The 112169-nt window shown below is 70.8% G+C and carries 109 protein-coding genes and 1 pseudogene (2 of these 110 cut by a window edge); 52 read left to right on the plus strand and 58 right to left on the minus strand.

All coding sequences use genetic code 11. From position 1 onward, the window contains the following. Both OG746_RS43120 and OG746_RS43125 read right to left on the minus strand, forming a co-directional pair. Positions 1-415, minus strand: the 5' end (the start) of a protein-coding gene (locus OG746_RS43120; protein WP_266724722.1) for a sarcosine oxidase subunit beta family protein. It extends 812 nt beyond the left edge of the window; 415 of the gene's 1227 nt are visible here — the first part of the coding sequence; the start codon lies at positions 413-415; its stop codon lies off the left edge, out of view. A gap of 155 nt (positions 416-570) precedes the next feature. Beyond that, entirely contained in the window at positions 571-1476 is a 906-nt protein-coding gene (locus tag OG746_RS43125) for a LysR family transcriptional regulator (RefSeq protein WP_266724724.1), read from the minus strand. A 167-nt stretch (positions 1477-1643) separates the two neighbouring features. Here OG746_RS43125 and OG746_RS43130 point away from each other — a divergent pair, with 167 nt between their 5' ends. Next, positions 1644-3950 (plus strand): FdhF/YdeP family oxidoreductase, encoded by a 2307-nt coding sequence (locus OG746_RS43130; protein ID WP_266724726.1) that lies wholly within the window; start codon positions 1644-1646, stop codon positions 3948-3950. On the opposite strand, the gene OG746_RS43135 is transcribed toward OG746_RS43130, so the two are convergent. Beyond that, on the minus strand, positions 3938-4735 hold the full coding sequence (locus OG746_RS43135) for an IclR family transcriptional regulator (protein WP_266724728.1): 798 nt from the start codon (positions 4733-4735) through the stop codon (positions 3938-3940). The two genes, OG746_RS43130 and OG746_RS43135, sit on opposite strands and share 13 nt — an antisense overlap. A 432-nt stretch (positions 4736-5167) precedes the next feature. Here OG746_RS43135 and OG746_RS43140 point away from each other — a divergent pair, with 432 nt between their 5' ends. The 7 genes and pseudogenes from OG746_RS43140 to OG746_RS43170 all read left to right on the plus strand — a co-directional run bounded on the left by OG746_RS43140 (position 5168) and on the right by OG746_RS43170 (position 12843). Continuing rightward, positions 5168-6265, plus strand: coding sequence for an S-(hydroxymethyl)mycothiol dehydrogenase (locus tag OG746_RS43140; RefSeq protein WP_266724730.1), 1098 nt, complete (start codon positions 5168-5170; stop codon positions 6263-6265). 115 nt (positions 6266-6380) lie between these two features. After that, a complete protein-coding gene (locus OG746_RS43145) occupies positions 6381-7523 on the plus strand; it encodes an aromatic ring-hydroxylating oxygenase subunit alpha (RefSeq protein WP_266724732.1) in 1143 nt (380 codons plus the stop codon). Positions 7524-7551: 28 nt separating this feature from the next. After that, positions 7552-7872, plus strand: a complete 321-nt coding sequence (locus OG746_RS43150) for a bifunctional 3-phenylpropionate/cinnamic acid dioxygenase ferredoxin subunit (RefSeq protein ID WP_266724734.1) — start codon at positions 7552-7554, stop codon at positions 7870-7872. Then, positions 7869-9062 carry an NAD(P)/FAD-dependent oxidoreductase gene (locus tag OG746_RS43155; protein ID WP_266724735.1) on the plus strand — a complete coding sequence of 398 codons (1194 nt, stop codon included), beginning with the start codon at positions 7869-7871 and terminating at the stop codon, positions 9060-9062. Before OG746_RS43150 ends, OG746_RS43155 begins: the two co-directional genes overlap by 4 nt. Before the next feature lie 112 nt (positions 9063-9174). Continuing rightward, entirely contained in the window at positions 9175-9849 is a 675-nt protein-coding gene (locus OG746_RS43160) for a GntR family transcriptional regulator (protein ID WP_266724737.1), read from the plus strand. A 212-nt stretch (positions 9850-10061) separates the two neighbouring features. Continuing rightward, a pseudogene (locus OG746_RS43165) lies at positions 10062-10202 on the plus strand (S-(hydroxymethyl)mycothiol dehydrogenase); the annotation flags it as partial. A 181-nt stretch (positions 10203-10383) separates the two neighbouring features. Next, the gene (locus OG746_RS43170) at positions 10384-12843 is read left to right on the plus strand and encodes a GcvT family protein (RefSeq protein ID WP_266724739.1); all 2460 of its coding nucleotides are present in this window, start codon (positions 10384-10386) and stop codon (positions 12841-12843) included. Positions 12844-12922: 79 nt separating this feature from the next. Here the strand turns inward: OG746_RS43170 and OG746_RS43175 are convergent, their stop codons facing one another. Then, positions 12923-14068 carry a serine hydrolase domain-containing protein gene (locus tag OG746_RS43175; RefSeq protein WP_266724740.1) on the minus strand — a complete coding sequence of 382 codons (1146 nt, stop codon included), beginning with the start codon at positions 14066-14068 and terminating at the stop codon, positions 12923-12925. Between the two features lie 226 nt (positions 14069-14294). Between OG746_RS43175 and OG746_RS43180 the strand changes: the two genes are divergently transcribed. After that, positions 14295-14993, plus strand: a complete 699-nt coding sequence (locus tag OG746_RS43180; protein WP_266724741.1) for a hypothetical protein — start codon at positions 14295-14297, stop codon at positions 14991-14993. A 7-nt stretch (positions 14994-15000) separates the two neighbouring features. Here the strand turns inward: OG746_RS43180 and OG746_RS43185 are convergent, their stop codons facing one another. The 5 genes from OG746_RS43185 to OG746_RS43205 form a co-directional block, all read right to left on the minus strand. Next, positions 15001-15198, minus strand: coding sequence for a hypothetical protein (locus tag OG746_RS43185; RefSeq protein WP_266724743.1), 198 nt, complete (start codon positions 15196-15198; stop codon positions 15001-15003). Between the two features lie 127 nt (positions 15199-15325). After that, positions 15326-16189: a dioxygenase family protein gene (locus OG746_RS43190; RefSeq protein WP_266724745.1), complete on the minus strand. Its 864-nt coding sequence runs from the start codon at positions 16187-16189 to the stop codon at positions 15326-15328. A gap of 3 nt (positions 16190-16192) precedes the next feature. Then, entirely contained in the window at positions 16193-17089 is an 897-nt protein-coding gene (locus tag OG746_RS43195; RefSeq protein ID WP_266724747.1) for a citryl-CoA lyase, read from the minus strand. Continuing rightward, on the minus strand, positions 17082-18278 hold the full coding sequence (locus tag OG746_RS43200) for a CaiB/BaiF CoA transferase family protein (RefSeq protein WP_266724749.1): 1197 nt from the start codon (positions 18276-18278) through the stop codon (positions 17082-17084). Before OG746_RS43200 ends, OG746_RS43195 begins: the two co-directional genes overlap by 8 nt. Before the next feature lie 75 nt (positions 18279-18353). After that, entirely contained in the window at positions 18354-19235 is an 882-nt protein-coding gene (locus OG746_RS43205; RefSeq protein WP_266724751.1) for an IclR family transcriptional regulator domain-containing protein, read from the minus strand. A 334-nt stretch (positions 19236-19569) separates the two neighbouring features. Between OG746_RS43205 and OG746_RS43210 the strand changes: the two genes are divergently transcribed. The 3 genes from OG746_RS43210 to OG746_RS43220 all read left to right on the plus strand — a co-directional run bounded on the left by OG746_RS43210 (position 19570) and on the right by OG746_RS43220 (position 23227). Then, entirely contained in the window at positions 19570-20955 is a 1386-nt protein-coding gene (locus OG746_RS43210; RefSeq protein WP_266724753.1) for an amidohydrolase family protein, read from the plus strand. A 257-nt stretch (positions 20956-21212) separates the two neighbouring features. Further along, complete coding sequence (locus tag OG746_RS43215; RefSeq protein ID WP_266724755.1) at positions 21213-22484, plus strand: MFS transporter; 1272 nt, start codon at positions 21213-21215, stop codon at positions 22482-22484. 92 nt (positions 22485-22576) lie between these two features. Next, on the plus strand, positions 22577-23227 hold the full coding sequence (locus OG746_RS43220) for a class I SAM-dependent methyltransferase (protein ID WP_266724757.1): 651 nt from the start codon (positions 22577-22579) through the stop codon (positions 23225-23227). Here the strand turns inward: OG746_RS43220 and OG746_RS43225 are convergent. Further along, the gene (locus tag OG746_RS43225; protein ID WP_266724759.1) at positions 23190-23954 is read right to left on the minus strand and encodes a MerR family transcriptional regulator; all 765 of its coding nucleotides are present in this window, start codon (positions 23952-23954) and stop codon (positions 23190-23192) included. The two genes, OG746_RS43220 and OG746_RS43225, sit on opposite strands and share 38 nt — an antisense overlap. Before the next feature lie 76 nt (positions 23955-24030). Here OG746_RS43225 and OG746_RS43230 point away from each other — a divergent pair, with 76 nt between their 5' ends. Then, on the plus strand, positions 24031-24471 hold the full coding sequence (locus tag OG746_RS43230; protein WP_266725771.1) for a DUF6194 family protein: 441 nt from the start codon (positions 24031-24033) through the stop codon (positions 24469-24471). Here OG746_RS43230 and OG746_RS43235 read toward each other — a convergent pair whose 3' ends face one another. Next, a complete protein-coding gene (locus tag OG746_RS43235; RefSeq protein ID WP_266724760.1) occupies positions 24472-24837 on the minus strand; it encodes an iron chaperone in 366 nt (121 codons plus the stop codon). A gap of 45 nt (positions 24838-24882) precedes the next feature. Further along, a complete protein-coding gene (locus OG746_RS43240) occupies positions 24883-25800 on the minus strand; it encodes an EamA family transporter (RefSeq protein WP_266724761.1) in 918 nt (305 codons plus the stop codon). 84 nt (positions 25801-25884) lie between these two features. On the opposite strand from OG746_RS43240, the gene OG746_RS43245 reads away from it, so the two are divergent. Next, positions 25885-26793 carry a LysR substrate-binding domain-containing protein gene (locus OG746_RS43245; protein ID WP_266724763.1) on the plus strand — a complete coding sequence of 303 codons (909 nt, stop codon included), beginning with the start codon at positions 25885-25887 and terminating at the stop codon, positions 26791-26793. On the opposite strand, the gene OG746_RS43250 is transcribed toward OG746_RS43245, so the two are convergent. The 5 genes from OG746_RS43250 to OG746_RS43270 form a co-directional block, all read right to left on the minus strand. After that, positions 26787-27392, minus strand: coding sequence for a dihydrofolate reductase family protein (locus tag OG746_RS43250; protein WP_266724765.1), 606 nt, complete (start codon positions 27390-27392; stop codon positions 26787-26789). The two genes, OG746_RS43245 and OG746_RS43250, sit on opposite strands and share 7 nt — an antisense overlap. An 87-nt stretch (positions 27393-27479) precedes the next feature. Next, the gene (locus OG746_RS43255; RefSeq protein ID WP_266724767.1) at positions 27480-28622 is read right to left on the minus strand and encodes an acyl-CoA dehydrogenase family protein; all 1143 of its coding nucleotides are present in this window, start codon (positions 28620-28622) and stop codon (positions 27480-27482) included. Between the two features lie 51 nt (positions 28623-28673). Further along, a complete protein-coding gene (locus tag OG746_RS43260) occupies positions 28674-29333 on the minus strand; it encodes a TetR/AcrR family transcriptional regulator (protein WP_266724769.1) in 660 nt (219 codons plus the stop codon). A 6-nt stretch (positions 29334-29339) separates the two neighbouring features. Continuing rightward, positions 29340-31187, minus strand: a complete 1848-nt coding sequence (locus OG746_RS43265; protein ID WP_266724770.1) for an AMP-dependent synthetase/ligase — start codon at positions 31185-31187, stop codon at positions 29340-29342. Positions 31188-31326: 139 nt separating this feature from the next. After that, positions 31327-31962: a TetR/AcrR family transcriptional regulator gene (locus OG746_RS43270; protein WP_266724771.1), complete on the minus strand. Its 636-nt coding sequence runs from the start codon at positions 31960-31962 to the stop codon at positions 31327-31329. A 171-nt stretch (positions 31963-32133) separates the two neighbouring features. On the opposite strand from OG746_RS43270, the gene OG746_RS43275 reads away from it, so the two are divergent. The 4 genes from OG746_RS43275 to OG746_RS43290 all read left to right on the plus strand — a co-directional run bounded on the left by OG746_RS43275 (position 32134) and on the right by OG746_RS43290 (position 37484). After that, the gene (locus OG746_RS43275; protein WP_266724772.1) at positions 32134-33369 is read left to right on the plus strand and encodes an oxygenase MpaB family protein; all 1236 of its coding nucleotides are present in this window, start codon (positions 32134-32136) and stop codon (positions 33367-33369) included. Between the two features lie 16 nt (positions 33370-33385). Further along, a complete protein-coding gene (locus OG746_RS43280) occupies positions 33386-34627 on the plus strand; it encodes an oxygenase MpaB family protein (RefSeq protein ID WP_266724774.1) in 1242 nt (413 codons plus the stop codon). A gap of 8 nt (positions 34628-34635) precedes the next feature. Then, complete coding sequence (locus tag OG746_RS43285) at positions 34636-36945, plus strand: molybdopterin cofactor-binding domain-containing protein (protein WP_266724776.1); 2310 nt, start codon at positions 34636-34638, stop codon at positions 36943-36945. Positions 36946-37007: 62 nt separating this feature from the next. Beyond that, positions 37008-37484: a (2Fe-2S)-binding protein gene (locus OG746_RS43290; protein WP_266724778.1), complete on the plus strand. Its 477-nt coding sequence runs from the start codon at positions 37008-37010 to the stop codon at positions 37482-37484. A 21-nt stretch (positions 37485-37505) separates the two neighbouring features. Here OG746_RS43290 and OG746_RS43295 read toward each other — a convergent pair whose 3' ends face one another. From OG746_RS43295 to OG746_RS45735, 6 genes are all read right to left on the minus strand, one after another. Then, positions 37506-38471, minus strand: coding sequence for a sugar-binding transcriptional regulator (locus tag OG746_RS43295; protein WP_266724780.1), 966 nt, complete (start codon positions 38469-38471; stop codon positions 37506-37508). A gap of 130 nt (positions 38472-38601) precedes the next feature. After that, positions 38602-40083 (minus strand): FGGY family carbohydrate kinase, encoded by a 1482-nt coding sequence (locus OG746_RS43300; protein WP_266725773.1) that lies wholly within the window; start codon positions 40081-40083, stop codon positions 38602-38604. Between the two features lie 5 nt (positions 40084-40088). Further along, the gene (locus OG746_RS43305) at positions 40089-41042 is read right to left on the minus strand and encodes a transketolase family protein (RefSeq protein ID WP_266724782.1); all 954 of its coding nucleotides are present in this window, start codon (positions 41040-41042) and stop codon (positions 40089-40091) included. Continuing rightward, positions 41039-41947 carry a transketolase gene (locus OG746_RS43310; RefSeq protein ID WP_266724784.1) on the minus strand — a complete coding sequence of 303 codons (909 nt, stop codon included), beginning with the start codon at positions 41945-41947 and terminating at the stop codon, positions 41039-41041. The genes OG746_RS43305 and OG746_RS43310 overlap by 4 nt, the downstream gene beginning before the upstream one ends. Beyond that, entirely contained in the window at positions 41944-42978 is a 1035-nt protein-coding gene (locus OG746_RS43315) for a TIM barrel protein (protein ID WP_266724786.1), read from the minus strand. The genes OG746_RS43310 and OG746_RS43315 overlap by 4 nt, the downstream gene beginning before the upstream one ends. A 123-nt stretch (positions 42979-43101) precedes the next feature. Then, entirely contained in the window at positions 43102-43308 is a 207-nt protein-coding gene (locus tag OG746_RS45735; protein WP_524540537.1) for a hypothetical protein, read from the minus strand. A gap of 125 nt (positions 43309-43433) precedes the next feature. Between OG746_RS45735 and OG746_RS43325 the strand changes: the two genes are divergently transcribed. Beyond that, on the plus strand, positions 43434-43799 hold the full coding sequence (locus tag OG746_RS43325) for a hypothetical protein (protein WP_323179748.1): 366 nt from the start codon (positions 43434-43436) through the stop codon (positions 43797-43799). Positions 43800-43801: 2 nt separating this feature from the next. Here OG746_RS43325 and OG746_RS43330 read toward each other — a convergent pair whose 3' ends face one another. After that, positions 43802-43930, minus strand: a complete 129-nt coding sequence (locus OG746_RS43330; RefSeq protein WP_266724787.1) for a hypothetical protein — start codon at positions 43928-43930, stop codon at positions 43802-43804. Between the two features lie 236 nt (positions 43931-44166). Here OG746_RS43330 and OG746_RS43335 point away from each other — a divergent pair, with 236 nt between their 5' ends. The 5 genes from OG746_RS43335 to OG746_RS43355 all read left to right on the plus strand — a co-directional run bounded on the left by OG746_RS43335 (position 44167) and on the right by OG746_RS43355 (position 49229). After that, positions 44167-44994 carry an ABC transporter ATP-binding protein gene (locus OG746_RS43335; protein ID WP_266724789.1) on the plus strand — a complete coding sequence of 276 codons (828 nt, stop codon included), beginning with the start codon at positions 44167-44169 and terminating at the stop codon, positions 44992-44994. A 4-nt stretch (positions 44995-44998) separates the two neighbouring features. After that, positions 44999-46336: an ABC transporter permease gene (locus OG746_RS43340; protein WP_266724791.1), complete on the plus strand. Its 1338-nt coding sequence runs from the start codon at positions 44999-45001 to the stop codon at positions 46334-46336. A 67-nt stretch (positions 46337-46403) separates the two neighbouring features. Then, the gene (locus tag OG746_RS43345; RefSeq protein WP_266724792.1) at positions 46404-47699 is read left to right on the plus strand and encodes a sensor histidine kinase; all 1296 of its coding nucleotides are present in this window, start codon (positions 46404-46406) and stop codon (positions 47697-47699) included. A gap of 31 nt (positions 47700-47730) precedes the next feature. Further along, the gene (locus OG746_RS43350) at positions 47731-48381 is read left to right on the plus strand and encodes a LuxR C-terminal-related transcriptional regulator (RefSeq protein WP_266724794.1); all 651 of its coding nucleotides are present in this window, start codon (positions 47731-47733) and stop codon (positions 48379-48381) included. Further along, complete coding sequence (locus OG746_RS43355; RefSeq protein ID WP_524540538.1) at positions 48378-49229, plus strand: alpha/beta fold hydrolase; 852 nt, start codon at positions 48378-48380, stop codon at positions 49227-49229. The genes OG746_RS43350 and OG746_RS43355 overlap by 4 nt, the downstream gene beginning before the upstream one ends. A 49-nt stretch (positions 49230-49278) precedes the next feature. Here the strand turns inward: OG746_RS43355 and OG746_RS43360 are convergent, their stop codons facing one another. From OG746_RS43360 to OG746_RS43375, 4 genes are read right to left on the minus strand one after another with little or no spacing between them, the layout of a single operon-like run. Beyond that, positions 49279-51642 (minus strand): glycoside hydrolase family 31 protein, encoded by a 2364-nt coding sequence (locus tag OG746_RS43360; protein ID WP_266724797.1) that lies wholly within the window; start codon positions 51640-51642, stop codon positions 49279-49281. Beyond that, the gene (locus OG746_RS43365; protein WP_323179749.1) at positions 51639-52547 is read right to left on the minus strand and encodes a carbohydrate ABC transporter permease; all 909 of its coding nucleotides are present in this window, start codon (positions 52545-52547) and stop codon (positions 51639-51641) included. Before OG746_RS43365 ends, OG746_RS43360 begins: the two co-directional genes overlap by 4 nt. Then, a complete protein-coding gene (locus tag OG746_RS43370; RefSeq protein ID WP_266724799.1) occupies positions 52544-53464 on the minus strand; it encodes a carbohydrate ABC transporter permease in 921 nt (306 codons plus the stop codon). Before OG746_RS43370 ends, OG746_RS43365 begins: the two co-directional genes overlap by 4 nt. A gap of 8 nt (positions 53465-53472) precedes the next feature. After that, positions 53473-54786, minus strand: coding sequence for an ABC transporter substrate-binding protein (locus tag OG746_RS43375; RefSeq protein WP_266724801.1), 1314 nt, complete (start codon positions 54784-54786; stop codon positions 53473-53475). Positions 54787-55007: 221 nt separating this feature from the next. Between OG746_RS43375 and OG746_RS43380 the strand changes: the two genes are divergently transcribed. From OG746_RS43380 to OG746_RS43390, 3 genes are all read left to right on the plus strand, one after another. After that, complete coding sequence (locus OG746_RS43380; protein WP_266724803.1) at positions 55008-56024, plus strand: LacI family DNA-binding transcriptional regulator; 1017 nt, start codon at positions 55008-55010, stop codon at positions 56022-56024. A gap of 162 nt (positions 56025-56186) precedes the next feature. Beyond that, complete coding sequence (locus OG746_RS43385) at positions 56187-58010, plus strand: glycoside hydrolase family 2 protein (protein ID WP_266724805.1); 1824 nt, start codon at positions 56187-56189, stop codon at positions 58008-58010. A gap of 159 nt (positions 58011-58169) precedes the next feature. Continuing rightward, entirely contained in the window at positions 58170-58559 is a 390-nt protein-coding gene (locus tag OG746_RS43390) for a VOC family protein (RefSeq protein ID WP_266724807.1), read from the plus strand. Here OG746_RS43390 and OG746_RS43395 read toward each other — a convergent pair. From OG746_RS43395 to OG746_RS43415, 5 genes are all read right to left on the minus strand, one after another. Next, positions 58547-60037 (minus strand): amino acid permease, encoded by a 1491-nt coding sequence (locus OG746_RS43395; protein WP_266724809.1) that lies wholly within the window; start codon positions 60035-60037, stop codon positions 58547-58549. The two genes, OG746_RS43390 and OG746_RS43395, sit on opposite strands and share 13 nt — an antisense overlap. 42 nt (positions 60038-60079) lie before the next feature. Next, positions 60080-61225, minus strand: coding sequence for an aminotransferase class V-fold PLP-dependent enzyme (locus tag OG746_RS43400; protein WP_266724810.1), 1146 nt, complete (start codon positions 61223-61225; stop codon positions 60080-60082). Positions 61226-61334: 109 nt separating this feature from the next. Further along, positions 61335-61871: a type II toxin-antitoxin system RelB family anti-toxin gene (relB, locus tag OG746_RS43405; RefSeq protein ID WP_266724812.1), complete on the minus strand. Its 537-nt coding sequence runs from the start codon at positions 61869-61871 to the stop codon at positions 61335-61337. Between the two features lie 44 nt (positions 61872-61915). Then, positions 61916-63517, minus strand: a complete 1602-nt coding sequence (locus OG746_RS43410; protein ID WP_266724814.1) for an AMP-binding protein — start codon at positions 63515-63517, stop codon at positions 61916-61918. A gap of 136 nt (positions 63518-63653) precedes the next feature. After that, the gene (locus OG746_RS43415) at positions 63654-64625 is read right to left on the minus strand and encodes a helix-turn-helix domain-containing protein (protein ID WP_266724816.1); all 972 of its coding nucleotides are present in this window, start codon (positions 64623-64625) and stop codon (positions 63654-63656) included. Positions 64626-64695: 70 nt separating this feature from the next. Between OG746_RS43415 and OG746_RS43420 the strand changes: the two genes are divergently transcribed. Beyond that, positions 64696-66225, plus strand: a complete 1530-nt coding sequence (locus OG746_RS43420; protein ID WP_266724818.1) for an alpha/beta hydrolase — start codon at positions 64696-64698, stop codon at positions 66223-66225. 21 nt (positions 66226-66246) lie between these two features. Here the strand turns inward: OG746_RS43420 and OG746_RS43425 are convergent, their stop codons facing one another. Then, the gene (locus OG746_RS43425; protein ID WP_266724820.1) at positions 66247-67122 is read right to left on the minus strand and encodes a LysR family transcriptional regulator; all 876 of its coding nucleotides are present in this window, start codon (positions 67120-67122) and stop codon (positions 66247-66249) included. Between the two features lie 68 nt (positions 67123-67190). On the opposite strand from OG746_RS43425, the gene OG746_RS43430 reads away from it, so the two are divergent. Then, on the plus strand, positions 67191-68087 hold the full coding sequence (locus OG746_RS43430; protein ID WP_266724822.1) for an EamA family transporter: 897 nt from the start codon (positions 67191-67193) through the stop codon (positions 68085-68087). On the opposite strand, the gene OG746_RS43435 is transcribed toward OG746_RS43430, so the two are convergent. Then, positions 68066-69397: an MFS transporter gene (locus tag OG746_RS43435; RefSeq protein WP_266724823.1), complete on the minus strand. Its 1332-nt coding sequence runs from the start codon at positions 69395-69397 to the stop codon at positions 68066-68068. The two genes, OG746_RS43430 and OG746_RS43435, sit on opposite strands and share 22 nt — an antisense overlap. Before the next feature lie 185 nt (positions 69398-69582). Here OG746_RS43435 and OG746_RS43440 point away from each other — a divergent pair, with 185 nt between their 5' ends. From OG746_RS43440 to OG746_RS43450, 3 genes are all read left to right on the plus strand, one after another. Then, a complete protein-coding gene (locus tag OG746_RS43440) occupies positions 69583-70761 on the plus strand; it encodes a mandelate racemase/muconate lactonizing enzyme family protein (RefSeq protein ID WP_266724824.1) in 1179 nt (392 codons plus the stop codon). Positions 70762-70764: 3 nt separating this feature from the next. Then, positions 70765-71694, plus strand: a complete 930-nt coding sequence (locus OG746_RS43445; RefSeq protein ID WP_266724825.1) for a dihydrodipicolinate synthase family protein — start codon at positions 70765-70767, stop codon at positions 71692-71694. Between the two features lie 101 nt (positions 71695-71795). Next, the gene (locus tag OG746_RS43450; protein WP_266724827.1) at positions 71796-72536 is read left to right on the plus strand and encodes an IclR family transcriptional regulator; all 741 of its coding nucleotides are present in this window, start codon (positions 71796-71798) and stop codon (positions 72534-72536) included. A 48-nt stretch (positions 72537-72584) separates the two neighbouring features. Here OG746_RS43450 and OG746_RS43455 read toward each other — a convergent pair whose 3' ends face one another. Further along, the gene (locus OG746_RS43455) at positions 72585-73061 is read right to left on the minus strand and encodes a phosphotransferase (protein WP_266724829.1); all 477 of its coding nucleotides are present in this window, start codon (positions 73059-73061) and stop codon (positions 72585-72587) included. A gap of 252 nt (positions 73062-73313) precedes the next feature. Further along, positions 73314-74153, minus strand: coding sequence for a helix-turn-helix transcriptional regulator (locus tag OG746_RS43460; protein ID WP_266724831.1), 840 nt, complete (start codon positions 74151-74153; stop codon positions 73314-73316). Positions 74154-74282: 129 nt separating this feature from the next. Here OG746_RS43460 and OG746_RS43465 point away from each other — a divergent pair, with 129 nt between their 5' ends. The 3 genes from OG746_RS43465 (at position 74283) to OG746_RS43475 (ending at position 77238) form a co-directional block, all read left to right on the plus strand. Continuing rightward, positions 74283-75230, plus strand: a complete 948-nt coding sequence (locus tag OG746_RS43465) for an SDR family oxidoreductase (RefSeq protein ID WP_266724833.1) — start codon at positions 74283-74285, stop codon at positions 75228-75230. A 152-nt stretch (positions 75231-75382) separates the two neighbouring features. Next, on the plus strand, positions 75383-76267 hold the full coding sequence (locus OG746_RS43470; protein ID WP_266724835.1) for a Sir2 family NAD-dependent protein deacetylase: 885 nt from the start codon (positions 75383-75385) through the stop codon (positions 76265-76267). 92 nt (positions 76268-76359) lie between these two features. After that, positions 76360-77238 (plus strand): IclR family transcriptional regulator, encoded by an 879-nt coding sequence (locus OG746_RS43475; RefSeq protein WP_266724836.1) that lies wholly within the window; start codon positions 76360-76362, stop codon positions 77236-77238. Positions 77239-77279: 41 nt separating this feature from the next. Here the strand turns inward: OG746_RS43475 and OG746_RS43480 are convergent, their stop codons facing one another. From OG746_RS43480 to OG746_RS43515, 8 genes are all read right to left on the minus strand, one after another. After that, on the minus strand, positions 77280-78434 hold the full coding sequence (locus OG746_RS43480) for an LLM class flavin-dependent oxidoreductase (RefSeq protein ID WP_266724837.1): 1155 nt from the start codon (positions 78432-78434) through the stop codon (positions 77280-77282). A 133-nt stretch (positions 78435-78567) separates the two neighbouring features. Next, on the minus strand, positions 78568-79299 hold the full coding sequence (locus OG746_RS43485; RefSeq protein ID WP_266724839.1) for a phosphotransferase: 732 nt from the start codon (positions 79297-79299) through the stop codon (positions 78568-78570). Continuing rightward, positions 79296-80144 (minus strand): phosphotransferase enzyme family protein, encoded by an 849-nt coding sequence (locus OG746_RS43490; protein ID WP_266724841.1) that lies wholly within the window; start codon positions 80142-80144, stop codon positions 79296-79298. The genes OG746_RS43485 and OG746_RS43490 overlap by 4 nt, the downstream gene beginning before the upstream one ends. A gap of 43 nt (positions 80145-80187) precedes the next feature. After that, a complete protein-coding gene (locus OG746_RS43495; RefSeq protein WP_266724843.1) occupies positions 80188-80970 on the minus strand; it encodes an SDR family NAD(P)-dependent oxidoreductase in 783 nt (260 codons plus the stop codon). 13 nt (positions 80971-80983) lie between these two features. Continuing rightward, positions 80984-81199, minus strand: a complete 216-nt coding sequence (locus OG746_RS43500) for a hypothetical protein (protein WP_266724845.1) — start codon at positions 81197-81199, stop codon at positions 80984-80986. Positions 81200-81283: 84 nt separating this feature from the next. Next, complete coding sequence (locus OG746_RS43505) at positions 81284-83491, minus strand: YfgM family protein (protein WP_266724847.1); 2208 nt, start codon at positions 83489-83491, stop codon at positions 81284-81286. 94 nt (positions 83492-83585) lie between these two features. After that, positions 83586-83939 (minus strand): hypothetical protein, encoded by a 354-nt coding sequence (locus OG746_RS43510; protein ID WP_266724849.1) that lies wholly within the window; start codon positions 83937-83939, stop codon positions 83586-83588. A 3-nt stretch (positions 83940-83942) separates the two neighbouring features. Beyond that, positions 83943-84857: a hypothetical protein gene (locus tag OG746_RS43515; protein WP_266724851.1), complete on the minus strand. Its 915-nt coding sequence runs from the start codon at positions 84855-84857 to the stop codon at positions 83943-83945. A gap of 377 nt (positions 84858-85234) precedes the next feature. Here OG746_RS43515 and OG746_RS43520 point away from each other — a divergent pair, with 377 nt between their 5' ends. The 3 genes from OG746_RS43520 (at position 85235) to mftR (ending at position 86792) form a co-directional block, all read left to right on the plus strand. Continuing rightward, complete coding sequence (locus OG746_RS43520; protein ID WP_266724853.1) at positions 85235-85594, plus strand: hypothetical protein; 360 nt, start codon at positions 85235-85237, stop codon at positions 85592-85594. A gap of 178 nt (positions 85595-85772) precedes the next feature. Beyond that, on the plus strand, positions 85773-86081 hold the full coding sequence (locus OG746_RS43525) for a DUF8827 family protein (protein ID WP_266724855.1): 309 nt from the start codon (positions 85773-85775) through the stop codon (positions 86079-86081). A gap of 87 nt (positions 86082-86168) precedes the next feature. Further along, complete coding sequence (gene mftR / locus OG746_RS43530) at positions 86169-86792, plus strand: mycofactocin system transcriptional regulator MftR (RefSeq protein ID WP_266724857.1); 624 nt, start codon at positions 86169-86171, stop codon at positions 86790-86792. 17 nt (positions 86793-86809) lie between these two features. On the opposite strand, the gene mftG is transcribed toward mftR, so the two are convergent. Further along, a complete protein-coding gene (mftG, locus tag OG746_RS43535) occupies positions 86810-88354 on the minus strand; it encodes a mycofactocin dehydrogenase MftG (protein ID WP_266724859.1) in 1545 nt (514 codons plus the stop codon). A gap of 142 nt (positions 88355-88496) precedes the next feature. Between mftG and mftA the strand changes: the two genes are divergently transcribed. From mftA to mftF, 6 genes are all read left to right on the plus strand, one after another. After that, positions 88497-88640 (plus strand): mycofactocin precursor MftA, encoded by a 144-nt coding sequence (mftA, locus tag OG746_RS43540; RefSeq protein WP_266724861.1) that lies wholly within the window; start codon positions 88497-88499, stop codon positions 88638-88640. Beyond that, a complete protein-coding gene (mftB, locus tag OG746_RS43545) occupies positions 88625-88960 on the plus strand; it encodes a mycofactocin biosynthesis chaperone MftB (RefSeq protein WP_266724862.1) in 336 nt (111 codons plus the stop codon). Before mftA ends, mftB begins: the two co-directional genes overlap by 16 nt. After that, a complete protein-coding gene (gene mftC / locus OG746_RS43550; protein WP_266724864.1) occupies positions 88957-90165 on the plus strand; it encodes a mycofactocin radical SAM maturase in 1209 nt (402 codons plus the stop codon). The genes mftB and mftC overlap by 4 nt, the downstream gene beginning before the upstream one ends. Positions 90166-90245: 80 nt before the next feature. Beyond that, a complete protein-coding gene (mftD, locus tag OG746_RS43555; protein ID WP_266724866.1) occupies positions 90246-91430 on the plus strand; it encodes a pre-mycofactocin synthase MftD in 1185 nt (394 codons plus the stop codon). After that, positions 91423-92154 carry a mycofactocin biosynthesis peptidyl-dipeptidase MftE gene (mftE, locus tag OG746_RS43560; RefSeq protein ID WP_266724868.1) on the plus strand — a complete coding sequence of 244 codons (732 nt, stop codon included), beginning with the start codon at positions 91423-91425 and terminating at the stop codon, positions 92152-92154. The genes mftD and mftE overlap by 8 nt, the downstream gene beginning before the upstream one ends. Further along, positions 92151-93683: a mycofactocin biosynthesis glycosyltransferase MftF gene (mftF, locus tag OG746_RS43565; RefSeq protein ID WP_266724870.1), complete on the plus strand. Its 1533-nt coding sequence runs from the start codon at positions 92151-92153 to the stop codon at positions 93681-93683. Before mftE ends, mftF begins: the two co-directional genes overlap by 4 nt. On the opposite strand, the gene OG746_RS43570 is transcribed toward mftF, so the two are convergent. From OG746_RS43570 to OG746_RS43580, 3 genes are all read right to left on the minus strand, one after another. Further along, positions 93568-94551 carry a hypothetical protein gene (locus OG746_RS43570; protein ID WP_266724872.1) on the minus strand — a complete coding sequence of 328 codons (984 nt, stop codon included), beginning with the start codon at positions 94549-94551 and terminating at the stop codon, positions 93568-93570. The genes mftF and OG746_RS43570 overlap by 116 nt on opposite strands. A gap of 100 nt (positions 94552-94651) precedes the next feature. Next, on the minus strand, positions 94652-95554 hold the full coding sequence (locus OG746_RS43575; protein WP_266724874.1) for an LLM class F420-dependent oxidoreductase: 903 nt from the start codon (positions 95552-95554) through the stop codon (positions 94652-94654). Positions 95555-95678: 124 nt separating this feature from the next. Then, on the minus strand, positions 95679-96131 hold the full coding sequence (locus tag OG746_RS43580) for a MarR family winged helix-turn-helix transcriptional regulator (protein WP_266724876.1): 453 nt from the start codon (positions 96129-96131) through the stop codon (positions 95679-95681). A gap of 192 nt (positions 96132-96323) precedes the next feature. Here OG746_RS43580 and OG746_RS43585 point away from each other — a divergent pair, with 192 nt between their 5' ends. Further along, entirely contained in the window at positions 96324-97781 is a 1458-nt protein-coding gene (locus OG746_RS43585) for an MFS transporter (protein WP_266724878.1), read from the plus strand. A 157-nt stretch (positions 97782-97938) separates the two neighbouring features. Further along, a complete protein-coding gene (locus OG746_RS43590) occupies positions 97939-98292 on the plus strand; it encodes an ANTAR domain-containing protein (protein ID WP_266724880.1) in 354 nt (117 codons plus the stop codon). 182 nt (positions 98293-98474) lie between these two features. Here the strand turns inward: OG746_RS43590 and OG746_RS43595 are convergent, their stop codons facing one another. Beyond that, entirely contained in the window at positions 98475-99029 is a 555-nt protein-coding gene (locus tag OG746_RS43595) for a TetR/AcrR family transcriptional regulator (RefSeq protein ID WP_266724882.1), read from the minus strand. 53 nt (positions 99030-99082) lie between these two features. On the opposite strand from OG746_RS43595, the gene OG746_RS43600 reads away from it, so the two are divergent. Beyond that, positions 99083-100414, plus strand: a complete 1332-nt coding sequence (locus OG746_RS43600) for a carboxypeptidase regulatory-like domain-containing protein (RefSeq protein WP_266724883.1) — start codon at positions 99083-99085, stop codon at positions 100412-100414. Between the two features lie 214 nt (positions 100415-100628). Here the strand turns inward: OG746_RS43600 and OG746_RS43605 are convergent, their stop codons facing one another. Next, the gene (locus OG746_RS43605) at positions 100629-101975 is read right to left on the minus strand and encodes an MFS transporter (protein WP_266724885.1); all 1347 of its coding nucleotides are present in this window, start codon (positions 101973-101975) and stop codon (positions 100629-100631) included. A gap of 129 nt (positions 101976-102104) precedes the next feature. Between OG746_RS43605 and OG746_RS43610 the strand changes: the two genes are divergently transcribed. Continuing rightward, entirely contained in the window at positions 102105-102464 is a 360-nt protein-coding gene (locus OG746_RS43610; protein WP_266724887.1) for an ArsR/SmtB family transcription factor, read from the plus strand. Positions 102465-102498: 34 nt separating this feature from the next. Here OG746_RS43610 and OG746_RS43615 read toward each other — a convergent pair whose 3' ends face one another. Then, complete coding sequence (locus OG746_RS43615) at positions 102499-103146, minus strand: class F sortase (RefSeq protein ID WP_266724889.1); 648 nt, start codon at positions 103144-103146, stop codon at positions 102499-102501. After that, positions 103146-104201 (minus strand): D-alanyl-D-alanine carboxypeptidase family protein, encoded by a 1056-nt coding sequence (locus OG746_RS43620; protein ID WP_266724891.1) that lies wholly within the window; start codon positions 104199-104201, stop codon positions 103146-103148. The genes OG746_RS43615 and OG746_RS43620 overlap by 1 nt, the downstream gene beginning before the upstream one ends. 293 nt (positions 104202-104494) lie before the next feature. On the opposite strand from OG746_RS43620, the gene OG746_RS43625 reads away from it, so the two are divergent. Further along, positions 104495-104944: a Crp/Fnr family transcriptional regulator gene (locus OG746_RS43625; protein ID WP_266724893.1), complete on the plus strand. Its 450-nt coding sequence runs from the start codon at positions 104495-104497 to the stop codon at positions 104942-104944. A 191-nt stretch (positions 104945-105135) separates the two neighbouring features. Further along, a complete protein-coding gene (locus OG746_RS43630; protein WP_266724895.1) occupies positions 105136-105705 on the plus strand; it encodes a hypothetical protein in 570 nt (189 codons plus the stop codon). A 33-nt stretch (positions 105706-105738) separates the two neighbouring features. On the opposite strand, the gene OG746_RS43635 is transcribed toward OG746_RS43630, so the two are convergent. Together OG746_RS43635 and OG746_RS43640 are read right to left on the minus strand one after the other, a co-directional pair. Further along, a complete protein-coding gene (locus tag OG746_RS43635) occupies positions 105739-106701 on the minus strand; it encodes an electron transfer flavoprotein subunit alpha/FixB family protein (RefSeq protein ID WP_266724897.1) in 963 nt (320 codons plus the stop codon). Between the two features lie 46 nt (positions 106702-106747). After that, positions 106748-107545: an electron transfer flavoprotein subunit beta/FixA family protein gene (locus OG746_RS43640; RefSeq protein ID WP_266724899.1), complete on the minus strand. Its 798-nt coding sequence runs from the start codon at positions 107543-107545 to the stop codon at positions 106748-106750. 127 nt (positions 107546-107672) lie between these two features. Here OG746_RS43640 and OG746_RS43645 point away from each other — a divergent pair, with 127 nt between their 5' ends. Continuing rightward, the gene (locus tag OG746_RS43645; RefSeq protein ID WP_266724900.1) at positions 107673-108392 is read left to right on the plus strand and encodes a TetR family transcriptional regulator; all 720 of its coding nucleotides are present in this window, start codon (positions 107673-107675) and stop codon (positions 108390-108392) included. A 134-nt stretch (positions 108393-108526) separates the two neighbouring features. Next, positions 108527-108940, plus strand: coding sequence for a Zn-ribbon domain-containing OB-fold protein (locus OG746_RS43650; protein ID WP_524540539.1), 414 nt, complete (start codon positions 108527-108529; stop codon positions 108938-108940). A 17-nt stretch (positions 108941-108957) separates the two neighbouring features. Here OG746_RS43650 and OG746_RS43655 read toward each other — a convergent pair whose 3' ends face one another. The 3 genes from OG746_RS43655 to OG746_RS43665 all read right to left on the minus strand — a co-directional run. Next, on the minus strand, positions 108958-109434 hold the full coding sequence (locus tag OG746_RS43655; RefSeq protein WP_266724901.1) for a (2Fe-2S)-binding protein: 477 nt from the start codon (positions 109432-109434) through the stop codon (positions 108958-108960). Between the two features lie 46 nt (positions 109435-109480). Next, positions 109481-111826 carry a molybdopterin cofactor-binding domain-containing protein gene (locus tag OG746_RS43660; RefSeq protein ID WP_266724903.1) on the minus strand — a complete coding sequence of 782 codons (2346 nt, stop codon included), beginning with the start codon at positions 111824-111826 and terminating at the stop codon, positions 109481-109483. Between the two features lie 176 nt (positions 111827-112002). Beyond that, positions 112003-112169, minus strand: the 3' portion of a protein-coding gene (locus tag OG746_RS43665; RefSeq protein ID WP_266724905.1) for a nuclear transport factor 2 family protein. The gene runs 235 nt beyond the window's last position; 167 of the gene's 402 nt are visible here — the last part of the coding sequence; its start codon lies off the right edge, out of view — the gene reads right to left on this strand; its stop codon occupies positions 112003-112005.

Raw genomic sequence — 112169 nt, forward strand, 5'->3', positions numbered from 1 at the left:
ACTCGGCGTCGATGCCGTTGAGCTGGTTCGCGTACACCCGGCGCTTGCTGTCGCGGACGTCCTGGAGGTTGTGCGCGAGGTTGAGGACGCCGCGCTGGCTGAACAGGATCGGGTAGTCGAGGTCCTGCTCCAGCGTCTCCCACAGCTTGAGCGAGCTCTCGTAGATGCCCGAGCTCTCGTCCCACAGGTAGTTGGAGCGGATGATGGTGGTGTTGCGCGCCATGTTGCCGCCGGCCAGCCACCCCTTCTCCAGGACGGCGATGTTCGTGATGCCGTGGTTCTTGGCGAGGTAGTACGCCGTCGCCAGGCCGTGTCCGCCGCCGCCCACGATCACGACGTCGTAGGACTTCTTCGGGTCGGCATTGCGCCACAGGAAGTCGGGGTGGTCGGGCAGGTCGCGTGCGTCGGGGGTCATGAGGACTCCTTGAAAACCGACTGGGGACGCTCTGATATATCAACGGCGGGTCGTCGTCACCGTAGCCAGCGCCTCAGCGGCGCGTCAATGGTGTCCGGAGGAGGAAAACAAGCCCGCAACCGCCGCGCCGAAGCGGCGAGTTGCGGCGGGGACTCTCAGCCCGGCAGCACGTCCAGAACCGTGTGCATCCGCGAGGCGCGGGCCAGGTCCGCGAGCGCCTGCTCCATCACCGACAGCGGATCGCGCGGCGGCAGCAGCAGACCGATCCGCGCGCTGCGGCGCGGACCGTGCAGCGGCACGGCCTCCATCCCGGCCGGGATCCCGAAGACGTGCAGCCACGTGTGCGGGATGATGCTCGACCACTGGCCGGTGCGCACATGCGCGATCAGCGAGGCGATGGAGTCCGTCTCCACGCGCGGCGCCACCGACAGGGACAGCTCCGCGAACACGTCGTCCAGGACCCGGCGTCCCAGCATCCGCGGATGCAGCAGGCACAGCGGCAGCGCGGCCGCCTCGGCCCAGCTGATCTCCTGCGCCGAGCGGTCCGGGTCCTCCTGGGTGAGCACGACATAGCGCTCGCGGTACAGCGGCACGAACGGCAGATCCAGGTTCCGGCTGTGGTACGAGACCGCCCCGTGCAGCTCGAAGGCGCGCAGCCGGCGCACGATGTCGTCACCCTGGAGATCGGCCTGGACGTTCACCGTGGTGTGCGGGTTGGCCGCGCAGAACGGCTGCGTGAGCAGGGCGACCGCGCCGACCGCCGTGGGCACGGCGCCGAGCCGCAGCTCCCCGCTCAGCCCTTCGCGCAGCGCGGCGAGCCCCGACTGCATGGCGTCCCGGTCCGCGAGCATCCGGCGGGCCCACAGGACGACCTGCTCGCCCTCCGCCGTCAGCCCCTCGAAGCGTCGGCCGCGCCGCACCAGCGGCACCCCGAGTTCCGTCTCCAGCTTGCGGATGCCCTCGGACAGCGTCGGCTGCGACACGAAGCACTGCTCGGCGGCCTTGGCGAAGTGGCCGGTGCCGGTGAGCGCGACGAGGTATTCGAGCTGGCGCAGGAGCACCGTCCCACCCCCTTCCCGGCCGACTTCGGTGGTTCACGTCCGCCCGTGATCGTAGCTGCCTATCAACGATCGGACTTTCCGCTTTGACCGTGGGCCGAGCGCGGACGAATGCTGGGCGGTGGGGGCGTGCCGTCTCCCGGTGAGTCGGAAACGTAGAGGTGATGGGCGTGCGCGCGATCGAAGAGCCCGAAGAGGATCTTTCCCTGAGCAAGCCCAAGACCTGGGCCACCGGGGCGCCCGCCGTGGCCCACGCGCTCCAGTACGCGCTGAGCCAGACCTCGCCCAAGCGCACCGCCCTGACCCTGCTCAACATCAACCAGGACGGCGGCATCGACTGCCCCGGCTGTGCCTGGCCCGAGGGCGCACCGGACAAGCGGCACCGCAACGAGTACTGCGAGAACGGCGCCAAGCACATCGCCGACGAGGCCACCACCCGCCGCGTCACCCGCGAGTTCTTCGCCGAGCACCCGGTCAGCGAGCTGGCGAAGAGCTCCGACTACTGGCTCAACCAGCAGGGCCGGCTGACCGAGCCCATGGTCAAGTACCCGGACAGCGACCACTACGAGCCGATCGGCTGGGACGGCGCGCTCGACCTGCTCGCCGACGAGCTCAATGACCTGGACAGCCCCGACGAGGCGCTGTTCTACACCTCGGGCCGGCTCGCCAACGAGCCCGCGTTCCTGCTCCAGCTGTTCGCGCGGGCCTTCGGCACCAACAACCTGCCCGACTGCTCCAACCTGTGCCACGAGTCCAGCGGCTCGGCCCTCAACGAGACGCTGGGCATCGGGAAGGGCAGCGTCAGCCTCGACGACCTGCACAACAGCGACCTGGTCTTCGTCGTCGGCCAGAACCCGGGCACCAACCATCCCCGGATGCTCACCGCTCTCGAGGAGACCAAGCGGCGCGGCGGGAAGATCGTCGCGGTCAACCCGCTGCCGGAGGCGGGGCTGCTGCGCTTCAAGCACCCGCAGAAGGCGCGGGGTGTCATCGGCAGGGGCACCGAGATCGCCGACCAGTTCCTGCAGATCCGGCCGGGCGGCGACCTCGCCCTGTTCCAGGCGCTGAACCTGCTGCTCCTGGAGGCCGAGGACAAGGCGCCCGGCACGGTCCTCGACCGCGAGTTCATCGACGCCCACACCTCGGGCTACGAAGTCTTCACCGACAACATCCGCGGACTCGACTGGGCGGAGGTCCTCAAGGCCACGGGACTCACGCGCGAGGAGATCGAAGAGGTCCACCAGCGGGTGCTCGGCGCCAAGAACGTCATCGTGTGCTGGGCCATGGGCCTGACCCAGCACAAGCACGGCGTCCCCACCATCCGCGAAGTCGTCAATTTCCTTCTGCTGCGCGGAAACATCGGCAGGCCCGGCGCCGGCGTCTGCCCGGTGCGCGGCCACAGCAATGTGCAGGGCGACCGCACCATGGGCGTGTGGGAGCGCATGCCGCAGTCGTTCCTCGACGCCCTGGAGAAGGAATTCGACTTCGCCCCGCCCACCCGGCACGGCGCCGACGCGGTCGACGCCATCCGGGCCATGCGCGACGGGCGCGCCCAGGTGTTCGTCGGGGTGGCGGGCAATTTCGTCCGCGCCACGCCCGACAGCGACGTGACCGAACGCGCCCTGCGCAATTGCCGGTTGACGGCCCACATCTCGACCAAACTGAATCGCTCGCACGCCGTGTGCGGCCGCACCGCGCTGATTCTTCCCACGCTGGGGCGCAGCGACCGCGACATTCAGTCGGGCGGTGAGCAGTTCATGACGGTCGAGGACTCGATGAGCGACGTGCACGCCACCCGCGGCCGGCTCGCGCCCGCCTCACCCGCGCTGCTCAGCGAGGTGTCCATCATCAGCAGGCTCGCCCGCAGGACCCTCGGCGAGCGGCACGGGATCACCTGGCAGGAATTCGAGAACGACTACGACACCATTCGCGAGCACATCGCGAACGTGGTGCCGGGATTCGACGACTTCAACCGGCGCGTGCGGGAACCGGGCGGCTTCAACCTGCCCAACCCCGTCAACAAGCGCGTCTTCCAGACGGCGAGCGGCACCGCCGTCTTCACCGCGAACACCTTCACCGGGCTCACCGCGCCGCCCGGCCACCTGATCCTGCAGACGCTGCGCTCGCACGACCAGTGGAACACCATCCCGTACGCGATGGACGACCGGTACCGCGGCGTCAAGGGCGCGCGGCGCGTCGTCCTGGCCAATGCGGAGGACCTCGCCGAACTCGGCATCGCGGAGGGGACTTTGGTCGACCTGATCAGCGTGTGGACCGATGGCAGCGAGCGTACGGCGCCCGCTTTCCGCGTCGTCGGCTACCCGACGCCCCGGGGCTCCGCTGCCGCCTACTACCCGGAGACCAACGTCCTCGTCCCGCTGGACAGCGTCGCCGAGAAGAGCAACACCCCCACGTCCAAGGCCGTGATCATCCGGATGGAACCGGCCGAGGGGGACGGCCCCGGTCAGTCGAGGTAGCCCATCTTGCGGCTGATGTCCTGCGCGCTCCGCAGCAGCGTGGGGGAGAGCTCGTGCATCCGCTCCTCGGAGAACCGGTAGGCGGGACCCGAGGCACTGATCGCGGCGATGACCTCACCCTGTGCATTTCTGATGGGCGCGGCCATTCCGTGCAGCCCGAGCTCCAATTCCTCGAGCGTCACCGCATATCCGCGCTCAAGCGTCTGCGCGAGATCCCTCTCGAGTTTTCCCTTGGCGGTCAGGGTGTGCGGTGTCATCTTTTTCATATGGGACGCCGCGAGCATTTCCGCGCGCTCCCGCTCCGGTACATGAGCGAGCAATATTTTTCCACTGGATGTGGCATGCATCGGGGTGAGCTGGCCGACCCAATTGTGCGTGCTGACCGCCATCGGGCCGCGCACCTGGAGGACGTTCACCGCGTAATGTTCCTGCAGAATAGCGATGTTGACCGCCTCACCGAATTCCTCCGCGAGCTGCTCGCAGAACGGGCGGGCCTGCTGCGTCACATCGAAATTGTCGGTGACCGAGCTGGCCAGGCGTACGATGCCGAAACCGATCCGGTACTTTCCCCGGTCGCCCGACTGCTCGACCAAGTCGCGCGCCTCCAGCGCGCCCAGCAGACGGAAGGCCGTCGACTTGTGCACGTCGATTTCCGCGGCGATCTCACTGACGCCTGCTTCCCCGCGCCGCGCGAGAATCTCCAGAACGCTCACGGCACGGTCGACGGACTGCACTCCTGTGCCCGGCGAGCCCGATGTCTCACTGTCTGCGTCATGCTTTCTCATGGCGCGACTATAGGCGCTGTCCGCGGGCGGGCGGCAGGGCGATGCGGAAGCGGATCTTCGGCCCCATCTTCACGCTCGTCTCCTATAAGTGGTGCCTCCTGAATTAGGGCATACAAAGCCCGTCTAGCCAGTGCGGCTACCCGGGACGGCGGAAGTCATGCGCCGCGCATGGCGCCTCGACGTCCGCGCTGCGCGCCGGGGTCGACTCGCACGCGGCCGCGCCAACTGGCGCCCCGACGTGCGGATTTGAGGTGTCGCGCGACAGATCTCAGATGCCCCTTGACACACGCCGTCGACGGAGACGACAGTTTGGGCGTTGCGTAGAACGCGTCAAGGTTCTTCATGCGCAACAGAGTTCGGCTCTCCTGAACAGCTCCTCCACAGCCCCTACGGCTCATCTGCCTCCCTCGACAGACCCCAAGGAGCTCAACCGTGACTCACGAGGTACGCGCAGTGGTCGCCCGCAAGCAGGGCGCCCCCGTCTCCGTGGAAACGATCCTGGTCCCGGAGCCCGGGCCGGGGGAGGCGCTGGTGCAGGTGCAGGTGCAGGTGCGGGCCTGCGGCGTCTGCCACACCGATCTGCACTACCGGGAGGGCGGGATCGGCGACGAGTTCCCGTTCCTGCTCGGTCACGAGGCCGCCGGCGTCGTCGAGTCCGTCGGCGACGGGGTCACCGACGTGGCGCCCGGCGACTTCGTGATCCTCAACTGGCGTGCCGTGTGCGGCAGTTGCCGGGCCTGTCGACGCGGCCGGCCCTGGTACTGCTTCGCCACGCGCAACGCCACGCAGCCCATGACCCTCCTCGACGGCACGGCGCTCTCGCCGGCCCTCGGCATCGGTGCGTTCGCCGAGAAGACCCTCGTCGCCGCCGGGCAGTGCACCAAGGTCGACCGGGCCGCACCGGCCGCCGCGGCGGGCCTGCTCGGCTGCGGCGTCATGGCGGGCTTCGGCGCCGCGGTCAACACCGGAGGCGTCGGCAGGGGCGACTCGGTGGCCGTCATCGGCTGCGGAGGCGTCGGCATCGCGGCGATCGCCGGGGCGAAGGTCGCAGGCGCAGCCCGCATCATCGCCGTGGACATCGACGAGCGGAAGCTGGCGAAGGCCGAGCGGTTCGGTGCCACCGACACCGTCGACTCCTCCAGGACCGACCCCGTCGAGGCGGTGCGCTCCCTCACCGGCGGCTTCGGCGCGGACGTCGTCGTGGAGGCCGTGGGCCGCCCCGAGACCTACCAACAGGCCTTCTACGCCCGTGACTTGGCGGGCACCGTGGTCCTTGTGGGCGTTCCCACCCCCGAGATGAAGCTGGAACTGCCGCTCGCCGACGTCTTCGGCCGCGGCGGCGCCCTCAAGTCCTCCTGGTACGGGGACTGCCTGCCCTCCCGCGACTTCCCCGCCCTCATCGACCTCTACCTCCAGGGCCGCTTCGACCTCGGCGCGTTCGTCAGCGAGGAGATCGGCCTCGACGAGGTGGAGTCCGCGTTCGACGCCATGCGCCGCGGAGACGTACTGCGCTCAGTGGTGACGCTGTGAGCGCGGGAGCCCTCTGAGCGCCGGGCCCTCTGGGCCCACACCACACACCACACACGACTCGCTTCGCTTCGGCACCTGCCGCATGTCCGTACGACATCTACCGAGGTGACATCTGATGAGCATCACGAGCCTGCCCCCGAGCCTGATCTCCACGCTTCCCGGCGACTACTACACCGACCCGCAGATCTTCGCGCAGGAGCAGGAGCACATCTTCGAGTCCATGTGGTTCTGTGTGAGCCGGGCCTCCGACCTCACCAAGCCGGGAAGCTTCCGCACCTACCAAGTGGGCCGGGAGAGCGTCCTCGTCTCACGCTCCCGCGACGGCTCCGTCCGCGCGTTCCTCAACATCTGCCGGCACCGCGGCGCCAAGCTGTGCACCGAGGAGTCCGGTGAGGTCAGGCGGAACTTCCAGTGCCCGTACCACGCCTGGACCTACGGCCTCGACGGCAAGCTGATCGCCGCACCCAACCTGACGTCGATGCCGGACATCGACCGCACCGCATACGGCCTGGTCACCGTGCACGTCAGGGAGTGGCTCGGATACGTGTGGGTGTGCCTGGCCGAGCAGCCGCCCTCCTTCGAGGACGAGGTGATCGGCGCGGTCAGCTCACGCCTCGGCGGCGCCGACGCCATCGAGAACTACGCGATCGAGGACCTCGACCTCGGCAAGCGCATCACGTACGACGTCCAGGCCAACTGGAAACTCATCATCGAGAACTTCATGGAGTGCTATCACTGCGCCACCATCCACCCCGAACTCACCGAAGTACTACCGGAGTTCAAGGACGGACTGGCGGCCCAGTACTTCGTCGGCCACGGCGCCGAGTTCGCCGACGAGGCCAGGGGCTTCACCGTCGACGGATCCGAGGGGCTCGACCGCATCCCCTCGGTCGCCGACGAGCAGGACCGGCGCTACTACGCGATCACCGTGCGGCCCCAGGTGTTCATCAACCTGGTCCCGGACCACGTGATCATCCACCGGATGTACCCGATCTCCCACGACCGCACGATCGTCGAGTGCGACTGGCTCTACCTGCCGCAGGTCGTGGACGGCGGCGGGGGCAGTAAGGACATAGAGCGCTCCGTCGAACTGTTCCACCGCGTCAACCAGCAGGACTTCGACGCCTGCGAGCGCACTCAGCCCGCGATGAGTTCGCGCGCCTACGTCAAGGGCGGCGTCCTCGTCCCCAGCGAACACCACATCGGCGAGTTCCACGCCTGGCTCCAGGCCCGGCTCGGCACGCAGCGCGCCCATTGACCGTCCATTTGTTTCCTGGAGGTTCCCCATGATCCCGGTGTGCCGCATCGAAGATCTGCCCCCTGGTGAGTCCATCCGCGTGATCGAGGGAGTGCCGGCCCCCGTCGCCGTCTTCAACGCGGACGGCACGGTGTACGCCATCGACGACACCTGCACCCACCAGGACGCCTCGCTCGCCGACGGCTTCCTCGAGGGCTGCTTCGTCGAATGCCCCCTGCACGAGGCGTCGTTCGACCTGCGCGACGGCCGCCCGACCTGCCCGCCCGCGAAGACGCCCGTCCGCACCCACCACGTCACCGTCCAGGACGGTCAGGTCCTGCTTCACGTCACCGTTGGGGAGCCCGCATGAAGCACATCACTGTCGTCGGAGCCTCGCTCGCCGGCCTCGGCGCCGTCCGGTCGCTGCGCTCCGAGGGATACGACGGAGAGATCACCGTCGTAGGAGAGGAACTGCACCGCCCCTACGACCGCCCGCCGCTGTCCAAGGCCTACCTCAAGGGCGACGTCACGGCCGACGCCCTCGAACTCGGTGACGCCGAGGAGTACGAACAGCTGGGCATCCACTGGGAGTTGGGCGAACGCGCCGTACACCTGGACTGCTCCAGCACATCGGTCATCCTCGCCAACGGGCGCAGGATCGACACCGACGGCGTCGTGGTCGCCACCGGCTCGACCGCCCGCCGCCTCCCCGGTACGGACGGCCTCGCCGGCGTCCACACCCTGCGTACCCTGGACGACGCCCGGAGTCTGCGCGCCGAACTGGTGGGCGGGGTACCCCGGATGGTGGTCATCGGCGCCGGGTTCATCGGGGCCGAAGTCGCCGCCACCGCCCACCATCTGGGCCTCGACGTCACCGTGGTCGAGGCGCTGGACACCCCGCTGGAACGCCAGTTGGGCGCCGAGATGGGCCGCGTCTGCGCCTCCCTCCACACCGACCACGGCGTACGCCTGCTGTGCGGCACCGGAGTGGCGGAACTGGAGAGCGGCGGCGGCCGGGTCACCGGGGTGCGGCTCACGGACGGGCGGCTGCTGCCCGCGGACATCGTGCTCGTCGGGGTGGGTGCCCGGCCGGTCGACGGCTGGCTCGCCGACTCCGGTGTGTGGGTGGACAACGGCGTGGTGTGCGACGCGGGAGGTGCCTCCAGCGTCCCCAACGTCGTCGCAGTCGGGGATGTGGCCCGCCGCCCGCACCCCTTCACCGGCCGGCACGCCCGCATCGAGCACTGGTCGAACGCCGCGGAGTCGGCCGCCACCGCGGCCCGCACGCTGCTCACCGGCGAGTCCGCGACCCCGCGGGCCACCCCGCCGTCCTTCTGGTCCGACCAGTACGACGTCCGCATCCAGCTCGCGGGCTGCGTCGGTCCCGGCGCCGTGGTCGAACTCGTCGAGGGCTCCTACGAGAGCCGGTCCTTCGCGGCCCTCTATAAGGAGGACGGGGCGCCCACCGCGGTCCTCGCCATGAACCGCTCCAAGATCTTCAACCGCCTGCGCCGCACCCTGATCCCCGCCACGGAAAGGGTCGCGCCCGCCGTCGTCTGAACGGGCCCGCCACCATGCCTTCGCCTCTCCCGCCGCTCCGCACCCCTGATATATCAATGCAGGGATGCGGTACGGTGAGGTCTCATCGCGGACACGTCAGGGGAGGGGCGAGATGGCATCTGTGCCTGCCGCCGGGGGCCAGTCGCACGGCGCGACACTGGCCGACCAGGCGTACCAGGAGATCACGGACCGGCTCGTCACCCTGCAGATCCGCCCCGGCGAACCCGTCCACGACGCGCGTCTCGCCGCAGACCTCGGCCTCGGCCGCACCCCGGTACGCGAGGCCCTCAAGCGCCTGGAGATCGAGCGGCTCATTGTCGCCTTCCCCCGGCGCGGCACCTTCGCCACCGAAGTACAGATCGCCGACCTCGGCCACATCTCCGAAGTGCGCCAGGAGCTCGAACCCCTCGCCGCCGCGCGCGCCAGCAAGCGGGCCACCGCGGCGGACCGGGAGCGGCTGCGCGAGCTGCTCATCCGCGTGGAGGAGGAGTCGCAGGGAGCGCCGGAGCACGGCGAGATCGGCCTGCTCCGCCTCGACATGGCGGTGCACCGCGCCGTCTACGCGGTCACGTACAACCCGTATCTCGAAGCCACGCTGGTCAACTACGACAACCTCGCCACCCGGATCTGGTGCCTGTTCATCGACCGCCTGGCCGGACTCGAGCAACACGTTCACGAACACGGGCAGTTGCTGCGGGCCGTCATCGACGGCGACGAGGCCAAGGCTTCGACCGTGGCCGCCGAGCACGTGGAGAACTTCGAGCGCGCGATCCGCTCGATCATCTGACGCTGCCGACTGCCCCTCAACTCCGGGGATCGCGGGGCCCATTGACGCCCGCCACGCAGCGGTTCTAGTGTGCCGATCGCTGGTATATCAATCACGCTCAACTGTCGTGTCAACTCCACGTGAACGCGCGGCCGTTCCCGCCGAGGATGGCGGCCGGCACTTCTCCCGAACGCCACAAGCCCCAATGACGGGCCGCTGCTCGGAGGATCCCCATGCCCCATCAGGTCAAGGCCGTCGTCGCCCGCGCCCCCGGCGTACCGGCGACCCTGGAGACCGTGACCGTGCCCGATCCGGGCCCCGATGTGACGGACGTCGCCGAGGGGGACTTCGTCATCCTCAACTGGCGGGCGGTGTGAGGCAGTTGTCTGGCCTGTCGATTCGTGAGCGAGACGATCGACCTCACTGATGTGCAGGGCGCCTTCGACCGGATGAGCCGCGGCGAGGTGCTGCGCTCGGTCGTCCGCCTCTGACGACTCCACCCCCGCCCCCTCCCACAGCACCCTCGCGCACCCTTGAACTCCCGGAGGACCCACCATGAACTCGCAGTCTTCGCAGCCCAAGGTGGTCATCATCGGAGCCGGCATCGTCGGCTGCTCGCTCAGCGACGAACTCACCGCACTCGGCTGGACGGACGTCACCGTCCTCGAACAGGGCCCCCTCTTCGCGACCGGCGGTTCCAGCTCGCACGCCCCCGGCCTGGTCTTCCAGACCAGCCCCTCCAAGACCATGACCGAGTTCGCCCGCTACACCGTCGAGAAGGCGAGCGCCCTCGACCTCGACGGAGACTGGTGCTACCGGCAGGTCGGCGGCCTGGAGATCGCCACAACTCCGGAGCGCCTGGCGGAACTTGAGCGCCGCCACGGCTGGCTCACCTCCTGGGGCGTCGAGAGCCACCTCCTCGACCCGGACGAGTCCGCCAAACTCCACCCGCTGCTCGACCCCGGCGCCATCCTCGGCGGCTACCACATCCCCAGCGACGGCCTCGCCAAGGCGTTGCGGATCGGTGAGGCACAGGCCCGCCGCGCCCTCGCCCGCGGCGCCACCTTCCTCGGCCACCACACCGTCACCGACATCGAGACATCCGGCGGAGCCGTCAATGCCGTCGTCACCGACCGAGGCACCTTCCCCGCGGACATCGTCGTCTCCTGCGCGGGGTTCTGGGGCCCACGCATCGGCCGCATGGTGGGCCAGGACGTGCCGCTCGTCCCCATGGGCCACCAGTACGCCACCACCACACCGGTCACCGAACTCAAGGGCCGAAACAGCCAGTTGGACGAGGCGAACCTGCCGATCCTGCGCAACCAGGACGCCGGCCTCTACTACCGCGAACTCGTCGACCGGATCGGCATCGGCTCCTACGCCCACCGCCCCATGCCCCTGTCGCCCGACGACGTCGCCCACCCTGCCGACAGCCCGGACCAGCCCTCGAAGCTGGACTTCACCAAGGCCGACTTCGAGGGCGCCTGGGCCGACACCCGCAGGCTGCTGCCCGCGTTGAACGACGCGGACATCGCCGACGGCTTCAACGGCCTGTTCTCGTTCACCGTCGACGGCATGCCCCTGATCGGCGAGTCCCCGACGGTGTCCGGCTTCTGGCTGGCCGAAGCGGTGTGGGTGACCCACTCGGCGGGCGTCGCCAGGGCCGTCGCGAAGTGGATGGTCGAGGGCCGGCCCGGCGTCGACGTCCACGGCTGCGACATCAACCGCTTCGAGGACGTGCAGCTCGCCCCCGACTACGTACACGAGCGCAGCTGTCAGAGCTTCTCCGAGGTCTACGACATCGTCCACCCGCTCCAGCCGCCGAACCGCCCCCGCCCGCTGCGCGTGAGCCCCTTCCACATACGCCAGCAGGAGCTCGGCGCCGTGTTCCTGGAGGGCGCGGGCTGGGAGCGCCCGCACTGGTACGAGGCCAACGCCGATCTCCCCGAGGTGTCCCACATCAGCGAGCGGAACGAGTGGGCCTCCCGCTTCTGGTCACCCGTCGCGGGCGCCGAGGCACTGGCCACCCGCGAGCGGGTCGCGATGTACGACATGACCCCGCTCAAGCGCCTCGAAGTCACGGGACCGGGCGCCCTGACGTTCCTGCAATGCCTCTCAACGAACCAGCTGGACAAGGCAGTCGGCGCAGTGACGTACACCCTTCTCCTCGACGAGGCGGGCGGCGTACTGAGCGACCTCACCGTCGCCCGGCTCGCCGATGACCGCTTCCAGGTCGGCGCCAACAGCAACCTCGACCTCGCCTGGCTGCGCAGCCACCTGCCCGCCGACGGCACCGTGCAGGTCCGTGACATCACGGCCGGTACCTGCTGCATCGGGGTATGGGGCCCGCGCGCCCGCGACCTCGTGCAGCCCCTCACCGACGCCGACTTCTCGCACGAGAACTTCGGCTACTTCAAGGCGAAGCAGGCCTTCGTCGGGAACGTCCCGGTGACCGCGATGCGCCTGTCCTACGTCGGTGAACTGGGCTGGGAGCTGTACACCACCGCCGATCTGGGCCTGCGCCTGTGGGACACGCTCTGGCGGGCCGGACAGGACCACGGCGTGATCGCGGCGGGCCGCAGCGCCTTCAACTCCCTGCGCCTGGAGAAGGGTTACCGCGCCTGGGGCCACGACATGACCAGCGAGCACAACCCTTACGAGGCCGGCGTGGGCTTCGCCGTCCGCAAGAAGAAGGGCGACTACGTGGGCCGCGACGCGATCGTCGACGTCACCAAGGACACGGTGGACCGCCGCCTCACGGCCCTCCTGATCGAGGACGACCGCTCGGTGGTCATGGGCCACGAACCGGTCCACGTGAACGGCCACCCCTGCGGCTACGTCACCAGCGCCGCGTACGGCTACACCCTCGGCCGCCCGATCGCCTACGCCTGGCTCCCGGCCGAGCACGCGGAACCCGGAACACGGGTGGAGATCGGCTACTTCGGTGACCGGGTGGCGGCGACGACGGCGGCGGAGCCGCTGTTCGACCCGGAGATGACGCGAATCCGCCGGTGAGGGGGGTCGCGACGTCGGTGTAGCCGTCGGTGGCAGACGTGTGCGCCTGCCACCTGGTCGGCGACCGAGCGGCGCCGGATCACGCCATCAGGTCCCCGATCGTCCGGGCCACCTCGACCGCCCGCGGATCCGCGCCGCCCGGCCACGGGCCCCGAGCGATCGTGTAGCCGAAGGCCACACCCGTGTCCGGGTCGACGCAGCCCAGGGAGCCGCACGCGCCGTCGTGGCCGATGCTGCGCGGGCCGCCCCACGCCAGCTGTTTGCTCGGCTTCTGGAAGATGACGGCGTGTGCGCGGTCGTGCTGGTCGAGTACCTCGTCGTAGCCGCGGACCTGCTGCTGGCCGACCGTGGCGACGGTGTCGGGGCTCAGCAGCGGCGCGGATCCCTCGACACCCGTGACCGCGGCCGCGAGCAGCGTGGCGATGCCGAGGGCGTCGGCCGTCGCCGAGCCCGCGGGGTGGCCGAAGCGCCAGGACTGCTCGTCGTTGGCGAGATGGACGGGCGCGCCGGGCCGGGGCCCGAAGGTCAGCCGCTGCATCGCGTGCGGCGGGCCCTGCGGCTTCGGGTGTTCGCCGAGCGGCGGGATCATCGGCAGAACGTCCACGCGCCGCTCCTCGAGCCCCTGCCCCTCGGGGAGACCGAGGTAGAACGCGGCACCGAGCGGGCGGCGGATCTCCTCCTCGTAGAAGTCGTGGAGCGTGCGCCCGGTGATCCGGAAGACCAGTTCGGCGGCCAAGTTGCCGATCGTCAGGCCGTGGTAGCCGAAGGCCGACCCCGGATGCCACAGCGGCCGTGTCGCGGCCAGTCGCTCGGCACCCTTGTGATGGTCGAGCAACTCGTCCCAGGCCAGCCCGGGTTGAGCCTCCGGCAGCCCGGCCTGGTGCGAGAGCAGCTGCCGTACGGTGACCCGCTCCTTCCCGGCCTGTCCGAACTCGGGCCAGTACGAGGCCACCGTCGCGTCGAGGTCCAGGAGCCCGCGCTCGACCAGGAGCCCGACCGAGACACCGATGATGTTCTTCGACGTCGAGTACGGCACGATCAGCGAGTCACGTCCCAGATGCGGCCCGCCGTATGCGTCGAGCGCGAGCTGCCCGTCCACGTACGCCGCGATCTGGATCGAGAGGTCGGGATCGGCGGACAGCAGCCGGTCCAGCCGGTCGACGACTTCCTCGAGACCGGCATCGGCCCGTCCGGACAACGGCCCTTGCAGCTCCGACAGCTTCATCGCTCTCCCTCGATCCGCGCGTGCGCCCAACCGATCACCGGCGCTTGCACGTGTCAAGAGGCTGCGTGGAGTTCCACCGGAACCCTGCGAGGTTCGCCCGAATCACCATGTGTTCCCATATCCGGGCCGAGGGAGTGGGATGTCGCGCGGACCGCCGCGCGGGTCGGCGTAGCGAAGGGCGGGTGGCGGGGTGGCAGGCGCAAGGGACAGAGGCGCGCGGACAGTCATGTGGTTGCTGTGCGCGGTGCTGATGCTCGCCGTCGGGGCGGCGATGATCCCCGAGTTCCGCGCGGCGCAGGAACGGGAGCGGGAGTTCCGGGCGGCGCCGGTGTGCGCCTCGGCCCCGGTCGAGGTGTCGGACTGCCGGTGGAAGCAGAAGTTCACCGTACGCAGCGTGGACCTGCACCGCGGATCGAGGCACAAGTCGCCGGAGGCCGACCTGCTGCTGCCCTCCGGCAAGCCGTGGCATGTGAACTTCCGGAACTACAACCCCGTCGCATCGGGCATCGAACCGCACGACAAGGTGGTCGGACTGATCTGGCGCGGCGACGTCGTCGACCTGCGCGACACCGAGGGTGAGCACCAGGAGACCACCGAGGGCCCGCTGGACTGGCCGACGGACCGCCTCGGCGGCGCGCTCGCGTTCCTGTCGTTCGGAGCGGCCGCCCTGGTCGGCGCGCTGTGGTCGGCGTTCGCCCGCGGCAACCGGCGCCACGAAGCGGCCGGGAGAATGGTGCGCCTGCACGGCATCCCACTCGGCGTCACCGCCATCCTGATCCTGTGGCTGCAATCGGCCAACGACTGGCCCGCGCGGTCGCTTCCGATCATCTGGGGGATCGTCGCGGCGCTGATCCTCGCCAACATGGTGGGCTTCGTCGTGGCGGCGCTGCGCGGGCAGATCGGGCGCGCGAGCGGCGAAGCGTGACGGCGGCTCAGCCCACCAGTGCCCCGCTGAGCAGATGGCCGCGCCGATGGTCGTGACCGCCGTGCAGACCCACAGGATCGCCCTGCGCGCGTTCCTCACCGAACTGGCGGAGGGCGCCGGCGTGCGCAACTCGGTCGCGGTGGGCGCCCAGTTGGCCGTGCTGTTCGACGGAGCGATGGCCCTCGCGACGTTCGCGGGGGGACACGGACGCGGCGCTGCACGCGCGCAAGGGGGCGCAGGCGGTGCTGGCCGCGGAACTGTGACGTGTGACTACGAGATATTCGTAGTCACACGTCACAGTCCCGAGCGAGCGGCGGGTGCTGGATTGTGCGCTACTCCGGCTCCAATACGAAGGTGTACTCGGCCTGAAGGTACGGCTCCGTGAGCTTGCTGCCGTCTGGCGGCGGGGCGGAGGACGGGTCGCGTTCCGTGAAGGGGACGACCAGGGGGTCCTTCGTGCCGAACACGACGTCGCTGTCCAGGTATTGGCTGCCCTCCCGGAACAGATGGGTGATCAGTTTGCGGTGGCCGGGGTGGTCGATGAGGAAGTGCACGTGGGCCGGGCGGAAGTGGCTGATCCGGGTCCTGTGGATGAGCTCGCCCACCGGGCCGTCCATGGGGATGGCGTAGCCGAGGGGCGCGACGGTGCGGATGCAGTACGTGCCGTCCTCGCGGGTGGTGTACTTCGCGCGCAGCCGGGCCTCGTCGACCTCGGGGACCTGGGACTCGTACGCGCCGTCGGTGTCGGCCTGCCATACGTCGAGGACGACGTGGGGGAGTGGCCTGCCCGCGGTGTCGGTGACCGTACCGGTGAGGAAGAGCGGGGTGCCGGGGAGGCCGTCCGACATGTCGTGGGCGTGGGGTACGTCGGGGGAGCCGTCGATGTGGAACGGGCCGAGGACCGTGGCGGGCGTGGCACGCTCGGAGAAGCGGTGACCGAGCTCCACGGTGAGCATGCTCAGGCCCAACACGTCGGAGGCCAGCACGAGTTCCTGGCGTTTGTCGTCGCTGAGCCGGCCGGCCTCCGTGAGCCAGGTGATCGCGGCCGCCCACTCGTCCTCCGTCAGGTTCACCTCGCGGGCGTACGCGTGGAGGTGGCGAACGAGGGAGGTCAGCAGCTCGGCCAGGCGCGGGGAATCGGCGGTGGACCAGCGGTCGACGGCCAGTTGGGTGAGGTCGTGCTCGTCGGTGGACACGGGCTACTCCTGCGGGGAGGCGGAGGGCAAGGGAGTTGGTGGGATCGGAGTGCTGTGCTGTTCCACTGAGGCGAAGATGTCCCGGGCGACCGGCGTGCGGATCTCCTCCGCCAGCTGCCCGATCAGGCCCGCGGTGCGGGCGAGCAGGGCGAAGCCGCGTAGGAGGGGGAGCGGGAGGCCCAGATCGGCGAGGGCGGCTCCGCACACCCCGGCGCCGTTGAGGGGGAGCGTGCGGCCGAGGACGCTCGGGTGGGTCCGGCCGATGGCCTCGAAGAGGGTGAGGTGCGGGCCGAAGAGGCCCTCCTCGCGGGCGATGTCCATGAGGCGCTGGGTGCGCGGGTCGCCCTCCTTGTGGAGGTGGTGGCCCAGGCCCGGGATCAACTCGTGTGCGGAGTGGGTGTGTTGGATCGTGCGGCGCGCCAACGAGTCCCAGGCTGTCTGGTCGTCGGGGGCCGGGTGCTCGGTGCCGAGTGAGGTCACCACTGCGGCGAGGTAATGGCCCGTGTCCTCGGTGACGCCGAGGAAGCGGGAGCCGCCGCCCAGCAGTCCGGCGGCGAGGGCGCCCTGGACCGAGTCCGGGGCGGAGAGGTACGTGAGGCGGGAGACGATCGCGGTCGGGGTGAAGCCGTGGTCGGCGAGCGCGGCCAGGACCGCCTCGAAGACGCGGGTCTCGCCGGGGCTCGGGCGGCGCTGCGTGGCCAGCCAGAACGCCAGCTCACCGAAGCCGACGGAGCCCATGATGTCCTCGGCCAGGTCCTGGCCGAGGAGCGTGATCCGCTTCGGGCCCGATGCGCCCAGGGCTGTGGGGTAGGAGGGGGGTGTGGTGGATGTGGGGTGGGTGGGCTGGTTGGGCTGCTTCGGTTGATTGGGGTGTTTCGGGTGCTTCGGCTGGTCAGGCATGTGGGGGCTCCGTGGGGGTGGGCTTGGTCAGCCATGTGCGCAACTCCTCGCCGTGTTCGTCCAGTTCGGGCGGTGGGAGGCGGTACGTGGCAGGGGTCGCGGAGAAGCGGATCGGGTGGCGGGTCGTGGGCAGGGCGCGGTCGCCCTCGCCGACGGTGACGACCGGGTCGAGGCCGAACTCCTCGGCCATCGTGAAGCCGCCGTCGATCGTGTTGATCGGGCCGCTCGGGACTCCGGCCTTCACCAGCAGCGTGAACCATTCGTGCGCGCCGCGCGTGGCCAGGCGCTCGACCAGGATCGGGCGCAGTTCGTCGCGGTGGGACGTGCGATCGGAGTTGCGGGCGAAACGCGGGTCGTCGGCGGTATCCGGGATGCCCAACACGGAGCACAGCGTGCGGAATTGGCCGTCGTTGGCGGCGGCGACGATCAGGTCGTGGTCGGCCGTCGGCAGCGGTTCGTACGGGAAGACGCTGGGGTGGGCGTTGCCCATGCGGTAGGGGACCGTGCCTCCGGCGACGTACGCGGAGCTGTGGTTGACGAGACCGGTGAGCGCCGAGGAGAGGAGGTTCACCTCGACGTGCTGGCCCTCGCCGGTGGCATCGCGGTGGCGCAGCGCCGCGAGGATGCCGATGGCGGCGTGGTTGCCCGCCATGACGTCGAACACGGAGATGCCGGCCCGGAAGGGCGGGCCCTCCGGGTCCCCGGTCAGGCTCATCAGGCCGGACATGGCCTGCACCATCAGGTCGTAGCCGGGGACGTCACGGCCCGCGCCGGTGCCGAATCCGGTGATGGACGTGTAGACGAGGCGGGGGTTCGCGGCGTGGATCGTCTCGAAGTCGAGGCCGTAGCGGTCCAGGCCGCCGGGGCGGAAGTTCTCTATCAACACGTCGGCGCGGTGGGCGAGTTCGGCCGCGAGCGCGGCATCGGACTCGTCCCGCAGGTCCAGGGAGAGGGAGCGCTTGCCGCGGTTGATGCCCAGGTAGTACGTCGAGACGCCGTCGTGGACCGGGGGCATCCACGTGCGGGTGTCGTCGCCGCGCGGGCCCTCGACCTTGATGACGTCGGCGCCGAGGTCCGCGAGCAGCATCGTCGCGTACGGGCCCGCGAGGATGCGGGAGAAGTCGGCGACGAGGATGCCGGACAGCGGTCCTTTGGTGGGCGGTTGATCGGGTGCGGTGCTTGGTGGCATGGAGTCGGCCTCTCCGTGTCCGAGGGGCGGACACTTGTCCGTGTGGGGGATGCGGGAGCTCGGTGGGGGTGGGTGTCACGGAGTGGTGGGTGCGCTCTCGGGGCTCTGCCCCGGGCCCCGCTGCTCAATCTCCCCCAGCTGACGCTGGGAGGTGCCCCCTGCAGGGGCTTGGTGTGGGACCGACTCCATCCGCGCGAAGTCGAGGCTGATCTCTCCCGCCGCGTGCAGCAGGCGCGGCAGGTGGGCGTGCACCAGGACGTCGACCGGGGTCTCGGCCGCGTGCGCGTTGACGTTGAGGCTCGCGATCACGCGGCCCGTGCCGTCCCGCAGGGGTGCCGCCACCGAACGGATGCCGCGGGCGAGCTGCTCGTCGGTGAGGGCCCAGCCGCGGGCGCGTACGTCACACAACTCTGCCTCCCACTCCGCGCGTTCGGGGCGCCAGAGCGGAGTGAGGCCCGAGCGGCTCGGCTCGGCGAGAACCCGTGCCGCCTCGTCCGGGGCGAGCGCGGCGAGCAGTACCTTGCCGAGGGAGGTCTGGAGCGCGGGGAAGCGGGTGCCGATCTGCACGGACAGCGTGACGATCTTCGGGCGGGCCACCCGGGCGACGTAGACGATGTCCGAACCGTCGAGCTGCGCGATCGAGCAGGACTCGTCGGTCTGCTCGACGAGGCGTTCCAGATGGGGGCGCGCCACGTCCCACAGGCCCATCGAGCGGACGTAGGCGACCCCGAGGTCGAGCACGCGCGGCGTGAGCGCGAAGCCGGCGGCGCACTGGCGGACGTAGCCGAGTTCGGTCAGCGTCAGCAGGATGCGGCGCGCAGTCGGGCGGGCGAGGCCCGTATCGGTCGCGACCTCGGCGAGCGACATCACCGGGCGGCCCGGCCGGAACGCAGTGATCACGTCCAGACCGCGGGCCAACGCCTCGATGAAGTCCGGGCCGGTTCCTTCGCGTGGCATGGCGGCTCCTCCGTGCCATGGGCCAATCGATCCAACTCCCCACTGTTCCATGGGGATTGACAGCAGGGTGCGCCTTCATCAGCATCGGTGGCAATGGCCGACCGGCATACGGACGCTCGTCCGACAGGGGTCGATGCGGGTCCGGACCGATCCAGAGAGGTCCGGAGTGCCGGAGAGGAGACCGATGATGCATCGCTCAGCTCCCTCGGAACCGCCGAACCCACCGAACCCACCGAACCCACCGAACCCGACGAACCCGTCGAGCCCCTCGAACCCGCCGGAATCGTTCCCGCCCGGACGGCCCGTCGTCCTGCGCGGCGGCACCGTCCTGCCCATGGACCGCGCCCGTCGGGTCCTCCCCGGCACCGATGTGCTGGTCATCGGTGATCGCATCGCCGCCGTCGGGCCTCAACTCGCGGTAGCCGACGGCACGTTGGAGATCGACGCCACCGACGGCATCGTCATGCCCGGCATGATCGACACGCATCGGCACATGTGGCAGACCGCCATGCGCGGCTACGGCGCCGACTGGACGCTCACCCAGTATTTCGTCTGGTACTACCTCGAACACGGCACCGCCTTTCGCCCGCAGGACATCCACGCGGGCAACCTGCTTGCCGCCGTCGAGGCGCTCGACGCCGGAGTCACGACGGTCGTCGACTGGTCGCATGGGCTGCAGAGCACCGCGCACGCCGAGGCCGCCGTGGACGCGCTGCGCTCCGTTCCCGGCCGGTACGTCCTCGCCTACGGGAACATCCAGCAGGCGCCCGCCGAATGGGCCACGGCCCCGGACTTCCGGGCCTTCGCGCGTCGGCACATCGCCGATGCCGACGACATGCTCGGCTTCCAGCTCGCCTTTGACGTCACGGGCGACCCGGCCTTCCCCGAGAAGCCCGCCTTCGAGGCCGCCCGCGAACTCGGCGTACCCGTCACCACGCACGCAGGGGTGTGGGGCGCCACCAATGACGACGGCATCCGCCTCATGCACGAGCACGGCTTCATGACACCCGAGACGGTGTACGTGCACGCGGCGACGCTGTCACCGGACTCGTACCACCGCATCGCGGCGACCGGCGGCTCGGTGTCCGTCTCCACGGAGAGCGAGCAGAGCGCGGGCCAGGGCTATCCGACGACGTGGGTGTTGCGCGCCCACGGCATCCCCGTGTCCCTGTCGATGGATACGAGCGTGTGGTGGAGCGGCGATCTGTTCTCCGCGATGCGTACGACGCTGGGCGCCGACCGGGCCCGCGAGCACTTGGAGGCGCACGCGCTGGGGGAGACCGTCACGCACTGCGCGCTGCGGGCGGAGCAGGTCGTGGAGTGGGCGACCGCGGGCGGCGCGCGAGCGCTCGGCCGTGACCGTGACCTCGGCAGCGTGGCGGAGGGCAAGAAGGCCGATCTCGTCCTCGTCAAGAACGACCACTCACCTGTTTCCTTCCCGCTTCTCAACCCCTACGGACACATCGCCTTCCAGGCTCAGCGCGGTGATGTGCACACCGTCCTTGTCGACGGGCGGGTCGTGAAGCACGAGCACCGCCTCGTCGACATCGACCTCGCCGCCGTGCGACGCGAGGCCGAGGGCGCCGTCGAGCACCTGCGGTCGACGCTGGGCGAGGAGGCGTGGCGGGCCGGAATGAACCCCGACGTTCCCGAGGCGAAGATCCTCGACAACCCGTACACGTACACCGACTTCCGGTCCGGAACGACCCACGGCCGGTGAGGTCCCCGATCGGCCGGACGGAGGCCGCGTCGAGGGCATCGAATGCGGTGTGAAAGACTTTCACCCTGCCGGTGCGAGCACGGTCCCCATGGAGACCGTCGACGCCACCATCCCTTCTTCCGTCCTCCGGATGCCACGACCGTATTTGCCCCCGGTCGCGCCGTGTCCGGACGTCGGCATGAGCGGGTGGGGCAGGCCGCCCGCCCCGGCGCCTGCCCCAGTCCACCTCGCGCGACGGAACGACGGAACCAAGCCACATGACACAACTGGATGAGATGGCCGCGACCCCGAGCGCCGCGGGCCCGGTGGACAGTGCGGACGGCGGTGACAAGCCGAGCCGTTACGCGAAGAAGGCGGTGTTCGCCTCTTCCCTCGGCTACGCGATGGACGGCTTCGACCTGCTGATCCTGAGCTTCGCCCTCTCCGCCATCTCCGCCGACCTGGGCCTGGACAAGGCGCAGGGCGGCTCGCTCGCCACCATCACGCTCATCGGCGCCGTCGTCGGCGGACTCGGGTTCGGGATGCTCGCCGACCGGATCGGGCGGGTGAAGGTCCTCACCTACTCGGTGATCTTCTTCGCCGTGTTCACCGGCCTCTCGGCGCTGGCGACCTCGTACGGGGAACTGTCCGCGTTCCGGTTCCTGGCCGGCGTCGGCATCGGCGGTGAGTTCGGCATCGGCATGACGCTCGCCGCCGAGGCGTGGCCGAGCAAGAAGCGGGCGCGCGCCACGTCGCTGGTCGCGCTCGGCTTCCAGGCCGGTGTGCTGGCCGCGGCGCTCATCTCGGCGCCGGTGCTCTCCGCATGGGGCTGGCAGGGACTGTTCCTGATCGGCGCGGTGCCCGCCGTGGTCGCCATCGCGCTCCGCTCCCGGCTGCACGAGCCAGAGCACTTCACGCGCAGCCGCAGCGAGGGCGCGCGCCTGTCGACGCTCGCCTCACTGAAACTGCTCGTGAAGGACGCGCCCACGGCCCGCGCCAGCTTCGGCGTCCTGGTCCTGACCTCGGTCCAGAACTTCGGCTACTACGGCATCATGACGTGGCTGCCGACCTACCTGAGCGAGCGGTTCGGTTACAGCCTCACCAAGTCCTCCGGCTGGACCGCCGTCACCGTCGTCGGCATGGCGCTCGGGATTCTTCTTTTCGGTGAACTCGCCGACCGGCTCGGCCGCCGCAGGACGTTCTGGCTCTTCCAGGTCGGCGCGGCCGTCTCCGTCCTCGCGTACAGCCAGCTCGTCTCGCCCTGGGCGCTGCTCGTCGGCGGCGCCGTGATGGGCCTCTTCGCCAACGGCATGACCGGCGGCTACGGCGCTCTGATGGCCGAGCTGTACCCGACGCAGGTGCGGGCCACCGCGCAGAACACCCTGTTCAACATCGGCCGTGCGGTGGGCGGTTTCGCGCCCGTCGTCGTGGCCCTGTGCGCGGACCGGTGGGGCTTCGCCGTCGCCATCGGCCTGCTGTCCGCGATCTACGTCGCCGACATCCTCGCCATGTTCGTCATCCCGGAGCGCAAGGGCTCGCGGCTCGCCTGAGGGCCCCTGACGGCACCCGCGCAGGGTGCTCGCCTTCGGCGCGGACGGGCCGCATGCTGGGACCGGACGTCCGCGCCGAAGGGGAGGCAGCCGTGACTGCTCGCGATCAGGATCTGCGTACCCAGAAGATCTGGGCCCGCGACGCGCCCCACTACGACGGCTGGATGCGCCGCATCGACCGACACCTGCTGCGCGGCGGACGCGCCCGGCTGTGCGCGCGGGCCCACGGCCGGGTTCTGGAGGTCGCCGTCGGTACCGGCCTCAACCTGCCGCACTATCCCAAGGGCACCGACCTGACCGGGATCGACCTCTCCCCGGACATGCTGGCCCGCGCCCGGGTACGGGCCGCGGACCTCGGCGTCGACGCCATCCTCAGCGAGGCGTCCGCGACCCGGCTCCCGTTCCCCGACGGCTCCTTCGACACGGTCGTCTGCGCGCTGGCCCTGTGCTGCATCCCCGACGACCGCTCGGCCGTCGCCGAGATGCACCGCGTCCTCGCACCGGGCGGCACGCTCCTCCTGATCGACCATGTCATCAGCCACCGCTTCGCCGTCCGCACGCTCCAGCGGGCGATCGAACCCGTGATGATGAAGCTCGCCGACGACCACCAACTGCGCCGCCCGCTGCACCTCGTACGGGAGGCGGGATTCAAAGTCGTCGAGCGTGAGCGCTACAGCTTCGGCGTGATCGAACGGCTCGTCGCGGTCAAGCCGGAGCTGGAGCCGGATCCCGAGCCGGAGTGAGGGAGTCCAGGACGGCGGCGAGGTCCGCGCCCGCGCGCAGGAGTTCCACGGAGCGCGCGCCGATCCGGTCGAGGCGTTCCACGAGGATGTGCCGGACCCGCTCAGGACCGCCGCCCTCCCGCAGCGAGTGCAGTGAGTGCAGCGAGTCGATGATGTCCCGCACCGCGGGGATGCCGTATCCGCTGCCGCGCAGCGCCGCGACGATCCTGGCCGCGCCGATCGCCGGGGCGTCGTAGCGGCGCGCCCGCAGCGAGGTCACGCGCTCGGGCGCGACGAGTCCCTCCCGCTCCCAGAAGCGCAGCGTCGAGGTGCGGACGCCGAGCGCGGCGGCGAGTTCGGTGATGGTCATGGTGTCGGCGCCCTCGACCGCGCCGTGGTGGGCCGCCTCGGACTCGATCGCCCACAGCGCCTTCTGGGCGCGCAGCACCTCGTCGCGTTCGCGCGCGAGGCCGACGTGCACGGCGTTGATCGCGGCGGCCGCCTCCGTGACCGTCCGCGTCCACAGGTCGGCCATCAGCTGCCGGGCGGCGACGGGCCCGACGGCCCCGGCGAGACCCCGGTAGGCGCGCAGTGCCCGCACATGGACGGGCGCGTAGGCCCGGTAGCCATTGCTCGACCGCGTGGCCGCAGGGATGACCCCGAGCCGCTCCAGATCGCGCACCTGTTGCACGGAGTACCCCGACTCCCTGGCGACATCGACGGTCCTGAGCGCGCTCTCGTCGGGCATCGGTCCCCTCTCGCCTCCCCGCAACCCCACATAAACACTTCAAGCAGATGCTTGAACCATGACCAGCAACACGAGTATGGAACAGATCATCACGACCGTGCGCGGCTTCGACGGCGCGCTCGTCCTCGCTCCCGAGCCCGGCGGCGATTTCCCCGAGATCGCGTGGGGCGACGCGTTCTTCTACTACGCGCCGGACGGCGAGGTCCCGCAGGCCGTCCAGCCGTACGGGACGATCGTCACCAAGAACTACCCGGGCGACGTGCTGTCGGCACTGGACGCACCCGGCCGCCTGCGCGTGAACATCCAGCTCGACCGAGCCACGTTCCAACAGCTCACTGGAGAGTCCCCGGTGGACCACGCGGCCGTCGACACCGTGCTGCCCCATCCCGTGTACGGCGCCCAGAACTGGATCTGCGTCGTCAATCCCGGTGAGGGGACGTACGACACGGTCCTGTGGCTGCTGCGCGCCGCGCACGACGCCGCACGGGCCCGCTTCGAGCGCCGTCGGCAGACGTGATCAGCAGACCGTGCCCGGCCGGGCGGCTGTCGCCCGCAGCAACTCCCGCACCAGCTCGAAGTCGACGGCGGCCGCCTTCCGGAACCGTAGGCACCCCTTGCCCATGTCCTGCCCCGCGAGCCGCTCGGTGAAGGCCTCACGCACATCGCTGCGCATCAGATAGAAGGAGATGTACTGCTTCTGGCTCGCGAACGCGATCTCGGCGACACCGTCCCGCTCGTAGGCGGGCATGCCGTACGCCATGACCTCCGCGAAGCCGGCCAGCTCGGCGCGGCACAGCCGCCGGAGTTCGCCGAGCGCGGCCCTGCGCTCGGCGGGCACCTCGTCGAGGTAGTCGTCCACGGTCCGGGCGGAGCTTTGCACCATGGCGGGATCGTACGTCCCCGCGCGCACGGCCGTCGGCGTGCTCGCTCACGCCTCACTCGGCGCCGGGGCAGGAGACAGGACGTCGGGTGCCGGCGTCGCCCGGCGGGCGCCCGCGCGGGTGGCGCCGACGCCGGCGGCGACCACGAAGGCGATACCGGCGGCGGGTGCCAGGCCGGGTGTCTGGCCGAGGACGAGGAGGCCGACCAGCATGGCGATGGCGGGTTCGAGGCTCATCAGGGTCCCGAAGGCCGACGTGGTCAGGCGTCGCAGGGCGAGGAATTCGAGGGCGAAGGGCAGTACGGGACTCAGGGCGGCCAGGGCGAGCATGATCCACAGAGTCGGCCAGGTGACGTGGGCCGTGACGGCGGGCGCGGCGACGATCATGCCGAGCACGCCGGCGACGGGCATGGAGACCGCGAGCCCCTTCAGGCCCGTGACCCGGTCGCCGACGCGCTGGGTCAGCAGGATGTAGGCGGCCCAGCAGGCCGCCGCTGCCAGTGCGTACACCGCACCGAGCGCGTCGAGGCCGCCGTGCCAGGGCTCGGTCAGCAGGACGACACCGATCGCGGCCGCCGCGGTCCATATCCTGCGGCCGTGACCGGGCCCGACCAGGGAGACGGCCAGCGGGCCCAGGAACTCCAGCGCGCTCGCCGTGCCCAGGGGCAGACGGGAGAGGGCCAGCATGAAGAAGACCATCATGCCCGCGGTCGCGGCGCCGAGCACCGTGCAGGCCAGTAGATCGGATCCAGTGAAGTCACGGCGACGGGGACGGACGAGGACGAGCAGCAGCACGCCGGCCCAGCCCAGGCGGAGCCCCGCCGTGCCCAGCGCGCTGAGCTGGCCGAAGAGCGGCACGGTCAGGGCGGAGCCGAGCTGGACGGTGGACATGGAGGCGACCGCCATCGCGAATCCGGCTTGCGCGCCGCTCGGACGGGATCGGGGTGAGGGCTGGGGCGAACTCATGGGCGACAGTCAATGCCCCCTGCACCGTTCGCGTCCACGTGCCGATCCTGGACGTTCTGTTCGATGATCCTGGACAATGGGAAGATGGAGACACGGCGCCTGCGGCTACTGGTGGAACTGTCCCGGCTGGGTTCGATGCGCGCGGTCGCGGACACGGTGGGCACCACGACCTCGACGGTCTCGCAGCAACTCGCTGTCCTCGCACGGGAGATGGGCACCGATCTGATCGAGCCGGAGGGACGGCGGGTGCGGCTCACCCCGGCCGGTCGACGGCTGGCCGAGCACGCCGCGGTGATCCTCGCCGCCGTCGAGGCCGCGCGCCTCGACCTCGCTCCCGGAGCGGAGCCCAACGGGACGCTGCGGGTGGCCGGGTTCGCCACCGCCATCCGCGTCCACCTGCTGCCGCTCGTCACCGAGCTGGCGGCTAGCCACCCCCGGCTGAACATCCTCGTGCGTGAGCACGAACCCGCCGAGGCGCTGGAGCTGCTCGCCGCGGACGAGACCGATCTCGCGCTCACCTACGACTACAACCTGGCCCCCGCCGACCCGGACCCCGCACTGCACACCACCGCTCTGTGGACCGCTGCCTGGGGGCTCGGCGTCCCCGCCGACGCCGAGGTGCCCAAAGGGGCGGACACGCTCGACGTCTTCGCCCGGTTCCGCGCGCAGGACTGGATCGTCAACTCCCGAGGCACCTCCGACTCGACAGTCATCCACACCCTGGCCTCCATGGCAGGGTTCACGCCCCGCGTCACCCACCAGGCCGACAGCCTCGACCTGGTCCAGGGCATGATCACCGCCGGGCTCGGAGTGGGACTGCTCCCCATCGGCACCCCCACCGTCCCCGGGGTCCGGCTGCAGCCGCTCACCGGCCCCGAGGTGGTGCTGCGCGCCCACGTCGTCGCACGCCACGGCCGCCTGGGCTGGCCGCCGCTCGCACTGGTCACCGACCTCCTCGCCCGGCGGACCGCGTCCCGGCCGACCGCTCAGTAACTGTCGTAGCTGGGCTCGCCGTTCGGCCGGTAGACGCCGACGACGGTGCCGCCCTTCGTCGTCGAGACGCTGACCGGCTCGAGCGCGGTGGGGATCGCCCCGTCGGCGAACAGCCGCTTGCCGGTGCCGATGATCACCGGGTGGATGGTCAGCCGGTACTCGTCGACGAGGTTGTTCCGCATCAGCGTCTGGGCGAGGTCGCCGCTGCCGACGACGTTGATGTCGCCGCCGTCGGACGACTGCAACGTGCGGACGGCGTCGACGACGTCGCCCTCCAGGAGCGTGGAGTTCCGCCACTCGACGGACTTCAGGGTCCGGGACGCCACGTACTTGCGCATGCTGTTCATGCGCTCGGTGAACGGGCTGCCGGGATCGGCGTTCGGCCAGTACGACGCGAAGAGGTCGTACGTCTTGCGGCCGAGCAGCATCCCCTCGGAGCGCTCGTACCAGCCGGCGATGGCCGCGCCGACCTCCTCGTCGTCCGTCGGCTTCTGCCAGCCGCCGTGCTGGAAGCCGTCCTCCACGTCCTCGTCCGAACCACCGGGCGCCTGCATGACGCCGTCCAGGGTCAGGAACGTGCAAACGATGATCTTGCTCATGGTGTGCTCCATTCGTCGACAGGTAGACCGGGCAAGCGCCGGGAACTCATCGACGGAACCCTCCGGGAGCACACCGCGCGGCGCCGTCTACAACCCGTACGTCTTGCCGATGATGTCCCGCTGGATCTCGCTCGTCCCGCCGTACACCGTGGACACGACCGTCGCACGCAGCAGGGCCTCCATGCCGTACTCGGTGGCGTAGCCGTAGCCGCCCATCATCTGCATGCCCTCCAGGGTGATGTGCTTCGCCAGCTCCGTGCACTTGAGCTTCGCCATCGAGGCCTCGCGGGGGAACACCTTGCCCGGGTCCGCGTCGATCGTCGCGGCGACGTCGTCCAGGAGGAGCTGCGCGCACTCCAGTTCCGTCGCCATGTCCGCGATGCGGTGCTTGAGCGCCTGGAAGGAGCCGATGGGGCGGCCGAACTGCTCGCGCTGGCGGACGTACGCCAAGGTGTCGTCGAAGGCCCGGCGCGCCACCCCCAGCATCATCGCGGCGAGGATCATCCGCTCCAGGTTCAGACCCGCCATCAACTGCGTCCAGGCCTTCCCCGGTGTGCCGACCACCGCCGAGTCCGGGACGAAACAGTCGGTGAAGTAGAGGTCGTTGACCTCCTTGCCTCCCATCGTGTCGATGCCACGGATGGTCAGGCCCTCGGCGTCCGTCGGCACCATGAACTGAGTGAGGCCCTCGTGCTTCGCCGAACCCGGTTCCGTACGGGCGATGAGCAGGATGTGGTCGGCGAAGTGGGCGTTGGAGCACCACGTCTTCTGCCCGTTGACCAGATAGCCGCCCGCGGTGCGCTCCGCACGGCAGGTCAGCGCGCCCACGTCGGAACCGGCCCCCGGCTCCGACATCGAGACCGACTCGACCCGGCCGTTCACCACGCCTTCGAGGATGGTGCGCTTCTGCTCCTCCGTGCCGAACTTCTCGTACGCCGCCGCGGTGATGATCGTCGTGCCGAAACCGCTGATGGGGGCGCGGCCGTAGGAGGTCTCCTGGAGGAAGAGGGAGAGGTCCACCATGCCGAGGCCCGCGCCGCCGTACTCCTCGGGGACGGCGATGCCGAGCCAGCCGAGCTTCGCCATCTTCTCGTACAGCTGCTGATTGTGGTGTTCCACGCCGTTGGACGTCAGCTTGTCGCGCTGTTCCTTCGTGCCGCACTCGCGACCGCAGAAGTCCGTGATGGCCTTGACCAGATCGCCGCGCTCGTCGGACAGGACTCGGGGCATGGTGTGTCTCCTGAGGAAGAGGAAAGGTGTGTACGTGACGGGTGGGCACGGTCAGCTGTTGCTGTTGCTGTTGCTGTTGCTGTTGCTGTTGCGGACCGCGGGGAAGACCGTGTGCAGCAGGTGGAGCACCGAGCGGGTGAGCAGCACGTGCAGGTCGTCGCGGGTGAGCGTGCCGCGCTCCAGCCACTCGTGGGACGCGGACTTGAGCATGGCGCTGTGGGCGCGGATCATCGCCCGGAGCTTCTCCCGGCCCGCGTCCTCGGCGACGTCCGTCATCATGGCGGCCTCGAGGATCCGGTCGGTGGCGATCTCGTCGGCCTCCAGCATGATCCGGTCGACCTCCGGGTCGCCGAGTGACTCCATGCCGATGGCCGCGAGCCACATCTCCCGGTTCCGGTCGACGACTTCGAGCCAGCGGTCGACGCAGACGGCCAGGCGCTCCTCGGCCGTGGTCGGCGGCAGCCGCTGTGACACGGAGGCCGGGATGACCATCATCTGCCGCACCACTTCCAGGTACAGCTGCCGCTTGTCACCGAAATAGTGGTTGACCAGGGCCCGGGCCACACCGGCCTCGGCCGCGATGTCCGAGATCGACACCGAGGCGTAGCCGGCGGACCCGAACCGCCGACGGGCGACGGCGAGGATCTGGGCGCGGCGCACGTCCGGTTCCATCCGGCGCCGCCTGGTGGCCTGGGTGGCCTTGCCTCCCATGGGCGGCTACTCCTTGTCCCTGTCCACTGGTTCGTCGGACGCGTACATCGACTCGATCGTCGCCGCGTGCAGGTCGTCGATGGCCTTGCGGCGCAGGCTCAGCTTGGGCGTCAGCTCGCCGGTCTCCGCCGTCCACGGCCCGGCGACGACCCGGTACCGCTTGACCTGTTCCACCCGCGAGAGCACCGCGTTGGCCTCCTCGACCGCGCCGTCGAGTGCCGTCAACACCTCGGGATGCACGGCGAGTTCGTCGAGCGCTGTTGTGGTGAGTCCATTGGCGCGCGCCCAGGACGGGGCCGCTTCCTCGTCGAGGACGAGCAGCGCCGTGAGATAGCGGCGCCGGTCGCCGATCGCGACGGCCTGGCCGATCAACGGGTGTGCGCGCAGCAGGGATTCGATCCTCGTCGGGGCGATGTTCTTGCCGCCGGCGGTGATGATGAGTTCCTTCTTGCGGTCCGTGACGGTGACGATGCCCCGGGAGTTGACGGTGCCGACGTCACCGGTCGGCAGCCAGCCGTCGGCGTCCGTGCCGGGCGCGATAGCACCGTCCGCTTGGAGGTACCCGGAGAAGACGACGGGGCCGCGGACGAACAGCTCACCGTCCTTGGCCTCCGTGACCTCGATACCGGGCCCGGGACGGCCGACCGAGCCGAGGGCGAACACCTCGGGCGTGCTGACCGTGGCCGCGCCCGTGGTCTCGCTCAGGCCCCACACCTCGTACACCGGCAGGCCCACGCTCGCGAGGAACTCCAGGACGGCAGTGGGGATCGGGGCGGCGCCACTGAACGCCCGCAGGCAGTCGTCGAAGCCGATCGCGGCGCGCAGCGGCCGCAACGCGAGATCGTCCAACTTCTTCAGCTGCGCGGCCAGTTCGGGCGGAACGTCCTCGCCCGCGGAGCGCAGTCGGAAGACTTCGAGTGCCGCCTTCTGGGCCTGCGCCAGGGCCGTCGCCTGCTGCTCGGGGAGCGCCGCGAGCTGGGCGCGCAGCACGGTGGTGAGCTTCTCCCACACTCGCGGCACACCGAAGAAGCCGTGCGGGCGGACCTTCTGGAGCGCGGGCAGCAGCTGGTCGGGGGAGGGGCAGATGGTGACATGGCCGGCGCTGCAGATCGGCATGTAGATCCCGAGGACCCGCTCCGCGATGTGCGCCATCGGCAGGTACGCGACCGAGCGCGGATGCGGCGGCAGCGGCACCAACTGCTCCTGCATCACGGACTCGTGGATCACGTTGCGGTGCGAGAGCACCACGCCCTTGGGGTCGCCGGTGGTGCCCGAGGTGTAGACGAGGGCCAGCGGCTGGTCCGTGGTCACGGCGTCCGTGAGCGACTCGAAGGCCGCGTCGTCGGGCGGCAGGGCGTTGCGCACCGCCGCGTAGCTGACGAACCGCGGATCGTCGGCGGGAGCGGCCGACCAGTCGAGGACGACCACGGCGCGCAGCTGCGGCAGATCGTTCAGGACGGGCGCCCAGCGCCGCACCTGCTCCGCGCCCTCAAGCACAAGCACGGTGGCCGCGCTGTGCCGGGCGATGACACCGATCTGTTCGCCGCTCAGGGTGTCGTACGTGCTGCAGGGCAGCGCGCCGATGTGGGCGGCGGCCAGATCGGTGACCCAGTGCTCGGCGCGCTTGGACATCGCGATGAGCAGGCGATCGCCCCGGCCCAGGCCGAGTTGGGCGAGGCCACGGGTGAGCGCGGCGGCCTCGGCGCGCAGTTGGGGCCAGGTAAGGGTGCCCGCGTCCGGCCCGATGCCGGTGGTGAGGGCGGGCCGGTCGCCGAATTCCTCGGCGTTGCGGCGCAATAGTTTGGTGATCGTCAGCCCGTCAACGGACTGACGGAGCGGCTCTGTTGGCGTCACGGCGGCTCCCGGAAACGTACGACGTGGAACGTGCGGGGTTGGGCTGGCTGTGCGTGAGCGGTGCCCACCGTGGACCGTTATTGGCGCCGTGTCAATAACTCGCGTCGTCGTCACCGGGGGTCACATTCGACGACAGGGACTACGCCGGCGGCCCCAGCATCGGCACCAGGAACTGCCGGGCCACCTCCCGCATCCGCTCGTCGTCGTCCAGGTCGATGACGTGGCTGGGCACGACCAGGAACGACGTGCAGACACGCACCATCATTTCGGCCACCACATCCACGTCCACCCCGCCGGCCACCTGTCCCGCCCGCTGCTCCTCGCGCAGCCGCGCGGCGACGAACTGCTGCACCACGTACTGGGTGCGGCCCCCGTCGGTGGTGATCGACGGCACCACGGAGTCCGGCTCGACCGCCATGAGACCGCCGATGAGACGGTTGTGGCGGATGGCGCGCAGCGAGCTCACGAAGCCGAGGACGACCCGGTCGGCGGCCGTGTCCGCGCCCCGGATCTCGGTCGCGAACTGCTCGAAGTAGCGCCGGAACTCTCGCCGTACGACGTGCTCGACCAGTGCTTCCTTGGTGTCGAACCGGCGGTAGACGGTGATCCGGGAGACACCCGCGATCCGTGCCACGTCGGCCATCGTGGAGCGCTTGATGCCCATGCGGCAGAACTGCTCGTAGGCGGCGTCGAGCAGTCGGACGGTCACGTCGTCCGTGTCGTCGGCCTCGACGGTGGATTCGCTGAAGGCCAGCTCGAGCACGTTCGGTTCCACAGGTGCCTCCCTGATTGCGTGAAGCCTCTGGCGTTCATGCCTCGTCTGTGCTCCCCTGTGGTACTGATACAGAGATGCTCAACGTGTTTCATCGTACCAAGGCAACTGCCGTTCAGGCAGGGCCTGTTGTCGGTCGAGCGAGTCACGGAACTCAAGGAGGAGTTCGGAGCAATGGATGGCTTGAGCAGGCGGAACATATTGCTCGCGGGCGGTGCCCTCGGCGCGCTGGGAGCGCTGGGTGCGGCGTCCCCCGCGAGTGCCCGGTCGCTGTGGACGTGGTCGCCCGGTGACTCGATCGCGGGGGCGGGCGAGGGTGTCGACCCCGAGTGGGTCTGGGACGACGAGGTGGACCGGCTCATCGCCTCGGTCATCGACCGCGGCGACGTGCCGAAGGTGAACGAGCAGCTGCGCACATGGACCCGCAACGACCAGGCAGCGCCGTCCGGACTCCCGCAGGACGTACGGGAGTTCATCGACAAGGCGTGCCAACTGCCCGACTGGGCCGACCGGGACCAACTGGAGACGGCGGCCAAGTTCAACGAGACGCGTGGCTTCTACCTCAATGTGCTCAACGGGATCGGCGGCGGCATGCTCAGCACCGCCATCCCCCGGGAGGCGCGCGCCGTGTACTACTCCAAGGGCGGCGCCGACATGGAGGACCGCGTCGCCAAGACGAGCGCGCTCGGCTTCGCCGTCGGTGACCTCAACGCGTACCGCGCCGACGGCGACTGCATCGTGCAGGCCGTCAAGACCCGCATGGTGCACGCGGCGGTGCGTCATCTGCTGCCCAGGTCGCCGGGCTGGTCCCAGGTCAGCGGTGGCCAGAAGATCCCGATCAGCCAGGCCGACATCCTCGTCACGTGGCACAGCCTCGCCACGTACGCGATGGGCAAGCTGCTGGAGTGGAAGGTGCCGGTGAGTTCGGCCGAGTCCGGGGCCTATCTGCATCTGTGGCAGGTCACCGTGCACCTGCTCGGCGTACAGGACCAGTACATCCCGAAGACGTGGGATGCCGCGAATGCCCAGTCGAAGCAGGTGCTCGACCCGATCCTCACCTCCACGAAGGAGGGCGTCGAGCTCACCGACATCCTGCTCGGGCAGCTCGCGGAGCAGACCAGCCCCGGCGGGGTCGACCGGCCGCTGTGCAACGCGCTGGCCCGCTATCTCGTCGGTGACCGGGTCGCCGACATGGACCGCATCCCGCGGGAGCCGTTCTGGGAGAGGACGATCGCGACGGTCTGGCCGAAGCTCGTCGCGTTCCGCGAGGGGCTCCTGCCACTGCCGTTGGTGCCGCCGCTCGCCTGGACGGTCGACGAGGCGGCACGCCAGTACATCCTCGCCTTCCTCACCAAGGGCAAGGGCACCGTGATCGAGATCCCCGACACCAACCGGCCCAGCGGCCGTTGAGAAGGCGAGTCCAGCGATGAACGGAAGCGACGGACAGCACGGGCTCAGCAGGCGGAACATGCTCCTCGCGGGCGGGGCGTTAGGCGCGTTCGGCGCCATCGGCCTCGCGTCACCGGCGAGCGCCCGGTCCCTGTGGACCTGGTCACCGACGTCCTCCGTCGCCGGTTCCGGCGCCGGCGTCGACCCCGAGTGGGTGTGGGACGAGCAGGCCGACCCGGTGATCGCGGGAGTCATCAACCGCGGCGAAGTGGCCAAGGTCAACGACCTCCTCGCGCAGTGGAAGCGCAACGACCAACCACTGCCCGACGGACTCCCCGCGGACCTACGGGAGTTCATGGAGGACGCCCGCAAGCTGCCCTCCTGGGCGGACACGGCCAAGCTCGACCGCGGCTCCAAGTTCAGCAGGACCAAGGGCATCTACGTCGGGGCACTGTACGGCCTCGGCAGCGGCCTGATGAGCACCGCCATACCCCGCGAGTCACGCGCCGTGTACTACTCCAAGGGCGGCGCGGACATGAAGGACCGCATCGCCAAGACCGCCAGACTCGGCTACGACATCGGGGACGTGAACGCCTACAAGCCCGAGGGCTCGATGGTCGTGACCGCGGTCAAGACGCGGATGGTGCACGCGGCGGTGCGGCATCTGCTGCCGCAGTCCCCGGCGTGGACGCAGGTCAGCGGCGGACAGAAGATCCCGATCAGTCAGGCCGACATCCTCGTCACGTGGCACAGCCTCGCCACCTTCGTCATGCGCAAGTTGAAGGACTGGGGTGTGCGGGTCGGCGCCGCCGACGCGGACGCGTATCTGCATGTGTGGCAGGTGAGCGCGGCCATGCTCGGCGTCCAGGAGGAGTACATCCCGAAGACGTGGGACGCCGCGAACTCGCAGTCGAAGCAGGTGCTCGACCCGATCCTCGCGCACACCAAGGAGGGCGAGGCGCTGGCCGATGTCCTCCTCGGCATCGTGGCCGAACTGGACCTGGGGCTGACCCGCCCCCTGATCAGCGCGTTCTCCCGGTATACGCTGGGCGACCGGGTCGGCGACATGATCGGCCTGTCCAAGGAACCGATCCTGGAACCGCTCGTCGCGGGTGCCTGGCCGCTGCTCGTGGCCTTCCGCGAGGGGCTCATCCCCCTGCCGGGGGTGCCGTCGGTCATGTGGACGTTGGAAGAGGCGATCAGACGGTTCGTGCTCCTGTTCCTGGCCGAGGGGCAGCCGATCGCCATCAATCTTCCGGACATGAACCGGCCGGAGTGAGAGGGAGCATGCGCAGACGACAGTTGCTCGGCTACGTACTGGCGGCACCTACGCTGGTGGCCGCGGCCGAACTCGCACCGGCAAAGGAAGCGGCGGCCATGGGGGCGGCGGCGAAGGATGTGGCGGCGAATGATGTGGCGGGAGCCGGCGGGCTGCCGTCCCTCGACATCACGGAAGTCGTCGACCTCAACGACGCCCTGTCCCTGGCGGCCGCGCCGACCTCCGCGCTCATCACGGTCCAGGTGAACAAGGACGGCACGGTGTCCTTCGCACTGCCGCGCGCGGAAGTGGGCCAGGGCATCACGACATCGACGGCGATGCTGATCGCGGAGGAGATGGACGTGCCCCTCGACCGGGTGCACGTCACGCTCGCCGACGCCCGCCCCGAACTCCTCTTCAACCAGCTCACCGGCGCCTCCAACACGACGATCGCCACCTACACCCCGGTGCGGGTGGCGGCCGCCATCGCGCGCGGCCGGCTCCTCGACGCGGCCGCGCTCGAACTGGGCGCGCTCGTCGCGGAGTTGAAGGTGAAGGCGGGCGTCGTCCTCGGCCCGGCGGGCAAGAGCATCGGCATCGGGGAGCTGGCGGAGAAGGCCGCCGCGGCCACGACGCAGAAGGCCACGGCGCGCCTCAAGAACGCCGACGAGTTCACCGTCATCGGCACGCCCCAGGGCCGCGTCGACGCCCGCGCCGCGGTCACCGGCGCCAAGAAGTTCGCCATGGACCTCGCCGTGCCGGACGCTCTGCCCACCATGGTGTGCCGCGCTCCCACCATCAACGGCAAGGTCGGCTCGGTGGCCAACCTCGACGCGGTGCGGGCCATGCCCGGTGTCACCGACGCCGTGGTCGTCTCCACCGGCGTCGCCGTGCGCGCCCGCACCTTCGGCCAGTGCATCGACGCCGTACGCGCCCTGGACGTGTCGTGGCGAGGCGGCACGGCGGAGGGCAAGTCCGACGACACGGTCCTCGCCGAACTGAAGAAGGCCGAACCCTCCATGGGGCTCCCGTCGTTGAGCCGCACGGTGGAGGAGAGGTTCACCTTCCACTTCCGCGGGAACAGCGCGCTTGAGCCCAACTGTGCGATCGCCGACGTCCGTTCCGGCAAGGCGGAGATCTGGGGCGGCCTCAAGTCGCCCATCGTCGCGAAGCAGACCATCGCGGCCCGCCTCGGCCTGCCGGTCGGCGCCGTCACCGTCCATGTCACCGAGAGCGGCGGCTCCTTCGGCCGCAAGCTGTTCTTCGACGCGGCCCTCGAAGCCGCCGAGATCTCCCAGAAGTTGGGCAAGCCCGTCCGGCTCATGTGGCACCGCGCCGACGACGCACGCCAGGGCCGTGCCCACCCGATGGCGACCTCACGCGTACGTGCCGCGTACTCGGGCGACAAGGTACTCAGCTTCAAGCAGCGGCACACCAGCGTCTCCACCGACCTCACCATGGGCTTCGGCGAGGCCCTCACCTCCGTGGCCGCGAAGCTGCCGGTCGTCGACCTCGCCTTCTCCGAGACGTTCTTCCAGCTGTCGCAGTCGATGCCGTACGAGTTCGGGGCCTACAGCCGGCTCCTCAACGAGACGGACAAGGGCTTCAACACCGGGAGCATGCGCAACGTCTACTCGCCCGACGTGACGTGCGCCCGTGAACTCATCGTCGACCGGCTCGCCGCGAAGATGGGCAAGGATCCGCTCGCGTTCCGCCGGGACTTTCTGCACGACGAGCGGGCCCGCGCGGTCCTCGACAAGGTCGCCGAGGTCGGACAGTGGGGGCGGAGCCTCCCGGACGGTGTGGCACAAGGTGTGGCCGTGCACACGGAGTACCACGCGGTCAACGCGGTCCTCGTGGAGATCGACTGCCGACCGGAGACGGTCGACCGGCCGATCCGCGACGGTGTCACGGGACCCCGTGTCACCAAGGCGGTGTGCGCGGTTGACGTGGGCCTCGCCGTGAACCCCCGCGGCCTGGAGGCCCAGATGATGGGCTGCCTCATGGACGGCATCGCGCAGACCCTGACGTCGAGCCTGCACCTGAAGGACGGCCACTTCCTCGAAGCGAGCTGGGACAACTACCTCTATACACGGCAGTGGAACACTCCGCCCGAACTCGACATCATCGTCATGCCGAACACGAGCGAAAAGCCTGGCGGCGCGGGGGAGTTGGGCGTCGCGGCATCCATGGCCGCCGTGGCGTGCGCGTACGCGAGGGCGACCGGCACGATGCCGACGACGTTCCCCATCAACCACGACACGCTCTCCTTCACCCCCAAGCCGACCGTCCCGCCGGTCCCGCAGTCGCCGACCGACGGCCGCGACCACGCCATCTGACCCACCGCCACCTGGCCCACCGCCATCCGACCCACCGACGAATCAGGGAGACTGGAACCCCCGTGCCCAAGCACACTTTTCGCGTCAACGGCGAGCAGGTGACGGTCGACGTAGAGGACGACGTACGCCTGCTGTGGGTGCTGCGCGACATCCTGGGCGTCACAGGCCCGAAGTACGGCTGCGGCATCAACGTCTGCAAGGCCTGCACCAGCCACCTCAACGGCAAGGCCGTCAACCCCTGCTCGATCCCCGTCAAGGCGCTGACCTCCGACGACGAGGTGACGACCATCGAGGGCCTCGCCGACACGGTGGACGCCGACCTGCACCCGATGCAGCAGGCCTGGCTCGACCAGGACGTCGCCCAGTGCGGCTACTGCCAGCCCGGCCAGATCATGGCCGCGGTGGCGGTGGTCCGCCGGGCGAAGGAGGAGGGCCGCGCGATCACCGACGCCGACCTGGACGGCATCCGGAACGTGTGCCGTTGCGGCACGTACTTCCGGATCCGGGAGGCGATCCGGGAGGGCGCGAAGGGGATGTGAGGGGCGAGAGCGGCGGCGTACTCACTGCGCGAGCAGTTCGCGCGCCGCCTCGACGTCGGTGATCAGGATGTTGATCCACTCGCCGCGCAGCGCCCCGCGGACGGCCGCCACCTTGTCCAGGCCGCCCGCGACACCGACCCGGCGCTCCACCGCGCGCAGTTGGTCCCGGTCGATGCCGAGGACGCGGTTGTTGAACGGGGCGTCGACCGGTTCGCCCGCGCTGTCGAAGTAGCGGGCGCAGACGTCGCCGACCGCGCCGAGCTTCTTGAGGGCCCGCTGGTCCTCGGGCGGGATCGCGTTGCCGGAGCGGCGCAGCAGCGGGGACGGTTCGAGGGTGCCGATGCCGAGGAGTGCCAGGGTGAGGCGCGACCAGGCCTTGATGGCCTCGGCCATGGCGGGTTCCCGCACCAGGAGGTCCCGCAGCTCGCTGCTGCCGACCAGGGCCGCGGACGGCATGAACACCGGCCTGGCGCCGGTGAGTTCGGCGAGCCGGCTGGTGAGGCGCGTGGCGTGCAGCTGTACTTCCGGGCTGCCGGTGCCACCGAGGAGCTGGACCACCTCCTGGGCCACGGACGGCGTCTTGGCGCGCATCACATTGACCGCCTCCAGGAGCGTGGCGCTCCAGGACGAGATGCCGATGACATCACCGCCGGTGAGGGTGGCGTCGAGGTAGGTGGCCGTGGCCGAGGCGAGCGCGGGCAGCACCTCGGGGCCCGCACCCTCGACCTCCACCACGAGCGCGTCGCGCAGCCCGTACCGCTCGACCAGCGCGTCCTCCAGTTCCGCGTGCACGCCCTCCGGGGACATCACGACCGTGCGCACCACGCCACGGTCCACCGCCTCCTTCAGGAGCCGCGAGACGCGGGGCTGCGACAGGTTGAGGCGGGCGGCGATCTCGGGCTGCCGCACGCCGCGTTCGTGATACAGCCGGGCCACCTTGACCAGTAGCCGGACATGGTCCGGGCTCGGCGTCGTCGCTCCCGCCACCGCGCGGCCTCCTTCTCGTTCCGTGTCCCGACCGGGGTCCGTCATGCTATCGCCGCAGATGGGCGGCGCGGGCCGCGTCCGTCGGCTCCTCTCCTGGGCGGTGGGGTGTCCGGGTGTCATGAAGGTTCCTCTACTTTCTGCGTGCCCCGAGGTCGCGGGCGGCTGCGAGGTGCCGGTGCCAGCGTGTGACGGCGTCGCGGCGTCGGGTGTCGTCCCAGGCGGGGGAGAACACCGTCAGGTCGTCGTCCGCCCGTTGTTCGAGCGCCTCGGTCGTCCACAGACCGAGGCCGAGGCCGGCGAGGTGTGCGGCTCCGACGGCGGACAGCTCGTGGTGCCGCGTGCGGGCCACCGCGACGTCCGACAGGTCCGCCTGCAACTGCATGACGGTGTCGCTGCGGCTCAGTCCGCCGTCGGCGACCACGCGGCGCACGGGCGGCAGCGCGGCCAGGACATCGGCCACCTGATGGGCCACCGACCGCACGGCTGCGCGGGCGAGTTGGGCCCGGCCGGTGCCGAGGTCGAAGCCCGTGAGCAGGGGTACGGCCACCGGATCCCACCAGGGGGCGCCGAGGCCGCCGAAGGCCGGGATGAGCGTCACGCCGCCCGCGGCTTCGTCGGTGCTGCCCGCCAGCTCGATGAGCTGCTCCGCGGTGGTGCCGAGGAGGTCGGCCAGCCAGGTCAGGGTGCGGCCCGAGGAGCGGATGTTCGCCTCGTGCGCGTACGTCGGCTTCCCGGCGGCCCGCGTCGACCACGCGATGGTGGTGCACACGTCGCCCGCTTCGTCCGGTGTCCCGGCCACGGTCATGACCGAGGAACCGGTGCCGTACGTGGCCTTGACGATGCCGGGCCGCCAGCCCGCGTGGGCGAACAGCGCGGCGTGCGAGTCGCCGAGGACGGCCAGGACGGGCGTCCCGTCGAGACCCGCCACCCCCTCGACCTCGCCGAACGGCCCGTCGGACGGGACGACGCGGCCGAGCGCCGCCCGCGGTATGTCGAAGAGCGCGAGCAGTTCCTCGTCCCAGTCGCCGGTGGTGAGGTCCAGCAGCTGGGTGCGCGAGGCGTTGCCGATCTCCGTGACCGGCCGCCCGGTGAGGTGGTGCAGTAGGAACGCGTCGACCGTGCCGAGCCGGAGCCGGCCCGCCTTGCTGAGCGAGCGCGCCGGATCGTGTGCGTCGAGGAGTGCGGCCATCTTCAGGGCGGAGAACATCGGATCGAGCGGGAGCCCGGTGCGCCGCCGCACCTCCCCGCTCATGCCCGCCCGCTCGATGCGGGCCGCCCGTTCGATGCCGCGCCGGTCCTGCCAGCTGACCAGCGGGGCGGCGGGCAGCCCGGTGTCGGCGTCCCACAGCACGGCCGACTCGCGCTGGGTGCTGAGCCCGAGGCCGGCCACGGCGCCCGGACCCACTTCCGTCAGGCAGGCGGCGACCGCCGTACGGACACTGTCGAGGATCGCCGACGCGTCCTGCTCCACCAGGCCGGGGCCCGGATGGGTCTGGGCGAGGGGCACGCCCGCCCGGGCCACCACGGCTCCGGCTGCGTCGAGCAGCAGTGCCTTGGTGGAGCTCGTGCCCTGGTCGACGGCGAGTACGTGTCCGGCCCCGGCCCCGGCCATCGTGCTCACGCCCGACCCAGGGTGCGGCGCGCGGCGGCGGCGATGCCCTGCGCGGTCAGCCCGAAGTGCTCCAGCAGGAACGCGGTGCTGCCCGTCGGCGCGAACGCCGGCACGCCGAGCATGCGGAAGGGGACGGGGCACTGCTCGGCGACGACGCGCGCCACCGCGGCGCCGAGACCACCGGACAGTAGTCCTTCCTCGGCGGTGACGATGCCACCGGTCTCCCGGGCCGCGGCCACCACGGCCTCCGTGTCCAGCGGCTCAACGGACGCCATGTTGAGCACCCGAGCCGAAATCCCCTCATCGGCAAGGAGCTTGGCCGCCTCCATCGCGCGCGAGACCATCGTGCCCACCGCGATGACGGTGACGTCGGTTCCGTCCGTGAGGCACGTGGCCCGGCCGATGGTGAACGCCGTATCCGACGGGGTGACGGCGGGCACCTTGAACCGCGGGATCCGCAGGTACGTGGGTGTGCCGGACGCGGCCGCCCAGCGCACGGCGGCACGGGTCTCGGCGGGGTCGGCCGGAACGACGATGCCCAGGCCCGGCACCGCGCGCAGCCACGACAGATCCTCGATGGAGTGGTGCGTGGGGCCCAGCTCCCCGTAGGCCATGCCCGGACTCTGCCCGCACAGCACCACGTGCCGGTGGGTGTAGGCGATATCGGCCTTGATCTGCTCCAGGGCGCGGCCGGTCAGGAAGGGCGCCGCGGCGGATACGAAGGGGATGAACCCGGCGTTGGCCAGGCCCGCCGCGACGCCGACCATGTCCTGCTCGGCGATGCCGACGTTGACGAGCCGGTCGGGGAACTCCTCGCGGAACGCCATGAGATTGCTGGAGCCGACCGAGTCGTTGCAGACGGCGACGATGCGCTCGTCGGCGCGGGCCAGGGCGGCGAGCTCGTCGGCGAAGTCCGCGCGGCAGTCGTACGTCGGCGCCTGCTCTGCCACGGCCGTCACCGGCTCAACTCCCGCAGCGCGAGCGCCACTTGTTTGTCGGTCGGCACCTTGTGGTGCCACTCGACACGGTCCTCCATGAACGACACGCCCTTCCCCTTCACGGTGTTGGCGATCACCGCGACCGGGCGTCCCGTGGTGGACGGCGCGTATGCCTCCTTGATGGCCCGGTGGTCGTGGCCGTCGATCACGCGCACCTCCCAGCCGAAGCTCGCCCACTTCTCGTTCAGCGGCTCGAGGGTCTTGGTGTCCTCGGTGCGGGCGCCCTGCTGCAGCCGGTTGCGGTCGACGACGGCCGTCAGGTTGGACAGGCCGTAGTGGGCGGCGGTCATCGCGGCCTCCCAGTTGCTGCCCTCCTGCATCTCGCCGTCGCCCAGGACGACGAGCGTGCGCCAGTCCTCGCCACGGATCCGGGCGCCGAGCGCACAGCCGGTGGCGACCGGGAAACCGTGCCCCAGCGGGCCGGTGTTGGTCTCGACGCCCGGCACCTTCAGGCGTGCCGGATGGCCGTTGAGCGGTGACAGCGGCGCCATGAACCCGGTCAGCCGCGCCCGCGGGAAGAAGCCGCAGGAGGCGAGCGTGGAGTACAGGGCGGCGGCGCAGTGCCCCTTGCTGAGGACGAACCGGTCCCGCAGCGGTGCGCCCGGATCGGCCGGTTCGACCCGCAGCGCTCCCCACAACGCGGTCACCAGCAGATCCGTCACCGACAGGTCGCCGCCCACGTGCCCCATGCCGGCGGCCTGAATGGTGGTGAGGATGTCGCGGCGTACAGCGGTGGAGATCTGGGCGAGTTCCGCGGCGGCCTCGTCCGGGGACGCGGCCCGCAGCCGCGCGTTGCGCCGCCGGTACGCGTCGGCCGCCGGCCCGTCGGCCCGCAGCGGCGCGGCGGCCTCCAGGGTGGCCGTCACTGCGCCTCGCTCTCCGCCAGCGCCCGGAACAGGGCGCGTTTCGCGACGCGTTGGGCGCCGAGCGCGTCCTGCGCGGCCTGGCGCGCGGCGAGTTCCTCCCGGTCCAGGTAGCCAAGCGCCCGGTGGAAGGCGCGCATCGTGCGGATCCCGGTGCGTGCCGCCTCGACGGGGTCCTCACGGAACGGGAACTGGTCCAGCTGCCACACGCCTTCCCAGCCCGCGTCGTGCAGCGCGTAGAAGAACTCGAACGTCTCCAGGAGGTGTACGGAGCCGACGACCATGTCGTCGTCCCAGCCCCGGAAGTTGTCGTTGACGTCGATGGCGAAGAGCTTGTCGCGGGCGATCGCCAGGCGCGCGGCCTCCGCCGGGGTCTCGCCCCCGTACAGCGAGTGCCCGAAGTCGAGCAGTACGCCGACATTGTCGACGCCCATGTCCTCGATGGCCAGCAGGGTCCGTGCGACGGAGGAGAACACCATGCGGTTGCGCGGCTCGCGCGGTTTGTACTCGATGGCGAAGTTCAAGTCGGGGTAGGCCCGGGCGAGTTCACGGATGGCGCCCACGGACTTGTCCCACAGGTCGGTGTAGTCGGCCTGGAACGGATAGTCGTAGCCGTCCTGTCCCGGCCACAACTTGACGTACTCCACGCCGAGTTCGCGCCCCACCTCGGCCGATTCGGCCACCAGCTCGATCGCCTGGCGGCGCACGGCGGGGTCCGGGTTGGTGAAGCCGCCCTTGGCGAACTTGCCGGTGTAGAACTCCGGGGTCACGGCGATGGCCCGCAGATTCTGCTCGGCGAGCGCGCCCTTGACCTCCTTCGTGCTGATGTCGCCGGGCGGGAAAGGCCAGTTGAGGTCGAGCACCGACAGGTCGCCGACGGCGCCGGCCAGCTTGATGGCGTCGAGAACGGTGCGGGGCTCGCCGTAGCCGTCCGTGGCGTAGCGGTCGACATAGGTGGCGAAGTGCCAGACGCCCGCGCCGTACACCGGATCGGACGCATCGTTGTGAATGTCTATGCGCTCACGATTGGACATGTAGCGGACCGTACGGAGGGGCGTGGAGCGGTGTCAAGGTATGTGTACTGGTGGGTCGTCGGCACCGTGCGCCGATGGCACCGGACGGGCGGCCGCCCGAGTGTGCGGCCGCCCACCGATCCGTCAGCCCTCGTCCCCGGTGGCCGACTCGCTGCCTCCCGTACGCAGCCACACCGCCGTGTCCGCCGGCAGCAGCCCGTCCTCCGTCAGCGGGCCGCTCGCCAACAGCACCTCGCCAGGCGGGAGATGGGCCGGCGGGCCGTCGACGTTCACTACGCACTCCCAGCCGCCGGAGCGGGTGAAGTGCAGCAGTTGCTCGGCCTCTGCCATCCCCGCCTCGCCCAGTACCTCGCTGCCGGGCGCCCCCGGTCGCAGCAGCTCGCGGCGCAGGCGCAGTGCCGCCCGGTAGAAGGCGAGCTGCGAGTCGGGGTCCCGGTCCTGGGCCGCGACCGACAGTGCGCCGAAGCCCTCCGGCTGCGGCAGCCAGGCCGGCGCGTCACCGAAACCGTACGACGGGCCAGGGCACCCTCGACGTCCTGCTCCCTACCGGCCAGGGCTCCGACGTCTACGCCGACATGGTGCGGAAGTCCGGCCGGGGCGCCCTGCTGTGCTACTACCGCATCGAGGACGGAACCCACGTCGACTCCCTCGTCGACACCTTCCCCGGCAAGCTCCGTCCGATCGTGCCGTGCCACCGTGCCGCCTTCGAGGCCATGGAGGAGTGGGTCGCCGGAAAGGGCCGGCCCCCGGCCGGTCACACCGTCCGGCGCCCGGCCGACGCGGACACCGAGACGCTGCTCACCAGTTGCCCGTTGGAGTAGCGTCAGCGCTTCAGGTCGCGCAGACACTTGCCGAACTTCTCCAGGCCGTCGATGTTGCGCGGTCCACCACCGGCCCGGCCCCGCTCGGCCTCGCCCTCATCGCGCCCGCCATCGCCACCTTCGGGACCCAACCGGTGCTGCTCACCTGTGCGTTGATCTGCTTCCTGGCCCCGGCGGCCGCCGCCCTCGCCCCCACGGCGCGACACTTCACGCGAGCGCCGGGCGCCCAGGTAAACCCCCGCCGCCAGGTGTAGGAAACTCCACCCCACCGACGGGCACTGCGCCCCATGTGCCCGCCCCCGTCGCTCCATAGCGTCGTCACCGGGGCACAAGCGGTGCCCCACGTGAAGACGTGGAGGTGCCGACGATGTTCGGACGTACGAGTCGTGCGCGAAGGAAGGCCCGGCCGGCACGCGGCCGGGAGGCACTGCGGCTCGACCGGGTGCGCAAGGTGTACGGGACGGACGAGGCCGCGGTGACCGCGCTGGACGGGGTGTCGCTGAGTCTGCCCACCGGGAGTTTCACCGCGGTCATGGGGCCCTCCGGCTCCGGCAAGTCGACGTTGCTGCAGTGCGCGGCCGGGCTCGATCGGCCGGACGGCGGGACCGTCACCGTCGACGGGGAAGAGCTGACCGGAGGCAACGAAGCGGCGCTCACCAAGTTCCGGCGCACCCGGATCGGGTTCGTGTTCCAGCAGTACAACCTCCTCGACACCCTCACCGTGGAGCAGAACACGAGCCTGCCGCTGCGACTCGCCGGGCGGCGTGTCGACCGGGCGCGGGTGCGCGAGACACTGCGGCAGGTGGGGCTCGCGGAGCGCCTCGGGCATCGGCCCGCCGAACTGTCCGGCGGGCAGCGCCAACGCGTCGCGATCGCCCGCGCGCTGGTCGCCGAACCGGCCGTGCTCTTCGCCGACGAGCCGACCGGCGCGCTCGACACCCGCAGCGCGCGGGAGGTCCTCACCCTGCTCCGGGAGGCGGCGCGGCTGCACGGCCGCACCGTCGTGATGGTCACCCACGACCCGGTGGCCGCCTCGTACGCCGACACGGTGCTGTTCCTCGCGGACGGACGGCTCGCCGGGCGCCTCGACGCGCCGAGCGTGGACGCCGTCGCCGAACGGCTCGCGCACCTCGGGGACCGTCCGACGACGACCACCACGGCCAACGCCGCGGCGCACACCGAGATGGAGGTGTGAGCGCATGTTCTCCCTGGCCCTGCGGTCCGTGCGGCATCGCCCCGGACGATTCGCCGCGACGCTGCTGTCCGCGTTCCTCGGCGCGGTGATCGTCATGTCCTTCGACTCGCTCTACGACACCGCCGCCCAGGCCGGCGTCGACGACACCAGTGCCACGACCCTGACCACGTCAGCGAGCGTGGTCGGCGGGTACGGCACGCTCCTGGTGTTCTTCGCGATCGCCTCCACTCTGACCGTGAACGTACGCCAGCGCGCCGTGGAACTGTCCCTGCTCCGCAGTTGCGGCGCGACGCCAGCACAGATCAAGCGCATGGTCGTCGGCGAGGCGGCCGTGATCGGGGTCTTCGCGTCACTGCTCGCCATCGGACCCGCCGTGCTCGGCGGGCGCGCGCTGGTGGGTGCCTTCCAGGACACCGGGCAGGTCGCGCACGCCGTCGACCCGGTGTTCGGGCCGGTCGCGGCGGGCAGCGGCGCCGCGGTGACGGTGCTGGCCGCGACCGGTGCCGCGTTCCTCGCGGTGCGCCGCGCCACCCGGCAGCTGGCCGGCGAGCGACGGCCGCGCGGACGCCTGCGGACCGTCGGCGGGACCGCGGCGCTCGTGCTCGGCGTCTGCTCGGCGAGCGCCACCTTCGCGTTCGACGCGACCGATCCGGCGCTGATGGCGCTCCCTGCCTACGGCGCGATTCTGCTCTCCATCGGCTTCGCCGCGTTCGCCCCCGCGCTGCTGCGCGCCGCGCTCGCGGTGCTCACCTGGCCGCTCACCGCGCTGACCGGCGCGAGCGGGTACTTGACGATCCACAACCTGCGACAGCGCGCCGGGGACCTCTCCGCCGTGCTGATGCCGCTGATCCTTTTCATCGGCGTCGCGACGGCGACGCTCTCCATGCAGGCCGTGGAGAACGACGCGGTCGCGTCCTCCGGCCTCGCGCGCAGCGTCGACGACAAGAACCTCGCGACGCTCAACCTGATCGTCGTCGGCATCATCGTCGTCTTCGCCTGCATCATGCTGATCAACAGCCTGTACGCGGCGACCGTCCACCGGCGCCGCGAGTTCGGCGGCCAGCGGCTCGCGGGCGCGACCCCGGGCCAGGTCCTCACGATGGTCGGCGCGGAGAGCGCGGTCCTGACGGTCACCGGCGTGGTGGCGGGGACGATCGCGGCGCTCGCCGGGCTCGTGCCGTTCACCGCGGTGCGTGCCGACGGAGTGCTGCCGGGGCAGGGGCCGTGGATCTGGGCGGCCACGGTCGCCGTCGCCGTCGCGGCGACGTTCGGCACCGGACTCGCCACGACACGGCGGGTGTTGCGCGCCCCGGCGGTGGAGGCGGTGGCCGTTGCCGCCTGAGGCGCCGGAGTCGGCCCGGCATAATCGGAGCGGAACGGGCCTACGGGGCGGCGGACGGATCACCGACATGCACGTCACACGGATCGAACGGATCGAGCGGATCAAGGGGGCGGCGCTGGCCGGGGCTCGTGGCCTCGCGCTGTCCCTGCTGTCGCTCGCCGGATCCCTCGTCCTGTTCGTGACGTCCGTCGTCTCGATCGTCTGCATCGTGGTCGGCGTCGGCCTGTTCACCACCCCGCCGCTGCTGCGGCTCGTCCGCTCCCACGCCGACGTACGGCGCATGCTGGCGGCGCGCTGGTGCGGCGTGACGATCCCGCGGGCCGCGTACCGGACCCGGTCGGGCGACCGGCTGCCCGGTCCGCTCGGGCAGCCGGACGCGTGTCTGCGGATGCTGCGCGACCCGGCGACCTGGCGGAACCTGCGCTGGCTTGTGGCCGACATGACCGCCGGGTTCGCCACCGCCCTGCTGCCCGCCGCGCTCGTCGCGTACCCGGTCGAGGGCTACGCGCTCGCGGCGGGACTCTGGCGCGTGTTCGACGGGGGAGTGTGGTGGTACGGCTTCGTCCCGGTCAGCGGCCAGGCCACCGCACTGGCCGCCGCCGTACTCGCCACCCTCATCGCCGTCGCCGCCTATTACGTGGCGGAACCGATGCTCCGCGTCCACTTCACGCTCACCCGCCGGCTGCTCGCCCCGCACGGCGCCGAGCTGCGGCACCGCGTCGAGGAACTCGCCCGGACCCGGCACGACGCCGTCGACGCCTCCGCCGCCGAACTGCGCCGCATCGAACGCGACTTGCATGACGGCGCGCAGGCCCGGCTCGTCGCGATGGGCATGAACCTCGGCACCGTCGACGCACTCATGGAGAGCGACCCGGCGACCGCCCGGGCGCTGCTCGCCCGGGCCCGCGCCGACTCCGTCCGGGCGCTGGAGGAACTGCGCGAGCTCGTCCGCGGCATCTACCCGCCCGTCCTTGCCGAACGTGGCCTCTCCGACGCCGTCCGCGCGCTGGCCCTGCGGATGCCCGTGCCCGTGGAGCCCCGGACCGAGCTGCCCGGCCGCCCCGAGGCCGCCGTCGAATCCGCCGCCTACTTCGCGACGAGCGAGGCGCTGACGAACGCCGCCAAGCACGCCGCAGCCACCCACGTCCGCCTCCAACTCACTCACCAGCACGGCGTCCTGCGCATCGACGTCACCGACGACGGCCGCGGCGGCGCCGACCCCGAAGGCTCCGGCCTGCGCGGCGTCGCCCGCCGACTCGACGCCTTCGACGGCACCCTCACCGTGAACAGCCCCGACGGCGGACCCACCAGCGTCACCATGGAGATCCCGTGCAGCCTGCTCCCGCCCGGTAGCGTGGCGTGAGCCGATTGCCGAGAGCCTCACGGGAGCCAGTGTGCGCGTAGTGATCGCCGAGGACCTCTTCCTGCTGCGCGACGGACTCGTACGCATGCTGGAGGCGTTCGGCTTCGAGGTGCTCGCCGCGGTGGACAACGGACCCGCCCTCGCCCGCGCGCTCGAGGAACCGAGCCTCGAGGTCGCCGTCGTCGACGTCCGGCTCCCGCCGACCCAGACCGACGAGGGCCTGCGGTGCGCCCTCGCCGCCCGCCGCGCCCGTCCCGGCCTGCCGATCCTGGTCCTCTCCCAGCACGTCGAGCAGTTGTACGCGCGTGAACTCCTGGCCGACGGCAAGGGCGGCATCGGCTATCTGCTCAAGGACCGTGTGTTCGACGCCGCGCAGTTCGTCGACGCCGTGCGCCGCGTCGCCGCGGGCGGCACCGCGATGGACCCCGAGGTCATCTCGCAGCTCCTGGCCCGCAGTTCCACCCGCGACCGTGCCGTGAACCGCCTCACGCCCCGGGAGACCGAGGTGCTCGAACTGATGGCCCAGGGCCGCTCCAACGCCGCCATCGCCGAGAAGCTCGTCGTCACGGAACGCTCGGTGTCCAAGCACACCGCCAACATCTTCCAGAGGCTGGAGCTCACCGTGTCGGACGACGACAACCGGCGGGTACTCGCGGTGCTGGCGTATCTGGACCGAGGATGAGCCGAGCGAGAGGAAGACCCGTGTCCCTGTCCGCTTTCGACCGTGCCTATGACGAACTCCTGGCCCGCTGGCCCGAGTTCACGAAGGAGCGCGACGTCGTCACGCCGTACGGGCGCACCCGGGTCCATGTGCACGGACCGGCGGACGGCAGACCGCTCGTGCTGCTGCCCGGCGGCTCGGCGACCGGTCTGGTCTGGTTCGCCAACGCACCGGCCCTGGGCAAGAGGTACCGGATCTACGCGGTCGATCTGCTGGGCGACGCAGGGCGTACCGAACGCCGTGGCGTACCGCTGCGGAACGCCGACGACCTGATGGTCTGGATGGACGCGCTGCTTGACGGGCTCGGCCTCACTCGCACGCATCTGTGCGGCCACTCGTACGGCGCCTGGATAGCCGTCCGGTACGCGCTGCACGCGCCGGGGCGGATCGACAGGCTCGCCCTCGTCGACCCCACGCAGGTCTTCGCCGGATTCCGCCCCGGCTATCTGCTGCGCGCGCTGCCCACCCTCGTCCGTCCGAGCGAGGCCCGTGCCCGCGCCTTTCTGGCCTGGGAGACGCGGGACGCCCACCCGGACGAGGACTGGCAACGTCTCTACACGCTGGCCGGCATGGTTCCCGGTCGTAAGCTCATCGCCGGTGGCCGCCCGCGGGTCGCCGGCCTCCGGATGCCGGTGCTGACGCTGCTCGCGGAGCACAGCCGCGCCCACCACGCAGGCAAGGTCGCCGACACGGCCCGCCGGACGCTCCCGCAGGGTGAGGTGGCCGTGCTCCGCGGAGCCACGCACCACTCCCTGCCGCTCACCGCACCGGAGGAGTTGAACGCCCCGCTGATGGAATTCCTGGGGTGACGTGACGGATCCGGATCAGTGGTGGCTCCGGATCAGTGGCGGATCCGGATCACCGCTCCCGGGCCGTCAACTGTTCCATCACCGCGCTCAGCAACTCCGCCGGAACCCGCAGCGCATGCAGCGCCGAGATCTTCGACGTCAGCGGTCCTGAGGAAGTCACGATGCGCCACATCTCCAGCTTCGTGGGGTTGTCGAACTGGGCCGCGGCGAGGATGCCCTGAATGGTGTCCCGCGTGCGGTCCGGGTGGAGCGGCGAGCCGAGCTTCACCTCGACCGTCGTGGCGGAGGAAGTGGCCGCGGCCCCGACCGTGACGCTGAACCGGCCCGGACCGCCGGTGACTTCGCAGGGGTTGCCGTCGACGAGGGCCGGGCCCGTGGGCAGGTCCGCCAGGAACGTGACCGTCCAGGTGCGGGCGGCGGGAACGATGCCCTCGGGGCCGTCCGCCGGGCCGATGCGCAGGGTGCCGGAACCGGCGTCCCACTCCAGACGCGTGGTGACCGTGCGCAGGTTCGTGCCGTCGCCCTGGCCGTCGTCCTCGATCAGGGTGAACGTGCCGCTTTCCGAGGGGGCGACGAGCAGTTCCAGGTGTCCGGGGTTGCGGGTGGCGTCCAGGTCGTCGGGCCCGGCCAGCGGGAGGATGCCGCCGCCGCGCAGCAGGGCCGGCATCCCGTCGAGGCCGCGGTGCAGCTCGATGTGGCGGTCGCCGTCGTACACCGTGCCGGTGAAGATGTCGGTCCAGGTGCCGGGCGGCAGCCAGGCCGGTGTGGACGACAGCAGTGTCACCTCGTCCCGGCGGGTGGTGAGGGGCGCCACGATCAGCTCGCTGCCGAAGGTGAACTGGTTGGGTACGTCGTACGCCTCGGGGCGCTCGGGCTCGACGTGGTACATCGGGCGCACCAGCGGTGTGCCCGTCGCCGCGACGTGGTTCATGGTGTGCAGGTACGGCACGAGCCGGTGCCTGAACCGGAGCGCCTCGCCCATCGCCTGCCGGGGCTCGGACGGGAACTGCCACGGCTCCTTGCGGATGAACGGGTTGCTCGCCGAGTGCAGGCGCAGGATGGGGGAGAAGACACCCAACTGGAGCCAGCGCGTGGCCAGTTCGTCGTCGCGGACACCGCGCGTGTGGCCGCCGATGTCGTGACTCCACCAGCCGTAGCCGATGTTGGCCGAAGACGCGGTGAACTCGGGCTGGAAGGCAAGGGATTCCCAGGACACCACAGCGTCGCCGGAGAAGCCGACACCGTAGCGCTGGCTGCCGGGACCGGCGTAGCGGGAGAACGCCATCGGCCGGCGGCCCTCGCGCCCGGAGTCGAGGAAGTGGAAGTGGTTCAGGAGCCACAGCGGGTCCACGTCGGGGATCCGTGACGTGCTGCCCTGCTGCCAGTCGACCCACCAGAAGTCGACACCCTGGTCCTCCAGCGGGTGGTGCAGGAGGCGGAAGTAGGCGTCGAGGAACGCGCGGTCGGTGAGGTCGAAGGGGATCGTCGCGTCGGAGGCGGGATCGACACCGACTGCCCGCGCCACCTCCGGGTACGCGTCCTCGAACGGGCGGACCCCGTCGGCGGGGTGCAGGTTCAGTGTGGTCCGCAGGCCGCGGCGGTGCAGCTCGCCGAGGAAGGCCTCCGGGTCGGGGATGAGCTTCCGCTCCCACGAATAGCCCGTCCAGCCGGTGCCGTACTTCGCGGGCACCGAGTCGACGCGGTGCCAGTCCATGTCGATGACGGCCACGGAGAACGGCAGCTTCTCCGCGTCGAAGCGGTCGAACAGTTCCAGGTACGAGTCGGTGGTGTACGCGTGGTAGCGGCTCCACCAGTTGCCCAGCGCCCAGCGCGGCAGCACGGGCGGGCGCCCCGACAGCGCGTACAGCGCCTGCACGGCCTCGCCGTAGTCGTGGCCGTACGCGAAGACGTACAGGTCGAGCCGGCCGGGCTCGCGCGATGCCACCCAGCCCTCGGCGTCGAAGAGGAACGACGCCGAGTCGTCGATGACGGCGATCCCGTCGCGGGCGGCGACACCGTCCTCCAGCGGGATACGCCCGTCCGCGTCGTCGAGGGTGCGGGCCGTGCCGCCCAGGTTGTCGGGGCGCCGCTCCCCGAAGCGCCAGCGGCCACCGGCCGGGGACGTGACGACCAGGCCGTTCGCGCTGAACTCCCGCCGGTCGTAGAGGAGATGGAGGCGGCTCGTGGACACCTCAAGGGCCTCGTCGCTCTCCCGGACCGTGAACTCGGGCGTGGGCCGGTCGCGGTGGAGGGCGAAGCTCGACGCGCGGTCCTCGAACCCGCCGTCCTCGGACCACTCCAGACGCAGCAGCCCCTCGGTGAGCACGGTGACACGCCAGTGGTCGCCGCGCAGGACCGACGCGTCCTGGGCGCGGGGGTGGGCCGGGATCCTGCTGAGTGCTGTCGTTGTCATTGCTTGACGGCCCCTTGGGTCAGTCCGCTGATCACCCAGCGCTGGGAGAACAGGTAGACGAGTACGGTCGGTGCCATCGCCATGAGGTAGGAGGCGAAGGCGACGTTGTAGTTGGTGTCGAACTTGCTCTGGAAGATGTTCTGGAGGACCGGCAGCGTCTGCAGCCCCGGATCGGATGTGATCAGCGAGGGCAGCATGAAGTCGTTCCACGAGGCGAGGAACGCGAAGATGCCGACCGTCGCGTTCATCGGTCCGAGCAGCGGCAGGATGATGCGCCGGAAGATCTGCCACGTCGTGGCCCCGTCCATGCGCGCGCTCTCCTCCAGCTCCATCGGGATCGAGCGCAGATACGCCGTGTACAGCAGCACGCTGAACGACAGTTGGAAGACGATGTGCAGCAGGATGACGCCCACCGGGCTGTCGATGTCCAGCAGCGCGGTCAGCTTGATCTGCGGCAGCGCCACCACGGGGAACGGCAGGAACATCGCGCCCAGCAGATAGAAGAACGACCAGCGGAAGATCCGCCGGTCCCAGTTGCGGGCGATGGCGTACGCGGCGAGCGAGCTGAGCGCCAGCGTGCCGAGGACCGAGGCCGCGGCCACCGCCACGGAGATCGAGAACGAGACGGGGAAGCGCGTGATGCGCCAGGCATCGGCGAAGTTGCCCAGGTCGATGGGCCACGGCAGCGCGAAGGCATCACCGTCGGCCGCCTGCGATGAGGTCTTCAGGGACATCGCGACGGCGACGTACAGCGGAATCAGGACCGCGAGCGAGGCGACCACGAGCAGGAGGGTGGCCGGCCGGTTGGTGGCGCCCTTGCCGCGGCGGCGGGCGCGGGCGGTGGCCTGCCGCAGCGGTGGTGTGTGCCGTGTGGTGCGCTCGGACGGCGGGAGAGTGGTGGTCATGACAGCCGAAGCCCCCTTCCGCGGGTGGCCAGGAGTTGCAGCAGGGACACCGCGACCGTGAGCACGAAGAAGATCGTGGCGTTGGACATCTGGTAGGCGTAGTCGCCGTCCGTGTAGCCGGTGAAGATCTTCATGGCGACGCTGTGCGTCGCGGTGCCGGGCCCGCCGTCGGTGAGGCCCTTGATGACGTCGTAGGCGTTCAGATAGCCCTTGACGCCCAGGATCGTGTTGATGGTGACGTACCCGGACACCAGCGGCAGCGTGATGGACCGGAATCGGCGCCAGGCGGAGGCTCCGTCGATGGCGGCCGCCTCGTACAGCTCACCGGGGATCGCCAGGAGACCGGCGATGTAGATGAGCAGCGCGCCCGGCAATGTCTGCCACGCGGAGACGATCATGATGGCGACCCAGGCGAGGCTGGGATTGCCCAGGATGCTTTCCTCCAGCGGTCCGATCCCTAGCGAAGTGGCGATCGACGGAAGGGTGTTGGCGAAGAGGTAGCTGAAGACGTACGCGGCGACGATCCCGGAGATCATCATCGGGATGACGAAGACGCCCCGCAGCGCCGTCAGGAACCGGACCCGGCTCGTCAGCCCGATCGCCAGCGCCAGCGCGACGCTCTGCGCGAGGACCACGGTCACCAGGGCGAAGCCGAGGGTGAACTTGTACGACTCCCAGATGGCGGGGTCGGAGAGGAGAGCCACATAGTTCGTCAGGCCGGTGAACCGCCACTCGCCGAAGCCGACGTAGTCGGTGAAGCTGTAGAAGATGCCGACCAGGGCGGGTCCCAGGACAAGTCCCGTGAACAGTACGAGAGTCGGTAGCAGGAACCAGTAGTAGATGGGTTCGACCCGGCGCCGCGGTCGGGCGGACGGGGTGACGGACGCACCTCTTGGGAGGGGTGGAGGGACAGCCATGAGATCTCCTACTTCGTGGAGGAGCGGATCGCCATCCGCCGCCAGTCGGCGTCGAGTTGCCGCAGCACCGCGTCGAAGTTCCCGGTCGCGATCGCGGTCTGGAGGTAGTTGCCCACGGGGATCGACGCCGGGATGAAGGTGCCCGCACCGAGGTAGAAGGCGGCCGAGTCGACGTAGGGCTGCAGCCCGGACAGCCGCGGGTCCTTCGCCGCCGGCGCGTCCTTGGTGACTCCGTACGCGAGGTTGTCCCGGTTGTACGCGTCGATGATCTCGGGCCGCATCAGGAAGTCGACCAACTCCTTCGCCTCGTCAGGGTGTTCGGCCCCGGTCGGTATCCACAGCGCGAGGTCGATGTTCACGCGCGCCTTGCGGTCGGCGGCCCGCTCCGTGACGGGCAGCGGGAAGGTGCCGATGTCCAGGTGCGGATCGACCGCGGCGATCTGCGTCAGTGCCCAGGGGCCCTGCAGATACATGGCCGCGCGGCCCTTGCCGAAGGCGAGATTCCCGTCCGGGTACGAGCGGGTGGCGGCGTCCCGGTTGTAGAACTTCGCGACGGTACGGGCCCGGTCCATGGCCTCGGCGAAGTCCTTCTGGAACGAGACGGGCGAGGACGGGCCGATGTCCGTGCCCTGCTCCTGGAGCTTGTGGAAGAAGGACGCGGTGTCGACGAGCCCGCCGGCGCAGTAGTCGAACAGGCCCTGCCAGACCGTCCATTCCTCCTTGCTCGTCGCGTAGATCGGTGTGACCTTCGCGGCCTCCAACTCCTTGCACACGTCGACGAATTCGGACCACGTCGTCGGCACCGGAAGGCGGTACTTCGCGAAGATCTTCTTGTTGTAGATGACTCCGGCGGCGGCCAGCGAGTACGGCAGCACGCTGGTTCGCCCCGGATACGTCGCGTACTGCTTGGCAAGCCGGGCGACGCTGCCGGTGATGCGGCGGGCCGAGGGCCGGTCCGACACGTCGGAGAGCACGCCGCGCTCGATGTACCGGGCCAGCTCCAGGTTGTTGTTGAAGCAGCCCACATCGGCGGGCTGGGCGCGGACGAACTGCGGCGCGATGGCGTCCGTCGTGTCGTGCACCACGCGCACCCCGGGCCGGCTTCGTTCGAACTTCCCCAGCACCTTGTCGAAGTAGGCGAGAACTTCCCGCTTCTGCAGATAGAAGCGCATGGTGGTCCGCGACTGCCCGGCCGCGTCGCCGCCGCAGCCGGTGAGCCCGAGGGCGCCGAGCGCGGCTCCGGCCCCGGCCGCGGCGACGAAGCCGCGCCGGCTCGGACCGCGGGCACCCCGGATCACGGCTCGCTCTGGTCCGATCGTCACCTCGTCGCCTCCTGAGAGTGGTGTCACACACCTGGGGACGTGCGGGCCCCGAGGCGTGTGAGTTGAGTTACGAGCAGAGCGCGGCGAACTTACAGCGCTGTAAATTTGGGTGTCAACAGGTAGTGTTCGGCGCGCAGTCGGCGGAGCGTCCCACCAGGCGCGGAACCCGCGTCAGTCCACATCCACGCGGCGGACACCGCGTCGGCCCACCAGGAGGCGAAGTGCCCAACGTCCGCCTGAGCGATGTCGCCCAGCACGCCGGCGTCTCGACGAAGACGGTCTCGAACGTCGTCCACGGCTATGTGCACGTACGAGAGAGCACGCGCGCCAAGGTCCAGCGCGCCATCGACGAGCTGGGCTACCGGCCCAACCTGCGCGGCCGCAACCTCGCCACAGGACGCACCGGAATGATCGCGCTCGCCTTCCCCGACCTGCGCATCCCGTACTTCGCCGAGCTCGCCCACGTCCTGTCGCGGGCGGCGGGGGAGCGCGGATACCGGCTGCTGTTGGAGGAGTCGGGCGACGCCCCGGACGTCGAGCGCGCCATGCTGTCCGCGCAGGAGGCGGGCGTCGTCGACGGTGTGCTCCTGCAGCCGTCGTGGTTGAACTCCACGGAGATCGCCCAGCACCGCAGAGGGGTCCCGGTCGTCCTCCTGGGCGAGAGTGCGGCGCCGCTCACCCTCGACCACGTGCGGATCGACAACATCGGCGCGGCGGCGCAGGTCGTCGGGCATCTCGCCGCACTCGGGCGCCGCCGCATCGCCTACCTGTGCGCCGAGGAGTCGGCGCCGAGCGAGACCTCGCGCCAGCGCCTCATCGGCTACCAACAGGGCCTGGAAGCCTGCGGACTTCCGGTCGACCCCTCCCTGATCGTCACCGGTCGGGTGGCCGACGCGCACTCCGCCGCACGGACCCTCGGCGCCGCGCTCGACGACGGGATGGCGCCGGACGCCGTCTTCTGCCGCGACGACCTGGTCGCGCTCGGCGCGCTGCGGGCTCTCGGGGAGCGGGGGCTGCGGGTGCCTGAGGACGTCGCCGTCACGGGCTGGGACGACAGCAGGCTTGCGTCGGCGGTGCGGCCGAGCCTGACCTGCGTACGGGCCGACGAGGTCGAACTGGCCCGGCGCGCGCTCGACTTGCTGATCGAGCGCATCGAGGGCTTCGACGGGCTCGGGCGGCACGAGTTCGTGGCGCACTCGCTGGTGGTCCGGGAGAGCGCGCCGGAGCCGACTGTCTGAACGGAGCGCGGGCCGAGGGCGGCCCGGCAGTTCTCCTGTTCTCATTTACAGCGATGTAAATCGATGCTGAGATGAGCGTCGAGAGCAGCCGGTTCGGCGGCGCGTGGACCGCGCCGCACCGTGCTCCTCGAACGCTGCCGTCACGACGACCCAGGAGAGTGCATGGCCCAGGACCTGCCCCGCCCGGAGTATCCGCGCCCCGGCTTCGTCCGGACGGACTGGCTCAACCTCAACGGCCCGTGGCAGTTCGCCCGGGACCCCGGCGACAGCGGCCTCGAACGCGGCCTGGCCGACGCCGAGTTGCCTGACCGGATCACCGTCCCGTTCTGCCCGGAGTCGGAGCTGTCCGGCATCGGTGACACCGACTTCCACGCCGCCGTCTGGTACCGGCGCACCGTGCGGGTGCCCGCCGAGTGGGCCGGGCGCAGGGCCGTGCTGCACTTCGGGGCCGTGGACCACGACGCGACGGTCTGGGTGAACGGACGGGAAGTGGCCCGGCACAGCGGCGGATTCACCTCGTTCAGCGCCGACCTGGGCGACGCGGTGCGGCCCGGCGAGGACGCCACGATCGTGGTGCGGGCCAGGGACGAGTCCAAGGGCCCGCAGGCGCGCGGCAAGCAGTCCGACCGCTACGCCAACTACAGCTGCCTCTACACCCGTACGACGGGCATCTGGCAGACGGTGTGGATGGAGCCGGTCGCCGACACGCACCTCGGCCGCCCTCGCATCACTCCCGACCTGGCCGCGGGCTGCTTCCACCTGGAACTGCCGCTGTCCGGGAGCCGCGCGGGCCACCGCGTCCGCGCCCGCCTCACCGACGCGCAGGGCACCGTGGCCGAGGCCTCGGTCGCCGCCCACCTCGACCTCGCGCCGCGCCTGGTGCTGGTCATCCCCGAGGACCGGCGCAGGAGTTGGTCGCCCGAGGACCCGCACCTGTACGAGATCCACCTCGACGTCGTCGACGCATCCGGCGCGGTCGTCGACTCGGCGGTGTGCACGGCGGGCCTGCGCTCGGTCACCGTCGACGGCAAGCGGGTGCTCCTCAACGGCGAACCGGTCTTCCAACGCCTCGTCCTCGACCAGGGCTACTACCCCGACGGCCTGATGACGGCCCCCGACGACGCGGCGCTCGTCCGCGACATCGAACTCTCCCTCGCCGCCGGGTTCAACGGGGCCCGCCTGCACCAGAAGGTCTTCGAGGAGCGCTTCCTGCACCACGCCGACCGCCTCGGCTACCTGGTGTGGGGCGAGTTCGGCGACTGGGGCGCGAGCACGGGCCCCGTGAGCGAGGACAACCAGCAGCCCACCAGCGGCTTCGTGGCGCAGTGGCTGGAGGCCGTCGAGCGCGACTACAACCACCCGTCGATCATCGGCTGGTGCCCGCTCAACGAGACACGCCAGCGGCTCTCCGACCGCCGATCCGTCCTCGACGAGGTCACCCGGGCCATGTTCCTCGCCACCAAGGCCGCCGACACCACCCGCCCCGTCCTCGACGCCTCCGGCTACGCACACCGCGTACCGGAGACGGACATCTACGACTCCCACTGCTACGAGCAGAACCCGGAGGTCTTCGGGAAGCTGATGAGTGGCCTCGCCAAGGACGAGCCGTTCATCAACCCGCAGGACGAGGCGCCGGACGCCACTTGGTCCGTCCCGTACCGCGGACAGCCGTACTTCTGCAGCGAGTTCGGCGGTATCTGGTGGAACCCGGACGAGGCGGAGGCCGCGGGCGAGGACCGCGACGTCTCATGGGGCTACGGCCAACGCCCGCGCGACGAGGGGGAGTTCCAGCACCGCTTCGCCGGACTCACCGGCGTACTCCTGGACGACCCGGACATGTTCGGCTACTGCTACACGCAGCTCACCGACGTCTTCCAGGAGCAGAACGGCGTCTACCGCTTCGACCGCTCCGAGAAGCTGGACGTGGCGCGCGTGCGCGCGGCGCAGGTGCGGCCCGCCGCCATCGAGGGGGACGGGACGAACTGAGGTCGAAGGCGGGCCCCGTACGCACGGGTGTGCGGGGCCCGCGATGCTCACGGGTGGCTTCACCCGCCGCGCGACAGCGCCGGTGGCCTGGTCCGACGAAGCCGCCGCCTCGGCTGCCACCATGACCCAGGACGGACACACACGCCTGGAGGTCACCGCATGCCGGCAAAACCCATGCAGATCGCGGCCCTTGTCGTCGACGCCGAGGACCCCGAGCGGCTGGCCGCCTTCTGGTCCGAGCTGCTCGGGCGGCCGATCGAGACGCGTACGGGCCCGTACATCTGGCTGCGCCGGGAGGGCGGCCTGGTGTTCGGGTTCCAGCGGAATCCGCGGCCCACGCCCGGCAAGGTCCGTATGCACGTCGACCTGACCTCGCCCGACCTCGCCGCCGAGCAGCAGCGGGTCGAGGCGCTCGGTGGGCGGCGGCTCGAGGAGTACGACGAGGGCGGGTTCCTGGTGATGGCGGACCCGGAGGGCAACGAGTTCTGCATCCTGCCCGAAGGGTCCGTCGACATGGACGACGACGGGCGCGCCCACTACCTGGAGTGATCCGGCTCGCTGGAGTGGTCGACCGACTCGCGGGCGGCCGGGACCGTCCCCTCCGGCGCCGTGCTGTCCGGCAGCGCCGCCGCCGTCTCGTACCGCCGGGCCCCGAACCGGTACACCACCACCAGCACCAAAAAGAACGGCAGGCCCGCCTTCCAGGAGTCGTCCAGGCCCTCGATGAACAGGGTGGAGACCAGGATCGCCGCGAGGGCGAGGGCCGCCGCGACGGTGGTGAAGGGGGCGCCGCGCAGCCGGGCCGGTGAGGCGGGCAGGCCGTGCCGGGTGCGGTGGCGGCGGAAGGCCAGGTGCGTGGCCAGGATGAGGATCCACACCACCAGCGCGCCGAACACCGAGATACCGAAGAGCATGATGTACGCCGTGTCCTCGGAGTGCACCGAGAGGAGCGCGGCCGCGCCCAGGCCGATGCCGGATACGGCGAGCGCCCGGTGCGGGACGCCCCGCGTACCGACCCGCGCGAACAGTCGCGGCGCGTGCCGGTCCACCGCCAGGGAGTGGATCATGCGCGTTGCCAGGTACGTGTTGGCGTTGGCGCTGGAGAGGGCCGCGGTGAGGACGACGAAGTTCATGATGCCGGCCGCCGCCGGGATGCCCGCGACGTCGAAGAGCTGCACGAAGGGGCTCGCCGTGACGTCGCCGCCCTTCGCGGTGCGCGTCCACGGCACGACGGTGACGACGATCGCCATGGCCAGGACGTAGAACAGCGCGAGGCGGACGACCATCCGCCGGGCGGCACGGGGGATGTCCCGCACCGGGTTCTCGGACTCGGCCGCGGTCACCGCGATGATCTCGGTGCCGATGTAACTGAAGATCACGAAGACGAAGGCGGTCGCGAGGCCGCTCATACCGTGTGGCAGCAGTCCGCCGTGGCCGGAGAGGTTCGAGGTGCCGACCGCCGGGTGGCCGGGCAGGCCGGGGAAGACGTACGCGCAGCCCAGCAGCACGAACACACCGATCGCGGTGATCTTGATGGTGGAGAACCAGTACTCCAGGCGGCCGAACACACCGACGCTCAGCGCGTTCGCCGCGAGGAGCAGCAGCGAGAACGCCACCACCGGGAGCCAGAGCGGGAGTTCGGGCCACCAGAAACGCACGTAGATGCCGGCCGCGATCACCTCGCCACCGATCGCGATCACCTGGATCGTCCAGTACGTCCAGCGGATCACGAACCCCGCGAGCGGGCCCAGATAGTGCCGCGCGATGCTGCCGAAGGAGCCGGTCGCCGGGTGCACGGACGTCATCTCGGCGAGCGCCCAGCCGATCACCAGGGCGATCAGCGCGCAGACCACATAGGCGATCACCGTGGCCGGGCCCGCGGCCGAGATGGCGAGACTCGAACCGAGGAACAGGCCGGTGCCGATGGCGCCGCCGAGCCCCATCATGCTGAGCTGACGCCCGGTCAGGGACCGCTTCAGGCCGTGGTCTTGCGGTGGTACCGGGTCGGTGCGCGGGTCGTCGGGCATGTCACTCGCTCCGTGGTGGGTGCGGTGTTCCTGGACGTGCGCCTACTTGGCGCGTATCTCGCCGAGCGCGGCGATCAGCGCGTCGACGTCGGAGAGGGTGTTGTAGTAGTGGAACGAGACGCGGAGCAGGGTGCCGCGCGGACTGGTGACGATGCGACGCTCGGCGAGAGCCCCGGCCAGCGCGTCCGGATCCGGGTCGGCGAACGCCACCTGCGGCCCGCGCAGTTCGGGGTCCGCGGGCGAGGCCAGTGTCTCGCCGGTCTCGGTGAGGCGCTGGTGGGCGTACGCGGTGAGTTCGCGGATGTGCGCCTCGACGTCCTTGCCGTCGAGCTCCGCCAGCGTGCGCAGACCGGCCGCGGCGGCGTACGCGGAAGGGATCGACGGCGTGCCGGTCTCGAAGCGTCGCGCGGTGTCGGGGAAGTCGAGCGCACGGGGATCGAAACCGAAGGGATCGACCCGCCCGAACCACCCGGTGAGCTGCGGCGCCACCTCGTCCCGCGCACCGCCCCGCACATACAGAAAGGCGATGCCTGGAACGCCCAGCAGATACTTCAGCGCGCCGCACACCAGGTAGTCGCAGTCCAACTCCCGTACGTCGACGGGGAGTACGCCGAGCCCCTGGTACGCGTCGATGAACACGCGCGCGCCCGCGGCCCGCGCCGCCCGGATGGTGTCGGTGACCGGCAGCCGGACGCCGTTGCGGTACGACACCAGGGGGATGGAGACGAGATGGGTGGAGTCGTCGATGGCGTCCGCGTACCCGGCGGCGGGGACGATCCCGTCCTCGTCCGGCACGTGTCGCACCTGCGCGCCCCGCCCGCCCTGCGCGAGCCACACGTGCGCGATGGACGGAAACTCCATGTCCGTCGTGACCAGGCCCGGACGGTGTGACCAGTCCAGAGTCGAAGCCACCTGGTACGCCCCCTCGGAGGCGCAGCTCACCACGGCGATCTCGTCCGTGGTGGCACCGATGTGCGCGGCGAACGCGGCGCGCGCGGCGTCGACCTGCACCATCCACTCGCCCCACGGCGCGCCGTGACTGCGCATGGACCACTGGAAGTCCTGGAGCGCCGCCAGTACGTGCTCGGACGCCGCTCCCTGGCTGCAACTGGCCAGGTGGACCATGTCCTTGAGGGAGGGGAACCGGGCGCGGAAGCGTTCGGGTGTGTCCAGGGTGTCGATCGGCACGGGGCGACTCGCATTCAATCCCGGTGAACTTGTTCAGTGCGGGTGATCGAATCAGCCCGGTGCGTGCCGCGTCAATGGGTCTGCGGGCACCGGTACTTGGGCACCGGGGTCATCGGTTCGGCGGTGTCACACTCACCAGAAACCGCGCGGTCTCCCCACCCTCGTTGACGTACCGGTGCGGGACACGGGAGTCGAACGTGCAGCTGTCGCCGGGACCCAACTCGTAGCGCCCGTCGCCCGCTTCGACGACCAGGCTGCCGCTCACCAGCAGCACGCACTCCTCGGACGGATGGCTGTAGCGGGCGTCGGAGGACGCCCCGCCCGGCTCCAGCGTGCCCTCCAGGACCTCGAGCCGCGCCGACCCGGCCGACACCCGCGTGTACTCGATCCCGCCCTGCGGCGACCGCACCTGAATCCGCCGCTCGCGGCGCACCAGCGCGACCTCCTCCGCCTCGTCCTGCCGGAACAGGTCGAAGAGCGGGAGCCCGAGAGCGGCGGAGAGTCGGCGCAGCGTTTCGAGGCTGGGGTCGGTGAGCCCGCGCTCGACCTGACTGACGAGCCCGGTCGACACCCCGGCCGCCGCCGCCAGCTCCCGCACGGTCATCTTGTGGGCCTTGCGCAGCTCGCGTATCCGATTGCCGATCACGGGGCGAGGTTAGACCACAGTGGCTCGTCCTCCGAGGGGGCCGGTCAATTGATGCGTCGCGCGGCACCCGCCCACGCCTTGTCCCGCAGTACGTACTTCTGGATCTTCCCGGTCGACGTCTTGGGCAGGTCGCCGAAGGTCACCGACTTCGGGGCCTTGAAGCGGGCGAGGCGGGTGCGGACGTGGTCGATGATCTCCGCGGCGGTCGCCGAGGCGCCGTCCCGGAGGGTGACGTACGCGGCCGGGACCTCGCCCCAGCGTTCGTCGGGGACCGCGATCACCGCCGCTTCAAGCACCGCGGAGTGGTCCATGATGGCCTGTTCGACCTCGACCGACGCGATGTTCTCGCCGCCCGAGACGATGACGTCCTTGGAGCGGTCCCGCAGCTCAACGTAGCCGTCGGCGTGCACGACACCGATGTCGCCGGTGCGGAACCAGCCGTCCGGGGCGGCGGCCGCCGTCGCCTCCGGGTCGTCCAAGTAGCCGAGCATGACGTTGTTGCCGCGCAGCGCTATCTGGCCGGTGGTCGTGCCGTCCGCCGGGACGTCGGTGCCGTCGTCGGCGATCACACGGGCCGTGCACGAGATGATGTTGCCCACACCCTGGCGGGCCTTGAGACGGGCCTGCGCCGCGCCGTCCAGGGAGTCCCACTCGGGGCGCCAGTCGCACAGCATCGCGGGTCCGTACGTCTCCGTGAGCCCGTACAGATGCGTGACGTCGAAGCCCAACTCGCCCATCCGGCACAGGATCGCGGGGGACGGCGGGGCGCCGCCCGTCGCCATGCGGATGGTGCGGTTCTTCGGCAGCGGGGCCGCCTCCTGGGCGTAGGCGATCATCGAGAGGACCGTGGGCGCGCCGTTGAGGTGTGTCACGCCCTCCTCGCGGATCAGCCGCCACACCTCGGTGGGATCGAGCTTCGGCAGGCACACGTGCGTGGCGGCCGCCGCGGTCACCGCCCAGGGGAAGCACCAGCCGTTGCAGTGGAACATCGGCAGCGTCCACAGGTGCACGGCGGAGGGCGTGAGTCCCGTGTGGCTGACCATCGCCACCGCTTGCAGGTACGCGCCCCTGTGGTGGTACATCACACCCTTGGGGCGGCCCGTCGTACCCGATGTGTAGTTGACGGCGAGGAGGGAGCGCTCGTCAGTCGGGGTGCGGTGGAGCGGCTCGGCTCCGGCCAGCAGGGACTCGTACTCCGCGCCCACCCTGATCCGGCGCGGCGGGGCGTCCAGGCGGGCCAGCGCGTCGTCGACCAGGACGTCGAACGACGGGTCGTGGATCAGCACGGACGCCTTCGAATGGCTGAGGATGTACGCCACTTCGGCCGCCGCGAGCCGCGTGTTCACCGCCACGAGCGGCACACCTGCCCACGGAACGCCGTAGTGCGCCTCCAGGAGCACATGTGTGTTCGGCGCGAGCACCGCCACCGGGCGCCCGCCGGCCAGCGGCGCCAGGCCGCCCGCCAGGCGGGTGCACCGATCGTGCAACTCCACGTAGGTCCAACGCCGTTCACCGTCGACGACACCGATCCTGTCGCCGTGCGCCGCGGCGGCACGGTCCAGATACGCGGTGGGGGTCAGCGGCTCGTACGACAGCGCGTCGAGAGACGGGGCGACGAGAGACGGGGCGGCGGCGGGATCCGGCATGGCGTCCTCCTTGACGGAGCATGGCGTCCTCCCCGGCGGGAGTCGGACCTTGCCCCGACGGGAGTCGGAGCTTGCCTACCCCGTCCGATGCCTGCCAAGCCGTGGGAACAGCGCACGCCGTGCCTCGCCCGCGAGGTCAGGCGTCGGCGAGCTGTGTGTCCAGCGCCGCGAGGAGCCAGTCGTGGGCCGTGCCCGGAGTCGGTTCCGGGTGGGCGCCGTCCGGGGTGGTCAGCTCCGCCACCAGGTCCCAGTAGCGGTCGAGGCGCGGATCGGAAGCGAGCTGCCGGGAGAGGCCGCGGCGGAAGGCCGTCGTGTCGCGGGACCCGGTGACACTCGCGTACGTCGTGACGAAGCAGTCGAGCGCCTCACCCGGCGCGGGGGCATCGCCCGCCCGCATCGGCTTCGCCGCCAGGTCGTAGGCCTCGGCCAACCCGGCGTACAGCACGGCGGATTCGCGCGCGCCCGCCGTGCGGTGCGCGGCGGGCTGGGTGGGCCCCGTGTCCGGCGAGCACGGGCGTGACACCAGCGCGCACAGGCGGGCGAAGGCGAGCACCTGGCCCGGGGACGGGGAGTCGGGAGCTGCCGGAACGGTGGCCTCCAGGAAGGCCGTTCGCGAGGATGCCGGCATCCGTGGCGGCAGCCAGCCCCGCCAGAACCTGGCCAGTGGCGCAGTGCTCGGCGGTGTATCCAGGGAGCCGACGAGTTGCAGCCGGTCCGCCCGCTCCTGCGGCGGGCACTCCTGAACGAGGCGCAGCGCCGCCTCCTGCCAGCGCAACGCGCTGAGTCGGGAGCCGATCGTGCGCAGCTGCCCCGCGACGGCGTCCTCCAGTGCCCCGTCCGCCCCAGCCCGCTCGTCGACGATGCGCCGCACCTCTGGGACGGGCAGGCCCAGACCGCGCAGCGAGCGGATCGTCCGGAGCCGGTCCAGCGCGTCGGCGCCGTACCGGCGGTGCCCGCCCGCGCTGCGGGTGCGTTCCGGGAGCAGTCCGTTGTCGGAGTAGAAGCGGACGGTCTTGACGGTCGTGCCCGCGTGCTCGGCGAGCTCACCGATGCTCCACAGTCCGTCGGACGAGCCGGATTCCGCGGGCGAGTCGATCGACAGGTGCACTTGAACCTCCCTCAGGGGGAGTTCCTAACGTACCTGCCATCGCTGACAGCCACTGAGGGAGGACGCGGAGATGACGGAGTTCGTGGTGGTACCGGGCCTGTTCACGGGCCCGGACGCGTGGCGGGACACGGCCGGGAAACTGGCGGCAGAGGGCGCGAAGGTCCAGGTGGTGGACCTCGGTCCGGCCAGGGACCTGGAAGCGCACATCGCAAGGGTCGTGGCGGCCATCGACACCATCGCGGAGGGACAGGACGTCGTCCTCGTCGGGCACGACTACGGTGCGTACCCGGCGGTGGGGGCGGCGGACCGGCGGGCCCACCGCGTCGCGCGGATCGTGTACCTGGACACGGGGCCGGTGCAGGACGGCGCCGTGCCCCTCGCCGCGGTGCCCGACCAGGAGCTGCGCGAGGCCCTGGCAGAGGACGGGGACATCAAGGGGGAGCTGCCGGTTCCTCCCCGGGAGGAGTGCCGGCGCTGGGGGAGCACCGCCGGGGTGTCCGACGAGGCCCTGGACCGGCTGACCGCGCACGCCACGCCCCAACCGCACGGCACCTTGCTGCAACCGCTGCGGCTGACCGGCGCGGGGAAGGGCCTCCCGACCACGGGAGTGCTCTGCGCGGAGAGCGGCGCGACCATCGACACCGTCCGCATGCTGCTCCGCTTCGGCGACCCGACGATCAAGGCGCTCGTCCGCCCGGACGTGACCTTCTTCGAACTGCCCACCGGGCACTGGCCGATGCTGTCCTGCCCGGACGAGCTCGCGGACGTGCTCCTGCGAGCGGCGGCCGACGAAGGCACCCGCCTTGAAGCCGTGGGCGAGGAGGAAGCGACGCAGCCCGGATACCTCCGGCCGTTCCTCCTGGACGTACCGGAGATCCCGCGTGAACGTCGCGGCGCCATCGACCTGTACGTGCCCGAGGGCGTCCACGTCTCCGAGGCCGTCCACGTCCCCGAGGGCGCGGAAACCGGGGAGCCGCGCCCCGCGATCGTGTTCGTGCACGGCGGACCCGTGGCGGAGGACGCACGACCGACGCCGCGCGACTGGCCGACGCTGATCGGCTACGCCCGCTTCGCGGCGTCACAAGGCGCGATCGGCGTCACTCTCGACCACCGGCTGCATGCGGTCACCGCGTATCCGACGGCGGCCGAGGACGTGGCCGCCGCGGTGGCCGAGGTGCGCGCGGATCCGCGGGTCGACGCGGACCGGATCGCGCTGTGGTTCTTCTCCGGCGGCGGCCCTCTGACGGCGCCGTGGCTGGCCGAGGCCCCGCCGTGGCTGCGCTGCCTGGCGGCGAGCTATCCGATCATGGCGCCACTGCCCAACTGGGGCGTGAACGACCCCCGGTTCCGGCCCGCGGACGTGGTGGCGCTCGGGGGGACGCCGCCCTTCGTCCTCATCCGGGTCGGCCGCGAGGCCGCCGCGGTCGCGACGACGGTGGCCGAGTTCGTCGGGGCGGCCGAGGCGGGCGGCGCCCCGGTCGAGGTGATCGACGTACCGGAGGCGCCGCACGCCTTCGAGGGCCTCGACCACAGCGACTCCGCGCGGGAGGCGGTGGGGGAGGCGATGGGGCGGGTGCTGGGACGGTTGGGACTGAAGTGAGACGCCCGGCCGCGTCGCCCCTCAGCCGCCGTACAACTCGCTGAGCAACGCGATGGCCGCGTGCGTACTGGGATGGGGATCCCGCTCGTTCCAGATCACCCGCACCGGCACCGGATCCGCGCCCGACACCGGGCGGAAGACGACACCCTCGCGCCGGTACTGGGCGACGGTGGCCTGCGGGGTGACGCCGACGCAGCGGCCGGTGGCGATGGCGGCGAGCCAGTCGTCGACGTCGGCCGTGTACTCGACGTCGCCGTGCGGGTCGCCGGGCCACAGGTCGGCGGTGGTCGTGCCGGTGCGCCGGTCCACGACGACGGTGCGCTCGCGGATGTCCGCGAGGGGGACGCGTCGGCGCCTGGCCCAGGGGTCGTCGGTGGCCATGACGACGTAGCGGGGTTCGTGGCCGACGACGGCGGATGCGTAGCGGCGGCGCAGATCGGTCCGGTGGCGTACGACGGCCAGATCGCCGGCCTCCTCGGCGAGTCCGCCGGTGGGGCTGTTGTGCCGCACCAGGAGCAACTCGACGTCCGGGTACCGCTGGTGCCAGCGGCGCTGGAACTCGGTGGTGTGCCGCCCGAACGCTCCCCAGGCGTGCCCGATCCGCAGCCGTGTGTGGCCCGTGGTGGCCTCGCGCACGAGGTTCTCGGCCTCGCTGAGCAGCTGCCGGGCGCGGTGGACGACCCGGACGCCGGTGGTGGTGGGTGTGACGGTGCGGCTCGTGCGGTGCAGGAGGCGCACGCCGAGCACGGTCTCCAGCGCGTGCAGGGTGCGGGACACCGAGGCCTGGGAGACGCCGAGTTGGATCGCGGCGTCGGTGAAGCTGCCCGTGTCGACGATGGCGAGCAGACAGCGCAGATGCCGCAGCTCGAGCCCGGCGAGGCCGCTTCCTTCATCCATACGCTCAGCGTATCCGAGCGTCACGCCATGCATTTTGCGTATACCTCGGACGGGCCGAGTCTCACACCATGGCGACCACATCCCACCCCTCCACTGCGGCTACCGAACCCTCACCCCACACCGGCGGTGTCGCGCTGATGCTCGGCAGCGGCCTGTCGAACCAGGTCGGAGCGTCCCTGGGCGCGCTGGCCTTCCCCGTGCTCGGCCCCGCGGGAGTCGTGGCCGTACGTCAATGGGTCGCCGCCGTGGTGCTGTTGACGGCGGGCCGCCCGCGCATACGGTGCTTCACCGCCGCCCAATGGCGCCTCGTCCTCGCCCTGGCCGCGGTCTTCGCCACGATGAACCTGACGCTGTACCTGGCCATCGACCGGATCGGCCTGGGCCTCGCGGTCACCCTCGAATTCCTCGGCCCGCTCACCGTCGCCCTCGCGGGAACGCGCCGCCGCCTCGACCTGCTCTGCGCACTGGCGGCGGCATCGGCAGTCGTCGTGCTCACCCGCCCGCGGCCGAGCACGGACTACCTCGGCATCACGCTCGCCCTGGTCGCCGCGGTGTGCTGGGGCTGCTACATCCTGCTCAACCGGGCCGTCGGCCACCGCCTGCCCGGCCTCCAGGGCTCGGCCGCGGCGGCCGGCGTCTCCGGCCTGCTCTACCTGCCGATCGGCGTCACGGTCCTGTACCTGCACCCGCCGACCGTGACGGCACTCCTCTGCGCCCTGGCGGCGGGCATCCTGTCCTCGGCGGTGCCGTTCCTGTCCGACCTCCTGGCACTTCGCCGCGTCCCCGCCCGCTTCTTCGGCGTCTTCATGAGCGTCAACCCGGTCTTCGCGGCCCTCGTCGGCCTCCTCGTCCTCGACCAACACCTCGACCACCTCGCGTGGTTGGCGATCGCCGTCATCGTGGGGGCGAATGTGGTGGCGGTGGGGACCGGTACGCGAGTGGCTCAGCGGGCGACCGACATCTGAACCCGGGGGCCCGCGGTCTCGCGCACGCCCAGCACCACCGTGACGAGTGTGACGAGGCCCGCGGCCATCAGGTAGTAGGAGGGGGCCAGGTTGTAGCCGGTGGAGGTGACCAGCCAGGTGGCGATGTACGGGGCGGTGCCGCCGAAGAGGCTGACCGAGATGTTGTACGGGATGGCGATGGCACCCGTGCGGATCCGGGCCGGGAACAGTTCGGCCATGCTGGCGTTGACCGCACCGTCGTAGGCGGCGATGGGAAGGCCGAGGATCACCATGGCGACGATCGCGAGCGCGGCGTTCTCGTAGGACATCAGGAGCAGGCAGGGCCAGGCGAGCAGGATCAGGCCGAGGGCGCCGGCGATGAGCAGGGGCTTGCGGCCGACCTGGTCGGAGAGCAGCCCGGCGCACGGGATGAGGACGGCCACGGCTCCCATGCAGATCGTCGAGGCGGCGAAGGACTGGGCCTGGCTGAAGTGCATGGTGTCCGTGAGGTAACTGACCATGAAGGTCTGCAACGTCCAGTGGGCGACGCCCTTCAGGACGATGACACCGGCGAGGATCATCATCGGTCGACCGCTGGTGCGGAACGTCTCCTTGATGGGTGACTCGGCAACCTCGCCCGCCTCCTCCAGGCGCCGGAACTCTGGGGTGTCGTCCAGCTTGAGCCGCAGATACAGACCCGCGATGCCCAACGGCAGCGCGAGGAGGAACGGGATGCGCCAGGCGTACGACGCCATCTGGTCGTCGCCGAACGTCAGGGAGAGCACGAGCGCCACACCGGCTCCGCACACGAAGGCGACGAAGCCGAGGGCGGCGCCGTAACTGGTGTAGTAGCCACGGCGATTGCGCGGCGCGTACTCGAACAGCAGGCTGACCGCACTTGATGTCTCGCCGCCCGCCGCGAACCCCTGCACCAGGCGGGCAAGGACGAGAAGTAGGGGAGCGGCGGCGCCGATGCTGGCATAGGTGGGCAGCACGCCGATGGCGAACGTCGACGCCGAGGTGACGAGCACGGTGACGGCGAGTACGCGGTTGCGTCCGACGCGGTCGGCCAGCGGGCCGAAGTAGAGCGCGCCGATCGGCCTGATGGCGAAGCCGACGGCGAAGATGGCGAACGTCGACAGGAGCGCCGCCGTCTGGTCGCCGTGCGCGAAGAAGTTCCCGGCGATGACGGATGAGAGCGTGCCGTAGATGCCGATGTCGAACCACTCGACGAAGTTGCCGATGCTGCCCGCGACAAGGACACGCTTCGACGGTGTCGCATCGGCGGGATCGGTGTCGGGGGCAGAGGGCGCGGCGGTCTGCTCGGGCATGGGGGCCTCGCATACGGATGAGTCGGACAACGCGGGGTGGGATATCGCGGGGTGCGATGACGCGGGAGCCGGGCACATTGCCTCAGCATTGAGCGTTCATGGCCACGATGTTAACCATGCTTGCTCTATTTACAAGGGCTATGCAGAATGTGGATTGCCCAAGCAAGACGATGGAGGGAAGCGGCATGGCCCGAATCACCGAGGTGCTCACCCACGTACTGAAGCTGGAGGGACCACGGGCCTACCTGGGACGCCTGGACGACGGGCAGGAGCTCACCCCGGAGCGTGGCTACGTCGTACGGGCGCCGTGGCGCAGCCTGTACTCGGGACGCTTCGAGACCCTCCTGGTGGAGATCCGCACGGACGAGGGCTGCACCGGCTGGGGCGAGGCGCTCGCGCCGGTCGGCCCGGAGGTCCCGGCCGCCGTCGTGGACCGGCTGCTGGCCGACCAGCTCATCGGCCAGGACCCCACGCGGGTCCGCCCGCTGTGGCACCGCATGCGTGAGCTGATGCGGGAGCGCGGGCACCTGACCGGACACCAGGCCGACGCCATGGCCGCCGTCGACATCGCCCTGTGGGACCTGCACGGCAGGCTGACCGGCCTTTCGGTGGCCGAACTGCTCGGCGGTGCCCACCGGGACCGCGTCCCCGCCTATGTCTCCGGCCTGCCCGAGCCGACCGACGAGGAGCGTGCCGCGCTCGCCGCCTCGTACGCGAAGCAGGGCGCCACCATGATCAAGCTGGCGCTCGGCAAGGGCATCGAGACGGACCTGGCCACCTACGATGCCGTGGCCGCGGCGGCCCCCGGTGTGCGGCTCGCGGTGGACGCCCACTGGGCGTACTCCATCGGCGAGGCGCTGACCCTCGGCCAGGAGCTGGACCGGCGCGGCGCGCTGTTCTTCGAGGCGCCGCTGGCACCCGAGGACGTCGAGGGGCACCGGGAGTTGGCGGGCCGCATCACCACGCCGGTCGCCGTCGGCGAGGCGATGCGCAACCGCTACGAGTTCGCCGACTGGATCGGCCGCCGTGCACTGCGCCTCGCCCAACCCGATGTCGCCCGCACCGGCATCACCGAGGCCCAGTCCATCGCGGAACTCGCCGCGGCGGCGCACCTTCCGGTGGCCTGCCATCACTCGGTCGGTCTGGGCGTGGCCCTGGCCGCCGGGATCCAGCTGAGCGCGGCCGTCGAGAACTCCCCGTTCTTCGAGTTCCAGGCCGACTCCCTGTCCGTCGCGCAGAGCATCCTGCGCACCCCGATCGACGCCCGCCCCGACGGCTACGCGCTGCCCGCCGGGCCGGGCCTCGGCGTCGAGGTGGACGCCGAGAAGATCGCCGAACTCGCCGAACTCGCCAAGGAGAGCTGAACCGTGCCCGCACTGCCCCGAGGTCTGATGCCGATCCTCGCCACCCCCTTCACCGACAGCGGAGAGCTGGACGTGCCCTCGCTGCGCTCGCTGGTCGAGTTCGAACTCGCCTGCGGTGTCGACGGTCTCGCCGTCTTCGGCATGGCCAGCGAGGGCTTCGCCCTCACGGAGACCGAACGCGCCACGATCCTGCGCGAGGTCCGCGCCGTGGCCGGACCGGAACTGCCGCTGGTCGCCGGCGTCAACGGAACGAGCACCGTCACCTCGCGCGAGCTCGCGCTGCGGGCGGTCGACGGCGGCGCCGACCACCTCATGGTCCTGCCCCCGTTCCTGACCAAGCCCTCCCCGGCGCAGGTCGTCGAGTTCTTCGCCGAGGTGGCCGCCGCGACCGACGCCTCCCTCATGCTCCAGGACGCGCCGGGGGTGACCGGGGTGTCGATGAGCGTCGAGCAGATCGTCTCCCTGGCAGCCGAACCCCACATCACGTCGGTGAAGGTGGAAGTGCCCTCGCCCCCGGCCAAGGTGGCCGCCGTCACGGCCGCGACCGGCTCCGACTTCGCCGTACTGGGCGGCCAGAACGCCCAGTACCTCCTCGACGAACACGCGAACGGTGCGGTCGGCACCATGCCGGCCTGCGAGTTCTCCGACGTGTTGCGCGACGTCCTCGACGCCTTGGACCGGGGTGACCGGAGCCGGGCGCGGACCCTGTTCGCGAACGTCCGGCCGCTCGTCCACCTCGGTGTGCGCGCGGGGCAGGCCTGGGCGGTCCACAAGGAGGTCCTGGTGCGCCGCGGGGTGATCGCGTCCGCGCGGGTCCGGCTGCCCGCGGCGCCCTTGGACGCGGTCACGCGCCGGGCGCTCGAGGAAGTCCTCGAGGACATCGCGTGGGCGCCCCGGGATGCCTTCGTGCCGGCAGCCTCCGCCGCCCGCTAGACCGGATCACCCTGCGGATTCCGGGGTCGATCGACACGCGAGGATGTAGCATCCACGATATGGATGCTACATCTCGTGCCGCTGGGATCGGGACCCAGAGCGTGGAACGCGCCCTCTCGCTGCTCACCTACTTCACCGAGGAGCAGCCCGAGCGCCGGATCGCGGAACTCGTCGAACTCTCGGGACTCGGCCAGTCGACGGTCTCCCGCCTGGTCGGCGCGCTCGAATCGCTCGGCTACTTGGCCCGCGACGAACGCACCGGCCTGCACCGGCTCGGCCCCCGCCTCGTCGGCCTCGCCGGGATCGCCCTCAACCAGTCCCCGGTGTTCCGCGCCTCTCGCCAGGTCGCGCAGAACTTCGCGCACGAGACCGGCCTCGGCGCGAACGTCGCGGAGCGCCAGGGCGACCAGATGTTCTACCTCTGCCACTTCGAAGGACCGCGCACCCAGCGCTCCTTCACGCTCACCGGCCGACTCGCCCCTCTGCACGCCACCGCCATGGGCAAGGTGCTCCTGTCCGGCCTGAAGGGCGACGAGGTCGAGGCGCTGATCGGCCCCGAGTACTCCTCGTACACCGCGCACACCCTCACCACCCGCAAGAGCCTCCTCAAGGACCTCGACGAGGTACGCGGCCGCGGCTACGCGACGGAAGTGGAGGAGCTGGCACTCGGGCGCGCCTGTCTCGCGGTCCCGGTCCGCGACCGCTCCGGCGACATCGTGGCCGCCCTGTCGGTCTCCGGCTCCCTGTCGGCGCTCGACCTGGCAACCCGGGAACGCGAACTCGCGGGCAGGGCCATCGAGTACGCGGACCAGGTGTCGTCGGCGCTCGGGTATTTGCACTGAGGGGCTGCGCGCTGGATCGCTACTCGCACTGATGGGCCGGGCGCTGGATCACTCCTCCCACCCGGCCGTCGCGGCAGCCCGCTCCCGCCACTGCCGCGCACCCAGGCCGCCCGCCTCCCACCGTTCGCAGAACCGGCGCAGTTCCTCGCACCTGGCCAGCATGGCCGCCCGGCGCACCGGCCAGGGCGGTGTCTCGTTGCCGTAGGAGCGGAAGAAGTGGGAGAGCGCGTCGCGGTGCGCGGGGTGGTGCGTTCGTACGATCCACTCGCACCAGGCCAGGTCCTCCACCGGAGCCCCGAAGTGGGCGAACTCCCAGTCGACCACTGCTGTGACCTCGAAGGTGTCGGGGTCGAGGAGCAGGTTGTTGGGGCCGAAGTCGCCGTGTACGAAGACCTCGTCCGCTCTGCGTGCGCCCAAAGCGGGTACGGGCGGCGAGAGTTCGTGGATCCGGCGCAGCAGCTTGCCGCAGCTCGTCAGGACTTTCGCGGCGTGCCCCGGCGTCCAGCAGGTCCTGGCCCGGCACACCGGCCAGGAATCCGAGCTTCAGGGTGGTCGCGGTCGCGCCGAGCACCGGTGGCACGGGCAACTGGTCCCGGAGGTGGGGGAGAAGTGTGCGTTCGCGGTGCAGTCTCAGTTCGGCGTCGGGACCGTCGTAGGTCTTCTCCACGGTCGTGTCGTTGGTGAGAGTGCGGTTGGTGTAGCCGTGCTTCAGCGGACGCATGTGCCGATCATCGGCCATGGTGGGGTGAGGAGTGCGTGGTTGGTTCGGCCGCCGTCTCAGTGCAGCGCCTGCGCTCCTATGACGGACAGCAGCTGCAGCTTCTCGTGGCTCTCGCTGCCGGGGACGGCCGTGTAGACGAGGAGCAGATGCGACTGGCCGGGGTCGACGAGCGTCTGGCACGTCAGTTCCAGTGCGCCGACCTCGGGGTGGACGAAGTGCTTCACCTCGTGGGGGCGGATGCCGACCTCGTGGGCCTCCCACACCCGACGGAACTCCTCGCTCTGCGCGAGCAGCAGGTCGGCGTAGTGGGCCGCGCGGGAACCGGGCCCCCGGAGTGTCGCCACGCCCCGCAGGCCCGAGACGAACATGCGGGTGAGGAAGGCGTGGTCCTCGGGGGCGTAGAGCCGGCGCGTGGCGGGGTCGGTGAACCAGCGGTAGCCGATGCTTCGAGCGGGACCGGTGTGGATGGTCTGGTCGCCGGTCAGGGCGATGCCGAGCGGGGTCTGGCGCAGTGTCTCGCCGAGCTCGGTGACGATCTCCGCGGGGGTGTCGTGGAGGCGGTCGAGGATGCGCAGCAGGCCGGGGCCGATGTGCGCGTTGTCCGCGCCGCGCGGCGGTGGGGTGTGTCCGGCGAGCCGGAAGAGATGGTCGCGCTCGTCGAGGGAGAGGTGGAGCCCCTGCGCGATGGAGGCGATCATCTGCTCCGACGGGTGGGGGCCGCGTTCACGTTCCAGCCGCGCGTAGTAGTCGGTCGACATGTGGCACAGCGCGGCCACTTCCTCCCGGCGCAGACCGGCCGTCCTGCGGCGTCGCCCACGGGGGAGGCCCACGTCCTCGGGTTGCAGCGACTCCCGGCGGCGCCGGAGGAACTCCGCGAGGCCGGTCCGATCGATCACCCGTGCCTCCATCGCTGTGCGCGGCTGTCCTGACGTTCCTTTCTACCGTCCGCGCGCCGCGGTAACCACGGATTGTCGATCCCCCCTTCACGGGTTGCTGTCGCCGCGGCGCCGGTCGAAGCTCTGGGCATGCCACGCAAACCCATCGACATCACCGTCCCCGACCTGTCCGGCAAGCGCGCCGTTGTCACCGGAGCGAGCGACGGCATCGGGCTCGGCCTCGCCACGAGGCTCGCCGCGGCCGGGGCCGAAGTGCTCCTGCCCGTACGCAATCCGCGCAAGGGCGAGGCCGCACTCGCCAGGATTCGAGAGAAGGCGCCGCACGCGAACGTGTCGCTCGGCGAGCTCGACCTGTCCTCGCTCGGCTCCGTCGCGGCCCTCGGCGAAACCCTGCGGGCGCAGGACCGGCCGATCCACCTGCTCATCAACAACGCCGGCGTCATGACCCCGCCCGACCGACAGACGACCGCCGACGGTTTCGAGCTGCAGTTCGGCACCAACCACCTCGGCCACTTCGCCCTGGTCGCCCACCTGCTGCCGCTGCTGCGCGCCGGCCGCGCACGGGTGACGTCACAGGTCAGCGTCGCGGCCAACCAGGGCGCCATCAACTGGGACGACCTCAACTGGGAACGCTCCTACGACGGTATGAAGGCCTACAGCCAGTCGAAGATCGCGTTCGGTCTCTTCGGCCTCGAACTCGACCGGCGCAGCCGGGCCCACGGCTGGGGCATCACCAGCAACCTCTCCCACCCCGGCATCGCCCCGACGAACCTGCTCGCCGCGCGCCCCGAGGTCGGCCGCGCCAAGGAAACCATGGGCGTACGCCTGATCCGGGCGCTGTCCGCCCGCGGCATCGTCGTCGGGACGGTCCACAGCGCGCAGCTCCCGGCCCTGTACGCCGCCACCTCCCCCGGCGCCGAACGCGGTCGGTTCTACGGGCCGCGCGGAATCGGGCACCTGGGCGGCCCGCCCGCGGAGCAGAAGCTCTACTCGCGCCTTGGCGGAACGGAGGAGGCGGAGCGCGTGTGGCAGGTCTCCGAAGAGCTCACGAAGGTGACCTTTCCCCACGGGGAGTAGACCCTGCCCTACGGGGAGTGGACCCTGCCCCACGGGGAGTGCCCCTTTGCTGCGGCGAGTAGGGGAGGCCTGCTCAAGTCCGGGGCCGCCGGCGCTGTGCGAGCCACGGGATTGGGCGGCATGCCGGCGGGCGCGTACGTAAGCTGGCCCGCATGCGTACCCGACCGACTCTGACCTGGGAACCGTCCGGCGACCTGCCACCCGCCACCACCGACCTGGCACCCGTCGTCGAGGCCGTGCGCGCGGGAGGGGTCGTCGTGCTGAGCGGGGCCGGGCTCTCCACCGAGTCGGGCATCCCGGACTACCGCGGGGAGCACGGTTCGCTGCGGCAGCACACCCCCATGACGTACCAGGAATTCACCGGCAGTGAGCAGGCCCGGCAGCGGTACTGGGCGCGCAGTCAGCTGGGCTGGCGGGCCATGATCCGGGCCCGGCCCAACGCCGGACACCTCGCCGTGGCCGAGCTGGCCGAGGCGGGCCTGGTCACCGGCGTGATCACGCAGAACGTCGACGGACTGCAGCAGGCCGCCGGCGCTCCCGATGTCATCGAACTGCACGGCAGCCTGAGCCGGGTGCTCTGCCTGCACTGCCGCGCCTTCACCACCCGCGAGGAAGTCGACCGGCGACTGCGTGAGGCCAATCCGCACTTCGAGGCCGAGGCCGAGCGGCACCGGTCCGCGCGGGTCAACCCGGACGGCGACGTGGACCTCCCCGACGAGGCCGTGCGCGACTTCCGGGTGGTGCCGTGCGCGGCCTGTGGCGTCGGGGTGCTCAAGCCGGACGTCGTCTTCTTCGGCGAGAACGTTCCGCCCGAGCGGGTCACCGCCTGCCGGGAGCTCGTCGCCGGGTCCAGCTCGCTCCTCGTCCTGGGCTCCTCGCTGACCGTCATGTCCGGCCTCCGCTTCGTACGCCAGGCCGCGGACGCCGGAACACCGGTCCTGATCGTCAACAACCAGCCCACCCGCGGCGACCGCTGGGGTGTGCGGGTGGAGCTGCCGTTGGGGCAGGCGCTGCGGGACGTGGTGGCGGGGGTCTGAGCCACCCCGTGAAACATTCTTCGGCAGGACGAAATCCCTTACAGGTGAGGTACGTTGACGGCTGCCCGCACTGATCTCCGAAGGAGGACGTGATGGCGCGACCGGCACCCGCCGCCGCGAAGGCGCTGAAGATCATCGACCTGTTGGTGTCGCACCGCGGCGAACAGTTCACGATCTCCGACATCGCCCGGCGCACCGGGAGCAGCCTCGGCTCCGCCCACGCGGTCCTCGCCGTTCTGGAGGAGAGCGGCTATCTGACCCGGCATCCGGCCCGGCGGACCTACGGCCTTGGCCCCGCCCTGGTGAGCGCGGGAATGGCGGCACTTGAGCAGCATCCCGCGATCCGGGCCGCCACCGAGCGCATCGGACCGCTCGCCGCCGAGCTCGAAGCGGACGTGGTGGTGAGCGCGGGCACACCCACCGAGATCGTGTCGGTCACCGTGGGCGGTACGGGTTCGCGGTACGGGCCCGGCTTCCGGGAGGGGGAGCGGGTGCCGCTCGTGCCGCCGCTCGGCCTCGTGTTCATGGCGTGGGCGCCTTCTCCCGAGGTGGAGTCGTGGCTGGCGCGCGCCCCGAAGGCGGTGGATCGCGACCGGGTCGAGCTCGCGCTCTCGGCGGTACGGGGCCGGGGGTACGCGCTCGGCCTCGCGCCGTCGGTGGCCGGTGCGTCGGTGCCCGGCGGGGCGCGGGCCGATCGGGGGCGGCAGCGGGACCGGGACCGGGACACCTGGACGTGGACGGCGTCGTTCGACAACGACTACGACCTGCCAGTGGTCGACCCCGAGCGGGAGTACGACCTCGGCATGGCGTCGGCTCCGGTCTTCGACGCCGACGGACGGGTGATCATCGCGATCACGGCCTCCGGTTTCTCGCCCGGTCTCGGCGGCACGGAGGTCGTCCGCGTCGCCGAAGCCGTCAAGGCGTGCGCCACCGTCGTCACCAAGCAGACGCGTGGCCGGTTCCCCGCCTGACACGGGGGCCGGTCACGTACCCCGCCCGACGCGGCAGGCGATCACGCGCCGCCGAAGAGGGCCTCGTAGTCGACCCGGTGGCCCCGCCGCTCCAGCTCCGGGATGACCCGGGTGCCAAGGAGTTCGAGGCTGCGCATCACCTTCTCGTGCGGCAGCGTGCCGAACTGCGTGTAGCACAACAGCTGGTCGACACCGGCCTGTTCATACCTCAGGATCTTCTCCAGGCACTGCTCCGGCGTCCCTACGATGATCATGTCCTGCTCCGTGTACTTCGCGAGGTCGATGTCACCCCGCATGGTGGGTTGCAGCAGCGGGAACGCCTGCTCCTTCTCCTCCTCGGGCAGATGCGCCAGCTCCCATTCGAGGGTGAACTCGGCGAGATTCTGGTACCACCACTTCACCGACTCCCACAGCCCGTAGCGTGCGGCCTCCTCGGGGTCGTCCGTGCAGTGCACCAGGGTGTAGGCGCCGACCCGGTCGTTGGTGGCCCGGGGCAGTGGCTCGACGCACTCGGCCTGGCCCGCGCGGTACACGGCGATCTGCTCGGCCATCTTCTCCACCGGCTGCATCAGCGCGAACGACAGCAGTCCGAGGCCCAACTTCCCTGCGTTGTGGGCGGACTGGGAGCTGGCGGCGGCGAGCCACGCCGGCGGATGCGGGTCCTGGAAGGGGCGCGGGGTGATGAAGCGTTCGGGGAAGTCGATCGTCTCGGACTTCCACTTCAGCTTCTCGTTCGTCCACGCGGCGATGACGAACTCGAAGGCCTCCCGCCACATGGCGCGGGAGCGGTCGTCGGCCGGGACGTTGAACGCGAGCTGCTCGTTGGGTGTCGAGCGGCCGGAGCCCCACTCCACCCGGCCGCCGCTGAGCACGTCGACGGTGGCGACCTTCTCGGCGACGCGCACCGGATGCTGGAACCCGGAGGGGAGCAGGACCACGCCGAAGCCGAGCCGGATGTTCTCGGTGGCCTGGGACAGCGCCCCGAGGATGGTCTCGTTGGACGGGGACGCGGACCGGCCTTTGCGGAAGTGGTGCTCGACCACCCACGCGGTCTGGAAGCCGAGCCGGTCGGCGAACTTGATCTCTTCGATCGCCTCGGCGTACGTCTGCTGCTCGGCCCGCTTCTGCCCGAGCGGGAACGGCTCGGCCGAGGGGCCGATCTTCGGCTGGAACTCGTAGAGCAGATCGAGCTTCATCGAATCACTCCCGGTGCCACCTGCGGAGTTTCGCTATAACGAAACTGTCTTCGCGGACGCCACGAGTGTCAGACCGTACGCGTCAACTGTCAATAAGCGACGACCTGTTGGCTCCGAGAGGCCAGTGAGCGTGTCAGTCCCACGCCCGCTCCAATACGGTCCGTCGCTCACGGACCCACTCGTACGCCCCGCGTACCTCGTCGACCACCCCGATGTCGCGCAGGCGCATCATGGCGGCATCGCGGCTGTCGGCCCCCGCCTGGATGCCGCGCCAGCAACGGTCCTGCCACCACAGCACCGTCGCCACGAGTTCGCTCCGGTCGGTCAGTCCGTAGGTGTCGGCGATCAGCCGCATGCGCCGGGCCGCGTCCTCGGTGTCGGTCACCGAAGGGCCGATGCCGAGGTACTGCCAGCACACGTGGGCCACGTCGTGGATCCGCCTGCCGGGCGCCGCGAGATCCCAGTCGATGAACGCCACCGGCCTCAGCGCGCCGCCGACCGGCCGGTAGACCGTGTTCTTGGGCGACAGATCGTTATGACACACGACCTCCTCGGCGCCGGCCAACTCGGTACCGGCCGTGAGGTCGTGGAACGCGCGCACCAACCGGGCCAGTGCGGCCAGGCTCTCGTCGGAGGAGACGGCCGCCGGCTGTCGTGGCTCCCACGCGACGTGGCCGTCAAGAAATTCGAGGACATCACGGCCCTCGTCGTCGGAGCCGTGATGCCGGGGAGCTCCGCCCCAGCCCCGTACCTCGAACCATCTCAACAGGTCACGTGTGAACTCCGGGGACGCGGGGCGGCGCACGGTGTCCCCGACACGTACGACGGCATTGATGAAGCCTCCGGGCAAGGGGGATTCGGTCATCGCCCCAGCATGCCCGCACCGCGCGAGGGTGCGCGGATCCGGCCGAGCCACTCCAGACCCATTGCGCGTCCGCCCGGATACTGGTCGTACCGATCCCAACGCCAGGTCGTGACGACAGCCAGAACAAGCAGCCGGCACGCCCGCAGCAACTCCTCATCCACACCCGGGTAGTGCGCGGCGACGTCCTCGGGCGCATGGGCGAGATCGAGCTCGACGGGCCCCCGGCAACAGGTCTCCAGGTCGATGAAGACCGGCCCGTGCAGGGTGGCGAGCACGTTGCCGGGGTGCGGCTCCCCGTGCAGCAGCTGCTCGCCGCCACCGCGCCCGCTGATCGCCCGCACCGCGCTTCGCAGCGTTTCGACGAGCAGCTTCCGGTCCGCGTCGGCGAGGTCCGGGGTGCGTTCGTGGTCCGCCAGCAGCCGCTCCGCGTGCGCGACGCGATCCGTGAAGTGCGGAGTCCCGGCATCGACCTTGCGCATGCCGGCATGCAGCCGCGCGAGCGCGTGGGCATAGTCGACGGGCGCCACGTCGCGCGGTGCCGCGGACTCGTAATAGGTCCACAACGTGACGACGAACCCGTCCCGCTCGTACGTACGCGGCTCCACCCGTGGGTCGAGCGCGGCCACAGGACACCCGGCTTCGGCAAGCTTCTGCGCCAGCTCGACCTCGAACTCCGCGATCTGATCGTCGACCGGCGCGACCCGGGCCAGCACGTCACACGGCAGCAGCCGCAGGGTGAGCTTGTTCGAGTCGTGCAGCACCGTCATGTCGTCGACGTCCAGCGCCAGTGACGCCGCGACGGCCCTGGCGGCGCCCACCGCGCGGGAGGCCTCAGAAGATCGCATGCGGAGAGTATGCGGTCGGCGTGTGGGGTGGCGCATCCCGGTTTCAGACGGTGTAGCCGCCGTCCACCGACAGGTGCTGGCCCGTGATGAATCCGGCGCGGTCCGAGGCCAGGAAGGTCACCGCCTCCGCGATGTCCTGCGCGGTGCCGAAGCGGCGCAGGGGGATGTTGCGGCGGGTCACCTGGAGGGCGGCGTCGTCGAGTTCGCCGTTCTCGATGAGGCGGGCGGCGATGCCGTCCGTGAGCATGCCGGGGCCCACGCAGTTGAAGCGCACCCCGTAGCGGCCCTCCTCGGACGCGAGGGCGCGGACCACCGCCTCCACCGCGCCCTTCGTGCCCGAGGAGAGGCCGTCGCGGACGGGGTAGCGGTGGGTGGCCGCGGTGGTGACCGCGACGACGCTGCCGGCGGACGCGCGGAGGGCGTCGAGCGCCGGGTGGATCAGGTTGTAGAAGGCCAGGGTGTCGGCGTGCAGCTGGTGGCGGTACTGGGACGGTGGGACCTTGCTCAGGTGCACCATCGGGACGTGCGGGCCCGCCGCGTAGACGAGCGTGTGCAGTGCGCCGAACCGGTCCACCGCCGAGCGGATCGCCGAAGCGGCCTCGTCCTCGTCCGTCAGGTCCGCCCGGACGGACTCCACCTGGGCGCCCTCCGCGCGGAGTTCGGCGGTGAGGGCCTCGGCGGACTTGTCGTTCGAGCGGTAGGTGAACAGCACCGCGCTGCCGCGCCGTGCCAGCGTGCGCACGGTGGCCGCGCCGATGCCGCCGGTGCCGCCCGCGACGAGTGCGGCGCCCTTGCGGCCACCGAAGTCCTGGTTGTCGTCCGTCAACTCGTCAACTCCCTCACAGGTTCAGCGACTTCGCGATGAGCACCTTCATGGCCTCGCTGGTACTCGCGTATATAGCCGTAACCGCCGAAGAGTTGAAGGGCCCGGACCACGCGCAGCCCGCTCCAGTCGTGGGGTCGAAGGATTCACCCGGCGCAAGTCGCCGTAGATCCTGCGACCGCAGCGGCCCGACGAGCGGATCCTCGGGCCCGTACAGCACGAGATCGAGCACGACGGGTTCCTTCTGTTCTGTCCCACAGCGGTGCGCGGGCCGCTCACGGGTGGACGACAACCGTGAGCGGCCCGCGCTGGTGGCTCAGGAAGGACCGAAGTCCGAGATCAGCTTGGCCTTGGTGGAGTCGGCCTGCGCGCGAACCGCCTCCACGACATGCGGGTTGAACGCCGAGGTGTCGAAGTGCCGCACCATGCGGTCGAGGATCGTGCCGGCCTCCTCCACATCGCCCTGGCGGGCATACGCGCGCGCCAGCCTGCGGGTCGCCAGGTTCAGGGTGAGGTTGTCCACGCCCTTGCCCTGCTGGGAGGCCTTCACGACCGGAGTGAGTTGCTCGATCGCGGACTTGGTGTCCGGAGCACGTACCGTGAGGCCGGTCTTGTCGGCCTTCAGGCTCTTGAACTCGTGCTCCGCGTTGAGCCCCTTCGTAAGCCGCGCGTACACCGCGAAGGGGTGGTTGGCGTGCCGCTCGATGACCTCTTGGAGCGCCTCGTTGCCGGCGCGCAGCGACGGTGAGTCGGAGCCGCGCAGCACGAGCAGTTTGCCCTGCTCCTCGCCCATCATCAGCTCGGCGAGCTCGGAGTCGGCGGCGGTGACCGGGTGGCGTACGACGAGGCGCAGCACCGGCGAGACGATCCGTGAGCCGTCGGAGGCCTGGTAGGAGGCGCGCAACTGGTAGGTGCCCGGCTGCTGGAAGTAGTGCCCGTCGCCGCCGTAGCCGATGTAGGCGCTGGAGTAGATCGCCGGGCGGTTGGTGTCCAGGCGCACGGTCTCGTCCTGGTCGACGCACCGCAGCCGCAGCGGTCGGTACAGGACGGTGCGGCCGGAGGGCTGCCGGATGGCGATGTTGACGAGCTCGTCGTCCGGGTGGAGGTGACCGTGGGTGGAGCGGCCGCGCAGGTCGGTCGTCTCCAACTTCAGCTCCACGACGACCGGTTCACCGAACGCGAAGCCACTCTTGGCGCCCCGCAGACCGAGACGGAGGCCCGATTCGTCGGCGAGCGGTTCGTCGAAGAGTTCGGGCTCGATGTCGGCGGCGCCGGTCGCGAACGCGTTGGCGCCCATGATGACGTTGCGGTAGTAGCCGTGCCGCAGATGGATCAGCTCGTTGTCGGTGAACTGGAACGGGAAGTCGCTCCAGTACGCGGCGGTCCCGGTCGGGCCGGACGAGGACTGGTAGTTCTGCGGATAGTTCATCCACGACAGATCGCCGAAGCCGCCCTTGGGGCCGAGCGGGGCCGGCGGCCGGGCCAGGTTCTTCTGCCAGGAGTGCAGCAGGTTGAAGGAGTGCCCGAGCTCGTGCACGTACGTACGGAGCTGGGCGCGCTGCGTCTCGGGGTCGGCGCCCTTGATCAGGTCGTAGAAGACCGCGCAGCCCTGCCGCTGGAAGGAGTCGGCGGCGTCGAACATGATGCCGCGCACGCCCGCCAGGCCCTCGTAGGCGCCGGCCACGAAGAGCCACGCCTTCCACTGCGGGACGTTCCGCCACTGGCTGAAGTTGGTCTGCATGGCGCCGTGCAGCTCGGAGTCGCTCCAGCCCGAGGGGCTGTCGGCGACGACATTCGCGGCGCCCGACACCAGGAGCTGGATACCGGCCTCGGCGTACGCCCCGGGAACGCTCAGCGAGCGGGCGGGACTGCCCGGTGGCCGCGGCAGCGAACCGGTGTTGTAGGCGAGGAACGGTATCTTGCCGGTCACCGAGTCCTGTTCCCACGTGAGGGCGCGGAAGTACGGGGAGATGTACGGGCACAGGTAGCTCGCGCCTGCTTGGCCGGCCACCGTGAAGAACTGCACGGTGGCGGCGGCCGGCGGCTGCCCGACCAGGCGCCGCGGGATGGTGACCCGCACGACCGGGGCCCCGGCCTGCCAGGTGTAGCTGCCGAGCCCCTTGATCACGACCTGCGTCGCCGACCACGTGACGGTCGGACCGTGCACGGTGAACGACCCGAAGTACGCGGTCGTACCACCGGTCGTGGTGAAGAAGTCGCCGCTGACCCTGCGCAGAACCTTGGAACCGCTGCGCGTGCTGTCGACGTCGACGCGCAGTTCGAGCTGGAAGCCGCCGCCGCTGCTGCGGTACCGGCCACTTGCCGGGCGGTACCGGGCGACGGCGGCCGTCGCGCCCTCCTGTGTTTCCGAGGTGTCGTGCTGTGCCGACGTCGGCAGTTCTTCGGCGCCGCTGGTCATGGTGGGTTCCGTGGCGGCCTGTTCCGCGCCTACTTCCTGCTCCTGGCCGCTCGATTCGAAGAAGTCGGCCGATCCGGTTGTCGGGTCCCCGCTCTGTGATGACATGACGTCAAGTCCTTCGTTCTGCCTGGGAAATGCTGGAAATGCAGTGGGGCCGGTGGGCGTGGTCCGGGTTGTGGTCCGGGCGCCGCGGCGCCGGTCAGCCGTTCAACTCCCGGCGCAGCAGCACCATGTCGTCCGGATGCACACGGGTGGCGGCGAGGTCGGCCAGCGAGCGTTCCACCGAGCGCCCCTCATCGTGGAGCAGCCGCTCCGTGCCGCCGCGGTCCCGGACGACGACCACACCACCGGACACCACGATCTCGGTGAACTCGGCCGCCGGGCCGCCGCCACTGATACGAAACCCTCGGTAACCGAGGTCCTGAAGCGGCGCGGCCCCGGGAGGAGCCGGTGGCAGGGCGGCGATCCGGGCCACCAGAGCGTCCCCGGTGTCCGGCGGGAGGCCGAACACCGGATTGCGCCGCCCGCTGTAGAGATCGATCTCGACGTCCACCCGCTACCTGATCCTTTGGCGTTGCGAATTACAGCCGTAGAAGTAGCCGCAAAATACCGTGTACGGACCTCGGTTGGCGGTCTCCGGGTTGAATATGACGTTGTTGCTGTTGTCCGTGTTCCGGGCGGCCGTGCCGCCGGGCTTGTGGCCCCAGAACCCTTCCTTCTGCTTGCGGTACCAGTGGAAGTCGATTCCGGGTGCGATGACCAACGCGACCAAGTAGCGCGGCTTTTCGGTGTCCGGGAAGCAGTTGAACCGGTGGTGCATTCCGTCGCACAGGGACGCACGCGTCATTTCGGCAGTGCTGATGGCTTTGTACATGCTGCCGCAACCACGGCCCGGCTGGGCGAACGTATTGGTCCGCCAGTTGCTCGCGTAGTTGTAGCAATTGTTGTTGAGCCGGACGGTGGAGTCGTTGTTCCAGAATCCCGGGTTGAACGCTCCGAGCTCAATGGTGCAGGTGGCTGCCGGAGTTGTCTCTTCAGGACCGGGCTCCGCCTCCGTCGTCGTGGCCGCGTCCATGACGCTGAGCCGGGTGGCGGACGACAGCTGCGGGATCAGGTACTCGCGCAGGGTCGAGTCCAGCGGCTGTGCGGGTTCACGGGACGCGGCGGCCTGCCCGCGCTCCATCAACGTCACGAGCCGCTCGCCGATCTCGGCCGCACGGCCACCGCGTGCCTGCGGCCCGACGGGCAGGTACAGCCTCGGTTCGGCGCCGAAATCGCTTCCGATCTCGTCGTTGAGCGGTTCGATCGAGAATCCTCGTACTCCGAGCTCGCCCGTGGCGGGCGGGTCACTGATGAACAGGTTCCTGTTGCCGTCCACCTCGCGGAGCAGCGCCTGTACTTCGCTCTCGTCGGTGACGTCGGCCACCGGATTGGGTCGGCCAGAGAATATGTCGGCCGTGATGCGCAGCATGTATCCGTCCCCCGTTTTTTCGCGACACTGGTTGCAGGGCAATGACACCTGCTTGTGTCGAGTTCCCGCCGGGCTCCCTGGCTCGGTGGGAAGCCGATCATCGTGCTGTTCGGGTGGGAATGACTAGGGGTATATCTCGCGTCGCAGCAAGCGTCAACGCCGACCAAAGGACTGCCGGGGTCATTCGGCCAACAGCTACGGCACTTGCAGCGGATCAATACGCCATGTTCCCTATCGCGACCGGATGTCCGGAAGAAGAGCATTCCACTGGACCGGGTGGCGGGCCGCCGGCATGCGCCTGCGCACCCGCTGGACCGTGATCGGGGCCCGTCCGGTGCGGGTGGTATTTCGGGAACGCGCACAGTAGAACTGGGCCCATGTCCGATCAGTGGCCGTCTCATCACCCGGCACCGGTGCCCGGCCCGCCCAGCGGGTACGGGCCTCCCCAAGTCCCGCAGCTCGGCGTCGGTTACCGGCGGTGGGCCGGTGTCCTTCTCTGGCTGGCGATCGTCCTGGCGGGCCTCATGGTGGTGGCGTTCGTGGTCAGCCTCGTGTTCCTGACCAAGGCGGATGCGGACGGGGGCAACGCTTCCTACGGCTATCTCGCCCTCTTCCTCTGGTTCGGGATCGCCGCCGCGATCCCGGTCCTGCTGGCCCTCGGCATCCCGGGTCTGGTCATGACGCGGCGTGTGCGAAGGCAGCGGCACCATCGCCCGCTGCAGCGACCAACTGGGTAGCGGCAGCGCACTCGTCGCCCGCGCGATCCACGTGCTGTGATACCCGGGGACCGCACCCGGCCGGCTTGGCGTCGTAGCGTGGAACAGGCCCCGAAATCGCACCATGGAGGACACCATGGGGAGCAGGACCTGCCCGCCAGCGGGTGGGTGACCGCAAGCACCCCACGGAGGATTCGACATGCTGCTCGCCGCCGAGAAGGGCGACATCACCACGATCATCGGGGGCATCGCCCCCGACTGGGGCCCGTTCGGCGCCCTGGGCAGCGAGGCGAAGACGATGATCCAGGTCGTCATGGCCGTCGCGATCCTGCTCTGCCTCGGCGTCGCGATCTGGGGCGCCGCGAAGCAGCGGATCGGTGCGACCGCGCTGCGCGACACGTTCAGCGCCGAACAAGGCAAAGGCCTGATCATCGCCGGGCTCACCGGAGTGTTCATCATCGGCTCGCTCGGCACCGTCTTCACCATCGTGTACGGCATGGCGGTCTGACGGCCGTCGGGGCAGTGGTGGCGGTTCAGTTGCACGCGTCCACTGCCTCCTCGCACGCGGGCCGGGACCCTATACGAAGGAGTGGATGTGGAGTCGCCGACGAGCAGCACGGTCGAACCGGTCGTCCGTGCGCCCAAGGGCGGCCGCCCGCGTGCCACGACCCGGCCCGACCTCGAACGGATCGGCTTCGAACTCTTCGCCCGGCAGGGCTTCGACGCGACGACCGTCGATGACATCGCGGCCGCGGCGGGCATCGCGCGGCGGACCTTCTTCCGCTACTTCGCGTCGAAGAACGACCTGGTGTGGGGCGACTTCGAACAGCAACTCGTCGGGTTCCGCGATCTGTTGAACGCCACCGGTCCGAGTGTTCCGATCATGACGGCGCTGCGCGTGGCCGTCGTAGACTTCAACCGGTTCGACGCCACCGTCGTGCCCTGGCACCGGCAGCGCATGCAGCTGATCCTGACCGTGCCCACCCTCCAGGCCGACGCCACTCTGCGGTACAGGTCATGGCGCGCGATCGTGACGGACTTCGCGGCCCGGCGCCTCGGTCTCGCCGCGTCCGACGCGATTCCTCGGCTCTTCGGTCACACGCTCCTGGCCGCGGCGGTCACGGCGTACGAGCACTGGCTCGCGGTGCCGGACGCGGAGTTGAGCGAGCTGCTCGACACGGCGATCCGGCGCCTCGAGGACGGGCTCGGCGGGGCTTGAGCCGCGTGGTCGGCGCCTCAGGGCAGCTCGCGCCGCATCGCGTCGGCGATCAGCTCACCGATCAGCACGGCGGTCGCGGCCGGGCCACGGTGCGGTGTGTCCGGCAGTATGGACGTGTCCGCGACCCGCAGCCCACGTATCCCGTGCACACGCCCGTACTGGTCGACGGCGGGGCCCATCGGGACGGTTCCACAGGTGTGTTGGGCTGTGCCGAGGTGGTCGCGGATCCATGCATCTAGCGCGCGGTCTTCGCGGAGCGCCTCGTGGCCGGGAGCGAGCAGACCGCCATCGGAGACCTTAGTGAAGGGCGCGGTGTCCAGGAGGCCGGCCGTCACGCGGACGGCCGCGCGCAGGCGGCGCAGGACCTCGCCGTCGCGCAGATAGTCGTAGTCGATGGCGGGCGGGACCTCCGGATCGGCGGAGAGCAGCCGGAGCCGGCCGGTGGGGCGCGGCGTCTGGACGGAGGCGAGGAACGAGTGCGGAGCACCAGGCACCCGGGCGGTCCCGCCGACGAGCCCGGCCATCGGGACCAGTGACTGGAGGATCTCGATGTCGCCCGGGCAACCCGGTGGCCCGCCGGGGGAGTTGAGGTGCAGACAGCCGCCGAGCCAGCCGGTGGCGGGCGGGCCGAGGTCGTCGCGCGGCTGCCAGTCCAGGACCAGTTGCGGATGGTCGCCGAGGTGGGCGCCGACCGCGGGCGCGTCGCGGACGACGGGAACCCCGGCGCGTTCGAGATCCGTGCGTGGGCCGATCCCGGAGAGCAGGAGCAGGCGGGGCGTGACGAGCGCGCCCGCGCACAGCACCACGCACCCGGCGTCGAGCGTCTCCCACGCCCCGTCGCGCTCGACCACGACCCCCGCGGCTCGCCCGCGCTCGACCACCACCCGCCGTACGGAACAATCGCCCAGCACGGTGAGGTTGGGCCGGTCCTGCACCGGCGTCGGCAGGTAGGCGAGCCCGGTGTTCCAGCGCACGCCGTCGACGGAGTTCGACGGCACGGGCCCGAAGCCGGGCGGGCCCTGGTCGTTCTTGTCGGGCTCGGAGGCGAAACCCAGTCCCCGGGCGGCCTCGCGGAAGGCCACGGCGGCGGGGTGGGTCAGGCGGCCGCGCGTGACGGGCATCGGCCCACCGATCCCGTGCACCTCGCCGCGGCCGAAGTCGAGGTCGTCCTCCAGGGCGCGCAGCAACGGCAGCACCCGTTCGTACGCCCAGGCGGGATTCCCGGCCCCGGCCCACCGGGTGAAGTCCTCGCGCCGGGCTCGGACGAAGTACCCGCCGTTGACCGTCGTGGAGCCGCCCAGCACACGGCCGCGCGGCACCGACCACGGCCGCTGCGGAGTGAGCCGAACGGCATGGGAGCGGGTGGCGGGATGGTCGGGCCGGGCCCCCGGTACGAGGCGCGCGTCCAGCAAATCCGGATCGAATGCCGCAGGCACCGGACCGGCCTCCACCAGCAGCACGTTCCGGCCGACGTCCTCGCTCAGTCGCGCCGCCAGCACGGCACCCGCGCCGCCGGCACCGACGACCAGCACATCGGGACGGGCGGACGCGATCGGACCCATGGGACCGGATCCAATCCCGCCGCGACACCGGCGCGCAAGACCCTCGGCGGTGCTCGCACCCTTTCTTTTGGCATCGCATGCCAATACTCTCGAACCCGTTCGCGCACACCCTCAACCACCCATCGGTATCAGGGAGTTCCGCATGAACGAGCAGCTCGAAGCCGTCGCTGCCCCCGAGGCGCCCGCCGCCTCCACCGCCTCCGCCTCTTCGACCGACGAACCCCTCATCGAGGCCGACGACCTGGTCGAAGAGGTGTCGATCGACGGCATGTGCGGCGTGTACTGATCGTGCCCGCCGCCCCCGTCCCGGCCGCCTCCCCCGCCTCCTCCACGTTCGACCTGGACCGCGCCTGGGACGTGCACCCCCAGGTGTCGGTCAGGCCCGAACCCTTCGGCGCGCTGCTGTACCACTTCGGCACGCGCAAACTGTCCTTCCTCAAGGACCGGGGACTGCTCGCCGTCGTCCAGGCGCTGTCGACGTCCCCCACCGCACGCGCCGCCTGCGCGAGCGCCGGCGCCGGTGACGCGGACACGGCCCGGTACGCACGCGCCCTCGCCGTCCTGGCCCGCTCGTCGATGCTGGTCGAAAGGAGCCCGACACCGTGACCTCAACTCCCTTGGCCGCCAAGCCCGGTGAGCGCCTGGTGGACCTGTTCGAGTACGGTCTCGACGCGCCGATCTGCCTCACCTGGGAACTCACCTACGCCTGCAATCTGTCCTGCACCCACTGCCTGTCCAGCTCTGGCCGCCGCGACCCTCGCGAGCTGTCCACCGCCGAGGCCAAGGCCGTCATCGACGAGCTGGAGGCCATGCAGGTCTTCTACGTCAACATCGGCGGCGGCGAGCCGACCGTGCGCCCCGACTTCTTCGAGCTGCTCGACTACGCCACCGCCCACCACGTCGGCATCAAGTTCTCCACGAACGGCGTGCGCATCACGCCGGAGGTCGCCCGGCGCCTCGCCGCCAACGACTACATCGACGTACAGATCTCCCTCGACGGAGCCACGGCCGACGTCAACGACGCGGTGCGCGGGGCGGGTTCGTACGACACGGCCCTGCGCGCGATGCGCAATCTGTCCGACGCTGGCATGAAGAACTTCAAGCTCTCCGTCGTCTGCACCCGCCACAACATCCCGCAGATGGACGACTTCAAGGCGCTCGCCGACGAGTACGGCGCCCAACTCCGCCTCACCCGCCTTCGCCCCTCCGGACGCGGCGCCGACGTGTGGGACGAGCTGCACCCGCTGCCCGCCCAGCAACGCCAGCTCTACGACTGGCTGGTGGCGCACGACGGCGAGGTCCTCACCGGCGACTCGTTCTTCCACCTGTCCGCCTACGGAGAGGCTCTGTCGGGCCTGAACCTGTGCGGAGCGGGCCGCGTCGTCTGTCTCATCGACCCCATCGGGGACGTGTACGCCTGCCCGTTCGCCATCCACGACGAGTTCCTCGCGGGGAGTGTGCGCGAGGCGGGCGGCTTCGCCGGTGTGTGGCGGGAGTCGGACCTCTTCCTCCGGCTGCGTGAGCCGCAGCAGGGCGGGGCCTGCGCGTCCTGCACGTTCTACGACACCTGCAAGGGCGGCTGCATGGCCGCGAAGTTCTTCACCGGACTGCCGCTGGACGGCCCCGACCCGGAGTGCGTCCAGGGGTACGGGGAGCAACTCCTCGCGGAGCGCGCCCGGGACGGCTCCACGATCCCGAAGCCGTCCGGAGACCACTCCCACCGCACCGGCCCCGTCGTCGTGCCGCTCACACGGCGGCCGCCCGTGTCGGACTGCGACGAGAACCCTGTAGCAGGACTCAGAACCCAGTAGCAGGACTCAGAACCCTGTAGCAGGACTCAGCCCGGCCGCCACCCGACGACGCGATCACCCGACGAGGAGCAATCCGCCCCATGGCAAGAAACCCATGGTTCGAAACGGTCGCCGAGGCCCAGCGACGCGCCAAGAAGTACCTGCCGAGCAGTGTTTACGGCGCCCTGGTCGCCGGCTCGGAACGCGGCCGCACCATCGGCGACAACATCGGCGCGTTCGCCGAACTCGGCTTCGCGCCAAGGGTGGTGGGCCACCACGCCGAACGGAACCTGACGACCACCGTCCTCGGCGTCGAGTCCGCGTTCCCCGTGCTGATCTCGCCGACCGGTGTGCAGGCCGTCCACCCCGACGGAGAGGTGGCCGTGGCCCGCGCCGCCGCCAACCGAGGCGTGATCATGGGGCTCAGCTCGTTCGCGAGCCGGTCCGTGGAGGAGGTCGCCGAGGCCAACCCGAACACCTTCTACCAGATGTACTGGATGGGCAGCCGCGACTCCATGACGCAGCGCATGGAGCGCGCCAGGGCGGCCGGCGCCAAGGCGCTCATCGCCACCCTGGACTGGTCGTTCTCCAACGGCCGGGACTGGGGCAGCCCGCCGATCCCCGAACGCATCGACCTGCGTACGGCCGTGAAGTTCGCCCCCGACGTGCTGCCGCACCCGCGCTGGCTCCTCGCGTTCGCCAGGTCCCGCCGCATCCCCGACCTGACCACCCCCAACTTGCAGGCCCCCGGCGGGCAGGCCCCGACCTTCTTCGGCGCCTACGGCGAGTGGATGCAGACGGCCCCGCCCACCTGGGACGACGTGGAGTGGATGCGCAAGGAGTGGGGAGGCCCCTTCCTGCTCAAGGGTGTCAGCAGGGTCGACGACGCCAAGCGTGCCGTCGACGCGGGTGTCACCGGCATCTCTGTCTCCAACCACGGCGGCAACAACCTCGACACCACGCCCGCCACCATCCGCCTCCTGCCGTCCATCGCCGAGGCGGTCGGTGCCGACATCGAGGTACTCCTCGACGGTGGCGTGCGGCGCGGCGGCGATGTCGCCAAGGCCCTCGCGCTCGGCGCCCGAGCCGTCCTCATCGGCCGCGCCTACCTGTGGGGCCTCGCCGCCAACGGGCAGGCGGGCGTGGAGAACGTCCTGGACATCCTGCGCGGCGGCCTCGACTCCGCGGTCCTCGGCCTCGGGCACGCCTCCGTCGACGAACTGGGCCCGGACGACCTGGCGATCCCGGACGGCTTCACCCGCACCATCGGAGTCCCGCGTGCCTGAACCGGTGGAACTGGCGCGCGCGACCTGGCCCACGGTGCCGGAGCGCGCCCTGGTCCTCGTCCCCGTCGGCTCCACCGAACAGCACGGCCCGCACCTGCCGTTCCACACGGACAGCACGATCGCCGAAGCCGTGGCGCGTCGCCTGGCGCACCAACTCGCGTACGAGGGTGTCGTCTTGGCGCCCACCTTCGCGTACGGCGCGAGCGGTGAACACGCCGGTTTTCCCGGCACTCTCTCCATCGGCCACGAGGCGCTGCACGCGGTCCTCGTCGAGACGGTGCGGTCCCTGTCCCTGTGGGCGGGCCGCGTCGTCCTCCTCAACGGCCACGGCGGCAACGTCACCACCCTCGACGCGGCCTGCGCCCAACTCCGTTACGAAGGCCACGACGTGGCCTGGCTCGGCTGCGCTCCGCCCGGCGGCGACGCCCACGCCGGCCGCACCGAGACCTCCGTCATGCTGCACCTCGCCCCGGGCGACGTACGGCTCTCGGAGGCGGCCCCCGGCGACCCCCGCCCACTGACCGAACTCCTGCCCCACCTCATGACCCACGGCGTACGCGGCGTCTCCCCGAACGGCGTCCTCGGCGATCCGACCGGCGCCACCGCCGAGGAGGGGCGCGCGCTGGTCGAGGCGATGGTGTCTCACGCCGTCCACCTCGTCACCGCGGGCCGCGCAGACCCACGAGGCCGGCTCGTGACCGCCGTACCGCAAGGAGCCGCATGAGCGGCAAGGGCGGCATGCCCCTCCCGCACGGATACGTCATCGGGCTCGAGCGGCACACCAGCGTCCTCGACGGAGGGCGCGCGCTGCTCGGCGGCCACCCGACACGGCTGCTGCGGCTGACACCACGCGCCCGTGCACTCCTGACCGGGCGCACCCTGCGTGTACGCGACCGGGCGGGCGCAGTCCTCGCCGACCGGCTGCTCGCCACCGGCCTCGCCCACCCGCTGGTCACCGAACTGCCACCGAGCGAACTGAGCGCCCCAAACGACCCGAACGGCACGGTCACATACGTCATCCCCATACGCGACCGCCCCGACCAGCTCGACCGCGCGCTCGCGAGCATCCGTGCCACCACGACCGACGCCCCGGTGATCGTCGTCGACGACGCCTCGCACGAACCGGCCCCCGTCGCCGCCGTAGCCGGGCGCCACCACGCGCGCGTACTCCCGCTCGCCGACAACCTCGGCCCGGCCGGCGCCCGCAACGCGGGGCTGCGCGAAGTCACCACGTCGTACGTGGTGTTCGTCGACTCGGACATCGTCCTCGCTAAAGACACAGTCGACGTCCTGCTGCGCCACTTCGCCGACCCGGCCGTCGTGCTCGCCGTGCCCCGGATCACCGCACTGCCAGGCCCCGGCGCGGAGCGCTGGCTGGGCCGCTACGAGAGCACCCGCTCCTCCCTCGATCTGGGCCGCCACCCGGCCGCCGTGCGCACCGGCACCCCCGTCTCCTGGGTCCCCAGCGCCTGCATGCTCGCCCGCACCGACGCGCTCACCAAGGCCGACGGCTTCGACGCCGGGATGCGCGTGGGGGAGGACGTCGACCTGTGCTGGCGGCTGACCGCGGACGGCGGACGCATCCGCTACGAGCCCGCCGTGCAGGCCGCGCACGAACACCGGGTGGAACTCGCCGACTGGTTCCACCGCAAGGCCGTCTACGGCACCGGCGCGCACCCCCTGGCCCTCCGCCACCCGGACAACATCGCCCCCGCGATCCTCGCGCCGTGGAGCGCCGCCATGCTCGTCGCCCTGCTCGCGCAGCGCCGCTGGTCGCTGCCGGTGGCGGGCGGACTCGCGGCCGTCGCCACCGTCCGCAACGCCCAGAAGCTGAAGGGCATCGAACACCCCCTGCCGCACGCGGCCCGTCTCACGGCCCTCGGCTCGCTCGCGTCGCTCACCCAGGGCACGGCGCTGCTCACCCGCCACTGGTGGCCGCTGACCGTCGTGGGCTGCCTGGTCTCGCGCCGCCTGCGCCGGGCCACGGCCGTCGCGGCGGTCACGGACGTCGCCCTGGAAACCCTCGGACGCGGCCCCGAGCCCACCCGCCTCGACCCCGTCCGCTACGCCGTCGCGCGTCGCCTCGACGATGTCGCGTACGGCTCCGGGGTGTGGCTGTCGGCGCTCAAGGGCCGCTCTACGGCTGCGTTGCGCCCTCGGATCGTGCGGGCAGCCCGTCCCCGCTCCCCGCTTCCTCCCGAGCGCGCATGTCCCCGTGGAGACGCGCGACTCCGGCGCACACCAGCGGCATGACCAGCGGCGGCAGCAGGAGCAGGGCCACCGCGGTGGGGAAGATGATCATCAGTACGCCGGTCATCCACACGTTGTCGTCGTTGAGCCACAGCATGCCGAGCCCGGCGTAGTGGTTCAGGGGGCCGGCCGCGTACACGACCACTACGTAGGCGAGCACGGCCGCCGCACACGACAGCAGGCCCAGGCCGAACGTGCGCCGACGGGCGCGACGGGTCAGCACCCAGGAGCGGTACACCGCCGCGAACGGGTTGCGGCGCTCCAGCACCGTCTCGGCCGTGGCACCGGACAGCCGGAACCAGACCAGCGGGCCGAGAGACCAGATGACGATCGGCAGCACCCAACCCACCAGCGTGTACTGCCAGGACGCGGTCTCACCTATGGGCGTGGGTTCGACGCCGGGCACCTCGTGTGCGTCGACCAGGGTGAACAGGAACAGGCCCGCCCACACCACGACGGCCACGAAGATGCCGGTCAGGAAGTTGGCCACGACGGCGGCGAACAGGCGCGGACGCGTGCGCCGCCACAACTCGCCGACGGACAGCGGCCCCCCGTCGCGCCGGGCATGGGAACTGCCGACCGCGTACGCGCTGTGGAGCACGGAGACGACGACCAGCGCCAGCAGCAGGAACACCGGCGCCGCCACGGCGCCGACGGCCTGCATGGGGTCCAGGTTCTCGTCCGCGTACGCGTAGTAGGAGTCCTCGTTGGCTATGTTGCGGTCCGCGTACTCCCGGACGTGTTCGAAGCCGTCCCACGCCGCCGCGAACGCGCCGGCGAGGATCGCGAACCCGAGTACGGCGGTGGCCAGTGACACCCAGAGGGTGAAGCGGTACAGCGTGCCCCGGTAGGGCCTGACGTCGTTTTCCATGGTCGGGCCCTACCTCCGTGCGGTACCGCGGTCGCGTGGTTCTGTGGATACGGGGATCAGGACGCCTCGTGGGACGCGTGAGGTTCCCGATGCCCGGACATCAACCCGCGTACGTCGTCCCGAACGCCTCCAGGAACTCCAGCGTCGCCGCTGCCGACCGGCTGGGACATGAGACGGCCGTCCACGTCACCCCGGCCTTCTCCAGAGCGGCGAACAACTCCCGGTGCCGGTCCGCGTCCAGGGTCGGATCGGTGAGGGCGTCATCGCGGTACGAGTGCAGTACGTCGACGTCGGCACCGCGCCCGGCCGCGGACGAGGCGTCGCGCACCTCCGCTATCGCGCCCGCCAGTTCGGGCAGTGGGCCCAGCGCCGGGGTGCGGGCGGTGGTGCTCAGTTCGGGGCCGCCGGACATCGGCATCCAGCCCTGCGCCCGCTCCGCGACCCGGCGCCGGGTCAGCCGTGAGTTGCCGCCGATCCACAGGGGTATGGGCCGCTGCGCCGGCCGGGGCAGGGCCTGCACGTCGCGGACATTGAAGTGCCGGCCCGCGTAGCTGAACGGCTCGCCGCTCCAGTGCAGCGGCAGCACGTCGAGCACCTCGTCGAACAGCGTGTTGCGCTCCTCGAAGTCGACGCCCAGGGCGTGGAACTCGCCCTTCAGGTACCCGGCGCCGAGACCCAGGATCAGCCGCCCGCCGGAGAGCCGGTCGAGCGTGGCCGCCTGCTTGGCCAGCAGCAGTGGATTGCGGTACGGGGCGACGGCCAGATAAGTGAGGAGGCGCAGTCGGCTGGTGACCGCTGACGCGTGGGAGAGTGCCACAAAGGGGTCGAGCGTCTGGTGCCCGCCGTGGTTCAGCCACCGCGCGCCGGGGGCAGGGTGCTCGCTGAAGGAGAGCCCGGAGAAGCCGAACTGCTCGGCAGCGCGGGCCACTTCGGTCAGAGGGCCGGCGTCCAGCATGTCGGCATCCGGCCCGTGCGCCTCCGGGTAGTGAAACAGGAATCGCATGTCACGTATCCTCCGGTTCTGTGCGGAACTGCCGCCCGTACGGCCCCCGTTGGCGGGGCCTGTCCAGGGGCGTACCGATGCGCGCCGAAAAACGCAAGAGCCTTGGTGACTGTCCTGTGGTGGTTCAGGAGCGCGGCCAGGGCTGACCGCTGAGCCGTTCGATGCTGGTGTTGAAGCGCTGCAGGTAGTGGGCGAAGGTCTCCACGTCGTCGGCCGGCCAGTCCTCGAAGACCTTGTCCAGTTCCTGGATGTGGGTCGCGCGCTCGTGGTCGAGCCGCCGCTCGCCCTCTTCGGTGAGCCGGAACTTGCGTGCCATGCCGCCGTCGGGATCGGGGATCCGCTCCAGGAGGCCGGCCCGCATCGCGCTCGCCGTCTGCCGGTTGAGCGTGGACGCGTCGAGCAGCAGCGCCTCGCTGAGCTGCCCGATCGACATCGGGCCCTGGACCCGGATCCGGCTCAGCAGGATGTAGGCGCTGCGCTCCATGCGTTCGGCCTCGCGGCGCCGCTTCTCGCTGCCGAGTTGATGCCGGCCGAGCACCATGTGCTCGAACTCGACCAGGTGCGATGGCTTGTCCATGTACGTGCTTCCTCCCAGGTCGACCGTATCGCAGGGCGTCGCAGGACATGCGCGCCGTCCGGACTCCTTTCCCGCTTGTGTGCCGCGCCGTCAGGTATGTGTGTCATGCATGGAGTATGTGCGATGCATATCGTGTGTACGATGCACATCGTTGCACATGCTGAAGAGTTTGAAGAGATTGAGGAGTCCTTCATGGATGCGCCCCAGTCGGGCAGCCGGGCGGGCGCCGTCGTCGCCACCCTCGCGCTCGCCGGAACCGTCGCCGCGATCATGCAGACGCTGGTGACCCCGCTCATCGCCGAACTGCCCCGGATCCTGGACACGTCCGCCTCGAACGCGGCGTGGGTGATCACGGTCACCCTGCTCGTCTCGGGTGTGTGCGTGCCCGTCTCCGGCCGCCTCGGTGACCTGATCGGCAAGCGCCGCATGATGCTCGTCTGCGCCGTGCCGCTGTTCATCGGCTCGGTGGTGTGCGCCCTCTCGTCGTCCGTCGTGCCGATGATCGTCGGGCGCGGGCTGCAGGGGATGGGCATGGGCATGGTGCCGCTCGGTATCGCCCTGCTGCGGGATGTCGTGCCCACCGAGAAGCTCAGCGGTTCCATCGCCCTGGTCAGTGCCTCCATGGGAATCGGCGGCGCGATAGGCCTGCCGATCGCCGCCGCGGTCGCGCAGTACGCGAACTGGCGGGTGCTGTTCTGGGGTGCCGCCGGGCTCGCCGCGATCATCGGCGTCATGATCTTCCTGATCGTGCCGGACGTTCCGGCGGCCGCCAAGGGGCAGCGCTTCGACGCTCCCGGCGCGATCGGCCTGGCCATCGGTCTTGTCTCACTGCTGCTCGCGATCTCCAAGGGCGCCGACTGGGGCTGGTCCTCGGGCGCCACGTTGGGGCTCTTCGGTGTCGCCGCCGTGGCGCTTCTCGTATGGGGCTTCTACGAGTTGCGCACGCGTGACCCGTTGGTCGACCTGCGGACCACCGCCCGCCCGCGCGTGCTGTTCACCAACGCCGCCTCCATCCTCATCGGTGTCGGCATGTACTCGTTCATGCTGATCGCGCCGCAGGTCCTGCAGTTCCCCGAGGCCACCGGGTACGGCCTGGGCCAGTCGATGCTGGCCGCCGGCCTCTGGATGGCGCCCGGCGGCGTCATGATGATGCTCATCTCGCCGCTCGGCGGAAAGCTGATCAACGCGCGCGGTCCGAAGACCGCGCTCATCAGCGGCGCACTCGTGATCGCCGTCGGATACGGGGTCGCGCTGCCGCTCATGGGGACGGCCTGGGGCATCATGGTCGCCGGAGTCGTGATCAACAGTGGTGTCGCCCTTGCCTACGGCGCGATGCCCGCGCTCATCATGGGCTCGGTGCCGCTCTCCGAGACGGCCGCGGCCAACGGCTTCAACACCCTGATGCGCTCGCTCGGTACGACCATCGGTTCTGCCGTGATCGGTGTGGTCCTCGCGCAGATGACCATGTCCATGGGCGGCTACACGCTCGCCTCCGAGGGCGGGTTCCGTACCGGGTTGATGATCGGCTGTGGTGTCGCCCTGGTCTCCGCCGCTGTCGCGACGCTCATCCCGGCGCTGCGCAAGGAGGGTGCGGACCAGTCCGTCGCAGCGCAGCCGACCGAGGGCGACCAGGCCCCGGCCCGCACCTGAGGCCGTCCGCGAGTGAGGGGCGGCCCGCGCAGAGGGCCGTCCCGGCATCTGCCCCACGCATACGCGACGGGACGGTTGTCGTGCGAGGGGCCGGGCAGGAGTGGTACAAGGACACTCGAATTCCCTTGCCAGGCACGGCACTTGGAGGTGCACCGTGATGCTCCCGGCTCGCCGACGCGCAGCGGACGCTGCCTGCGAGAGGGCAGAGCGGTCCGCATCCGCCGAACTCGAGGAGCAGGTCGAGCAGTTGAAGGAGGCCGTGACCTCGCACGCCGTGATCGACCAGGCCATCGGGGTCGTGATCGCGGTGGGCGGGATCCGGCCCGCGGAGGCGTGGGACGTGCTGCGCGAGATCTCCATGCGCACCAACACCGGGCTCCGCCTGGTCGCCCGCCGGCTGATCGCCTGGCCGCGTACCCAGGAGCTCGACCCGGTGATCCGCGCCGAGCTGGAGCGGCAACTCGCTCAGCGCCGGGAGACAGCGGATCCGGTGGCGACGGAACCGGGCTGAAAGCCCCGCTCCCCGGCTCGGGCCGACAGGCTCCTGCCGAGAAGCGGGTGCGGGCTCACTGCCGAACCCGCCACGGCCACGAATGACCGCTCTGCCCCTCGGAGTAACACGCAGGAACGCTCACTAACGCAAACGTGCCCGGAATCTTCACGCGGGCTGGACCGGTCGGTCACCGGGGTCCGTCACGCGGGTGACAGGGCCGCCTCGATGAGGCGTCGGGCCGCCGCGTCCGTGCGGGCCGCATCGCCCGTCACCAGCCGGTCCTGACACAGCCCGCGCAGCCCGGACACGAGCAGCGTCGCGCGCTCGCGCGCCGCCGGCTCCGGGTGGCCGAGGCGGGCATATGCGTCCGCGATCGGGTCGACCATGAACGCGACGGTCTCGCGGGCGAGCTCGCCGTACTGTTCCGGATCGGTCGCCGCCAGGCTCAGCAGCTGGAGCAGTATCCGGATCGGGCCGGCCTGCTCGCCCACCGTGATCGCCCGCCACAGGGCGCGGGCCGAGCCGCGCAGTGCGTCGACGTCCTCGACCGGGTCGAACAGCGCGTGGGCGTCGGGCCGGCTCGCGGCGAGGGCGCGCGCGATGAGGTGCTCGCGGCTGCCGAAGTAGTAGAGCAGCATCCGCTTCGTCGTGCCGATCTCCACGGCGAGCGGGGCGAGCGACAGGTGCGCGAGGCCGTGCCGCTGCACGTACTCCACGACCTGGCCGAGCAGCTCGGCGCGTTTCTCGGTGTTCACGGTTCGGGGCACCCGTTGAACGTACCGGAAGGTACATGTATCGTCCATTGATCATGGATTCCTGTTCCGATCGGTACAAGTACGAGCGGCCGCGGGCCGTCGCGATCAAGGCCTTCGCCGAGGCGGCCTGGTTCCCCGCCGTCCTCTTCCTCGGCATCCTCTGCTTCTTCGCCCCGGCCCTGCACGCCCCGAAGCCGCACCACGTCGAGGTGGTGGTGGCGGGTTCGGCGGACCGGGTCGAGGACGAGCTGCGCGCGCGATACCCCGACGGCTTCGACGTGACCCCCGTGGACACCGCCCGCGAGGCCCGCCAGGCGGTCCTCGACCGGGACGCCTACGCCGGATACGTCACCGGGGACCGCCCCGTCCTCTACGTCGCCAAGGGCAACGGCGCTTCCCTGGAGCAGACGCTCACCGGCGCGTTCAGCGGACTCACGGGCGGCGCCCCGACGGTCCGCGACGTCGCGCCCACCGCGCAGAAGGACCTGCTCGGCTCGACGGTGCTGTACTTCGCCATCGCCTGGAACATCCCCGCGTACATCCTCGCCACGACCCTGCTGCGCGCCGTCGCCCTCGACCGGCGCCGCAAGCTCCTGGCCATCGCCGCCGTCGCCGCCGTGTTCAGCCTCGTCGGATACGGGGCGGGCGTCGGGCTCGGCTACTTCGACGCCCACCCGGCGGTCCTCGGCGTCGCCTTCCTCCTCAGCACGGCGGTCGCCACGGTCGCCTCCGGACTCGCGCCGTTCACCCGGCAGTTCCTGCCCGCGGTCGGCATGACGCTGTTCATCGTGATGTCGATCCCGACCAGCGGGGGAGCGGTGGCCGCCCCACTGCTGCCGGAGTTCTTCCAGGGCGTGCACGCCGTGATGCCGCTCGCCAACGCCGTCGACGCGCTGCGCGGAGTGCTGTACTTCGACGGGGCCGGGGTCCTCAAGCCGCTGCTCGTCCTGTGCGGATGGATCGTGGCGGGCCTGGCCCTGCTCGCCCTCGACCACGCGCGGCACCGACGCGCGGCAGGGGGCGAGGCCGCCCCGGTCGACGATCCCGCAGCCGAGACCCCCGTGCCGACCGCGCTGCCCGCCCAGCGCCACCACTTCGGCGAACCGGTCCCCACGCTGACCGGCGTGGTCGGCGATGCCGCTCACGAGCCGCTGCGGGGCGCCGCCGTCGTCGTACTCGACGGCCGCGGACGTCAGCTGGTCTCCACGTTCACCGACGACCGGGGCCGGTACGCGGTGGCGGGCCTGCCCGAGGACCACCTCAGCCTGGTGGCGTCGGCCCCCGGCAGACACCCCGAGGCGCAGCGCATCCTCGTACGTCAAGGGGCCCCGGCCACCGCGGACTTCACGCTGCGGGCGCGGGAGGGCGCCCTGGTCGGCCGCTGAGGCTAACCGCTCCGGCTCCTCCGGCTCCTCCGGCAACGATCTCGGTGAGAGTGCTCAGCACCACGTCGACCTCCTCGTCCGACAGCGGTCGAAGCTCTCGCTGTTCGTGAGGCCCCTGTTGTTCATGAAGCCGCTGCTGTTCGTGAAGTCCCATGAGCAGCATGGTGCCTGGTCGATGCCGCGTGCCCGGCGACTGGCTCGGCGCGTCAGCGTCTCAGCGGGTCGCGTGCAGCGCGTCGCCGAACCGCCGATGGCTGTGCCGCCAACCGTCCGAGACCCGTACGGCGTCGTGCACATGCGGATGGTCCGCGGCGAGCCCCACGTGCTCGTGCTCCACCTCCGGGACCGAGCCGTCCACGCCCACCGGCCACAACCGCGCCGCCGCGACCCCCGCACCCACCGCCACCACCGCGAGCCCGACCACGGCCGCACCGAGCCCGGCCCGCGCGCCCAACCACCCCGCCAGCGGATACGTGAGCAGCCAGCACGCATGCGACAGGGAGAACTGCGCGGCGAACGCCGCCGTACGTTCCCGCTCCGGCGCGGCCCGCCGGACCAGCCGGCCCGTCGGCGTGAGCACCATGGAGCACGCGCCACCGAACGCGGCCCAGGCGGCGAGCAGCGCGGGCACCCGCCAACTGCCGGAGTGCGCTGCCGTGATGACACCTACGGCGGCGAACACGCCACCCAGCGCCAGCGCCCCGCGCACCATCACCGCCCGCTCGCCGACCCGCTCCAGCAGCCGCGGCACCACGAGCGCCACCGCCATCGACCCGGCCCCGTACGCCCCGAGCGCCACCGGCACCGCGCCCGACGACAGACCCAGGAAGTCCCTTACGTAGACGACGGAGTTGACGGTCACCATCGCGCTCGCCGCCGCCACGGCCAGGTTCAGCGCCAGCAGCCCCCGCAGCTGGGGGAGCGCGAGGAAGAGACGAGTGCCGGCCGTCGCCTTGCCGAACACGCCACCCGCGCGCGCGGGCGCGGGCGCTCGCTCGGGCAGGGTCGTCGAGACCACGAGCGCGGCCGAGGCGAGGAAACCCACGACCGTTCCCATGAACAGGCGGTGGTACGAGAGCACGGACAGCAGCGCCGCGGCGAGCGCCGGACTGAACAGGCTCTCCATGTCGTACGCGAGCCGGGCGAGCGACAACGCGCGCGTGTAGTCGCGTTCGTCGGGCAGCACGTCCGGGATCAGCGCCTGGAAGGTGGGCGTGAAGACGGCCGACGCGGACTGCAGCACGAACACCAGGACGTAGACCTGCCACACCTGGTCCACGAACGGCAGCATCAGGGCCACGGCCGCCCGCAGCAGGTCGGAGCCCACCATCACCGCGCGCCGCGGCAGGCGCTCCGCGAACGCCCCCACCAGCGGGGCCACCAGCACGTACGCCGTCATCTTGATCGCGAGCGCGGTGCCGAGCACGGCGCCCGCGTCCGCCCCCGCGATGTCGTACGCCAGGAGCCCGAGCGCCACGGTGGCGAGACCGGTGCCGACGAGGGCGACGACCTGGGCGCCGAACAGACGGCGGTACGTGCGGTGGCGCAGAACCGTGAGCATGCGGGCCCCTCCCGAAGGCTGCGTCGACAGACCACTCGTCATGTGCGCACCTGCGCACATGACGAGTATGTTGCCGTTCGGTGTGCGGTTCGCACAAGGGCTTCATGGCCTGGCATCTAGGCTGGGGCCATGCCCGCAAGCGATCCGACCCCCACCGCGGCCGTCGCGCACCCGCGCGAGCCCGACGCCGCCCGACTCGCCGAGGCGACGCGGGTGTTCGCCCTGCTGTCGGACGCGACCCGGCTGCACGTGCTGTGGCTGCTCGCCCTGGAGGAGTCGGACGTGGGATCGCTCGCCGACCGCGTCGCGGCCTCGCGCACGGCCGTCAGCCAGCACCTGGCGAAGCTGCGCCTCGCGGGCCTCGTCGAAGCGCGCCGCGAAGGCCGCCACATGCACTACCGCCTCGCCGACGGGCACCTGCGGCGCCTGGTGACGGAGGCGCTGAGCCACGCGGACCACCGGGTGACCGGAGAGGCCCCGCACGACTAGCCGACGCTACTGCGTCACCACGTCATTCACTGCGTCACGTACGGTCGCGGACCGAGGTGAGCAGGCCGTAGAGGACGACGTTCCCCGCGTACCCGTTGCTCCTGCTGTACGTGCCGCCGCAGGTGATGACGCGGAGTTCGGGCAGGCCCGTGCCGCCGTAGACCCGGCGGGACGGGAAGTGCTTCTTGTCGACGACGTCGATGCCGTGGATCTCGAAGACGGCCGTCTTCCCGTCGGCGCGGTCGATCTCGATGTGCTCGCCCTTCTTGAGCGCGCCGAGCCCGTAGAAGACGGCGCGGCCCTCGGCGTTGTCGACGTGCCCGTCGATCACCGCCGTACCGCGCTCGCCGGGCGTGACCGCCCCCGGGAACCAGCCCGCCAGATTCGCCTTGTCCGGCGGCGGCGCGTCCAACCATCCCTCCGGATCCCGGCCGACGCGCGTCAGCGGCGCGTTCACACCGATCTCGGGGATGCGGATGCGCTGCGGAGCCGCGGCGGGCAGCGGGTCGGCGGGCGGCGTGTCGGTGCCGAGCTTCGCGGCGCCCGGTTCGGGCTGCGGCGGCCCGTCGCCGGATATCCCGTGGTGCACGAGCAGGACTCCGGCGAGCAGCGTCGCCGCGAGGAAGGACCACGTGGGGCGGCGACGCTGCACAGCGGGCGCGGACTCGGCTATCGCCGGCATCAGCGGCCCCCGGCCGCGTGCCGTCGCCGGCGCAGCCGCCTGCCGATGAGCACGGGCAGGCACGCCAGGGCGAGCAACCCGGCCGCCGCGCCGAGGAGTCGGCCGAGCCCGCCCGAGGTGTCGTCGGGCTGCTCGGCCCCCGTGGCGGGCGCGGGCGCCGGGGCGGCGACGGCCAACTGCTGCGTTGCCGAGGGGCGCCGGGTCGCCGCCGCCTGCCGTGCGTGCAGGGGCGCCGCCTCCGCGCCCCAGTCGAGCAGCGCGCGGCTCTCCTCGTAGACCGCGTTGAAGTCGCCGTCCTGCGGGTTCATGACGGTCACCAGAACGGTGCGCCCGTTGTGGGTCGCGGCGGTGACCAGGGTGCAGCCGGCCTTGGTCGTGTAGCCGTTCTTGACGCCGATCAGGCCCGGATAGGGCTCCACTCCGTGCGAGCCCACGAGGAGCCGGTTGGTGTTCTCGATGCCGAACGCCTTCGGGCCGCCGGCCGCCGGGAAGCGTGCCGACTTCGTGGCCATGTAGCGCCGGAAGTCGTGGTTCTTGAGGCCTTCCTTGGCGATCAGCGCCAGATCGTGCGCGGAGGAGAACTGGCCGTGGGTGTCGTAGCCGTCGGGGGAGCGGACCTGGGTGTCGCGGGCGCCGATCCGGCGGGCGGTCGCCTGCATCTGCGCGACGGTGCGGGAGACGCCGCCGTTCATGTGGGCGAGCGTGTGCACGGCGTCGTTGCCGGAGCTGAGGAACACGCCGCGCCACAGGTCGGCGACCGTGTACCGGTTGCCTTCGTCGACCCCGACGAGGCTGCTGCCCTCGGAGACATCGGAGAGATCCCTGTACGTGGCCCGGTGCACCTCGTCCTGGCGCAGCTTCGGCAGCACGGTCAGGGCGAACAGGGTCTTGAGCGTGCTCGCGGGCGGCAGCCTGCGGTGCGGCGCCTTCGAGGCGAGGACGTCGCCGGTGCGCGCGTCCATGACCTCCCACGACAGCGCGGAGACGGACGGCGGCGCGGGCGGGTCCGGCACCGGCGGATCGGCACCGGCGGGTCCTGCCGTGCCCGCGGACACCGCCGCGCACACGCCACACGAAACAACGGCCCTGCCAAAGGCAGGGCGAAAGCGGAGGAAAGACGCCATGCCGGAAACGTAGAACCGGGATCTCGCGACCGCGCTCCACGTACGCCATACGGCCTCCGCACACGGGGGACGCCCGCTCGAGGTGCGCTTGATATCACCCGGAAATAGGCTGTTCGGGTGACGGCCGCCCCGATCGGGGCGCCCGTGATCCTCCCCGCCGAGCCGGGCGGGCCACGAACGTGACGTACGTACGCTGGAATGACACGACGGTGGAGGTGGCCGCCATGACGGCCCAGACACGACTCCTGAACCGGCTCTCGCACGCGGACCGGGACCGGTTGATGCCCCTGGCCAAAGAGGTCTCGTTCGCGCAGGACACCCGGATCTTCGAGGAGGGGGACCGGGCGGACCGGTTCTGGATCATCCGGACCGGGATGGTCACCCTCGACGTCCGCGTCTCCGACCGCGCCCTGCTGCCCATCGACCCGCTCGGCCCCGGTGACCTGCTGGGCTGGTCCTGGCTCTTCGAGCCGTACGCGTGGGACTTCGGCGCGGAGGCGTTCAGTCCGGTGCGGGCCTACGAGTTCGACGGCGCGTCCGTACGCACGCTGTGCGAGCAGGAACCGAGGCTCGGCGTGGCGGTGCTGCACGGGGTGGCCGAGGTGATGGCGCACCGGCTGGAGGCCGCGCGGGTCAAGCTGGTCGAGGCGCATCGGATGCACGGGCACATCTAGGCGTATCGAGACGTGCGCAGACGTATCCGGTGCGTACGGGTGGGTCAGGTGCGTCCGGTGGGTTCGAATGAGGCGTCTGTGTCACCCGACTCGACGTCTCGACAGGCGGTGGGCGCGTCCACGCGGTGGGATCGGTCGCGGAGTACCCGCACATCCGTGGTCCGTCCGCCGGGCCCGCCGAGAGGATCCGCATGGGCCGCACCGCGTCCTGGCCGACCGCCGCCGTCGCCGCGGCCACATTCGCCTTCGGGGCCCTGATGTGCCCCGCGGCCTGGGCCGATGACAGCGATCCGGCGTGGGACACGGACACGTCATGGACCGAGAGCCCGCCGGTGGCCGACACGTCGGGAACGTTGGAGCTCGTGCCCGCCGACCCGGGGCCGGGAGCGAGCGTCACGGCGAGTACGAGCGCCTGCGGCGAGGACCTGACCGCGACGGGGGACGCCGACAGTCTCGGGGCGGGTGAGTTCCCCTTGCAGACGGCGACCCAGGAGGGCTCGGTCACGGGCCAGTTCAAGGTGCCGACGGGCGCCAGGTCCGGCACCTTCCCGATCACCGTGATCTGCGAGAGCGGCACCGAGGTGCGGCAGACGCTCACCGTGTCGGGGCGCGGCGGCACCGAACTGGGTGGGGTCAATGCCGGTGACGGCGGCTCGCTTGGCACGCTCAGCGTCGCGCAACTCGCCCTGGGCGGTGTCCTCATCACCGGCGCGCTGATCGCGGCCGGGCACTACGCACGCCGCCGCGCCCAGGAGGCCTGAAGGTCCCGGGCGCGGCGGCGGTCTCGAACTTCCTTAGCCCTTGCGGGACTTGACGTCCTCGGTCAGGGCGGGGACGACGTCGAAGAGGTCGCCGACGACGCCGTAGTCGACGAGGTCGAAGATCGGGGCCTCGGCGTCCTTGTTGATCGCGACGATCGTCTTCGAGGTTTGCATGCCGGCGCGGTGCTGGATCGCACCGGAAATGCCGGAGGCGATGTACAGCTGCGGCGAGACACTCTTGCCGGTCTGGCCGACCTGGTTGGAGTGCGGGTACCAGCCCGCGTCCACCGCGGCGCGCGAGGCACCGACGGCCGCGCCGAGGGAGTCGGCGAGCGCCTCGATGACCGAGAAGTTCTCGGCACCGTTGACACCACGGCCACCGGAGACCACGATCGCGGCCTCCGTCAGGTCCGGACGCCCGGTCGACTCACGCGCGGTGCGCGAGGTCACCTTCGTGCCCGTCGCCTGCTCCGAGAACGACACGGTCAGCGCCTCGACGGCACCGGCGGCCGCGGCCGGCTCGACGGCGGCGGAGTTGGGCTTGACGGTGATGACCGGCGTGCCCTTCGAGATGGTCGACTTGGTGGTGTACGAGGCGGCGAACACCGACTGCGTCGCCACCGGACCGCCGTCGCCGGCCTCCAGGTCGACGGCGTCGGTGATGATGCCGGACCCGATACGCAGCGCCAGACGCGCGGCGATCTCCTTGCCCTCCGCGGAGGACGGCACCAGCACCGCGGCCGGGGAGACCGCGTCGTAGGCGGCCTGCAGCGCGTCCACCTTCGGCACGACGAGGTAGTCGGCGTACTCGGCGGCCTCGTGGGTGAGGACCTTGACCGCGCCGTGCTCGGCGAGCACGGCCTGCGTGTCGGCGGCACCGTTGCCCAGCGCGACGGCGACCGGGGCGCCGATGCGGCGGGCCAGCGTCAGCAGCTCCAGGGTGGGCTTGCGGACGGCACCGTCCACGTGGTCGACAAAGACCAGAACTTCAGCCATGACTGTTCTTCTCCAACTTCCGCTGTCTCAGGTGAACTTCTGGTGCTCAGATGAACTTCTGGCCCGCGAGGAACTCGGCGAGCTGCTTGCCGCCCTCGCCCTCGTCCTTGACGATCGTGCCCGCGGTGCGCGCCGGACGCTCATCGGCGGACGCGACCTTCGTCCAGGCACCCTCCAGACCCACTTCCTCGGCCTCGATGTCCAGGTCGGACAGGTCCCACGCCTCGACCGGCTTCTTCTTCGCCGCCATGATCCCCTTGAACGAGGGGTAACGCGCCTCACCGGACTGGTCCGTCACCGACACGACCGCGGGAAGCGAGGCCTCCAGCTGCTCGGAGGCGGTGTCACCGTCGCGGCGGCCCGACACCTTGCCGTCGGCCACGGCGACCTCGGACAGGAGCGTCACCTGCGGCACACCGAGACGCTCGGCGACCAGCGCCGGCACGATGCCCGCGGCGCCGTCGGTGGAGGCCATGCCGGAGACGACCAGGTCGTAGCCGGCCTTCTCGATCGCCTTCGCCAGCACCAGCGAGGTGCCGATCGCGTCCGTGCCGTGCAGGTCGTCGTCCTCGACGTGGATCGCCTTGTCCGCGCCCATCGACAGCGCCTTGCGCAGCGCGTCCTTGGCGTCCTCGGGACCCACGGTCAGGACGGTGATCTCCACGTCGTCGGCGTCGCCCTCGTAGTTTTCCGAGATCTGAAGCGCCTGCTCCACCGCGTACTCGTCGAGTTCCGACAGCAGACCGTCGACATCGTCACGGTCCAACGTCAGGTCATCGGCGAAACCCCGGTCGCCCGTGGCGTCCGGCACGTACTTCACGGTGACAACGATCCTCAAGCTCACGCCGACTCCTTCACAGCCCTGCAGTTCTCCTGCAAGCGTCCAACTACTCCCGTCAACGTATGGCACTCAGTTCCCTCTGTAAAGGTACCTAGTGCCAAGGGTGACCTTCCGGTGTTACGTTCCCGGCATGAGCGAGGCGCGCGAGGTCAACGGGTCACAGAAGAAGGCACCCATGCGGGAGGTGCTGGCCGAAGCGGCGTTCCAGCTGTTTCTGGAGCGCGGGTTCGAGCGGACGACCGTGGACGACATCGTGGCGCGGGCCGGTGTGGGACGGCGGTCGTTCTTCCGCTACTTCCCGTCGAAGGAGGACGTGGTCTTCCCGGACCACGAGAGCTGCCTCGCCGACATGACGGCCTTCCTGGAGGCCGCGAGCGACGAGAGCGATGCCGTGGACGTGGTGTCCGACGCCGCGCGCCTGGTGCTGCGCGTCTACGCCACGAACCCCGAATTCTCCGTTCAGCGCTACAAGTTGACCCGCGAGGTGCCGGGCCTTCGGACGTACGAACTGTCCGTCGTGCGACGCTACGAGCGCATGCTCGCCGGGTATCTGCGGCGGCGCTGGGCCGACGCGGAGGACGGCGCGCTGCGCGCGGAGGTGGTGGCGGCGTCCGTCGTCGCCGCGCACAACAACGGCCTTCGCTCCTGGCTGCGTTCGGGCGGCGAGGGCGACGCCGAGGTCGCGGTGGACCGCGCGCTGCTGCTCGTACGACGGACGTGGGGCGAGGGCGGCGAGGGGGCGGCCGCGCCCGAGCCCCCGCAGGAGGACGTCGTCGTGATGGTGGCGACGAAGGGGGCCCCGATGTGGCGGGTCATCCAGCGGGTGGAATCGGCGCTGCGGGACGAATGAAAACGGAGCCCGAAGCAACTTGATGGTACTCAGTGTCTTTACCGGCTGGCACTGAGTGTCATACGCTGAGAGTGCGTCGAGGCACCGCCGCCCGGCGCGCGCCGGCGAGTGCGGGAGGCCGAAGGATGTCAGTGATGTCAGGGACGTTCACGAGTGGCATCGGTGTCATGGCGCCGAACGGTGTCGAGGGCACCGCGGAAGCGGAGTCCGGATTCCCTTATCAGCGCTGCCGTTGGTGCCGCACCCCGTCCTTCCGGCGGATGCTGTGTCCGGTCTGCGCGTCGAGCGAGCTGACGACCGAGCACAGTGCGGGGCCCGGCGTCGTGGTCCAGTCCCGCGTCGTCAACCGCGGCACCGGAGTCGCGCGCAACGAGGCGCTGGTCCGCTTCCCCGAGGACTTCATCGTGCCCTGCCGCATCGTGGGTACCGCACCGCACATGGTGTGGCTGGGCGCCACCGTGCGCCCCGTGGCCAACGCGGCCGCCGATTCCGGTGAGGTCTTCTTCGAGCTCGAGGACGACTTCCACGTCGACTACGACCTGCGCTGACCGCGAGTGCGCGGGCGTCACATGGCCCGCGCCCCCGACTTGATCGCCTCACGGATCCGGTTGTACGTGCCGCAGCGGCACACATTGCGGATCGCGTCGAGGTCCGCCTCGGTGATCTCGCGGCCCTCGTCCCGCACTTTGCGCACCGTGGCGACGGCGGCCATGATCTGGCCCGGCTGGCAGTAGCCGCACTGTGCCACGTCGCGTTCCAGCCAGGCCTCCTGCATCGGGTGCAGCTCGCGGCCGACGGTGGCGGGCAGCCCCTCGATCGTCGTCACCTCGTCCTCCTCGCCGACCTGTGACACCGGCACCGAACACGGGTTGAACGCCTTGCCGTTGATGTGCGACGTACAGGCCTGGCATACGCCGATTCCGCACCCGTACTTGGGTCCTGTGACGCCGAGCAGATCGCGCAGCACCCACAGCAGCCGCACGTCGTCCTCGGCCTCGACGGTGATCCGCTCGCCGTTCAGCGTGAAAGTGTGGCGCGGCATCGGGGTATCAGGTCTCCTCGGTAGTCGGGGGAAAGCGGGACCCTGCTCAGTACGCCCGGTCGAGCCCGTCCGTCGGTGACTGCGGTGTCGACGGCTCGCGCGGCAGCGGCTCGAACGCGAGCTCCGCGTGGTCGATGGGGAAGCGCGTCGGCAGCGTGCCGGTCGCCCGCGCGTAGGCGCACGCGACGGCGGCGAAGGCGGGCGCAACCCCCAACTCCCCGGCGCCCGAAGGCTTTTCGCCGGTGTTCGGCATCACGATCACCCGGAGCTCGGGCGGGGTGTTCCACTGCCGCGTATAGAAGTAGTTGTCCCAACTGCCCTCCAGCGGAAGGCCGTCCTCGATGTGCAGGCTGGAGGTGAGTGCCATGGCGAGGCCGTCATTGAAGCAGCCCATCATCTGCGCGCCCAGGCCCCGCGGGTTGATCGCGAACCCGGCGTCCACCACGATCAGCGCCTTCGTGACCCGCGGTCCCGTCACCCCGTCCTTGACCTTGCGACCGACGGTCTCCGGCCGACAGTCGATCTCCGCGAGGATCGCGACGGCACCCCGGTACTCGGTGTGCAGGGCGATCCCTTGCGCCACCCCGTCGGGCAGCGACCGGCCCCACTCGCCCTCCTCGGCCGCCTTGTCGAAGACGGCGCGCAGCCGGTCGTCCTTGAGGAACGAGCGCCGGAACTCCACCGGGTCCCGGTCCATCTTCCGCGCCAGCTCGTCGACCATCAGCTCCCGCGCGCACGCCACGTTCGGCGAGTAGATGTTGCGCATGCTGCCGGTCGCGAACTTGAGTGGTACCTCGCTGAGCAGTTGCGTGGTGACACCGAAGTCGTACGGGGTGGTCTGCGTGAGCGTGAAGATGGTCTCGGCGAAGGTGAGGTTGCCGGCCACGGGCAGCTTCGCGGCCGTCGACGTGATCATCTCGCCGAGCCCGTGCCCGAAGTCGGTCTCCGAACTGGCGTGCCGCTGCTCGTAGCTGAGGACTTCCTTGCCGGTGTACGTGGCGCGCACGCGCGAGACCGACATCGGGTGGGCGCGGCCGTGCCGGAAGCTGTCGGTGCGCGACCAGGACAGCTTGACCGGCTTGCCGATCTTCTGCGAGATCTCCGCCGCCTCGGCCGCGACGTCGTGGAACAGATGCCGGCCGAACGAGCCGCCGCCCTCCACCACATGCACCGTCACGGCGTGCTGAGGCAGGCCGAGCCTCGTCGCGATGTCGCGCTGGGCGACGATCGGGACCTTCAGGCTCGACCAGATCTCGGCACGTCCTTCGCGCACGTCGGCGATGGCGTTGTCCGGCTCCAGCGGGCTGTTGCTGGCGAACGCGAAGATGAACTCGGCGTCGAGTTTCTTCGTCAGGACCGGCGGCACGATCATCGGGGGAGTGGCCGCCTTGAGTTTCCGCTCCACCGAGTCGTCGGACTCGCCGTCGACGTCGCCCGGACCCCAGTCGACGTCCAACTCCCGTAGTGCGTCGATGCATTGGCCGAACGTCTCGCCGCGCACCGCGACGCCGTGCTTCAGCGTCGCCACGTCCGTGATGCCGGGCATCCGCCGCACGGCGTCCGCGTTGCGCACCGTCCGCACGGTCCCGCCGAGCGTCGGCGGCCTGCGCACCATGGCGGGCTTGGCGTCGGGAACCTCGTAGTCCATGCCGAACTTCTTGCGCCCGGTGACGGCCTCCAGCGCGTCGACGCGGTTCTGTGGTGTGCCGAGGACCTTGAACTCGGACCGCTCCTTCAGTGGCGCCGCCGCCACCCGCAGCGACTGACCGCTCGCCGCCGCCTTCGCGAGGGAGCCGTACGCGGCGCGCTTCGCCGAGGAACCGGAGCCGTACGAGACGACACCTTCCTGAGTGCTCAGTTCCGAGGTCGCGACGCCCCACTGCCGCGCCGCCGTGGCGATCAGTCGTTGCCGGGCGAGGGCGGCCGCGGTGCGCACGGGTAGGTAGATGCTGCGCATCGAGTTGGAGCCGCCGGTGAGCTGGTTCATCAGCAACTCGGGGCGGGCGTCGGCCAGGGAGACCCGTACGGCGTCGAGCGTCAGGTCCAACTCCTCCGCGATCATCATCGCCACCGCGGTGGTCATGCCCTGCCCGACCTCGGCCCGCGGCACCGCGAACGAGGCGGTGCCGTCCTCGTGCACGCGTACGGTGATCAGGCCCGCCGTCGGGGCCGCCGCGAGATTCTGCATGTCACCGAGGTCGAAGAGCTCCTCGGGCTGCGGCGGCGAGGGCACCGCCGCCTCGGCCTCGGCGGGGTCCGCGGCGTCCAGGGCGAACCGGGCGCCCACGGCGAGCGTCGGCGCGGCCAGCAGATAGGCGAGCACTCTGCGCCGCCCCGGAGCGCCGGACGTCGACGGTTCGTCGTGCTGAGGTGAGCGACTCTGCTCGGCCATACGGCGGTCCTCCGGAACGCGGGCGGGTGCTGGGCCCTGTCGTTTGGATCAGGTTCTCGGGCGGGATCGGCCCGGCATCACCGCGGAGCCTGACACGCCGCCCGCGCGCCCGACATGGACACGGCACGTTCCTCGCCGCTGGTCCACAGGACCGTCACACTTGCCGCGCGTACGCCTCAGGAGCCGTCGGTCCGCGCCGCCTCCTCGGCGATCCGGTCGAACTGGGCGCCCATCGCCTCGGCCAGCGCCTGCGCGGCGGACAGCGGACGCACCATCACCATGAAGTCGTCGATCAGGCCGTCCTCGTCGAAGTGCAGGAAGTCGGCGCCGGTGATCTTCCGCT

The organism is Streptomyces sp. NBC_01016 (genome assembly GCF_026341035.1).
In the GTDB taxonomy this organism is placed as follows: Bacteria; Actinomycetota; Actinomycetes; order Streptomycetales; family Streptomycetaceae; genus Streptomyces.

What these genes read in the sequence shown, in the direction of transcription:
- OG746_RS43135 (WP_266724728.1), bottom strand. Translation starts at nt 4,735, where the DNA reads ATGAGAAAGCATGACGCAGACAGTGAGACATCGGGCTCGCCGGGCACA.
- OG746_RS43145 (WP_266724732.1), top strand. Translation starts at nt 6,381, where the DNA reads ATGAGCATCACGAGCCTGCCCCCGAGCCTGATCTCCACGCTTCCCGGC.
- OG746_RS43150 (WP_266724734.1), top strand. Translation starts at nt 7,552, where the DNA reads ATGATCCCGGTGTGCCGCATCGAAGATCTGCCCCCTGGTGAGTCCATC.
- OG746_RS43155 (WP_266724735.1), top strand. Translation starts at nt 7,869, where the DNA reads ATGAAGCACATCACTGTCGTCGGAGCCTCGCTCGCCGGCCTCGGCGCC.
- OG746_RS43160 (WP_266724737.1), top strand. Translation starts at nt 9,175, where the DNA reads ATGGCATCTGTGCCTGCCGCCGGGGGCCAGTCGCACGGCGCGACACTG.
- OG746_RS43170 (WP_266724739.1), top strand. Translation starts at nt 10,384, where the DNA reads ATGAACTCGCAGTCTTCGCAGCCCAAGGTGGTCATCATCGGAGCCGGC.
- OG746_RS43175 (WP_266724740.1), bottom strand. Translation starts at nt 14,068, where the DNA reads ATGAAGCTGTCGGAGCTGCAAGGGCCGTTGTCCGGACGGGCCGATGCC.
- OG746_RS43180 (WP_266724741.1), top strand. Translation starts at nt 14,295, where the DNA reads ATGTGGTTGCTGTGCGCGGTGCTGATGCTCGCCGTCGGGGCGGCGATG.
- OG746_RS43195 (WP_266724747.1), bottom strand. Translation starts at nt 17,089, where the DNA reads ATGCCTGACCAGCCGAAGCACCCGAAACACCCCAATCAACCGAAGCAG.
- OG746_RS43200 (WP_266724749.1), bottom strand. Translation starts at nt 18,278, where the DNA reads ATGCCACCAAGCACCGCACCCGATCAACCGCCCACCAAAGGACCGCTG.
- OG746_RS43205 (WP_266724751.1), bottom strand. Translation starts at nt 19,235, where the DNA reads ATGCCACGCGAAGGAACCGGCCCGGACTTCATCGAGGCGTTGGCCCGC.
- OG746_RS43210 (WP_266724753.1), top strand. Translation starts at nt 19,570, where the DNA reads ATGGACCGCGCCCGTCGGGTCCTCCCCGGCACCGATGTGCTGGTCATC.
- OG746_RS43215 (WP_266724755.1), top strand. Translation starts at nt 21,213, where the DNA reads ATGACACAACTGGATGAGATGGCCGCGACCCCGAGCGCCGCGGGCCCG.
- OG746_RS43225 (WP_266724759.1), bottom strand. Translation starts at nt 23,954, where the DNA reads ATGCCCGACGAGAGCGCGCTCAGGACCGTCGATGTCGCCAGGGAGTCG.
- OG746_RS43230 (WP_266725771.1), top strand. Translation starts at nt 24,031, where the DNA reads ATGGAACAGATCATCACGACCGTGCGCGGCTTCGACGGCGCGCTCGTC.
- OG746_RS43235 (WP_266724760.1), bottom strand. Translation starts at nt 24,837, where the DNA reads ATGGTGCAAAGCTCCGCCCGGACCGTGGACGACTACCTCGACGAGGTG.
- OG746_RS43240 (WP_266724761.1), bottom strand. Translation starts at nt 25,800, where the DNA reads ATGAGTTCGCCCCAGCCCTCACCCCGATCCCGTCCGAGCGGCGCGCAA.
- OG746_RS43245 (WP_266724763.1), top strand. Translation starts at nt 25,885, where the DNA reads ATGGAGACACGGCGCCTGCGGCTACTGGTGGAACTGTCCCGGCTGGGT.
- OG746_RS43250 (WP_266724765.1), bottom strand. Translation starts at nt 27,392, where the DNA reads ATGAGCAAGATCATCGTTTGCACGTTCCTGACCCTGGACGGCGTCATG.
- OG746_RS43255 (WP_266724767.1), bottom strand. Translation starts at nt 28,622, where the DNA reads ATGCCCCGAGTCCTGTCCGACGAGCGCGGCGATCTGGTCAAGGCCATC.
- OG746_RS43260 (WP_266724769.1), bottom strand. Translation starts at nt 29,333, where the DNA reads ATGGGAGGCAAGGCCACCCAGGCCACCAGGCGGCGCCGGATGGAACCG.
- OG746_RS43275 (WP_266724772.1), top strand. Translation starts at nt 32,134, where the DNA reads ATGGATGGCTTGAGCAGGCGGAACATATTGCTCGCGGGCGGTGCCCTC.
- OG746_RS43280 (WP_266724774.1), top strand. Translation starts at nt 33,386, where the DNA reads ATGAACGGAAGCGACGGACAGCACGGGCTCAGCAGGCGGAACATGCTC.
- OG746_RS43285 (WP_266724776.1), top strand. Translation starts at nt 34,636, where the DNA reads ATGCGCAGACGACAGTTGCTCGGCTACGTACTGGCGGCACCTACGCTG.
- OG746_RS43300 (WP_266725773.1), bottom strand. Translation starts at nt 40,083, where the DNA reads ATGGCCGGGGCCGGGGCCGGACACGTACTCGCCGTCGACCAGGGCACG.
- OG746_RS43315 (WP_266724786.1), bottom strand. Translation starts at nt 42,978, where the DNA reads ATGTCCAATCGTGAGCGCATAGACATTCACAACGATGCGTCCGATCCG.
- OG746_RS45735 (WP_524540537.1), bottom strand. Translation starts at nt 43,308, where the DNA reads ATGGCAGAGGCCGAGCAACTGCTGCACTTCACCCGCTCCGGCGGCTGG.
- OG746_RS43335 (WP_266724789.1), top strand. Translation starts at nt 44,167, where the DNA reads ATGTTCGGACGTACGAGTCGTGCGCGAAGGAAGGCCCGGCCGGCACGC.
- OG746_RS43340 (WP_266724791.1), top strand. Translation starts at nt 44,999, where the DNA reads ATGTTCTCCCTGGCCCTGCGGTCCGTGCGGCATCGCCCCGGACGATTC.
- OG746_RS43345 (WP_266724792.1), top strand. Translation starts at nt 46,404, where the DNA reads ATGCACGTCACACGGATCGAACGGATCGAGCGGATCAAGGGGGCGGCG.
- OG746_RS43355 (WP_524540538.1), top strand. Translation starts at nt 48,378, where the DNA reads ATGAGCCGAGCGAGAGGAAGACCCGTGTCCCTGTCCGCTTTCGACCGT.
- OG746_RS43360 (WP_266724797.1), bottom strand. Translation starts at nt 51,642, where the DNA reads ATGACAACGACAGCACTCAGCAGGATCCCGGCCCACCCCCGCGCCCAG.
- OG746_RS43365 (WP_323179749.1), bottom strand. Translation starts at nt 52,547, where the DNA reads ATGACCACCACTCTCCCGCCGTCCGAGCGCACCACACGGCACACACCA.
- OG746_RS43370 (WP_266724799.1), bottom strand. Translation starts at nt 53,464, where the DNA reads ATGGCTGTCCCTCCACCCCTCCCAAGAGGTGCGTCCGTCACCCCGTCC.
- OG746_RS43385 (WP_266724805.1), top strand. Translation starts at nt 56,187, where the DNA reads ATGGCCCAGGACCTGCCCCGCCCGGAGTATCCGCGCCCCGGCTTCGTC.
- OG746_RS43390 (WP_266724807.1), top strand. Translation starts at nt 58,170, where the DNA reads ATGCCGGCAAAACCCATGCAGATCGCGGCCCTTGTCGTCGACGCCGAG.
- OG746_RS43395 (WP_266724809.1), bottom strand. Translation starts at nt 60,037, where the DNA reads ATGCCCGACGACCCGCGCACCGACCCGGTACCACCGCAAGACCACGGC.
- OG746_RS43410 (WP_266724814.1), bottom strand. Translation starts at nt 63,517, where the DNA reads ATGCCGGATCCCGCCGCCGCCCCGTCTCTCGTCGCCCCGTCTCTCGAC.
- OG746_RS43420 (WP_266724818.1), top strand. Translation starts at nt 64,696, where the DNA reads ATGACGGAGTTCGTGGTGGTACCGGGCCTGTTCACGGGCCCGGACGCG.
- OG746_RS43425 (WP_266724820.1), bottom strand. Translation starts at nt 67,122, where the DNA reads ATGGATGAAGGAAGCGGCCTCGCCGGGCTCGAGCTGCGGCATCTGCGC.
- OG746_RS43430 (WP_266724822.1), top strand. Translation starts at nt 67,191, where the DNA reads ATGGCGACCACATCCCACCCCTCCACTGCGGCTACCGAACCCTCACCC.
- OG746_RS43435 (WP_266724823.1), bottom strand. Translation starts at nt 69,397, where the DNA reads ATGCCCGAGCAGACCGCCGCGCCCTCTGCCCCCGACACCGATCCCGCC.
- OG746_RS43440 (WP_266724824.1), top strand. Translation starts at nt 69,583, where the DNA reads ATGGCCCGAATCACCGAGGTGCTCACCCACGTACTGAAGCTGGAGGGA.
- OG746_RS43465 (WP_266724833.1), top strand. Translation starts at nt 74,283, where the DNA reads ATGCCACGCAAACCCATCGACATCACCGTCCCCGACCTGTCCGGCAAG.
- OG746_RS43470 (WP_266724835.1), top strand. Translation starts at nt 75,383, where the DNA reads ATGCGTACCCGACCGACTCTGACCTGGGAACCGTCCGGCGACCTGCCA.
- OG746_RS43475 (WP_266724836.1), top strand. Translation starts at nt 76,360, where the DNA reads ATGGCGCGACCGGCACCCGCCGCCGCGAAGGCGCTGAAGATCATCGAC.
- OG746_RS43480 (WP_266724837.1), bottom strand. Translation starts at nt 78,434, where the DNA reads ATGAAGCTCGATCTGCTCTACGAGTTCCAGCCGAAGATCGGCCCCTCG.
- OG746_RS43485 (WP_266724839.1), bottom strand. Translation starts at nt 79,299, where the DNA reads ATGACCGAATCCCCCTTGCCCGGAGGCTTCATCAATGCCGTCGTACGT.
- OG746_RS43490 (WP_266724841.1), bottom strand. Translation starts at nt 80,144, where the DNA reads ATGCGATCTTCTGAGGCCTCCCGCGCGGTGGGCGCCGCCAGGGCCGTC.
- OG746_RS43505 (WP_266724847.1), bottom strand. Translation starts at nt 83,491, where the DNA reads ATGTCATCACAGAGCGGGGACCCGACAACCGGATCGGCCGACTTCTTC.
- OG746_RS43515 (WP_266724851.1), bottom strand. Translation starts at nt 84,857, where the DNA reads ATGCTGCGCATCACGGCCGACATATTCTCTGGCCGACCCAATCCGGTG.
- OG746_RS43520 (WP_266724853.1), top strand. Translation starts at nt 85,235, where the DNA reads ATGTCCGATCAGTGGCCGTCTCATCACCCGGCACCGGTGCCCGGCCCG.
- OG746_RS43525 (WP_266724855.1), top strand. Translation starts at nt 85,773, where the DNA reads ATGCTGCTCGCCGCCGAGAAGGGCGACATCACCACGATCATCGGGGGC.
- mftG (WP_266724859.1), bottom strand. Translation starts at nt 88,354, where the DNA reads ATGGGTCCGATCGCGTCCGCCCGTCCCGATGTGCTGGTCGTCGGTGCC.
- mftA (WP_266724861.1), top strand. Translation starts at nt 88,497, where the DNA reads ATGAACGAGCAGCTCGAAGCCGTCGCTGCCCCCGAGGCGCCCGCCGCC.
- mftD (WP_266724866.1), top strand. Translation starts at nt 90,246, where the DNA reads ATGGCAAGAAACCCATGGTTCGAAACGGTCGCCGAGGCCCAGCGACGC.
- mftF (WP_266724870.1), top strand. Translation starts at nt 92,151, where the DNA reads ATGAGCGGCAAGGGCGGCATGCCCCTCCCGCACGGATACGTCATCGGG.
- OG746_RS43570 (WP_266724872.1), bottom strand. Translation starts at nt 94,551, where the DNA reads ATGGAAAACGACGTCAGGCCCTACCGGGGCACGCTGTACCGCTTCACC.
- OG746_RS43575 (WP_266724874.1), bottom strand. Translation starts at nt 95,554, where the DNA reads ATGCGATTCCTGTTTCACTACCCGGAGGCGCACGGGCCGGATGCCGAC.
- OG746_RS43580 (WP_266724876.1), bottom strand. Translation starts at nt 96,131, where the DNA reads ATGGACAAGCCATCGCACCTGGTCGAGTTCGAGCACATGGTGCTCGGC.
- OG746_RS43585 (WP_266724878.1), top strand. Translation starts at nt 96,324, where the DNA reads ATGGATGCGCCCCAGTCGGGCAGCCGGGCGGGCGCCGTCGTCGCCACC.
- OG746_RS43590 (WP_266724880.1), top strand. Translation starts at nt 97,939, where the DNA reads ATGCTCCCGGCTCGCCGACGCGCAGCGGACGCTGCCTGCGAGAGGGCA.
- OG746_RS43600 (WP_266724883.1), top strand. Translation starts at nt 99,083, where the DNA reads ATGGATTCCTGTTCCGATCGGTACAAGTACGAGCGGCCGCGGGCCGTC.
- OG746_RS43605 (WP_266724885.1), bottom strand. Translation starts at nt 101,975, where the DNA reads ATGCTCACGGTTCTGCGCCACCGCACGTACCGCCGTCTGTTCGGCGCC.
- OG746_RS43610 (WP_266724887.1), top strand. Translation starts at nt 102,105, where the DNA reads ATGCCCGCAAGCGATCCGACCCCCACCGCGGCCGTCGCGCACCCGCGC.
- OG746_RS43615 (WP_266724889.1), bottom strand. Translation starts at nt 103,146, where the DNA reads ATGCCGGCGATAGCCGAGTCCGCGCCCGCTGTGCAGCGTCGCCGCCCC.
- OG746_RS43625 (WP_266724893.1), top strand. Translation starts at nt 104,495, where the DNA reads ATGACGGCCCAGACACGACTCCTGAACCGGCTCTCGCACGCGGACCGG.
- OG746_RS43630 (WP_266724895.1), top strand. Translation starts at nt 105,136, where the DNA reads ATGGGCCGCACCGCGTCCTGGCCGACCGCCGCCGTCGCCGCGGCCACA.
- OG746_RS43635 (WP_266724897.1), bottom strand. Translation starts at nt 106,701, where the DNA reads ATGGCTGAAGTTCTGGTCTTTGTCGACCACGTGGACGGTGCCGTCCGC.
- OG746_RS43645 (WP_266724900.1), top strand. Translation starts at nt 107,673, where the DNA reads ATGAGCGAGGCGCGCGAGGTCAACGGGTCACAGAAGAAGGCACCCATG.
- OG746_RS43650 (WP_524540539.1), top strand. Translation starts at nt 108,527, where the DNA reads ATGTCAGGGACGTTCACGAGTGGCATCGGTGTCATGGCGCCGAACGGT.
- OG746_RS43655 (WP_266724901.1), bottom strand. Translation starts at nt 109,434, where the DNA reads ATGCCGCGCCACACTTTCACGCTGAACGGCGAGCGGATCACCGTCGAG.
- OG746_RS43660 (WP_266724903.1), bottom strand. Translation starts at nt 111,826, where the DNA reads ATGGCCGAGCAGAGTCGCTCACCTCAGCACGACGAACCGTCGACGTCC.